This window comes from Micromonospora sp. BS32, assembly GCF_059089345.1.
Genome location: NZ_JBSSHR010000009.1, coordinates 1 through 113,579, shown reverse-complemented (window position 1 = coordinate 113,579; position 113,579 = coordinate 1). Strand labels below are relative to the sequence as shown.

The 113,579-nt window shown below is 74.5% G+C and carries 103 protein-coding genes and 1 pseudogene (1 of these 104 running past the window's edge); 71 read left to right on the top strand and 33 right to left on the bottom strand.

Annotated features, from left to right (window positions below; all coding sequences use genetic code 11):
• The 7 genes from AC5RWQ_RS15970 to AC5RWQ_RS15940 all read right to left on the bottom strand — a co-directional run.
• A protein-coding gene (locus AC5RWQ_RS15970) for a phytoene desaturase family protein (protein WP_494283508.1) crosses the window boundary here: on the bottom strand, positions 1–690 show its 5' end (the start). Its footprint begins 798 nt before the window's first position; only the first 690 of its 1,488 coding nucleotides appear in the window; the start codon lies at positions 688–690; the stop codon falls past the left edge of the window.
• A 12-nt stretch (positions 691–702) separates the two neighbouring features.
• Positions 703–1,830, bottom strand: coding sequence for a glycosyltransferase family 2 protein (locus AC5RWQ_RS15965; protein ID WP_494283507.1), 1,128 nt, complete (start codon positions 1,828–1,830; stop codon positions 703–705).
• A complete protein-coding gene (locus AC5RWQ_RS15960; protein ID WP_494283506.1) occupies positions 1,827–2,648 on the bottom strand; it encodes a carotenoid biosynthesis protein in 822 nt (273 codons plus the stop codon). Before AC5RWQ_RS15960 ends, AC5RWQ_RS15965 begins: the two co-directional genes overlap by 4 nt.
• Positions 2,645–3,220, bottom strand: a complete 576-nt coding sequence (locus tag AC5RWQ_RS15955; protein ID WP_494283505.1) for a GNAT family N-acetyltransferase — start codon at positions 3,218–3,220, stop codon at positions 2,645–2,647. Before AC5RWQ_RS15955 ends, AC5RWQ_RS15960 begins: the two co-directional genes overlap by 4 nt.
• Positions 3,217–3,972, bottom strand: a complete 756-nt coding sequence (locus tag AC5RWQ_RS15950; RefSeq protein ID WP_494283504.1) for a monooxygenase — start codon at positions 3,970–3,972, stop codon at positions 3,217–3,219. Before AC5RWQ_RS15950 ends, AC5RWQ_RS15955 begins: the two co-directional genes overlap by 4 nt.
• Positions 3,969–4,457: a YbaK/EbsC family protein gene (locus AC5RWQ_RS15945; RefSeq protein WP_494283503.1), complete on the bottom strand. Its 489-nt coding sequence runs from the start codon at positions 4,455–4,457 to the stop codon at positions 3,969–3,971. The genes AC5RWQ_RS15950 and AC5RWQ_RS15945 overlap by 4 nt, the downstream gene beginning before the upstream one ends.
• A gap of 178 nt (positions 4,458–4,635) precedes the next feature.
• Positions 4,636–5,370 (bottom strand): TetR/AcrR family transcriptional regulator, encoded by a 735-nt coding sequence (locus tag AC5RWQ_RS15940; RefSeq protein ID WP_494283502.1) that lies wholly within the window; start codon positions 5,368–5,370, stop codon positions 4,636–4,638.
• Positions 5,371–5,460: 90 nt separating this feature from the next.
• Between AC5RWQ_RS15940 and AC5RWQ_RS15935 the strand changes: the two genes are divergently transcribed.
• Positions 5,461–6,684 (top strand): FAD-dependent monooxygenase, encoded by a 1,224-nt coding sequence (locus tag AC5RWQ_RS15935; protein ID WP_494283501.1) that lies wholly within the window; start codon positions 5,461–5,463, stop codon positions 6,682–6,684.
• On the opposite strand, the gene AC5RWQ_RS15930 is transcribed toward AC5RWQ_RS15935, so the two are convergent.
• From AC5RWQ_RS15930 to AC5RWQ_RS15920, 3 genes are read right to left on the bottom strand one after another with little or no spacing between them, the layout of a single operon-like run.
• Positions 6,666–7,478: an FAD:protein FMN transferase gene (locus AC5RWQ_RS15930; protein ID WP_494283500.1), complete on the bottom strand. Its 813-nt coding sequence runs from the start codon at positions 7,476–7,478 to the stop codon at positions 6,666–6,668. The genes AC5RWQ_RS15935 and AC5RWQ_RS15930 overlap by 19 nt on opposite strands.
• Before the next feature lie 14 nt (positions 7,479–7,492).
• A complete protein-coding gene (locus AC5RWQ_RS15925) occupies positions 7,493–7,972 on the bottom strand; it encodes an FMN-binding protein (RefSeq protein WP_494283499.1) in 480 nt (159 codons plus the stop codon).
• Positions 7,973–7,992: 20 nt separating this feature from the next.
• Positions 7,993–9,390, bottom strand: coding sequence for a ferredoxin reductase family protein (locus AC5RWQ_RS15920; RefSeq protein WP_494283498.1), 1,398 nt, complete (start codon positions 9,388–9,390; stop codon positions 7,993–7,995).
• A gap of 506 nt (positions 9,391–9,896) precedes the next feature.
• On the opposite strand from AC5RWQ_RS15920, the gene AC5RWQ_RS15915 reads away from it, so the two are divergent.
• The 9 genes from AC5RWQ_RS15915 (at position 9,897) to AC5RWQ_RS15875 (ending at position 20,576) form a co-directional block, all read left to right on the top strand.
• Entirely contained in the window at positions 9,897–10,346 is a 450-nt protein-coding gene (locus AC5RWQ_RS15915) for an SAV_6107 family HEPN domain-containing protein (protein ID WP_334493763.1), read from the top strand.
• Positions 10,347–10,444: 98 nt separating this feature from the next.
• Entirely contained in the window at positions 10,445–11,182 is a 738-nt protein-coding gene (gene imuA' / locus AC5RWQ_RS15910; protein WP_494283497.1) for a DnaE2-dependent mutagenesis accessory factor ImuA', read from the top strand.
• Positions 11,179–12,831, top strand: a complete 1,653-nt coding sequence (locus tag AC5RWQ_RS15905; protein WP_494283496.1) for a DNA polymerase Y family protein — start codon at positions 11,179–11,181, stop codon at positions 12,829–12,831. Before imuA' ends, AC5RWQ_RS15905 begins: the two co-directional genes overlap by 4 nt.
• Before the next feature lie 285 nt (positions 12,832–13,116).
• A complete protein-coding gene (locus tag AC5RWQ_RS15900) occupies positions 13,117–16,509 on the top strand; it encodes an error-prone DNA polymerase (protein WP_494283495.1) in 3,393 nt (1,130 codons plus the stop codon).
• Between the two features lie 96 nt (positions 16,510–16,605).
• Entirely contained in the window at positions 16,606–16,782 is a 177-nt protein-coding gene (locus AC5RWQ_RS15895; protein WP_334493686.1) for a hypothetical protein, read from the top strand.
• Between the two features lie 45 nt (positions 16,783–16,827).
• Positions 16,828–17,595, top strand: a complete 768-nt coding sequence (locus AC5RWQ_RS15890; protein WP_494283494.1) for a class I SAM-dependent methyltransferase — start codon at positions 16,828–16,830, stop codon at positions 17,593–17,595.
• Complete coding sequence (locus AC5RWQ_RS15885; protein WP_494283493.1) at positions 17,592–18,767, top strand: alkaline phosphatase family protein; 1,176 nt, start codon at positions 17,592–17,594, stop codon at positions 18,765–18,767. The genes AC5RWQ_RS15890 and AC5RWQ_RS15885 overlap by 4 nt, the downstream gene beginning before the upstream one ends.
• Positions 18,768–18,805: 38 nt before the next feature.
• A complete protein-coding gene (locus AC5RWQ_RS15880) occupies positions 18,806–20,065 on the top strand; it encodes a DNA polymerase IV (protein ID WP_494283492.1) in 1,260 nt (419 codons plus the stop codon).
• A gap of 115 nt (positions 20,066–20,180) precedes the next feature.
• Positions 20,181–20,576, top strand: a complete 396-nt coding sequence (locus tag AC5RWQ_RS15875) for an SCO2097 family morphological protein (protein ID WP_132184407.1) — start codon at positions 20,181–20,183, stop codon at positions 20,574–20,576.
• Positions 20,577–20,794: 218 nt separating this feature from the next.
• On the opposite strand, the gene AC5RWQ_RS15870 is transcribed toward AC5RWQ_RS15875, so the two are convergent.
• The 3 genes from AC5RWQ_RS15870 to AC5RWQ_RS15860 are packed head-to-tail and all read right to left on the bottom strand — an operon-like array spanning position 20,795 to position 25,644.
• Positions 20,795–23,275: a transglutaminase TgpA family protein gene (locus AC5RWQ_RS15870; RefSeq protein WP_494283491.1), complete on the bottom strand. Its 2,481-nt coding sequence runs from the start codon at positions 23,273–23,275 to the stop codon at positions 20,795–20,797.
• Positions 23,276–23,288: 13 nt separating this feature from the next.
• Positions 23,289–24,587 (bottom strand): DUF58 domain-containing protein, encoded by a 1,299-nt coding sequence (locus tag AC5RWQ_RS15865; RefSeq protein WP_494283490.1) that lies wholly within the window; start codon positions 24,585–24,587, stop codon positions 23,289–23,291.
• A 1-nt stretch (position 24,588) separates the two neighbouring features.
• Positions 24,589–25,644, bottom strand: a complete 1,056-nt coding sequence (locus AC5RWQ_RS15860) for an AAA family ATPase (protein ID WP_494283489.1) — start codon at positions 25,642–25,644, stop codon at positions 24,589–24,591.
• 413 nt (positions 25,645–26,057) lie between these two features.
• On the opposite strand from AC5RWQ_RS15860, the gene leuS reads away from it, so the two are divergent.
• Positions 26,058–28,898: a leucine--tRNA ligase gene (leuS, locus tag AC5RWQ_RS15855; RefSeq protein ID WP_494283488.1), complete on the top strand. Its 2,841-nt coding sequence runs from the start codon at positions 26,058–26,060 to the stop codon at positions 28,896–28,898.
• A 62-nt stretch (positions 28,899–28,960) separates the two neighbouring features.
• Here leuS and AC5RWQ_RS15850 read toward each other — a convergent pair whose 3' ends face one another.
• Entirely contained in the window at positions 28,961–29,140 is a 180-nt protein-coding gene (locus AC5RWQ_RS15850; RefSeq protein ID WP_494283487.1) for a hypothetical protein, read from the bottom strand.
• On the opposite strand from AC5RWQ_RS15850, the pseudogene AC5RWQ_RS15845 reads away from it, so the two are divergent.
• A pseudogene (locus tag AC5RWQ_RS15845) lies at positions 29,124–29,477 on the top strand (response regulator transcription factor); the annotation flags it as partial. The gene AC5RWQ_RS15850 and the pseudogene AC5RWQ_RS15845 sit on opposite strands and share 17 nt — an antisense overlap.
• A gap of 292 nt (positions 29,478–29,769) precedes the next feature.
• Here AC5RWQ_RS15845 and AC5RWQ_RS15840 read toward each other — a convergent pair.
• Genes AC5RWQ_RS15840 through AC5RWQ_RS15825 form a run of 4 tightly spaced genes read right to left on the bottom strand, consistent with a single transcriptional unit; the run spans position 29,770 to position 32,756 of the window.
• Positions 29,770–30,108 carry a hypothetical protein gene (locus AC5RWQ_RS15840; protein WP_494283486.1) on the bottom strand — a complete coding sequence of 113 codons (339 nt, stop codon included), beginning with the start codon at positions 30,106–30,108 and terminating at the stop codon, positions 29,770–29,772.
• Positions 30,105–30,800: a TVP38/TMEM64 family protein gene (locus AC5RWQ_RS15835; protein ID WP_494283485.1), complete on the bottom strand. Its 696-nt coding sequence runs from the start codon at positions 30,798–30,800 to the stop codon at positions 30,105–30,107. The genes AC5RWQ_RS15840 and AC5RWQ_RS15835 overlap by 4 nt, the downstream gene beginning before the upstream one ends.
• Positions 30,797–31,519, bottom strand: coding sequence for a type 1 glutamine amidotransferase (locus AC5RWQ_RS15830; RefSeq protein ID WP_494283484.1), 723 nt, complete (start codon positions 31,517–31,519; stop codon positions 30,797–30,799). Before AC5RWQ_RS15830 ends, AC5RWQ_RS15835 begins: the two co-directional genes overlap by 4 nt.
• On the bottom strand, positions 31,509–32,756 hold the full coding sequence (locus tag AC5RWQ_RS15825; protein ID WP_494283613.1) for a MurT ligase domain-containing protein: 1,248 nt from the start codon (positions 32,754–32,756) through the stop codon (positions 31,509–31,511). The genes AC5RWQ_RS15830 and AC5RWQ_RS15825 overlap by 11 nt, the downstream gene beginning before the upstream one ends.
• Positions 32,757–33,110: 354 nt before the next feature.
• On the opposite strand from AC5RWQ_RS15825, the gene mraZ reads away from it, so the two are divergent.
• The 25 genes from mraZ (at position 33,111) to AC5RWQ_RS15700 (ending at position 59,691) form a co-directional block, all read left to right on the top strand.
• Positions 33,111–33,542: a division/cell wall cluster transcriptional repressor MraZ gene (gene mraZ / locus AC5RWQ_RS15820; RefSeq protein ID WP_334494128.1), complete on the top strand. Its 432-nt coding sequence runs from the start codon at positions 33,111–33,113 to the stop codon at positions 33,540–33,542.
• Positions 33,543–33,749: 207 nt separating this feature from the next.
• Positions 33,750–34,862, top strand: a complete 1,113-nt coding sequence (gene rsmH, locus AC5RWQ_RS15815; protein WP_494283612.1) for a 16S rRNA (cytosine(1402)-N(4))-methyltransferase RsmH — start codon at positions 33,750–33,752, stop codon at positions 34,860–34,862.
• The gene (ftsL, locus tag AC5RWQ_RS15810) at positions 34,859–35,461 is read left to right on the top strand and encodes a cell division protein FtsL (RefSeq protein ID WP_494283483.1); all 603 of its coding nucleotides are present in this window, start codon (positions 34,859–34,861) and stop codon (positions 35,459–35,461) included. Before rsmH ends, ftsL begins: the two co-directional genes overlap by 4 nt.
• A gap of 4 nt (positions 35,462–35,465) precedes the next feature.
• A complete protein-coding gene (locus tag AC5RWQ_RS15805) occupies positions 35,466–37,685 on the top strand; it encodes a peptidoglycan D,D-transpeptidase FtsI family protein (protein WP_494283482.1) in 2,220 nt (739 codons plus the stop codon).
• A gap of 92 nt (positions 37,686–37,777) precedes the next feature.
• A complete protein-coding gene (locus AC5RWQ_RS15800) occupies positions 37,778–39,301 on the top strand; it encodes a UDP-N-acetylmuramoyl-L-alanyl-D-glutamate--2,6-diaminopimelate ligase (RefSeq protein ID WP_494283481.1) in 1,524 nt (507 codons plus the stop codon).
• Entirely contained in the window at positions 39,298–40,698 is a 1,401-nt protein-coding gene (locus AC5RWQ_RS15795) for a UDP-N-acetylmuramoyl-tripeptide--D-alanyl-D-alanine ligase (protein ID WP_494283480.1), read from the top strand. Before AC5RWQ_RS15800 ends, AC5RWQ_RS15795 begins: the two co-directional genes overlap by 4 nt.
• On the top strand, positions 40,695–41,828 hold the full coding sequence (mraY, locus tag AC5RWQ_RS15790) for a phospho-N-acetylmuramoyl-pentapeptide-transferase (RefSeq protein WP_494283479.1): 1,134 nt from the start codon (positions 40,695–40,697) through the stop codon (positions 41,826–41,828). Before AC5RWQ_RS15795 ends, mraY begins: the two co-directional genes overlap by 4 nt.
• Positions 41,829–42,068: 240 nt before the next feature.
• Positions 42,069–43,481, top strand: a complete 1,413-nt coding sequence (locus tag AC5RWQ_RS15785) for an FtsW/RodA/SpoVE family cell cycle protein (protein WP_494283611.1) — start codon at positions 42,069–42,071, stop codon at positions 43,479–43,481.
• Positions 43,481–44,587 carry an undecaprenyldiphospho-muramoylpentapeptide beta-N-acetylglucosaminyltransferase gene (gene murG, locus AC5RWQ_RS15780; protein WP_334486344.1) on the top strand — a complete coding sequence of 369 codons (1,107 nt, stop codon included), beginning with the start codon at positions 43,481–43,483 and terminating at the stop codon, positions 44,585–44,587. The genes AC5RWQ_RS15785 and murG overlap by 1 nt, the downstream gene beginning before the upstream one ends.
• 31 nt (positions 44,588–44,618) lie before the next feature.
• Positions 44,619–46,112 carry a UDP-N-acetylmuramate--L-alanine ligase gene (gene murC / locus AC5RWQ_RS15775; protein ID WP_494283478.1) on the top strand — a complete coding sequence of 498 codons (1,494 nt, stop codon included), beginning with the start codon at positions 44,619–44,621 and terminating at the stop codon, positions 46,110–46,112.
• Complete coding sequence (locus AC5RWQ_RS15770) at positions 46,109–46,921, top strand: cell division protein FtsQ/DivIB (RefSeq protein ID WP_494283477.1); 813 nt, start codon at positions 46,109–46,111, stop codon at positions 46,919–46,921. Before murC ends, AC5RWQ_RS15770 begins: the two co-directional genes overlap by 4 nt.
• A 232-nt stretch (positions 46,922–47,153) precedes the next feature.
• On the top strand, positions 47,154–48,269 hold the full coding sequence (gene ftsZ, locus AC5RWQ_RS15765) for a cell division protein FtsZ (protein WP_494283476.1): 1,116 nt from the start codon (positions 47,154–47,156) through the stop codon (positions 48,267–48,269).
• Positions 48,270–48,278: 9 nt separating this feature from the next.
• The gene (locus AC5RWQ_RS15760; RefSeq protein WP_494283475.1) at positions 48,279–49,022 is read left to right on the top strand and encodes a YggS family pyridoxal phosphate-dependent enzyme; all 744 of its coding nucleotides are present in this window, start codon (positions 48,279–48,281) and stop codon (positions 49,020–49,022) included.
• A 193-nt stretch (positions 49,023–49,215) separates the two neighbouring features.
• Complete coding sequence (locus AC5RWQ_RS15755) at positions 49,216–49,908, top strand: cell division protein SepF (RefSeq protein ID WP_494283474.1); 693 nt, start codon at positions 49,216–49,218, stop codon at positions 49,906–49,908.
• A gap of 28 nt (positions 49,909–49,936) precedes the next feature.
• Entirely contained in the window at positions 49,937–50,236 is a 300-nt protein-coding gene (locus AC5RWQ_RS15750) for a YggT family protein (protein ID WP_088975238.1), read from the top strand.
• A 52-nt stretch (positions 50,237–50,288) separates the two neighbouring features.
• Positions 50,289–51,092: a DivIVA domain-containing protein gene (locus AC5RWQ_RS15745; protein WP_494283473.1), complete on the top strand. Its 804-nt coding sequence runs from the start codon at positions 50,289–50,291 to the stop codon at positions 51,090–51,092.
• 71 nt (positions 51,093–51,163) lie between these two features.
• Complete coding sequence (locus AC5RWQ_RS15740) at positions 51,164–52,132, top strand: hypothetical protein (RefSeq protein ID WP_494283472.1); 969 nt, start codon at positions 51,164–51,166, stop codon at positions 52,130–52,132.
• A 14-nt stretch (positions 52,133–52,146) separates the two neighbouring features.
• Positions 52,147–52,452: a DUF167 domain-containing protein gene (locus AC5RWQ_RS15735; protein WP_494283471.1), complete on the top strand. Its 306-nt coding sequence runs from the start codon at positions 52,147–52,149 to the stop codon at positions 52,450–52,452.
• 22 nt (positions 52,453–52,474) lie between these two features.
• Entirely contained in the window at positions 52,475–53,977 is a 1,503-nt protein-coding gene (locus tag AC5RWQ_RS15730) for a potassium/proton antiporter (protein WP_494283470.1), read from the top strand.
• A gap of 227 nt (positions 53,978–54,204) precedes the next feature.
• A complete protein-coding gene (locus tag AC5RWQ_RS15725; RefSeq protein ID WP_334486313.1) occupies positions 54,205–54,624 on the top strand; it encodes a TraR/DksA family transcriptional regulator in 420 nt (139 codons plus the stop codon).
• Between the two features lie 67 nt (positions 54,625–54,691).
• On the top strand, positions 54,692–55,306 hold the full coding sequence (gene lspA / locus AC5RWQ_RS15720) for a signal peptidase II (RefSeq protein WP_494283469.1): 615 nt from the start codon (positions 54,692–54,694) through the stop codon (positions 55,304–55,306).
• Complete coding sequence (locus tag AC5RWQ_RS15715; RefSeq protein WP_494283468.1) at positions 55,303–56,247, top strand: RluA family pseudouridine synthase; 945 nt, start codon at positions 55,303–55,305, stop codon at positions 56,245–56,247. Before lspA ends, AC5RWQ_RS15715 begins: the two co-directional genes overlap by 4 nt.
• A gap of 34 nt (positions 56,248–56,281) precedes the next feature.
• Entirely contained in the window at positions 56,282–57,184 is a 903-nt protein-coding gene (locus tag AC5RWQ_RS15710; protein WP_494283467.1) for a hypothetical protein, read from the top strand.
• A gap of 95 nt (positions 57,185–57,279) precedes the next feature.
• Positions 57,280–58,854 (top strand): MinD/ParA family ATP-binding protein, encoded by a 1,575-nt coding sequence (locus AC5RWQ_RS15705; RefSeq protein WP_494283466.1) that lies wholly within the window; start codon positions 57,280–57,282, stop codon positions 58,852–58,854.
• 57 nt (positions 58,855–58,911) lie between these two features.
• Entirely contained in the window at positions 58,912–59,691 is a 780-nt protein-coding gene (locus AC5RWQ_RS15700; protein WP_494283465.1) for a DUF2567 domain-containing protein, read from the top strand.
• On the opposite strand, the gene AC5RWQ_RS15695 is transcribed toward AC5RWQ_RS15700, so the two are convergent.
• Positions 59,606–60,304 carry an LON peptidase substrate-binding domain-containing protein gene (locus AC5RWQ_RS15695; protein ID WP_494283464.1) on the bottom strand — a complete coding sequence of 233 codons (699 nt, stop codon included), beginning with the start codon at positions 60,302–60,304 and terminating at the stop codon, positions 59,606–59,608. The two genes, AC5RWQ_RS15700 and AC5RWQ_RS15695, sit on opposite strands and share 86 nt — an antisense overlap.
• Positions 60,305–60,411: 107 nt before the next feature.
• On the opposite strand from AC5RWQ_RS15695, the gene hisD reads away from it, so the two are divergent.
• From hisD to hisF, 12 genes are all read left to right on the top strand, one after another.
• Positions 60,412–61,734, top strand: coding sequence for a histidinol dehydrogenase (gene hisD / locus AC5RWQ_RS15690; RefSeq protein WP_494283463.1), 1,323 nt, complete (start codon positions 60,412–60,414; stop codon positions 61,732–61,734).
• The gene (locus tag AC5RWQ_RS15685; RefSeq protein WP_494283462.1) at positions 61,731–62,804 is read left to right on the top strand and encodes a histidinol-phosphate transaminase; all 1,074 of its coding nucleotides are present in this window, start codon (positions 61,731–61,733) and stop codon (positions 62,802–62,804) included. Before hisD ends, AC5RWQ_RS15685 begins: the two co-directional genes overlap by 4 nt.
• The gene (hisB, locus tag AC5RWQ_RS15680) at positions 62,801–63,412 is read left to right on the top strand and encodes an imidazoleglycerol-phosphate dehydratase HisB (RefSeq protein ID WP_494283461.1); all 612 of its coding nucleotides are present in this window, start codon (positions 62,801–62,803) and stop codon (positions 63,410–63,412) included. Before AC5RWQ_RS15685 ends, hisB begins: the two co-directional genes overlap by 4 nt.
• Positions 63,412–63,582, top strand: a complete 171-nt coding sequence (locus AC5RWQ_RS15675; protein ID WP_494283460.1) for a hypothetical protein — start codon at positions 63,412–63,414, stop codon at positions 63,580–63,582. Before hisB ends, AC5RWQ_RS15675 begins: the two co-directional genes overlap by 1 nt.
• Entirely contained in the window at positions 63,582–64,208 is a 627-nt protein-coding gene (hisH, locus tag AC5RWQ_RS15670) for an imidazole glycerol phosphate synthase subunit HisH (RefSeq protein WP_494283459.1), read from the top strand. The genes AC5RWQ_RS15675 and hisH overlap by 1 nt, the downstream gene beginning before the upstream one ends.
• 24 nt (positions 64,209–64,232) lie before the next feature.
• Positions 64,233–64,556 (top strand): hypothetical protein, encoded by a 324-nt coding sequence (locus tag AC5RWQ_RS15665; RefSeq protein ID WP_494283458.1) that lies wholly within the window; start codon positions 64,233–64,235, stop codon positions 64,554–64,556.
• 16 nt (positions 64,557–64,572) lie between these two features.
• Positions 64,573–65,301, top strand: coding sequence for a bifunctional 1-(5-phosphoribosyl)-5-((5-phosphoribosylamino)methylideneamino)imidazole-4-carboxamide isomerase/phosphoribosylanthranilate isomerase PriA (gene priA / locus AC5RWQ_RS15660; protein ID WP_334486282.1), 729 nt, complete (start codon positions 64,573–64,575; stop codon positions 65,299–65,301).
• The gene (locus AC5RWQ_RS15655; protein WP_494283457.1) at positions 65,298–65,687 is read left to right on the top strand and encodes a RidA family protein; all 390 of its coding nucleotides are present in this window, start codon (positions 65,298–65,300) and stop codon (positions 65,685–65,687) included. Before priA ends, AC5RWQ_RS15655 begins: the two co-directional genes overlap by 4 nt.
• Positions 65,688–65,777: 90 nt before the next feature.
• On the top strand, positions 65,778–66,224 hold the full coding sequence (locus AC5RWQ_RS15650; RefSeq protein WP_494283456.1) for a MarR family winged helix-turn-helix transcriptional regulator: 447 nt from the start codon (positions 65,778–65,780) through the stop codon (positions 66,222–66,224).
• Between the two features lie 5 nt (positions 66,225–66,229).
• Positions 66,230–66,661, top strand: coding sequence for an organic hydroperoxide resistance protein (locus tag AC5RWQ_RS15645; protein ID WP_494283610.1), 432 nt, complete (start codon positions 66,230–66,232; stop codon positions 66,659–66,661).
• 42 nt (positions 66,662–66,703) lie between these two features.
• Positions 66,704–67,702 carry an NADP-dependent oxidoreductase gene (locus AC5RWQ_RS15640; protein ID WP_494283455.1) on the top strand — a complete coding sequence of 333 codons (999 nt, stop codon included), beginning with the start codon at positions 66,704–66,706 and terminating at the stop codon, positions 67,700–67,702.
• Positions 67,703–67,778: 76 nt separating this feature from the next.
• Positions 67,779–68,546, top strand: coding sequence for an imidazole glycerol phosphate synthase subunit HisF (hisF, locus tag AC5RWQ_RS15635; RefSeq protein WP_494283454.1), 768 nt, complete (start codon positions 67,779–67,781; stop codon positions 68,544–68,546).
• A 242-nt stretch (positions 68,547–68,788) separates the two neighbouring features.
• On the opposite strand, the gene AC5RWQ_RS15630 is transcribed toward hisF, so the two are convergent.
• A complete protein-coding gene (locus AC5RWQ_RS15630; protein ID WP_494283453.1) occupies positions 68,789–69,247 on the bottom strand; it encodes a hypothetical protein in 459 nt (152 codons plus the stop codon).
• 57 nt (positions 69,248–69,304) lie between these two features.
• The gene (gene yczE, locus AC5RWQ_RS15625) at positions 69,305–69,958 is read right to left on the bottom strand and encodes a membrane protein YczE (protein ID WP_494283452.1); all 654 of its coding nucleotides are present in this window, start codon (positions 69,956–69,958) and stop codon (positions 69,305–69,307) included.
• A 57-nt stretch (positions 69,959–70,015) separates the two neighbouring features.
• On the opposite strand from yczE, the gene yczR reads away from it, so the two are divergent.
• From yczR to AC5RWQ_RS15610, 3 genes are all read left to right on the top strand, one after another.
• Positions 70,016–71,473 (top strand): MocR-like transcription factor YczR, encoded by a 1,458-nt coding sequence (gene yczR / locus AC5RWQ_RS15620; RefSeq protein WP_494283451.1) that lies wholly within the window; start codon positions 70,016–70,018, stop codon positions 71,471–71,473.
• 105 nt (positions 71,474–71,578) lie between these two features.
• A complete protein-coding gene (locus AC5RWQ_RS15615) occupies positions 71,579–72,817 on the top strand; it encodes a low temperature requirement protein A (protein ID WP_494283450.1) in 1,239 nt (412 codons plus the stop codon).
• Positions 72,818–72,889: 72 nt separating this feature from the next.
• Positions 72,890–74,203 (top strand): low temperature requirement protein A, encoded by a 1,314-nt coding sequence (locus AC5RWQ_RS15610; RefSeq protein WP_494283449.1) that lies wholly within the window; start codon positions 72,890–72,892, stop codon positions 74,201–74,203.
• A 60-nt stretch (positions 74,204–74,263) separates the two neighbouring features.
• On the opposite strand, the gene AC5RWQ_RS15605 is transcribed toward AC5RWQ_RS15610, so the two are convergent.
• From AC5RWQ_RS15605 to AC5RWQ_RS15595, 3 genes are all read right to left on the bottom strand, one after another.
• On the bottom strand, positions 74,264–76,090 hold the full coding sequence (locus AC5RWQ_RS15605) for an AMP-dependent synthetase/ligase (protein WP_494283448.1): 1,827 nt from the start codon (positions 76,088–76,090) through the stop codon (positions 74,264–74,266).
• Positions 76,091–76,233: 143 nt separating this feature from the next.
• Positions 76,234–77,181: a terpene synthase family protein gene (locus AC5RWQ_RS15600; RefSeq protein WP_494283447.1), complete on the bottom strand. Its 948-nt coding sequence runs from the start codon at positions 77,179–77,181 to the stop codon at positions 76,234–76,236.
• Between the two features lie 150 nt (positions 77,182–77,331).
• Positions 77,332–77,961: a TIGR03085 family metal-binding protein gene (locus AC5RWQ_RS15595; protein WP_494283446.1), complete on the bottom strand. Its 630-nt coding sequence runs from the start codon at positions 77,959–77,961 to the stop codon at positions 77,332–77,334.
• 160 nt (positions 77,962–78,121) lie between these two features.
• On the opposite strand from AC5RWQ_RS15595, the gene AC5RWQ_RS15590 reads away from it, so the two are divergent.
• The gene (locus AC5RWQ_RS15590) at positions 78,122–79,999 is read left to right on the top strand and encodes an ABC transporter ATP-binding protein (protein ID WP_494283445.1); all 1,878 of its coding nucleotides are present in this window, start codon (positions 78,122–78,124) and stop codon (positions 79,997–79,999) included.
• 55 nt (positions 80,000–80,054) lie between these two features.
• Positions 80,055–81,845 (top strand): ABC transporter ATP-binding protein, encoded by a 1,791-nt coding sequence (locus AC5RWQ_RS15585; RefSeq protein ID WP_494283444.1) that lies wholly within the window; start codon positions 80,055–80,057, stop codon positions 81,843–81,845.
• 57 nt (positions 81,846–81,902) lie between these two features.
• Here AC5RWQ_RS15585 and AC5RWQ_RS15580 read toward each other — a convergent pair whose 3' ends face one another.
• The 3 genes from AC5RWQ_RS15580 to AC5RWQ_RS15570 are packed head-to-tail and all read right to left on the bottom strand — an operon-like array spanning position 81,903 to position 84,009.
• A complete protein-coding gene (locus AC5RWQ_RS15580) occupies positions 81,903–82,511 on the bottom strand; it encodes a TetR/AcrR family transcriptional regulator (RefSeq protein ID WP_494283443.1) in 609 nt (202 codons plus the stop codon).
• The gene (locus tag AC5RWQ_RS15575; RefSeq protein WP_334486243.1) at positions 82,511–83,266 is read right to left on the bottom strand and encodes an ABC transporter permease; all 756 of its coding nucleotides are present in this window, start codon (positions 83,264–83,266) and stop codon (positions 82,511–82,513) included. Before AC5RWQ_RS15575 ends, AC5RWQ_RS15580 begins: the two co-directional genes overlap by 1 nt.
• Complete coding sequence (locus tag AC5RWQ_RS15570) at positions 83,263–84,009, bottom strand: ABC transporter ATP-binding protein (RefSeq protein ID WP_494283442.1); 747 nt, start codon at positions 84,007–84,009, stop codon at positions 83,263–83,265. The genes AC5RWQ_RS15575 and AC5RWQ_RS15570 overlap by 4 nt, the downstream gene beginning before the upstream one ends.
• A 109-nt stretch (positions 84,010–84,118) precedes the next feature.
• Here AC5RWQ_RS15570 and AC5RWQ_RS15565 point away from each other — a divergent pair, with 109 nt between their 5' ends.
• From AC5RWQ_RS15565 to AC5RWQ_RS15545, 5 genes are all read left to right on the top strand, one after another.
• Positions 84,119–84,505 (top strand): MerR family transcriptional regulator, encoded by a 387-nt coding sequence (locus AC5RWQ_RS15565; RefSeq protein WP_494283441.1) that lies wholly within the window; start codon positions 84,119–84,121, stop codon positions 84,503–84,505.
• Entirely contained in the window at positions 84,502–85,506 is a 1,005-nt protein-coding gene (locus AC5RWQ_RS15560; protein ID WP_494283440.1) for an aldo/keto reductase, read from the top strand. Before AC5RWQ_RS15565 ends, AC5RWQ_RS15560 begins: the two co-directional genes overlap by 4 nt.
• A 124-nt stretch (positions 85,507–85,630) precedes the next feature.
• Positions 85,631–86,050 carry a phosphoribosyl-AMP cyclohydrolase gene (gene hisI, locus AC5RWQ_RS15555; RefSeq protein WP_494283439.1) on the top strand — a complete coding sequence of 140 codons (420 nt, stop codon included), beginning with the start codon at positions 85,631–85,633 and terminating at the stop codon, positions 86,048–86,050.
• Entirely contained in the window at positions 86,047–87,600 is a 1,554-nt protein-coding gene (locus AC5RWQ_RS15550) for an anthranilate synthase component I (RefSeq protein WP_494283438.1), read from the top strand. Before hisI ends, AC5RWQ_RS15550 begins: the two co-directional genes overlap by 4 nt.
• The gene (locus tag AC5RWQ_RS15545) at positions 87,597–88,184 is read left to right on the top strand and encodes a Trp biosynthesis-associated membrane protein (protein WP_494283437.1); all 588 of its coding nucleotides are present in this window, start codon (positions 87,597–87,599) and stop codon (positions 88,182–88,184) included. Before AC5RWQ_RS15550 ends, AC5RWQ_RS15545 begins: the two co-directional genes overlap by 4 nt.
• Here the strand turns inward: AC5RWQ_RS15545 and AC5RWQ_RS15540 are convergent.
• Positions 88,177–88,452 carry a hypothetical protein gene (locus AC5RWQ_RS15540; RefSeq protein ID WP_334486226.1) on the bottom strand — a complete coding sequence of 92 codons (276 nt, stop codon included), beginning with the start codon at positions 88,450–88,452 and terminating at the stop codon, positions 88,177–88,179. The genes AC5RWQ_RS15545 and AC5RWQ_RS15540 overlap by 8 nt on opposite strands.
• Before the next feature lie 496 nt (positions 88,453–88,948).
• Between AC5RWQ_RS15540 and trpC the strand changes: the two genes are divergently transcribed.
• The 3 genes from trpC to trpA are packed head-to-tail and all read left to right on the top strand — an operon-like array spanning position 88,949 to position 91,830.
• The gene (gene trpC, locus AC5RWQ_RS15535) at positions 88,949–89,752 is read left to right on the top strand and encodes an indole-3-glycerol phosphate synthase TrpC (protein WP_334486368.1); all 804 of its coding nucleotides are present in this window, start codon (positions 88,949–88,951) and stop codon (positions 89,750–89,752) included.
• Between the two features lie 38 nt (positions 89,753–89,790).
• Positions 89,791–91,023: a tryptophan synthase subunit beta gene (gene trpB / locus AC5RWQ_RS15530; RefSeq protein ID WP_494283436.1), complete on the top strand. Its 1,233-nt coding sequence runs from the start codon at positions 89,791–89,793 to the stop codon at positions 91,021–91,023.
• Between the two features lie 3 nt (positions 91,024–91,026).
• Positions 91,027–91,830, top strand: a complete 804-nt coding sequence (gene trpA, locus AC5RWQ_RS15525; protein ID WP_494283435.1) for a tryptophan synthase subunit alpha — start codon at positions 91,027–91,029, stop codon at positions 91,828–91,830.
• Between the two features lie 433 nt (positions 91,831–92,263).
• Here trpA and AC5RWQ_RS15520 read toward each other — a convergent pair whose 3' ends face one another.
• Positions 92,264–92,863, bottom strand: coding sequence for an NUDIX hydrolase (locus AC5RWQ_RS15520; protein WP_494283434.1), 600 nt, complete (start codon positions 92,861–92,863; stop codon positions 92,264–92,266).
• A gap of 102 nt (positions 92,864–92,965) precedes the next feature.
• Between AC5RWQ_RS15520 and lgt the strand changes: the two genes are divergently transcribed.
• Positions 92,966–94,243 carry a prolipoprotein diacylglyceryl transferase gene (lgt, locus tag AC5RWQ_RS15515; RefSeq protein ID WP_494283433.1) on the top strand — a complete coding sequence of 426 codons (1,278 nt, stop codon included), beginning with the start codon at positions 92,966–92,968 and terminating at the stop codon, positions 94,241–94,243.
• Positions 94,244–94,255: 12 nt separating this feature from the next.
• Entirely contained in the window at positions 94,256–95,446 is a 1,191-nt protein-coding gene (locus AC5RWQ_RS15510) for an FAD-dependent oxidoreductase (RefSeq protein WP_494283432.1), read from the top strand.
• 4 nt (positions 95,447–95,450) lie between these two features.
• Here AC5RWQ_RS15510 and AC5RWQ_RS15505 read toward each other — a convergent pair whose 3' ends face one another.
• Positions 95,451–96,293 carry a GNAT family N-acetyltransferase gene (locus AC5RWQ_RS15505; RefSeq protein WP_494283431.1) on the bottom strand — a complete coding sequence of 281 codons (843 nt, stop codon included), beginning with the start codon at positions 96,291–96,293 and terminating at the stop codon, positions 95,451–95,453.
• Between the two features lie 146 nt (positions 96,294–96,439).
• On the opposite strand from AC5RWQ_RS15505, the gene gltB reads away from it, so the two are divergent.
• The 3 genes from gltB to AC5RWQ_RS15490 all read left to right on the top strand — a co-directional run bounded on the left by gltB (position 96,440) and on the right by AC5RWQ_RS15490 (position 103,491).
• A complete protein-coding gene (gene gltB, locus AC5RWQ_RS15500) occupies positions 96,440–101,095 on the top strand; it encodes a glutamate synthase large subunit (RefSeq protein ID WP_494283430.1) in 4,656 nt (1,551 codons plus the stop codon).
• Positions 101,088–102,626 (top strand): glutamate synthase subunit beta, encoded by a 1,539-nt coding sequence (locus tag AC5RWQ_RS15495; protein WP_494283429.1) that lies wholly within the window; start codon positions 101,088–101,090, stop codon positions 102,624–102,626. The genes gltB and AC5RWQ_RS15495 overlap by 8 nt, the downstream gene beginning before the upstream one ends.
• A gap of 340 nt (positions 102,627–102,966) precedes the next feature.
• Entirely contained in the window at positions 102,967–103,491 is a 525-nt protein-coding gene (locus AC5RWQ_RS15490) for a hypothetical protein (RefSeq protein WP_494283428.1), read from the top strand.
• 165 nt (positions 103,492–103,656) lie between these two features.
• On the opposite strand, the gene AC5RWQ_RS15485 is transcribed toward AC5RWQ_RS15490, so the two are convergent.
• On the bottom strand, positions 103,657–105,192 hold the full coding sequence (locus AC5RWQ_RS15485) for a M1 family metallopeptidase (protein WP_494283427.1): 1,536 nt from the start codon (positions 105,190–105,192) through the stop codon (positions 103,657–103,659).
• A gap of 190 nt (positions 105,193–105,382) precedes the next feature.
• On the opposite strand from AC5RWQ_RS15485, the gene AC5RWQ_RS15480 reads away from it, so the two are divergent.
• Positions 105,383–106,180: an SGNH/GDSL hydrolase family protein gene (locus AC5RWQ_RS15480; RefSeq protein WP_494283426.1), complete on the top strand. Its 798-nt coding sequence runs from the start codon at positions 105,383–105,385 to the stop codon at positions 106,178–106,180.
• A 59-nt stretch (positions 106,181–106,239) separates the two neighbouring features.
• On the opposite strand, the gene AC5RWQ_RS15475 is transcribed toward AC5RWQ_RS15480, so the two are convergent.
• Positions 106,240–107,652 carry an alkaline phosphatase PhoX gene (locus AC5RWQ_RS15475; protein ID WP_494283425.1) on the bottom strand — a complete coding sequence of 471 codons (1,413 nt, stop codon included), beginning with the start codon at positions 107,650–107,652 and terminating at the stop codon, positions 106,240–106,242.
• A 117-nt stretch (positions 107,653–107,769) separates the two neighbouring features.
• Here AC5RWQ_RS15475 and AC5RWQ_RS15470 point away from each other — a divergent pair, with 117 nt between their 5' ends.
• The 3 genes from AC5RWQ_RS15470 to AC5RWQ_RS15460 all read left to right on the top strand — a co-directional run bounded on the left by AC5RWQ_RS15470 (position 107,770) and on the right by AC5RWQ_RS15460 (position 111,395).
• Positions 107,770–110,379: an FtsK/SpoIIIE domain-containing protein gene (locus tag AC5RWQ_RS15470; RefSeq protein ID WP_494283424.1), complete on the top strand. Its 2,610-nt coding sequence runs from the start codon at positions 107,770–107,772 to the stop codon at positions 110,377–110,379.
• A complete protein-coding gene (locus AC5RWQ_RS15465) occupies positions 110,380–111,021 on the top strand; it encodes a hypothetical protein (RefSeq protein ID WP_494283423.1) in 642 nt (213 codons plus the stop codon).
• A 110-nt stretch (positions 111,022–111,131) separates the two neighbouring features.
• Entirely contained in the window at positions 111,132–111,395 is a 264-nt protein-coding gene (locus AC5RWQ_RS15460; RefSeq protein WP_494283422.1) for a DUF6244 family protein, read from the top strand.
• A 453-nt stretch (positions 111,396–111,848) separates the two neighbouring features.
• Here AC5RWQ_RS15460 and AC5RWQ_RS15455 read toward each other — a convergent pair whose 3' ends face one another.
• Positions 111,849–113,207, bottom strand: a complete 1,359-nt coding sequence (locus AC5RWQ_RS15455; RefSeq protein ID WP_494283421.1) for a pentapeptide repeat-containing protein — start codon at positions 113,205–113,207, stop codon at positions 111,849–111,851.
• Positions 113,208–113,579 lie beyond the last annotated feature (372 nt).

Genomic DNA, 113,579 nt, shown 5'->3' with positions numbered 1-113,579 from the left:
GCCCAGCCCGCCGCGCAGGTACCAGCCGCCGAAGGCCAGCTCCGCGTAGGGAACGGCGACCAGCGCGGCCGGGGCCCGGCGCGGGTCGGCGCCGGTGTAGGTGGCGTACCGGTCGAGCAGCATCCGCAGCCGTGGGTCGGACAGGTGGCTCCGGCCCAGCCCGCGCAGGGTCCGCCCGGGGCCGATGGCGGCCAGGTCGCCCAGCCGCCAGGCCAGCGCGGCCAGGTCGCGGGGGGAGTCGACGGCGCGGCGCAGGATGTCGCGGTGCGAGGCCGCCCAGACCCGGGCGGCCCGGCGCCACAGCCGCTGCCAGTCGGCGGCGGACCGGTCGCCGAGGGCGGCGCCGATCCGGGCGGTGAACTCGTCGTGGTCGGCGCAGGAGTCCAGGGTCGGCCCGCCGTCCGCGAAGACGTGCCGCACGATCGGATCGAGCGGGACCAGATCGAGGTACTCGTCGAGCTTGGCCCCGGTCGACTCGAACAGGTCGTGGAAGACCTCGGGCAGGGTGAGCAGGCTCGGCCCGGTGTCGAAGTGGAACGTCCCGTCCGGGGTGTCGTGGGTGTACCGGCCGAGCTTGCCGCCCACGGTGTCCGCCCGCTCGAAGACGGTGACCTGATGTCCGGTGACGGCCAGCCGGGCGGCGGTGGCCAGCCCGCCCACGCCGGCGCCGATGACCACGATGCGCGCCATGCCGCGCTCCTCCTAGCTGACCGGGCGGCCACGCCAGGACAGACGGTGCCGCTTTCGCAGATGGTACGACCGCAGGGTCAGCCAACCGAGGACCACGACCGACACGGGGTGTACCAGCGCGTCGGGCCAGGCCCGGCCGCCGGTGGCCCGGGCGCTGAGCACCCGCCCGGCGACCCCTGCGGCGTAGGCGGCCAGGGCGAGCCCGGCCACCACCGGCGCGCCGGCGGCCAGCGCCCCGAGGGCGATCAGCGGGGGCGCGGTGTAGAGCAGGAGCAGCAGGGTGACCACGGTCGCGGCGGCGCTCGGGTGGCCGAACGACGCCCAGAGCGACTTGGTGTAGCCGTCGCGCAGTTGCGGCCAGTTCTCGTACATCCGGCAGGCGGCCAGCCGGGAGCCGTCGGCCAGGGCGACCCGGCCGCCGGACCGCTTGACCGCCCGGGCCAGCTCGATGTCCTCCAGCACCTTGTCCGCCACCGCGGCGTGCCCGCCGGCCCGGTCGTACCCGGCCCGGTCCACCACCAGGAACTGCCCGCCGGCCGCGGCCAGCGACGGTCGCGCCGAGCGCTCCATCGCGCGCAGCGGCAGGAAGGTCAGCCACAGCCACTGGAGCAGCGGCTGGACCAGCCGGTCACCCACGGTCCGCACCAGGATCCGGGGGTACGGCGACAGCAGCGTCGCCCCGGCCGCGCGCAGTTCGGCCACCGCCGCCGCGACGGCGTACGGGGTGAGCACCACATCGGCGTCGACGAAGGCGAGGACGGTGGCGGCCGGGTCGGCGCGGACGGCGAGCTGGTGGCAGGCGTGTGGTTTGCCCAGCCAGCCGGGCGGCGGGGCGACCCCGATGAGCAGGGTGACCCGGGGGTCGTCGCCGACCACCGCGCGGACCACGTCGGCGGTGCCGTCGGTGGAGCCGTCGTCGAGCACCACGATCCGCAGCCATGGCACGCCCCGCTGGGCGAGCAGCGACCGCAGGCAGGGGGTCACCCGGTCGGCCTCGTCGCGCAGCGGCAGCAGCACCGCGACCGCCGCGCCGGCCTCGGCCGGGCCGCCGGTCGGGCGGCGCAGCCAGCGGCCGGCGTTGACCCAGGTGTGCGCGGTCAGCGCGGCGACCGCGGCGACCAGGACGAGGACGGCGGTCATGCGGTGGCGTCGACGCCGCTGCGGCGGGCCCGGCGCGGCTGCGGCCGGTCGACGTCGTCCCGGCGGGCGCGCAGCAGCGCCACCGTCAGCGGCACCGCGGCGACCGCCATGCCGACCGCGCCCCAGGCCGCCGACGCGGGCAGGTCGAGGAAGACCGCGTGCGCCAGCACGCTGGAGAAGTACGTCCACAGGTAGAGCGCGAACATCGGCGCGTCCCGCCCGTCGGTGTGCCCCGCGGTCGGCCCGGCGAGGGGGCGCAGCGCGCCCATCAGCAGCACCGCGAAGAGCAGCCAGCCCAGGTAGTTGCTGACCGGGACGCCGGGCAGCCCGGGCAGCGCCGGGGTGGCGTCCCGCCAGATCCAGTACCCCTCGGCCACCATCTGCGGGTCGAGGAAGAGGTCCCAGGCGGCCAACCCGACGGCGGCCAGTGCGATCCGGCCGAGCGCGGACGAGGTGAGCCGGACGGCGGTGAGCCAGGCGGGCCAGGCCATCCAGGTCCACGCCAGTGGGATGATCAGCGGTACCCCGGCCAGCTTCGGGCCCAGCTCGCCGGAGTAGTCGTAGCTGCCGAAGGGGAAGCCGGTGGCCACCCCGAGCGCCTCGATGGCGAAGCCGCCGCCGGTGGCGACCGCGACCAGCGCCGCCGCCGTGCGCGGGCCCCGGCTGAGCAGGGCGTGGCTCACCGCGAGCAAATAGCCCAGCACGACCGTGGCGACGGTCAGCCGGGCCCGGGTCCCGCCGGTGGTGAGCGGGTAGCAGATCTGGGCGAGGACGAGGACGGTCAGCAGCGCCCATCCGACGACGCGCTGCCGGCTCACGACTCGGCCGCGCCCGGTGCGGCGGGGTCGGGGGCGGCCAGCGGCAGGTCCCGGCCGAGCACGCCGAACGGGCGTTCGTCGCCGGGGAAGTGGAAGTGGCGCAGCACGTCGACGAAGCCGAACCGGCGGTACAGCCGCCAGGCCCGGGAGGTCCGCTCGTCGGCCTCGGGGGTGGAGAGCAGGGTGGTCGTGCCCTCGGCGAGGCTGAGCAGGGCGTGCAGTTGGCGGGTGCCCAGGCCGTGTCCCTGCGCGGCCGGCCGGACGTGCAGCTCGACCACCTCGAAGCAGTTGGTCAGCCAGCGCTGCCGGGCGTCGGGGTCGAGCGCCCGGTACACCTGGTCGTGCCACCACTGCCCGGCGGCGCCCAGGTAGCCGTACCCGAAGCCGGCGAGGTGACCCTCGGTGGTGAGGCTGGCGACCGCGCGGAAGCCGGGCCGGCGCACGTGGGTGGCGATGTAGCCGCGCCGGGCCAGCAGCAGGTCGGTGCGGTAGCCCATCGCCTGCCCGTAGACGGCGACCACGTCGTCCAGCCGCCGGACGAGATCGTCCGGCGTCCAGCGCACCAACCTCATGCGTGTCCCTTCACCGTTGCCGGATCGCCGTCGGCGACCCACCCGAGCACCGTCCGGTCGCCGACCACGCCGCGCACCTCGAACCGCGCGAAGAGTTCCTCCGCGTACCACCCCTCGGTGGGGGTGCGCGTGATCGCGGCGCGGTGCTCCGGGTGACGGTACGCGAACGCCACCAGGTCCGCGGGATCACGCCACACGCTGACCGTGCCCTGCCAGCCCAGCGGCGCCTCGCCGACGCCGAACCGGGCGAGCAGCCCGGGGGCGGTGTGCAGCGCGGCGGCGACCGGCGGGATCGCCTTCCAGAAGGTGGCCGCCCGGCGGGGGCGCAGCCGGGCCCGGGTCAGCGCCAGCACCGGCCCGGCGACCCGGCCGCCGGGCGGTTCGCCGAAGGGGCGTCGCCCCGACCACTCGCCCCGGCTGCTGACCGGGCGCAGGTCGACCCGGACCCCGGACCGGGCGATCCGGGCCCAGGCCCGGCCGACCGGGGAGGCGTCGAAGCCGTCGGCCGCGGCGGGGTAGTCCCAGACGGTCAGCGCCGCCCACCGGGTCAGGTCGGCGTCGCCGGGCCCGAAACCGGTGCCGGTCCCGGTGCCGAGCAGCTTGCCGAACCGTACGCCGGGGGTGGCGCGCAGCCGGCGCGGGTCGAGCGCCATCCGGGTCAGCGCCCGGGGCAGCGCGGCCCGGGAGACCCGCCACACGTGCAGGGTGACCAGCTCGGGGACGGTGTCGCCGGCCGCGTCTCGCTCGCTCACGCCACCTCGGCCGGGGTGCCGGCGGTGATCCGGAGCAGGTCCGCGTACGTGCTGGGGAAGACCGCCTGCGGCACCCCGCCGGCCGCCCACACCTCGGCGTACCCCTGCAGGGCGGTGTCGACCAGGGTGCGCAGCGGGCGCGGGTGGCCCAGCGGGGCGACTCCGCCGATCACCTGGCCGGTGTGTTCCCGGACGAATTCGGGGGTGGCCCGGCGCAGTCGGGTGACCCCGAGGCGGGCGGCCAGTTCGGCGGTGTCCACCCGATGCGCGCCGGAGGTCAGCACCAGCAGCGGTGCGCCGTCGGCCTCGAAGACCAGCGAGTTGGCGATCGCCCCGACCTCGACGCCGAGCGCGGCGGCGGCCGCGGCGGCGGTGTGCACCGCCTCCGGCAGCAGGCGGACCCGGCTCGGGCCGCCGGAGCCGTCCCGGGTGTCCGCCGCGTCGAGCGCGTCCTGCACCGCCTGCACGTTCGGGTGTGGCTGCATCCGCCCATTGTCCCCGGTGCGGCCGGGCCGGTCGCACCCGGCCACGCCGGGTCCGCCGCGCCGCCGACCGAGTCGCGCCGCGCCGCCGACCGAGTAGCGCCGCGGTCCCGCTGGCCAGCCGGGGGCGCGGCGGACCACGGGCCGTTCCGGCTGCGCGACCTCGACCCGGGAGCGGAGGTCAGGACCGTTTCCGGCGCTCGACGAGCAGGGCGATGCCGTCGAGGATGCGCGCCAGCCCGAAGTCGAAGGCCTGGTCGGGAGCGTCGTTGGCGGCCGCCGACCGGGCCGCCGCGACGACCGCCGGGAAGTGCTCCTCGCGTCCCCGCAGCAGTGCGGTGAATCCGGTCTCCCGGTGCTGTCCCGGCGTGCCGGCGGGGGTGGCGGCGTCCTGCTGGGCCAGGCCGCGGGCGTGCCCGAGCAGGAGCACCGCGACGTCGAGCAGTTCGGCGCCGCGCAGTCCGGTGCCGGTGAGGGCGGCGGTGGCGCGTTCCAGCCAGCCCATCTCGTTCGGGCCCGGCAGGCGGGGGCCGACGGTCGCCGGGATGGACCACGGGTGCCGGCGGAACCGGTCGTAGATCTGCCGGGCCCAGTCGTCGAGCTGTTCGCGCCAGCCGGCGTCGGGCGGCGGCGCGGGCGGCTCGCCGATCGCCGTCTCGATCATCAGGGCGACCAGTTCGGCCTTGCCGGGCACGTACCGGTACAGCGCCATCTTGGTGACGTCCAGCGACTCGGCGACCCGCTGCATGGTCACCGCGGCGAGCCCGTCGGCGTCGGCGATCGCGACGCCGGCCCGGGCGATGTCGGCCAGGGTGAGAGTCGGCCGGGGCCCGCGCCGGGGGCTGCCCGGCGTCTCCCAGAGCAGCTCGTAGAGCTTGCGCATGTCGGCCCTGCCGCCGGCGTCCGCCCGGTCCATGGCCCTCCCGTCGGATCGGTCTTGTCGTGGCCGGAAACTGTGTCTACAGTACTCTGTATCCAACGGACACAGTTTCAACGGGGGGAAACCATGTCCCATGCCCTTCCGCTGCGCGGCCTGCGCGGCCTGCGCGGCCTGCGCGGCCTGCGCGTCCTGGTCTCCGGGGCCGGGGTCGCCGGCCCGGCGGCCGCCTGCTGGCTGACCCGCTACGGCGCCGACGTCACCGTGGTCGAGGCGGCGCCCGCGCTGCGCACCAGCGGCTTCGCGGTCGACTTCCGCGGCCCCACCCACCTCGGCGTGCTGGCCGCCACGGGCGTGCTCGGCGAGCTGCGTGCCGTGCAGACCCACGCGGGGGCGATCAGCTGCGTGGACGCCCACGACCGGGAGATCTTCCGGCTGCCCGCCGAGTTCGCCGGCGGCGAGTTGGAGGTCCACCGGAGCGACCTGTCCCGGATCCTGTACGCGCAGAGCGCCGAGCGGGCCGACTACCTCTTCGGCGACGTGGTCACCGCGCTGACCGACACCCCCGACGGGGTGCGCGTCGACCTCGCCCACGCCCCGTCGCGCACCGTCGACCTGGTGATCGGGGCCGACGGGCTGCACTCCGGCGTCCGCCGCCTCGCCTTCGGGCCCGAGTCGGCGTACGTCACCCACCTCGGCTACCACCTGGCCGGCTGGGACCTGCCGAACGACCTGGGCGCCGGTCCCGTCTCCCGGCAGTACACCGTCCCCGGGCGGATGGCCGGCGTCGCCGCCGACCAGCGCGACCCCGGCCGGGCCGGCGCGCTCGTCGTCTTCGCCTCGCATCGAATCGACCACGACTGGCGGGACGTCGACCGGCAGAAGCGGCTGGTCACGGAGGCCTTCGCCGGCCTGGGCTGGCACGTGCCCCGGCTGCTGGCCGGCCTCCGGGACGCCCCCGAGCTGTACTTCGACTCGATCAGCCGGGTCCGGGTGCCCCGCTGGCACACCGGCCGGGTGGTCCTGCTCGGCGACGCGGCCTGGGGGGTCACCCTCGGCGGCATGGGTGTCGGGGCCGGCGTCGTCGGGGCGTACGTGCTGGCCGGCGAGCTGGCCGCGGCGGCCGGCGACCACCGGGTCGCCCTCGCCGCGTACGAGCGGCGGCTGCGCGGCTACGCCGCCCGCTGGCAGCGGGGCGCCAACCCCGGCCGCTTCCTGGCGCCGGCCACCGCCGGGGGACTCTGGCTGCGCAACCGGCTGCTGCGCACCCGGGCGGTGCGGGCGATGCTGGTGCGCGGCACCGGTTCCCTGGCCACCGATCTCGACCTGCCCGACTATCCGGCGCGGGTCTGAGCCGCCGGTCGGGTTCCGGGCCAGTTCGGGGTGGCCCGGACCCGGCCGGCGGTGTCCACCAGCAGGGCCGGGTACCCGTCCAGGCCGGCCAGCCAGTCCAGCGCCCACGGGCCGGCGGCCACCGCGGCGGTGGCGTACACGTCGGCCCAGAGCAGCTCCGGCCCGACCACGGTCACCGACCGCAGCGTGGTCGCCGGCCGGCCGGTGCGCGGGTCGAGGATGTGCGGCCCGCGCCGCGCGGTCCCCGAGGTGGCCACCGCGCCGTCCCGCCGCTCCAGCACGTCCAGCAGCCGGCCGGGGTGGTCCGGGTCCTCGATGCCGACCCGCCACGCCGGCCGGCCCGGGCCGGTACGCAGCAGCACGTCCCCACCGGCGTTGAGGCAGAGGTCGTGCTCGGGCAGGTCGGCCAGCCAGCGCGCGGCCCGCTGCACGGCCCAGCCCTTGACCAGCCCGGACGGGTCGAAGCCGGCGCCGCCGGAGGGCAGCGGCAGCCGACGGGCGTCGAACCGGCCGCCGGTGCGCGTCCGGGCCGTCTCGCAGAGCCGCACCACCTCACGGACCGGGTCGCTGGCGGTGGCGAGGTCCGGCACCCGCCCGGCCAGCCGCCCGATCTCGCTCTCCGGCCGGTAGGTGCTGAACGTCGCGTCGACCGTGCGCAGCTCGGCGAAGAGCCCTTCCACCCGGGCGGCGACGGCGTCGGTGTGCACGTCCGGCCCGCGCAGGTGCACGCTCACCGGCAGCCCCATCACCTGCACCACCCAGGCCCGCCGGTCCTGTTCCAGGGCCGGGTTCATCGTGCCCGCCCCGTTCACTTGAGGTGCGCCGCGTCGATGGCGGCCTGCAACGACTCGCGGTAGCCGTCGCTGGTCACGGTGGCGCCGGAGACGGTGTCGATCTCGGCGCTCTGCGCGGCCATGGCCTCCTGCCGCAGGATCGGCACCGCGTAGTCGTTGATCTCCTGGTCGCGGTGGTTGCCGTCCGGCACCTGGAGCACGCTGACGTCGGTGATCTTCCCGCCCGAGGTGGTGATCCGGACCTGCACCGGCCCCCACCGGGTCTGCGCCACCGAACCGTCGTACCTTCCGCTTTCGCTCGACGTGCCGGAGCCGGTGGACGAGCCCTCGTCGGTCGTGCCTCCGGCGGCGTCGGCCGAGCCGGCGCTCGTGGTGTCACCGCCGGCGGCGATGGCGCTGGTCCCGCCGCCCACGCCCATGGTGCTGGTCTTGTAGCTGAACAGCAGGACCAGGGCGGCCACGGTGGACAGCAGCCAGATGGTGATCCGTCGCACGGATCCTCCCTTCGCGCCTGTCACCAGGCGAAGCGTTCGTGATGGGTGTGCGCCTCGGGCACGCCGGCGGCCCGGGTCGCGGCCCGCGCCGCGTCGATCCAGCCGTCCGGGCCGCACAGGTAGACGTCGTGGGTGGCGATGTCGGGGGAGAGTCGGCGCAGCGCCTCCGCGTCGGAGAGACCGTCGGCGTAGGCCGGCAGCCAGGCCGGTCGCCGCGCACGCGGCCCGACCAGGTGGTGGACCACCACGCCGCGCTCCGCGGCGAGCCGGTCCAGCTCCGCGGCGAAGGCCAGCTCCTCGTGGGTACGCGCGCGGTAGAGCAGCACCGCCCGGCCCGGGGCGTACGGCAGCTCCCAGAGCAGGGCCAGCAGCGGGGTGATGCCGACGCCGCAGGCCAGCAGGGTGATCCCGCCGCCGCGCCAGTGCTCCCCGGTCATCCGCCCGTACGGCCCTTCCAGCAGTACCCGGGTGCCGGGGCGCAGGGTGGCCACCCGGGCGCTGTCGTCGCCGAGCTCCTTCACGGTGATCCGCATCAGGTCGCCGGACGGGGGCGCCGACAGCGAGTACGGGTGCGCCCGGGACCAGCCGGGGCCGTCCAGGAACCGCCAGCTGAAGAACTGCCCGGCCCGGACCGGCAGCCGGTCCAGGTGGCGCCCGCGCAGCCAGACCGAGGTGATGCCGGGGGCCTCCGGGACCACGGCGGACACCTCGACCCGGTGCCGCAGCGTGCGCCAGGCCGGCACGCCGAGCCGGAAGACCAGCACGCTGCCTAGCGCCACCAGGTACGCCGTCCACCAGTAGGCCCGGGCGGCGGCCGAGGCGACGAAGTCCGCGCCGGTCCAGAGCTGGTGCGGCAGCGCCAGCCCGATGCCCAGGTACGCGTAGAGGTGCAGCAGGTGCCAGGACTCGTAGCGCAGCCTGCGGCGGGCCGCCCGGATCGAGGTGACCACGACCAGCACCAGCAGCGCCAGCGCGGCGGTGGCCAGCAGCATGCCGGGGTAGCCGGTGACCAGCAGCCAGGTCTCGGTCAGCACGTTCTCCCGGGCGGTGCCGGCGTACCCGAGGGTGGTCAGCACCACGTGGGCCAGGAGCAGGTGGAACGAGGTGAAGCCGGCGAGCCGGTGCCAACGGGCGATCCGGTCCTGGCCGAAGCGCCGCTCGATCAGCGGTACCCGGGCCATCAGCACCACCTGGATGAGCATCAGGTCGGCGCTGAGCAGGCCGGTGAGCCGGCCGGCGGAGGTGAGGCCGGTGGCGAGCCCGGAGACCAGCTCCTGTACGCCGCGGTCGGCGGTCCAGAGCGCGGTGACGACCAGCAGGCTGAGCACCGCCAGGCTGCCCGCGACATCGGCCCACCAGCCGGGCGCGGTGGGCAGGGGTCGGTGCGTGGCGCGCCGCTCCAGGACGATCGTGCTCATCCGACGGTCGTTTCTGCGGATCGGTCTGTCATGGGTTCCACCCTGCGGGGACGACCTCTGGACCGGCTTTGCCGTTGCTGTGCGCGGCCTGAGAATCGCCGCGCCTCCCCGTACGCCACTCGTTGCGTTTTCGTCGGTGGCAGGGTGTACTGTCAGAGCAGTTAGAACGAGTGTTCGATTGAGTCGTACGCCCGTTCCAACGCACCCGGGAGAGGTGTTTCGCGGCGCCGGCTCCCGGGCGGTGCGGTTTCGCGGACCGCACCGGGTTCCGGGCAGTCGCGAGCCCGGTCCCATCAAAGGCAGGATCGTCGTCCGCCGCCCACGACCCCCGGGCGGCGGGCGACGAACCCGCCGGTTCGCCGGCCGGGTGTGGTGTGGGGAAGCATCCACACCCGGCCGGCCCCCACACCGGTGTGTCTTCCTCCGCACCACCCGCTCCGAGCGCCCGCCGACGGATCCGATCCGTCGCGCGTCGCGCCCGCCCCGGCTACGTGGAGGAGACAGTCATGCCGAGCAACCCGGCCCAGGCACCGACGGTGCCGGCGCACGTGCTGCCCCACCGCACCCCGGCCCAGCTCCTCGCGGTGGCCCGGCACGGGCTCGCCGAGGCCGCCCAGACCCGCCCCGACGGCCTGCGCTACGCGGCCGCCCACCTGGCGGCGCTGCGCGCGGCGGCGGCCCTGCTCGCCGCCCGGGCCCGCCCCGCCCCCGCCCGGCGCAACCGGATCACCAGCGTCTGGGTCCTGCTCTCCACCGTCGCCCCCGAGCTCGACGAGTGGTCCCGCTACTTCGCCGCCGGCGCCGGCAAGCGCGCCGCCGCCGAGGCGGGCATACCCCGGGTGGTGACCGCCCGGGAGGCCGACGACCTGCTCCGGGCCGCCGAACAGTTCGTGGCGGTGGTGGAGACCGCGCTCGGGCTGGCCCACCAACCCACCCTCGACGGCCTCGCCGCCTGACCCGGCCCCGCCCGGGTCCCTCGCCGGGCGCCGCCCGGCCTCCATCCGTTCCAGCAGCGACACCTGATCCAGCAGCAACACGACGGGGGGTTGGTCCCATGGCGGGCCGCATGGTGGTCGGTTCCGCCGCACTGGCCGGTCTGGTGCGCCCGGCGAGCGCGCCGGACCCGGCGGGCGGTCACCGGGTGCTCCCGGTGACACCCGAGTTGACCGGCCTGCTGCCCAGCCGTGGGCTGCGCCGGGGGAGCACGATCGCGGTCTCCGCCGGCCAGCCCCGGCGCAGCGGCGGCACCTCCCTGGTCCTGGCGCTGCTCGCCGAGGCGTCCCGGGCCGGCTCGTGGTGCGCCGTTGTCGGGGTGCCGACCTTCGGCGCGGGCGCCGCCGCCGAGGTCGGCATCGCGCTGGACCGGTTGGCCCTGGTGCCCCATCCCGGTCCGGAGTGGCCCACCGTCGTCGCCGCGCTGATCGACGGGGTCGACGTGGTGGTGACCGCCGTGCCGCACGCCGTCTCCGCCTCGGTCGCCGACCGGTTGGCCGCCCGGGCCCGGCAGCGCGGCTGCGTGCTCGTCCCGTACGGCCGCTGGGACGGCGCGGACGTCACCCTCCAGGTGGTCCGGGGCGTCTGGGAGGGGCTCGGCCAGGGCCGTGGCCGGCTGCGCCGCCGCGAGGTGACCGTCTCCGCGCGCGGGCGTGGCGCGGCCGCCCGGCCCAAGGAGATCAAGGTCTGGCTGCCCGGCGACGGGCTCACCCGGATCATCCCCCGCACCGTCACCGCCATGGCCCGAGCCGTTCCCGAGGCCCGTCGGGGCGCGCTCACCGTGGTCGGGCCGGCATGACCGGCGCGCCGGTGCGCACCCTGCTGCTCTGGTGTCCGGACTGGCCGGTGATCGCCGCCGAGATCGTCGACGGGGTGCCGGCCACCGGGCCGGTGGCCGTGCTGCACGCCAACCGGGTGGTGGCCTGCTCGGAGCAGGCCCGCGCCGAGGGGGTACGGCGGGGCCTGCGCCGGCGCGAGGCGCAGGGGCGCTGCCCCCAGCTGACCGTCGTCGATCACGACCCCGGCCGGGACGCCCGCGCCTTCGAACCGGTGGTCGCCGCCGTCGAGGAGGTCGCCGCCGGGGTCGAGGTGGTCCGCCCCGGCGCCTGCGCGCTGGCCGCCCGCGGTCCGGCCCGCTATCTCGGCGGGGAGGAGGCGGCCGCCGAGCGGATCGTCGAGCAGGTCGCCCAGGCCTGCGCGGTGGAGAGTCAGGTGGGGATCGCCGACGGGGTCTTCGCCGCCGGGCTCGCCGCGCGTGACGGACGGGTGGTGCCGCCCGGCGGGACGCCCGAGTTCCTCGCGGGGCTGCCGGTCGAGGCGCTCGGCCGGCCGGCCCTGACCGACCTGCTGCGCCGGCTGGGCGTGCGTACCCTCGGCGACTTCGCCACGCTGCCCGCCGGTGACGTGCTGGCCCGGTTCGGCTTCGACGGTGCCCTCGCGCACCGGCTCGCCGCCGGCCGGGACCACCGGCCGCTGGCGGTCCGGCAGCCCCCGGTCGACCTGGCGGTCACCGCCGACCACGACGAGCCGCTCGACCGGGTCGACGCGGCGGCCTTCGCCGCCCGCGCGCTGGCCGAGCAGCTGCACGACCGGCTCGCCTCGTACGGGTTGGCCTGCACCCGGCTCGGCATCGAGGCGGTCACCGCGCACGGCCAGGAGCTGCACCGGGTGTGGCGGCACGACGGGCTGCTCACCGCCGCGGCCATCGCCGACCGGGTCCGCTGGCAGCTCGACGGGTGGCTATCGGGCAGCGCCGGCCGGGCCGGTGGCCGCCCGGCCCGGCCGACCGCCGGGATCGTCCGACTGCGACTGGTCCCCGACGGGGTGCTCACCCACGTGGGCCTCCAGCCCGGCCTGTGGGGGGAGACGGGGGAGGAGCGGGAGCGGGCGCACCGGGCGTTGAGCCGGGTGCAGGGCATCCTCGGCCCGGAGGCGGTGGTCACCGCCGTGCTCGGCGGCGGCCGTTCCCCGGCCGACCAGACGCACCTGGTGCCGTGGGGCGACGAGCGGCTGCCGGCCCGCCCCGGCCCGCCGCCGCTGCCCGGCGGGCCAGGCGCGACGGGTGGGTCGGGCGCGACGGCACGGCCGGGTGTCTCGCCGTCTCCGGACCGGACCGCGCCCCCACCCTGGCCGGGGCGGCTGCCACCGCCCGCACCGGCAGTGGTGCTGCCCAGCCCGCTCGCCGCTGCCGTGCACGACGCCACCGGCGAGCCGGTCGTGGTCAGCGCCCGGCTCGCGGTGAGCGCCCCGCCGGCCCGGCTGACCGTCGGCACGGGCCGACCGGCCGAGATCGTCGGCTGGGTGGGCCCGTGGCCGGTGGACGAGCGGTGGTGGGCCCCCGCCGAGGCCCGCCGCCGGGCCCGGTTCCAGGTCTGCCTGGCCGACGGTGCCGCCCTGCTGCTGGCGGTGGAGGCCGGCCACTGGCTGGTGGAGGCGATCTATGACTGAGCGGTCGCCCGGGCCCGGCGCGCTTCGCCGGACTGCCCGCGCCGTCGCCCGCCCGGCCCGCCCCGCGCCGGTCCGGTCCGCGCCGGTCCGGTCCGCGCCGGTCCGGTCCGCGCCGTGGAGATGTTTCCCCGTGAGCGGTATGACGGAGAGTCATAAATATGACCCAGCGTCATACCGCTCACCGGGGAATCCGGCGGTGACCCCGGCCCACCGCGCGTCCAGCAGCGCCCCCGGAAGCGCCCCCGGTGGGCGGCCACCGCCCGCCAGCGTCGCCGGGGCGGCCGGATGAGCTTCCACAACCCGAAGCTGCCCTGGTCGGAGCTGGAGCGGGTGCTGTCCGGGCGGCCCACCGGCGGCGGGGCGGCCGACCGGTCCCGGGGCGGGCGGCCGCGCGAGGAGCGGCACCTGCACGTGGTGGATCCGCTCGCCGTCGACGCCGACGGCGGAGACTCCCCGGCGTGGAGCCGCAAGCGCCAGCAGTACGAGGCGCCCGAGCTGCCCCGCCCCGACGGCACCGTCCCGTACGCCGAACTGCACGCGCACTCCAACTTCAGCTTCCTCGACGGCGCCAGCCATCCCGAGGAGCTGGCCGAGGAGGCCGCCCGGCTGGGGCTCACCGCGCTCGCCGTCACCGACCACGACGGCTTCTACGGGGTGGTCCGGTTCGCCGAGGCGGCCCGCGAGCTGCACCTGCCGACGATCTTCGGCGCGGAGCTCTCCCTCGGGCTGCCCGGCCCGCAGAACGGCGAGCCGGATCCGCTGGGCCGGCACCTGCTGGTGGTCGCCCACGGCCACGAGGGGTACGCCCGGCTGGCCACCACCATCGCCCGCGCGCAGTTGCGCGGTGGCGAGAAGGGCCGACCGGTCTACGGGGAGCTTGAGGAGGTCGCCGACGAACTACGTGACCACGTGCTGGTGCTCACCGGCTGTCGCAAGGGGCACGTGCCGGCGGCGCTGCTCACCGAGGGCGTCGACGCGGCAGCCCGGGAGCTGGACCGGCTCACCGCGCTCTTCGGCGCGGAGACGGTGGCGGTGGAGCTGACCGACCACGGGCACCCGGTCGACGCCGACCGCAACGACGCCCTCGCCGAGCTGGCCGGCGCGGCCGGGCTGCCCACGGTCGCCACCAACAACGTGCACTACGCCACCCCGGGCCGACGCCGGCTGGCCACCACGCTGGCCGCGGTGCGGGCCCGGCGCAGCCTGGACGAGATCGACGGCTGGCTGCCCGCCGCGGCCACCGCCCACCTGCGCAGCGGCGCGGAGATGGCGGCTCGGTTCGCCGCGTACCCGGGTGCGGTGGCCCGGGCCGCCGAGTTCGGCGCGGAACTCGCCTTCGACCTGCAACTGGTCGCGCCCCGGCTGCCGGCGTACCCGGTGCCGCCGGGGCACACCGAGATGAGCTGGCTGCACCACCTGACCATGCAGGGAGCGCGGGAACGCTACGGCCCGCCCGAGGCGCACCCGGAGGCGTACGGGCAGCTGGAGCACGAGCTGCGGATGATCGACGACCTGGGCTTCCCCGGCTACTTCCTGGTGGTCTACGACATCGTCACGTTCTGCCGGGAGCAGGACATCTACTGCCAGGGCCGGGGTTCGGCGGCGAACTCGGCGGTCTGCTACGCGCTGCGGATCACCAACGTGGACGCCGTCCGGCACCGGCTGCTCTTCGAGCGCTTCCTCGCCCCGGAGCGCGACGGCCCGCCCGACATCGACGTGGACATCGAGTCCGACCGTCGGGAGGAGGTGATCCAGCACGTCTACGCCCGGTACGGCCGGGAGCACACCGCCCAGGTCGCCAACGTCATCTCGTACCGGCCGCGGTCGGCGGTGCGGGACGTGGCCAAGGCGTTCGGCTTCTCGCCCGGCCAGCAGGACGCCTGGAGCAAGCAGATCGACCGCTGGGGCTCGGTCGCGTCGGTGGACGTCGAGGACATCCCCGAGCAGGTCGTGGCGTACGCCAACGAGTTGCAGACCTTTCCCCGGCACCTGGGCATCCACTCCGGCGGCATGGTGATCTGCGACCGGCCGGTGATCGAGGTCTGCCCGGTGGAGTGGGGGCGGATGCCCGGGCGCAGCGTGCTCCAGTGGGACAAGGACGACTGCGCGGCGGTCGGCCTGGTCAAGTTCGACCTGCTCGGCCTCGGCATGCTCTCCGCGCTGCACTACGGCTACGACATGATCGGCGCGACCCTCGACCTGGGCGACATGACGCTGGACGACCCCGAGGTCTACGACATGCTCTGCCGGGCCGACTCGGTCGGGGTGTTCCAGGTGGAGAGCCGGGCCCAGATGGCCACCCTGCCCCGGCTGAAGCCGCGCGAGTTCTACGACCTGGTGGTGGAGGTGGCGCTGATCCGGCCCGGCCCGATCCAGGGCGGCTCGGTGCACCCGTACATCCGGCGCAAGAACGGCCAGGAGCCGGTGACCTTCCCGCACCCGCTGATGCGCAACGCGCTGGAGAAGACCCTCGGCGTACCGCTGTTCCAGGAGCAGCTCATGCAGCTCGCGATCGATCTGGCCGGCTTCGACGCGGCCGGCGCCGACCAGCTGCGCCGGGCGATGGGGTCGAAGCGGTCGGTGGAGCGGATGGCGCAGATCGCCGACCGGCTCTACGCCGGGATGGCCGAGCGGGGCATCACCGGGGAGTTGGCCGACGACGTCTACCGCAAGCTCACCGCGTTCGCCAGCTACGGCTTCCCGGAGAGCCACGCGATGAGCTTCGCCTACCTGGTGTACGCCAGCTCCTGGCTCAAGCGCTACCACCCGGCGCCGTTCCTGGCCGCGCTGCTCAACGCCCAGCCGATGGGCTTCTACTCGCCGCAGACCCTAGTCGACGACGCCCGCCGGCACGGCGTGGAGGTACGCCGCCCGGACGTCAACGCCAGCGGCGCTCTGGCGGTGCTGGAGTCCACCCCGGAGACCCGGTGGGGGAGCCAGCCGGGGGAGCCGCCGCACGCCTGGGGGCTGGGCGGGCCGGCGGTCCGGCTCGGGCTGGGCGGCGTGCGTACCCTCGGCGAGGACGTGGCCGAGCGGATCGAGACGGAGCGGACGGCCAACGGGCCGTACCGGGACATGCCGGACCTGGCCCGGCGGGTCGGCCTGACCGCCGCGCAGCTGGAGGCGCTGGCCACCGCGGACGCCTTCGCCTGTTTCGGGCTGACCCGGCGGCAGGCGCTCTGGGCCGCCGGCGCGGCGGCCCAGGACCGCCCGGGTCGACTGCCCGGCACGGTGACCGGGACGGCGGCGCCCACCCTGCCCGGCATGGAGGCGGTGGACCGCCTCGTCGCCGATGTCTGGGCGACCGGGCTGTCGCCGGAGAGCCACCCGGCCCGGTTCATCCGGGACCGGCTGGACGCCCTGGGCGCGGTGCCGATCGCCCGCCTCGGCCGGGTCGAGCCCGGCCAGCGGATCCGGGTCGGCGGGATCGTCACCCACCGGCAGCGGCCGGCGACCGCGGGCGGGGTCACCTTCCTCAACCTGGAGGACGAGACGGGGATGCTCAACGTCACCTGCTCGCCGGGCCTGTGGCAGCGCTACCGCCGGGTGGCCCGGACCAGCGCCGCGCTGGTGGTCCGCGGCCGGTTGCAGCGGCACGAGGGGGTCACCAGTCTCACCGCCGACCGGCTGGACGCGATCGAGCCGCCGGTCGCCCCGGCGTCCCGGGACTTCCGCTGAGCCGAGTGATCCACATTACGGTTTCCGGGGCCGGAAGGAGGGACACTTCCAGCACGTGCGGGCAGAGTGGCCCGCTCGCCGCAAGGGGGAAGACCAGTGACGGGGAACAGCACGTACACCGGATTGGCGAACGCCCGGCGCACCCGGCTCGGTGCCGGATGGACGCCGGCGCAGGACGCCGAGCCGCGTGAGTACCAGATCACCGACGGGCCGGTGGCCAACGCCCAGCGGTCCCGCGCGGAGGAGGACCCCGCCGGCGGCGGCGAGTCCTGACCTGATCGAAGACCGGTACCACCTACGGGGGGTCGGTTGGCGCGGATGACTAGGCTCGTCGGGGTGGAGCAGACCCGAGGCCGGTTCACCGGGCCGCCGCTGACCCCCCGTACCGCTGTCATCTGGTCGGTGCTCGCCGCCGAGCTGGACCGTCGCGCCGGCGACGAGTTGGCCGTGCTCGACGTGGGCGGCGGCACCGGCGGGTTCGCCGTGCCGCTGGCCCAGGCCGGGCACCGGGTCACCGTCGTCGACGCCAGCCCCGACGCGCTCGCCGCGCTGACCCGCCGGGCCGCCGAGGCCGGGGTCGCCGACCGGGTACGCGCCGTCCAGGGCGACGGTGACGCGATGGCCGGACTGGTCGAACCGGCCGGCGCCGACCTGGTGCTCTGCCACTCCGTGCTGGAGGTGGTGGACGACCCGGCGCCGGTGGTGGCCGCGCTGGTCACCGCGCTGCGTCCCGGGGGCGCGGTCAGCGTCCTGGTCGCCGGCCGGGCCGCCGCCGTGCTGGGCCGGGCGATGAACGGCCACCTGGACGTCGCCGCCGCGCTGGCCGCCGCCCCGGACGGCTCCGCCGGGCGGCGGGACACCCTGCGCCGGCGTTTCGACGCCGAGGGCGCCGCCGCGCTGCTGCGCGCCGCCGGTCTCACCGTGGAGGAGATCCACGGGGTACGCGTCCTCGCCGACCTGCTCCCCGCCGCGGTGGCCGACGGCCAGCCGGCTGCCCTGGTCGAGCTGGAACGGGCCCTGGCGGCCCGCCCGCCGTACCGGGACCTCGCCGCCCAGCTGCACCTCTTCGCCCGCCGGCCGGCATGACCGGTCCGGGCCCGACCGCCGCCGCCGACCCCCTCGCCGTGGTTCCGCCGCGCTACGGCGGCGGAAGCCTGGCCGACGTGCTGCCCAGCGCGCTCGCCGTGCTCGGCGTGCCCGGGGCGGTCGACCTGCTCGGGTTGACCCCGTCGCTGGCCGGGGTGCGCCGGATCGCCGTCCTGCTCGTCGACGGGCTCGGCTGGTACCAGATTCCCACCGCCGCCCGGTACGCGCCGACCCTGGCCGGCCTCGCCGCGACCGTGGGCCGGCCGCTGACCTCGGGCTTCCCGTCCACCACCCCGACCAGCCTGGTGACCCTGGGCACCGGCGTCGCCCCCGGGGCGCACGGGGTGCTCGGCTTCACCGTCCGGGTGCCCGGCACCGAGCGGGTGCTCAACCACATCGAGTGGGACGGCGATCCGGAGCCGCTGCGCTGGCAGCCGGTCCGTACCCAGTGGGAGCAGGCCCGGGCCGCCGGCGTGGCCGTCACCGTGGTGAGCCGCCCGGAGTACGCCGGCAGCGGGCTGACCCTGGCCGCCAACCGGGGCGGCGACTACCGGGCGGCCGCGGGGGTGGACGCGCTGGCCGCGACGATGCTCGCCGCGCTGGCCGCTGGCGCCGGCCCGACCCTGGTCTCCGGCTACCACCCCGACCTGGACCGGCACGGCCACCTCACCGGCGTCGACTCGGTGCCCTGGCGGATCGCCGCCGCCGAGGTGGACGCGCTGCTCGCCCGGCTGGTCGACGGGCTCCCGCCGGACGCCGCGCTGCTGGTCACCGCGGACCACGGGCAGCTCGACGTGCCCGTCGCGCACCGCTTCGACCTGGACACCGATCCCCGGCTGCGGGTCGGGGTGCGGGTGGTCGCCGGCGAGCCCCGGGTGCGCTATCTGCACGTCGCGCCGGGCGCGGTCGACGACGTGGTGGCCGCCTGGTCGGCGGTGCTCGGGCCGGCCGCCCGGGTGTGGACCCGGGAGGAGGCGGTCGCCGACGGCCGGTTCGGCCCAGTGCCCGAGGAGCACCTGCGGCGCATCGGCGACGTGGTGGTGACCTGCCGCGGCACGTACGCGGTGCTCGCCACCCGCTCCGAGCCGCCGGCGGTGTCCCGGCTGGTGGCCTACCACGGGGCGGACACCGCGGCGGAGATGACCATCCCGCTGCTGGTGGTCCGGGGCTGACCGGCGGGACTGTCGTACCGGCCGGCTAGCCTGCTGCAATGGGTCGGAGCCAGTCGTTGCCGCGCGGCGGTGACCCACGCTTCGGGCCGGACGCGGACGATGCCGGCAGTCCCATCCTGCACGTCGACATGGACGCCTTCTTCGCCTCGGTCGAGGTGCGCCGCCGTCCCGAGCTGCGTGGCCGGCCGGTGGTGGTCGGCGGCGTCGGGCCGCGCGGGGTGGTCAGCTCCGCCAGCTACGAGGCCCGGCGGTACGGCGTCCGCAGCGCGATGCCGACCATGCGGGCCCGGGCGCTCTGCCCGCACGCGATCTACCTCCCGCCCGACTTCGCGCAGTATTCGGCGGCGTCGACGGCGGTGATGCAGATCTTCCGGGACGTCACCCCGCTGGTCGAGCCGCTCTCCACGGACGAGGCGTTCCTCGACGTGGCGGGCGCCCGGCGGCTGTTCGGGTCGCCGGCCGCGATCGCCCGCCTGATCCGCGGGCGGGTGGCCGCCGAGCAGGGGCTGACCTGCTCGGTCGGGGTGGCGCCGAGCAAGTTCGTGGCCAAGCTCGGCTCGACCCGGGCAAAGCCGGACGGCCTGCTGGTGGTGCCCGCCGACCGGGTGCTGGAGTTCCTCCACCCGCTGCCGGTCGACGCGCTCTGGGGCGTGGGGGAGCGTTCCGCCGAGACCCTGCGCCGGCTCGGCCTGGGCACCATCGGCGACCTCGCGGAGGCACCCTTCGGCATGCTGCGCAAGGCGCTGGGCGAGGCGTCCGCGACCCACCTGCACGAGCTGGCCTGGGGGCGGGATCCGCGGTCGGTCAGCCCGGAGCACGTGGAGAAGTCGATCGGCGCCGAGGTGACCTTCGACGCCGACGTGGACGACCCGGCGCAGATCCGCCGGGCCCTGCTGGCGCTGAGCGAGAAGGTGGGCGTCCGGCTGCGCCGGGCGGGGCAGGTCGGGCGGACGGTGTCGCTCAAGGTGCGGATGGCCGATTTCCGCACGGTCAACCGGTCCCGCACCCTTGCGGTGCCGACCGACGTGGCCCGGGAACTCTTCGACACGGCCTGGGCGCTCTGGACCGCTCTCGATCCCGGGGAGCGGATCCGCCTGGTGGGCGTACGGGCCGAGGGGCTGGCGGGCGCGGCCGAGACCCCGCGGCAGCTCGCCCTCGGCGCTCCGGAGCACGGCTGGCGGGAGGCGGAAGCGGCCGCCGACGCCGCGGCTGCCCGTTTCGGGCGGTCCGTCATAGGTCCGGCCAGTCTGCTCCGGACGCGGGATCCCCGACGCGGCGAAAATCAACCCCACCCGTAGGTCGTCCCGCTTTCCGACGCGCGACCCCCCTCGTAGACTTGACGGTAAGCAGCCGGTTGGCTGTCACGGTCTGTCGGCCCGCCCGGGCCGACCAACGTGACCGGGGAGGAGTGCCGTGCCGCTCTCGGAGCACGAGCAGCGGCTGTTCGAGCAGATCGAGCGGTCGCTTGCCGAGGATCCCAAATTCGCCTCGGCCGTGCGCGCCAGCGACCCGCGTTTCCACGCGCGGCGTCGCCTGCTCGTCGCCGCGGGCGTGGTCGTTGTCGGCCTGGCCCTGTTGGTCTACGGCGCGGTGATCAAGACTCCGCCGCTGGCAGTGGCGGGCTTCGTCGTCATGCTGGCCGCGCTGGGCTACGCGGTGCAGTCGCACCGCCGGGCCCAGTCACCCGACCTGCACGTGGTGGGTGGCACGACGAGTCGTCGCCGTCCGCGCGGGCGGGCCGGTCGGCGGCCGTCGTTGCTGGACCGCATGGAGGACCGGTGGCGGCAGCGCCCGGAGGGACATCGCTGATCGCCGTCCACCGCTGAGGTGGAGGGCATCACCGCGACGGTGGGTGCCGGACGGGGTCCGGCCACCTCCGTCGTTTACGCGCGTCCGGACAGACCGTGCCCTCGCCGGCCGCGCATTCGCGGCGGCGCGCACTCGTGACGGTCGTGGGCTCGTGACGGCCGCGGGGAGAGCGGCCCGCCGGCCTGACCGAGGGTCGGACCGGCGGGCCGGAACGCGGATCAGGCGCGGCGGGCCGAACGGTCGGCCAGCACCCGACGCGGGTTGAAGCGCAGCAGCCGGTTACGGGCCCGGCCGCCGCTGGCCACCAGCCGGGACGACGAGTCGCCCAGCGCGAGCCGCCAGCGCAGCAGCACCGACGGCGGCAGCACCGCCGCGAGCAGGCGGGTACGCCGGTCGGCCCGGGCCGCGAGCGTGTTCCGGACCGTACGCAGCGCCGGGTGCAACGGCTCGCCGGTCAGCGGGTCGCGGGCGTACCGGGCCCGCTCCTCGGCCCGGCCGAGCAGGCGTACCGCCGAGGCCGACCCGGCGTCGTCACCGACAGCGTCCCGGACCAGGCGCTCCGCGGTGGCCCGCGGGGTCTCCGTCCGGTCGACCCGGACCCGGTAGTCGACCAGCGTGTCGATCAGTTCGTCCCAGGCGGCGTGGGCGTCCGCCCGGGCCCGGTCGGCGTCCGCCCCGACCACCACCATCGTGGTGGCCCCGCCGCTCTCGGCGTCGGCCGCCATCGCGGTGGGCGCCGGCACCGTGCGGGCGTGCCGCCGGCGCCGCAGCGACGCCCGGCGCAACGCCGGGACGGCGAGCAGCGCCAGCAGGGCGAGCAGCGTCCCGGCCGTCCACCACGGCCAGGTCGGCGCGCGTTCGACCGGAGCGCCGGTGGCCGCGTCGAAACCGGTGTCGGCGTCCTTGTCGGCGGCGTCGTCCCGCTCCGGCCCGGCCGAGGCGGCGGGGTCGTCGGGGATGGCTCCCGGCGCGGCGCTGTCCGAGGGCTCCGGGTCCGGCGCGTCGCTGTCCGGCGCCCAGGCCGAGCGGGTGGAGCCCTGCACGCCGTACGCCGGGGTGGCGTCGAACGGCACCCAGCCGATCCCGTCGAAGTAGACCTCCGTCCAGGCGTGCAGGTTCCGGTTGGTCAGCACGTACGTGTCGCCGTCGGTGTTGCTGCCGCGGGTGAAGCCGAACGCCACCCGGGCCGGGATGCCGGCGGCCCGGACCAGCCAGGCCATCGCCGCCGCGTACTGCTGGCAGTAGCCGACCTTGTTGGTGAGGAAGTTGACGATGTCCTGGCCGCTGGTGCCGCCCTTGGTGCTCAGCGAGTAGCTGAAGCCGTTCTCCCGGGAGAAGTAGTCGTAGATCGCCCGGACCTTGTCGTAGTCGGTGGTCTTCCCCTCCACCAGCCGGGAGACCACCCGCTCGACCTCCTGCACCGCCGGCGTCCGGGTCTGCTGCAACGCGATCGGGTGCTCGGCCGGCAGCGACCTCGCCTTGCGCAGCGTGGCCGGGGAGTACGACGAGCGCACGTAGTCGAACGAGTAGCGCTTGCCGCGGGAGTTGTCCCGGTTGGAGAAGACCACCCCCATGTTCGGGTCGTACGACCAGTTGCCGTTGAGACCGTCGGTGCGGACCGGGTCGGCGTAGACTGGCAGCAGCGACATGTTGAGGTTGCGGGTCACCTCCACGGTGGCCCGGTACGTCTGCTGCTCCACCCCCGGCCGGGCCCGGTCCGACGGGTCGGGCAGCTGCCGGTTGACCGGCCGCCCGTTCGGGTTGCGCCCCCGGAAGCCGTCCGGGCGCAGCTCGTCGGCGACGCCGAAGCGCAGGTAGAACGGGCTCGGCTCGTTGGTGTTGACCTTGACCATCTCGGTCACCGTGGACTGGTTGAGCTGCCCGCTGAGTGAGGCGAACAGGTCGATCCGGCCCGCGCTGCCGCCCTGCCCGGGCCGCCCGTTGCCGGTGCCCTCGCCGGTCGTGTTGAACCGGTCCAGCAGCCCGCCGGTCATCCCCGGCACGGCCAGCGGCAGCACCACGGCCAGCGCCACGCCGACCACCGCGAGCCGCCGCCCGGCGGCGGCGAGCGGGGAGGACTCCCAGATGTCGACGTCGCGCCCCTCGCCGGTGAACCGCCGGCCGAACCGGCGTACCCGGTCGACGTTGTCGGTGACCAGCAGCCACAGGTAGCCGCAGGCGCCGACCACGAACGGCGTCGCCGGGACGCTGTCGACGTAGACCGCCACCGGCACCGAGTAGATCGCCAGCATGGGCAGGCCGGCCAGCGCCGGACGGCGCAGCCCGACGGCCAGCACGTCGACCAGGATCGCCACGCCACCGACGCCGAGCACGGTGATGAACAGCAGTGGCGTGGTGTCCGGGACCTCCACGCCGTACGAGCGCATGTCGGTCAGGGACCCCTGGAGCAGCTCGCCGAAGTGGGCCACCGTGCCCGGGGTGGGCAGGAAGGCGACCAGCTCGGTGCCGCCGGGGAAGAGCCAGGTCAGGGCGAGCAGCAGCCCGGCGAGCATGCCCAGCACCTGACCCCAGAGCGGGGCCCGGACCAGCCGGGTCAACGCGGCCACCCCGGCCACCACGGCGACCGCGATGGTCGCCTCGATCAGCCAGGTCCAGCGTTGGAAGATCGACGACAGCGGCGCCGCGGCGAGCAGCGTCGCCGCGGCGGCCACGAAGCCGAGGTTCCGGGAGGCGATCACGCCTTCCTCCTTCTCATCGGACGCCGCCGGCCACCGTCTCGGCCAGCGCCGCACGCAGCGCGAAACCCTGCGAGCCGCGGGCCGCCTGCGGCCAGAGCGCCGGCAGCCGGCCGTCGTGGTCGACCCCGATCACCCGCCAGCCGCCCTGCAACAGGGCGAGCGCGGCGGCGCCGTGGGTCTGCTCGGCCTCGAACCGGGCCTTCTCCGGCAGGTTCAACCAGGTGGAGCTGTTCAGCAGGAAGCCGACGCAGGTCGCGCCGTTGCCGCGCAGCCCGGCCAGCAGCTCCGCCTCGGTGGTGCTCAGCGAGCCGACCAGCGCGATGATCAGCCCGCCGTCGGCCCGCTGCCGGACCCGCTGCACCAGGCTCGCGACGTCGCCGCGCTGGTCGAGCCGGACGTCGGCGAGGTGGTCGAGGAGCACCCCGTCGCCGGCCGCCTCGGTGGCGTCGACATCCGCGCCGGAGCCGGTGACCAGGCGCAGCTTGTAACCGGCCTGGCGCAGGTGCACGGCGATGCTCGCCGCGGCGGAGACCGCCCACTCGAAGCTCGCCGTCGGCCCGTCGCCGCGGTGGCCGTACGCCCGGGTGTCCAGCACCACGGTGGCCCGGCTCTCCCAGGGCTGCTCCTCCCGCCGCACCATCAGCTCACCGGTGCGGGCGGTCGACTTCCAGTGCACCCGGCGCAGGTCGTCGCCCCTGCGGTACTCCCGGGTGGCCGCGTCGTCCTCGCCGTGCACGGCCACCGACCGGGCCCGGCTGTCGCCGCTGCCGGCGTACTCGCCGGGCAGCCGCACCGAGGGCAGCGGCGTGACCTGCGGAATGACGGTCAGGCTGTCGGTGCTGGGGAAGGCCCGGCTCAGCTCGCAGAGCCCGAACGGGTCGGTCATCCGGACCACCAGCGGCCCCACCTCGTAGCGGCCCCGCACGTCGGCGCGGACGGTGTACGCCACCGAGCTGGCCTGGTGCGCGCCGAGCCGCTCCAGCACCACCCGGGGGCGGCTACCCAGCGCGTACGGCAGCCGGTCCTCCAGCAGCAGGGTGCCGGTGGGCAGCCGGGACAGGTTCTGCAACCGCAGCACCACCCGGGAGCTGGCGCCCACCGGCACCCGGTGCGGCTCCAGCGAGCGGTTGCAGGCCAGCTTGTAGCGGCTACGTCCGACGTAGAGCGCGGCGAGCAGCGGCAGGATGGCCAGTAGCACGGCCACCCGCAGCAGGTCCCGCTCGCCGAGGATGGCCGAGGAGACCGCCGCCGCGACCGCGGCCGCCAGGAACGAGCGACCGCGGGTGGTCAGCCCACGCAGCCCGTCGCGCACGTCACGGCCTCCGCGGCTCGTACGGCCCGCGGCCGTTGCCGGTGGCCGGCCGCGGCGGGTCGTACTGGGTGCGCTTGCGCTCCTGCGGCAGTGCCAGCCGGTGCACCAGGTCGGAGACGATCGCGTCGGTCGTGCGGCGGGCCAGCTGGGCGTCGGCGGTCGGGATGATCCGGTGCGCCAGCACCGGCACCGCCAGGGCCTGGAGGTCGTCCGGCAGGACGTAGTCGCGTCCCTCCAGCGCGGCGACCGCGCGGGCGGTGCGCAGCATCTGCAGGGTGGCCCGCGGGGAAGCGCCCAGTCGCAGGTCGGGGGCCTCGCGGGTGGCGGTGACCAGGTCGATGGCGTACTGCTTGACCGCGTCCGCGACGTGCACCTGGCGGACGGTGGCGATCAGCCGGCGCACGGTGTCGGCGTCGGAGACCGGGCGCAGCTCCTGCAACGGGTCGGCCGCTCCGTGACCGTCCAGCATGGCCAGCTCGGCCTCCGGGCCCGGGTAGCCCATGGCGATCCGTGCGGTGAACCGGTCGCGCTGCGCCTCCGGGAGGGGGTAGGTGCCCTCCATCTCGATCGGGTTCTGGGTGGCGATCACCATGAACGGCGTCTGGAGCTGGTAGGTCACGCCGTCGACGGTGACCTGCCGCTCCTCCATGCACTCCAGCAGGGCGGACTGGGTCTTTGGCGAGGCCCGGTTGATCTCGTCGCCGACCACCAGGTTGGCGAAGACCGCGCCGGGCCGGAACTCGAAGTCGTGCGTCTCCTGGTTGTAGACGCTGACCCCGGTGACGTCGCTGGGCAGGAGGTCGGGGGTGAACTGGATCCGGCGCACGGAGCAGTCGATCGAGCGGGCCAACGCCTTCGCCAGCTTGGTCTTGCCGACGCCGGGCACGTCCTCGATGAGCAGGTGGCCCTCGGCGAGCAGGACGGCCAGGGCGAGCCGGACGGTGGCCGTCTTACCCTCGATGACCTGCTCGATGTTGGCCACGATGGCCTCGCTGGCGGCGCGGAACTCGTCGTGCGGCAGTACGCCGCCCACCTCGTCCCAGGTCTGTTGTGTCACGGGCCTCCTCCTCGTCGCCGGAACGGCAGCTCTGTAAAGAGCACCTGGACCCGCCGTTGGGTTCGCGACGTCGAGCCTCGTCTGCCGCAAAAATCTCACTGGCCTCTCAGGCTAACCATGTTTGTCGTGATCGCCGACCCTCGCAGGCGGTCGGCCGGTTACGCCCCGAATATTCGTTCCGACGGGGGACCCGGAGGGCGGCCGGCGCTCACGCCCGGTGATTTCTGCCGGTGGCGGGCCCGTACCGGCTCGCCGGGCGGGGTACACTCACGCCTATGGCCGGAGTCTTCCTGCTTCTTACCGGGCCGTGCTGATGCGCTGACGCGCGACAGCACGGCGGCCCCTCCTGCGCGAGGGGCTTTTTTGTGCCCGCAGCAGGGCTCCCCATATCCGACTTGCGCCAAGGAGACGCCATGAGTGAGGCAGCCGCACCGGCGGGCGACATTCCCCCGTACCGGTACACCGCGGCCCTGGCCGATGAGATCGAGCGCCGGTGGCAGGACACCTGGGAGCGGGAGGGGACCTTCCACGCCCCGAACCCGACCGGTCCGCTGGCCGATCCCGACCACCCCCGGGCGGGCGCGGAGAAGCTGTTCGTGCTCGACATGTTCCCGTACCCCTCCGGCGCGGGGCTGCACGTCGGCCACCCGCTGGGCTACATCGGCACCGACTGCTTCGCCCGCTATCAGCGGATGGCCGGGCGCAACGTGCTGCACGCGATGGGCTTCGACGCGTTCGGGCTGCCCGCCGAGCAGTACGCGGTGCAGACCGGGACCCACCCGCGGACCACCACGGTGGCGAACATCGCCCGGTACAAGGAGCAGCTGCGCCGGCTGGGCCTGGCCTACGACGAGCGGCGCTCGGTGGCGACCATCGACACCGACTTCTACCGCTGGACCCAGTGGATCTTCCTGCAGATCTTCAACTCCTGGTACGACGCGGACGCCCAGCGGGCCCGCCCGATCGCCGAGCTGATCGCCGAGTTCTCCGGCGGCGACCGGCCCACCCCGGACGGCCGCCGGTGGGCCGAGCTGACCGTCGCCGAGCGCCGGCAGGTCGTCGACGACCACCGACTGGCGTACGTCTCGCACGCGCCGGTGAACTGGTGCCCGGGGCTGGGCACCGTGCTGGCCAACGAGGAGGTCACCGCCGACGGCCGCTCCGAGCGGGGCAACTTCCCGGTCTTCAAGCGCAACCTGAAGCAGTGGAAGATGCGGATCACCGCGTACGGTGACCGGCTGCTGGAGGACCTGGACACCCTGGACTGGCCCGAGCCGATCAAGCTGCAGCAGCGCAACTGGATCGGCCGATCCATCGGCGCGCACATCGACTTCCCGACCGACGTCGCCCCGGTGCGGGTGTTCACGACCCGGCCGGACACCGTCTTCGGTGCCACCTACATGGTGCTGGCGCCGGAGCACGAGCTGGTCGACGCGCTGGCGCCGGCCGCCTGGCCGGAGGGGACGAAGGACGCCTGGACCGGCGGGCACGCCAGTCCGCGGGCGGCCGTCGAGGCGTACCGGAAGTCGGCGGCGGCGAAGACGGACATGGAGCGGCAGGCGGACAGTAAGGAGAAGACCGGCGTCTTCGTCGGCGCGTACGCGACCAACCCGGTCACCGGCGGGCGCATCCCGATCTTCATCGCCGACTACGTGCTGGCCGGCTACGGCACCGGCGCGATCATGGCGGTGCCCGGTCAGGACGAGCGGGACTGGGAATTCGCCGAGGTCTTCGACCTGCCCATCGTGCGTACCGTGCAGCCGTCGGAGGGCTTCGACGGCAAGGCGTACACCGGGGACGGCCCGGCGATCAACAGCGCCGCGCCCGACCGCGGCCTGGACCTGGACGGCCTGGGGGTCGCCGACGCCAAGGCCCGGATCATCGAGTGGCTGGAGGCGAACGGGCACGGCACCGGGGCGACCACCTACCGGCTGCGCGACTGGCTGTTCTCCCGGCAGCGCTACTGGGGCGAGCCGTTCCCGATCGTCTACGACGAGACCGGTGCCGCCATCGCGCTGCCCGAGTCGATGCTGCCGGTCGAGCTGCCCGAGGTGGACGACTTCTCGCCGAAGACGTTCGACCCGGACGACGCGGCCAGCGACCCGGAGACCCCGCTGTCGCGCCGCCGCGACTGGGTCGAGGTGGAGCTGGACCTGGGTGACGGCCCGAAGCGGTACACCCGGGAGACCAACGTGATGCCGCAGTGGGCCGGCTCCTGCTGGTACGAGATACGGTACCTGGACCCGACGAACAGCGAGCGCTTCGTCGACCCGGAGAACGAGGCCTACTGGATGGGCCCGCGCTCCGAGGGCGACTGTGGGGGAACCGACCTGTACGTCGGCGGCGCCGAGCACGCCGTGCTGCACCTGCTGTACGCCCGCTTCTGGCACAAGGTGCTGTACGACCTGGGCCACGTCTCGTCCTTCGAGCCGTTCCGCAAGCTGTTCAACCAGGGCATGATCCAGGCGTACGCCTTCCGCGACTCCCGCGAGGCGGTCGTACCGGCGGAGGAGGTCGTCGAGATCGACGGCCGCTGGTTCCACGGCGAGACCGAGGTGCGCCGTGAGTACGGCAAGATGGGCAAATCCCTGAAGAACGTCGTCACCCCGGACGAGATGTCCGAGGCGTACGGTGCGGACACCTTCCGGGTCTACGAGATGTCGATGGGCCCGCTGGAGGTGTCCCGCCCCTGGGACACCCGGGCGGTCGTCGGGTCGTACCGGTTCCTGCAGCGGGTCTGGCGGGCGGTGGTCGACGAGCGGACCGGTGCGCTGCGGGTGACCGACGCGCCGGCTGACGAGGCGACCCGCCGGCTGCTGCACAAGGCGATCGACGGGGTCCGCGGCGACATGGAGGGGATCCGGTTCAACACCGCGATCGCCAAGCTGATCGAGCTGACCAACGGGCTGACCCGGCTGGCGGAGACCCCGCGCGAGGTGGCCGAGCCGCTGGTGCTGATGGTGGCACCGTTCGCCCCGCACCTGGCCGAGGAGCTGTGGCGACGGCTGGGGCACCAGACCTCGCTGGCGTACGCGGACTTCCCGAGCGCCGACCCGGCGCTGCTGGTCGCCGAGACCGTCACCTACCCGGTGCAGATCAACGGCAAGGTCCGCGGCCGGGTCGAGGTCCCCGCCGACGCGTCCGAGGAGACGGTACGGGCGGCGGCGCTGGAGGCGGTCGCGTCCGCGCTGGCCGGCAAGGAGCCCCGCAAGGTCATCGTGGTGAAGGGCCGGATGGTCTCCGTCGTCGCCTGACGCCGAGCCACTGCGAGGGCCGCGACCGTGAGGTCGCGGCCCTCCGCCGTCGGTGCCCCGCGTCACGGCTCCCGACGGTGTACGGCCACCACGGTGACCACCGCGGCGACCAGGGACCAGGCTCCGAAGACCGTCCAGGAGCCCGCGATGCTCGCCACGTGGCCGTCGTAGTTCGGGAACGGGACGAGGCCGACCAGGCGTTCCCAGGCGGCGACCGGTTGGGCGTTCCTGGTCAAGGACATGGCCGTGGACGACATCCTGGGGGCGATCCGAGTGGTCGCCGCCGGGGACGCGTTGCTCGCGCCCGCGGTCACCCGGCGGCTGATCGCCGATCTCGTCCGCCGGCCCGGGCCGCCGCCCCGGCCGCGCGCTCTGACTGGGGTGACCGAGCGGGAGCGGGAGGTGCTGACCCTGGTCGGCCGGGGGTTGTCCAACGCGGAGATCGCGGCCGAGCTGGTGATCAGCGCCGCCACGGCGAAGGCGCACGTGGCCCGACTCTTCGCCAAGCTCGGCGCCCGCGACCGGGTACACCTGGTGATCGCCGCGTACGAAGCGGGCCTGGTCGCCCCGCCCGGTTGAGGCCGGGCCCGGTCGCCCCGCGCGGGTGAGGGCGGACCGGGTTGCCGCGCCCTGGTGAGGGCGGGCACGCGGCCCCGCGTGGGGGCCCTTCTGGCAGGCCCTGCCCGTCGCCACTCGCCGGGGGTGACGTCCGTGGCGGCGGTTGCCGTGACGAGCGATATGACGCAGCGGCATATTTATGACTCACCGTCATATCGCTTGCGGAGACAAGTGCGCCCGCACCGCGACACGCCCGGGCCCGCAGGCGCTCACCGGGTGCCACCGGGCGGTGGTTGACGGGCACCCGGGCGGGTCAGCCGCGCAGGGCGTCGTCCACCGTGGCGTGGTGCGCGAGCAGCCACTCGTGCCAGCGGCGTACCCCCTCGACGGCGCCTGCCGCGCGGAGCCGGCGCATGCCGGGCTCGTCGCGGTCGGCGCCGGCGGCGATGCCCCGCCAGGTGCCCTCGAGCTGGTCGAGCATCACGTCGAGCAGGTCCGCCCGGGGCAGCGTCCCCGGGCCGGCCGCGTCGTAGCCGTCGCAGAGCAGCCGGCAGCGCCGGCCCAGCTCCGTCGGGTCGGCGCCGGATCCCAGCGGGGACCAGTGCCAGCCGCCGGGACCGGTGCCACCGGGCTGCGGACCGCCCCGCGTCATGGTCGCGCGTCGGCCAGGTCGCGCCGACGCTGCCGCTCGGCCCGCCACCAGCGCTGAATGATCACCACGCTGGCGATCAGGCCCAGGCTGGCGGGAGCGGCGGCGTACCAGTTGATCTGGCCGGGGGAGCTGACCGCGGCGCCGATCGCGGCGTAGCCAATGGCGGTCGGGGCGGAGGCGATCACGCTGCCGACCAGGAACGGCAGCATACGCGCGCCGGTCGTGCCGTAGCCGTAGCTGACCAGCCCGAAGCCGGCGATCGGCAGCAGCCGGACGGTGATCACGCCGAGCACGCTCTGCCGGGCGAACCAGCCGTCCAGCCTGGCCAGCCGGCCGCGGACCCGTTCCGCGACGAACTCCCGGCCCAGCACCCGCCCCACGGTGAAGCCGATCGCCGCGGCCAGCAGCGCCGAGCCCAACGCGCACGCGGCGCCCTCGAAGGGTCCGAAGACGGCGCCGGCGGCGAGCGTGACGAACGTCCGGGGGACCAGCGCGACCAGCAGCAGCGCCCCGATCACGACGGCGGCGACCGGGGCGTACCCGCCGAGGGGGTCGGCCAGCTCGGGCAGGTGCCTCAGGTCGGGTCGCGGCACCGTGAACAGCAGTACCGCGAACCCGGCGAGGATGAGCAGCAGCAGGGCGAACCGGCGCGCCGACGGCTGCCGGAGCAGCCGCCGGACGGCGGGGATCATGCCCGGGCGGCGGCGGCCACCGCGGCGCGGCGCTCGGAGCGGAGCCGCTCGGGCCAGGTGTCGTCCAGCGGCGGGAGCTGGTGCACGCCGGTGGCCCAGCGCAGCAGCAGGTCGGCCAGGGCGGGGTTGCGGGCCAGCGCCGGCCCGTGCGAGTAGGTGCCGAGCAGCTTGCCGCGCCAGGCGCCCTCGGTGGCGCCGTCGTTGCCCACCCCGGTGGTGACCCGGGCCAGCGGCGAGACGCCGGCCCCCAGGTGGGTACGCCCGCCGTGGTTCTCGAACCCGGACAGCGCCGGAATGCCCAGCCGCGGGTCGATCTCACCGGCCAGCTCGCCGACCGCCCGGGTCGGCCCTCGGTCGGAGGAGAGGTCGAGCAGCTCCAGCCCGGCGCACTTGGTGCCCTTGGCGAAGAAGGAGGTGCCGAGGAGCTGGTAGCCGGCGCAGACCCCGAAGACCACCGAGCCCTGGGCGACCGCGCGGTGCAGGCCGCCGTCGGCGAGCAGCCGCTGGGCGCCGAGGGCCTGCGGGCCGTCCTCGCCGCCGCCGATGAGGTAGATGTCGGCGGTGGAGGGCAGCCGCTGGTCGGAGCGGACCTCCAGCACCTCCACCGGCATCCCGCGCTGCAGCGCCCGGCGGGCCAGGATCAGCATGTTGCCCCGGTCGCCGTAGGTGGAGAGCAGGTCGGGGTAGATCCAGACGATGCGCAGGCTCTCAGTTGACACGGTCCAACTCCGCTCGGATGTCCTGGAAGGCGGTGTAGTTCGCGATGACCTCCAGCCGGCCCGGCGGGACCGCCCGGACCGCCTCGTCGAACGTCCGGACGTGCCGGAAGGGCACGTCGTTGACGTCGAGCCGGACCGCCAGGTCGTACGCGCGGTCGCCGGTGATCAGCACCTGCCGGCCGCGCAGCGGGGCGAAGTCGACGTCGAAGAGCCAGGAGGTGTCCAGCCCGTCGGGGTCGCGCGCGTTGATGGAGAGCAGGGTCGGCGCCTCGTCGGCCATGTCGAACGCCTCGAGCCAGCTGGCCGGGTTCTTGGCCAGCAGCAGCCGGATGTTGCGCCCGTCCCGGTCGACCTGGGCGTAGCGGCCGGCGACCGACGTGACGCTGCCGAGCCGGGAGACCGCATCGACGGGGCGTACTCCGAACTCGGCGGCGACGGCCAGTGCGGTGGCCGCGTTGCCGAGGTTGACCTTGCCGGGCAGCTGGAGGGTGACCTTGTGCCAGGCGCCGCTGGGATCCAGCACGCCGTCGTCCTCCACCGTCCACTGCGGGTCGGGGCGGCGTAGCGGGCAGCCGGTGCACCACCACTGCTCGCCGGAGCGCTGGATGGTGGAGCCGCACTCCGGGCAGACCCAGGAGTCGTCGTGCCAGCGCTGGCCGGCGCTGAACCAGGTGACGTGCGGCGGGTGGATGCCGCGGGCCGGGTCGCCGGGCGGGGTGGCCGCCCAGACCACCATCGGGTCGTCGGCGTTGGCCACCACCCGCAGGTCGGTGTGCCGGACCAGCGCGGCGCGCCAGAGCTGCGCCATCATGGCGACCTCCTTGGCCCGGTCGAGCTGGTCGCGGGAGAGGTTGAGCAGCGCCACCACGTGCGGCTCGGTGGCCTCGAGCACCTGTGCCAGGTAGTGCTCGTCGACCTCGAGCACGGCGTACGGCGTGCTGCCCGCCTTGGCCAGCGCCGAGGTGTGCCCGGTCGGCATGTTGGCGCCGAAGGAGTTGGTGGCGACCCGGCCGAGCACGCCGACGGCGGCGGCGGTGAGCCGGGTGGTGGTGGTCTTGCCGTTGGTGCCGGAGACCAGCGCGATGGCGCGGCCGGCGGAGAGGTGGGCCAGTAGGTCCGGGTCGATCTTGAGGCCGATCCAACCACCGATCACCGAGCCGTCGCCCCGGCCGGCGGCCCGCGAGAGCGCCGCAGCGGTCCTCGACACGGAGGTGGCCACCTTCGCCCGCAGGGGCATCTTCGCGTCCGTCACCCGAGCGAGGTTACCGGACCCCGGCGTCCACCAGATCGCCGCAGACGGCGAACCGTTCGGCCGGGTGCGGCCGGGCGTCCGGTCCGCCCGTGCTCGGCCGGACGGAGTCGATCTATGTCGGGTAACGGACGCGGCGCGGGGGCGCGCCGGCCCTCCACTCGGCTCCACCCCTCCTGACGTGCTCTTTTACCCACGGACACGGCGCGCCACACGGGCGATTCTGGTTGCAGGTGGAGGGAAGTGGAGTAGAGTGGGGCGCGATGGTGAGGCCGGGAGGGCCCACCGGCCCGGGGGGTCAGCGGCGCCGCGAACGCCGCCAAGGGCGAGGGGGTTGGGCCGATGTTCCTCGGCACCCATACCCCACGCCTGGACGAAAAGGGCCGGTTGATCCTTCCGGCGAAGTTCCGGGACGAACTGGCGGGGGGTGTCGTGATAACCAAAGGGCAGGAACGCTGCCTCTACGTCTTCCCCACGCCCGAGTTCCAGCGGATCGCGGACCAGTTGCGCGCGCAGCCGATGACGCACAAGGCGGCCCGGGCCTACAGCCGGGTCTTCTTCGCCAGCGCGCACGACGAGGTCCCCGACAAGCAGGGGCGGGTCACCATCCCGGCCCACCTCCGGTCGTACGCCGCACTCGACCGGGACCTGGTGGTGATCGGGGCGAGCACCCGGGTGGAGATCTGGGACAGGGCGGCCTGGGAGACCTACCTCGCGGAGAGCGAAGACGACTTCGCCGACATCGAGGAGGGGGTGTTGCCCGGCGGTCTGTAGGGCGGGACGACGCCCGACGTACTGCGAGATCTCCAGCCGCTTTCGAGTTCCTGGCACCCCTTCCCCGGTGCCAGGCGCACGATCAGTCTCCGGGGCCCGCGGCCCGGGGGGCGGGCGGGAGCGGATGGGGATCTGGCGGTACGACGGCAGGCGTCGTCCGACGAGCAGGCGCGGAAAGAACGAACGTTTCAACCAGTGGGGGTCGACATGGGGGAGTTGCGCGGCACGCACGTGCCGGTGCTGCTCGAGCGGTGTCTCGAGCTGCTGGCCCCCGCACTGGACAGGGGCGGCCGGACGATCCACGTCGACGCGACGTTGGGTCTGGCCGGGCACGCCGAGGCGGTGCTGGAGCGCCACCCGGACACGATCCTGATCGGCCTGGACCGGGACACCGAGGCCCTGGCGCACGCCCGGGCCCGGCTGGCCCGCTTCGCCGACCGGATCCACCTGGAGCACGCCGTCTACGACGAGCTGCCCGAGGTGCTGGAACGGCTGGGTTATCCGGCCATCGACGCGATCCTGTTCGACCTGGGGGTCTCCTCGTTGCAGCTGGACGCGCCCGACCGCGGGTTCGCGTACGCGCAGGACGCGCCGCTGGACATGCGGATGGACCAGACCCGTGGGGTGACCGCCGAGGAGGTGGTCAACACCTACGCCCATCCGGACCTGGCCCGGGTGCTGCGGGTCTACGGCGAGGAGAAGTTCGCCGGTCGGATCGCCTCGGCGATCATCCGCGAGCGCGAGCGCGGCCGGATCACCTCCTCGGCCCGGCTCGCCGAGCTGGTCAGGGAGAGCATTCCGGCACCAGCCCGACGAACCGGGGGACACCCGGCCAAGAGAACGTTTCAGGCTTTACGGATCGAGGTAAACAGGGAGCTGGCAGCGCTGGAGACGGCGCTGCCGGCCGCTCTGGACAAGCTCAACGTGGGCGGTCGCATGGTGGTCCTGTCCTACCACTCGTTGGAGGACCGGCTCACCAAGCAGGCGCTCGCCGACCGGGTCCGCAGTAAGGGCCCGGTCGACCTCCCGGTCGAACTTCCCGGGTCGGGTCCGACGTTCCGGCTGCTCAGCCGGGGCGCCGAACTCGCCGGGGACGCGGAGGTCGCCGTGAACCCGCGCGCCGCCTCGGTGCGCCTGCGGGCCGCGGAACGACTCGACCCGCGGGCCGGGGAACAGGGGCGGACCGACCGCGAACGGTACCGCCGACGGGTCAAGGCGATGCACCAACCGGGGACGGGGTCGGCCACGGGTTCCACCGGGAGCCCGGAGCCGACGCCGGGGGACGGCAGAGGGACGGACGAAGAGGGGGAGGGAACATGAACGTTGACAAGCGCGACGGCCGGGACGCGGTCGTCGGGCGGGGTGCACCGCGGTCGGGGGGCCGGACCGCGGCGCAGCGAGCCACACGCGCCGGAACGGCGACGCCGACGGCGGACCGCGCCGTTCGGCAGGGGGAGACTCGCGCCCGGGGGGCGCGCGAGTTCCCGACCCAGGGCAACGCCGCGCTGCGGCCGGAGGAGCGGGTCCGCGCCACCGGGTCGGGCTCGCCCCGGCTGCGGGTGGCGCCGCCGCCGCCGGTCCGGGTGCCGCGGGCGCCGTTCGCGGCGCTGATCGTGGTGCTGGTGGTCGGCGGGGTGCTGGGCATCCTGGCGGTGAACACGAAGATCAACGAGAACGCGTTCCGGCTGGAGAAGCTGCAGCAGCAGCAGGCCCGGCTGGACGTCGACGAGCAGCAGCTGCAGAAGAAGATCGACGCGGCCGAGGCGCCGGGCAACCTGACCGCCGAGGCCCGCAAGCTCGGCCTGGTGGAGGCCGGCGACCCGGCGTACATCCGGCTGCCGGACGGCCGGCTGATCGGCGTGCCGCAGCCCGCCAACGGGCAGCCGGCGATCACCAGCCAGCAGGGCAACGGGGGATAGCTCCGTGCCATCGAGATCGGATGATCCGCGCCGGGACCCTACGGGCTCCCGGCGCGGTCCGGTTCGTGGCGGCCGGGGGGCCGAGCCGCGTACCGGTGAGCCGGGCGTCGGCGGCATCTCCGACGCGCGGGCGTACACCCCGCGGGGCCGGACCATCCGGGAGAGCAGCGAGGACCGCGACGGCGGGCAGCGGCGTACCCCGCGCGCGAACCGCTCCGGCGACCCGTTCCGCCCCGCGTTGCAGGTGCTCGACGGCGGTCGGGTGGGCGCCGGGCGCGGCGGCCGGCGGGAGACCGCTCCGGCCGGGCGGGCGGGCGTCATCCGTACCGTGCAGGCCCGGCCGAACCGCGGGTCCGACGGCGACTTCGGCCTCGACGAGCCGGCGCCGCGCCGCCCGGGTGGGCGCGCGCCGCGCCGCCCGGACCGCCCGGCGGCCCGGCGGCCCGTCCGCAAGCCGCGCCGGCCGCCGAAGCTGGCCGAGCCGCGCCGGCGGCTGCGGCTGGGCACCATGCTGGTCCTGACGCTCTTCGCCGCGATCGGCATCCGGCTGGTCTTCCTCCAGGCCGTGGACACCCCGGCGTACGCGGGCGGCGGCGTCGCCGACCGGGTACGCCGGGTGGACCTGCCCGCCCCGCGCGGGGCGATCCTGGACCGCACCGGCGCCCCGCTCGCGCAGAGCGTCGAGGCACGCTACGTCTTCGCCGACCCCAGCCTGATCACCGACGCCCAGCGGCCGGAGGTGGCCCGGCAGCTTTCCCCGCTGCTCGGCCTGCCGGCGTCGGAACTGCTCGAGCGGATGCGACCGCGCAAGCTGGAGAACGGCAAGTGGTCCACCTTCCAGTACCTCGCCCGGGGCGTCGACATCCCCAAGGCCAAGCAGATCGAGGAGCTGGACCTCGCCGGCATCGGCACCCACCGCGACGAGCGGCGCGAGGTGCCCGGCGGTGACCTCGCGGCCAACCTGGTCGGCTTCGTCAGCCAGGACATGGACGGCCTGGAGGGGCTGGAGGCCCGCTACGACGACCTGCTCCAGGGGCAGGACGGCCGGCGGGTCTACGAGGCCGGCCAGGGTGACCTGGACGCGCCCATCCCGGGCGGCTACAGCCAGACCACCCCGGCGAAGCCGGGCAGCTCGCTGGTGCTCACCATCGACCGGGACCTCCAGTTCCAGGCGCAGCAGGTGCTCAAGCGGCAGATGGCGCAGACCAGGGGCAGCGTCGGCGCGCTGGTGGCGCTGGACGTGAAGACCGGCGACGTGCTCGCCCAGGCCAGCTACCCGACCTACGACGCGGCCGACCCGGACGCCAGCTCGCCGACCGACCGGGAGGACGCGGCCACCAGCTTCGTGGTCGACCCGGGCTCGATCCACAAGGCGATCACCTACGGCGCCGCCCTCCAGGAGGGGGTGATCACCCCGCAGACCGCCTTCCCGGTGGCGAACAGCATCGTCAAGGGCGACACGGAGATCCCGGACACCCACCCGGCGAACGGGCGCACCATGAGCGTCGCCGGGATGCTGGCCTTCTCCTCCAACGTGGGCACCATCAAGATCGCCGACAAGCTCGGCCCGGACCGGCTGATCGACTACCAGAAGCGGTTCGGGCTGGGCCAGCGCACCAACGAGGGGATGCCGGGGGAGGCGTCCGGGCGGGTGCTCCCGGCCGACGAGTGGAGCGACTCGTCGCACGGGTCGGTGCCGATCGGGCACAGCGTCGACGCCACCCTGCTCCAGATGGCCGCCGCGTACAACGCGATCGCCAACGACGGCACCTACGTGCAGCCGCACCTGATCAAGGAGGTGGTGGACGGCACGACCGGCCGGCACACCCCGTCCGCCGCCCCGATCACCCGCTCGGTGCTCAGCCCGCAGAACGCGGCGGCGCTGCGGACCCTGCTGGAGGCGGTGACCACGGTCGACGGCCCGGACGGGCGGGCCACCGGCCTGGCCGCGGCGGTCCCCGACTACCGGGTGGCCGGCAAGACCGGCACCGGCCTGCGCTACGCCGACGGCAAGAAGCAGCCCGGCGAGGTCGGCTCGTTCATCGGGATGGCTCCGGCGGAGAACCCGCGCTACGTGGTGGCGGTCCTCGTCTGGAGCCCGGGCGGCGAGGGCGGCGCGGTCGCCGCTCCGGCGTTCCGCGAGATGATGGGCTTCACCCTGCGGCACTTCCGGGTGCCGCCGTCCAGCGGCAAATCCCCCAACTTCGAGGTCTTTCCGCGTTGAGCGGGGCAGGCGGGACATCATCGTTGAGTGGCGACGAACCACCGGGGCGGCTGTGCGGTCGGACCCCGGCCGACCGGGTAGGGTCTGACGCCGTGCCCGGCAATCCACGTCCCCGTACCGTGCCCGGAGTCCGGCTCGGCGACCTCGCCGCCCGACTCGCCGTGTCCCCGCCGGAGGGCGCCGCCGAGGTGCCGGTGACCGGGGTGACCCACGCCAGCCAGGAAGTCCTTCCCGGCGACCTGTACGCCGCGCTGCCCGGAGCCCGCCGGCACGGCGCGGAGTTCGCCGCCGGCGCGGCGGCCGCCGGCGCGGTGGCCGCCCTGACCGACCCGGCGGGCGCCGCCGCGGTGGCCGCGGCCGGGCTGCCCGCCCTGGTGGTGGCCGACCCGCGGGCGGTGCTCGGCGACCTCGCCGCCGCCGTCTACGGCGAGCCGACCGCCGCGCTGACCGTGATCGGGGTGACCGGCACCGCCGGCAAGACCTCCACCAGCTATTTGATCGAGTCCGGGCTGCGCGCCGCCGGGCACGTCACCGGCCTGATCGGCACCGTGGAGACCCGGCTGGGCGACCTGGTCGTCGACAGCGTGCGAACCACCCCGGAGGCCACCGACCTGCACGCCATGCTCGCGGTGGCCCGGGAGCGCGGGGTGACCGCGGTGGTCATGGAGGTCTCCAGCCACGCCCTGGCCATGGGCCGGGTCGGCGGGGTGCGCTTCGCCGTCGGCGGCTACACCAACTTCGGCTCCGACCACCTGGACTTCCACGCCGACGAGGCGGACTACTTCGCGGCCAAGGCGAAGCTCTTCGACGGCCGCTGCGGGGTCGAGGTGCTCAACGCCGACGACCCGGCGCTGCGCCCGCTGTTCAAGGACGGCACGGTCAGCTACTCGGCCGCCGGTGACCCGGCCGCCACCTGGTGGGCCGACGGGATCGACGGCGAGGGGTACGCCCAGCGCTTCACCGTGCACGGCCCGGACGGGGTCGTGCTGCCCACCGGCGTGGCGCTGCCCGGCCGGCACAACGTGGCCAACGCGCTGCTGGCGATCGCCACGCTGGTCGCCGCCGGGGTGGACCCGGCGACCGCGGCCGCCGGGGTGGCCGCCTGCGGGGGCGTGCCCGGCCGGCTGGAGCTGGTCAGCGGCGACGCCCCGGTGCGCGGGGTGGTCGACTACGCGCACAAGGCGAACGCGATCGTGGCCGCCCTGGCGGCGCTGCGTGAGCTGAGCACCGGCCGGTTGATCTGCGTGATCGGCGCCGGTGGCGACCGGGACCGGGGCAAGCGGCCGGTGATGGGCGCCGCCGCCGCGGAGGGAGCCGACGTGGTGCTGGTGACCGACGACAACCCGCGCACCGAGGAGCCGGCCGCGATCCGGGCCGAGGTGCTCGCCGGGGCGTACGCGGCCGGGGCCGCCGCCCGGATCATCGAGATGCCCGGCCGGCGGGCCGCCATCGACGAGGCGGTCCGGCTCGCCGAGCCCGGCGACATCGTGGCGCTGCTCGGCAAGGGTCAGGAGCGCGGCCAGGAGATCAACGGCGAGGTGCTCCCGTTCGACGACCGGGTGGAGCTGGCGGAGGCGCTGCGGGTGCGCTTCGGGGACCTGGCGGGCAGCCGGTGATTCCGCTGAGCCTGGCCGAGGTCGCCTCGGCCGTCGACGGCCGGCTGGTCGGCGCCGACCCGGACGCCCGGGTGACCGGCCCGGTGGAGTTCGACTCCCGCAAGGTCACCGGCGGGGCGCTCTTCGTCGCGTTCCCCGGGGAGAAGGTCGACGGGCACGACTACGCCGCTCCGGCGGTGGCGGCCGGCGCGGTCGCCGTGCTGGGCACCCGGGAGGTGCCCGGGGTGCCGATGGTGCTCGTCGACGACGCGCTGGCCGCGATGGGCCGGCTGGCCCGCGCGGTGGTGGACCGGCTGCCCCAGCTCACCGTGATCGGGTTGACCGGTTCCTCCGGCAAGACCACCACCAAGGACCTGATCGCCCAGCTCGCCGTCCGGCTCGGCCCGACGGTGGCCCCGCCCGGGTCGTTCAACAACGAGCTGGGGCACCCGTACACGGCGTTGCAGGCGACGGCTCAGACCCGCTACCTGGTGATGGAGAAGGGCGCCCGCGGGGTGGGGCACGTGCGCTACCTGTGCGACGTGGTGCCGCCCCGGATCTCCGTGGTGCTCAACGTCGGGGTCGCGCACATCGGCGAGTTCGGCTCGGTGGAGAACATCGCGCTGGCCAAGGGGGAGCTCGTCGAGGCGCTGCCGGCCGACGGGCTGGCGGTGCTCAACGCCGACGACCCCCTGGTCGACGCGATGGCGTCGCGCACCTCCGCCCGGGTGGTCCGGTACGGCGAGGCGGAACGGGCCGACGTCCGGGCGGTCGACGTGATCATGGACGACCGGGGGCGGGCCGCGTACACGCTGGTCACCCTGGAGGGGACCGCGTCGGTGCGGCTCGGGCTGACCGGGCGGCACCAGGTCTCCAACTCGCTCGCCGCCGCGGCGGTCGCCCGGGAGCTGGGCATGCCGCTGGGCGAGCTGGCGGTGGCCCTGGGCGAGTTGGGGCTGGTCTCCACCCGCCGGATGGACGTCTTCGACCGGCCCGACGGGGTGACCGTGATCGACGACTCCTACAACGCCAACCCGGCGTCCATGGCGGTGGCGCTGCGGGCGCTGGTCGGCATGCGCCGGGGTGGGCGTACCTTTGCCGCGCTGGGCTACATGGCCGAGCTGGGCGCGTTCGAGGACGAGGGGCACCGGGAGGTCGGCCGGCTGGCCGCCGAGCTCGGTGTCGACCGGCTGCTCGTGGTGGGTGAGCCGGCCGCGCCGATGCACGAGGGCGCGACAGCGGTAAGTGACTGGGGAGGAGGGTCGGTGCTGCTCACCGATCAGGCGGCGGCCGTCGAGGTGCTGCGGAGCGAGCTACGGCCGGGCGACGTCGTCCTGGTGAAGGGCTCCCGGTATCGCACCTGGGAGGTGGCCGACGCGCTGCGCGCCGACGCGGCCGGGACGGAGGTGACCGCGTGAGGGCGGTCATCGTCGCCATCGGCGTGGCGTTCCTGATCTCGCTGCTCGCCACCCCGATCGCGATCAAGGTGTTCACCCGGCTCAAGGCGGGCCAGCCGATCCGGGCCGAGGGCCCGGCGATGCACCAGGGCAAGAAGGGCACGCCGACGATGGGCGGCGTGGTCTTCATCCTGGCCACCGTGATCGCGTACGTCGCCGGCCACCTGGCCCTGACCACCCTGCCGGACGCCCAGATCGCCCAGGTCGAGCCGACCATCACGGCGCTGGTGCTGCTGGGGCTGATGGTCTTCTCCGGGGCGGTCGGCTTCATCGACGACTTCCTCAAGGTCCGCAAGCGGCACAGCGGCGGCCTGAACAAGCGCGGCAAGCTCTTCGGCCAGATCCTGGTCGGCGCGATCTTCGGCGTGGTCGCGCTCTACTTCCCGAGCAGCATGACCGACGCCGGCGGCACCAGGACGAACACCGAGACCGTCGGCAGCACCACGCTCAGCTTCATCCGGGACATCCCGGCGCTGGAACTGACCAAGGTCGGCGCGGTGATCGTGATCATCCTGGTGGTGATGGCGGCGACCAACGGGGTCAACCTCACCGACGGCCTGGACGGTCTGGCCACCGGCGCCTCGGTGATGGTGCTGGCCGCGTACGCGCTGATCGCGTTCTGGCAGTACCGGCACTGGTGCGCCGACCCGACGTACACCGCCGACCCGAACAACTACTGCTACGCCGTCCGGGACCCGCTGGAGATCGCGCTGATCGCCGGGGCGGCGGCCGGGGCCTGCGTGGGCTTCCTGTGGTGGAACACCTCGCCGGCCCGGATCTTCATGGGCGACACCGGCGCGCTCGGCCTGGGCGGCCTGATCGCCGGCATGGCGATGTCCACCCGGACGATCCTGCTGCTGCCCATCCTCGGCGGCCTCTTCGTGATCATCACGATGTCCGTGGTGATCCAGATCATCTCCTTCCGCACCACCGGCAAGCGGGTGTTCCGGATGTCGCCCCTCCAGCACCACTTCGAGCTGGCCGGCTGGAGCGAGGTCAACATCGTGGTCCGCTTCTGGATCATCGCGGGCATCGGTGTGGCGATCGCGCTCGGCCTGTTCTACAGCGACTTCCTGGCCAGCATGGGCTGACCGGGGCGACCCGGCGGGGACTCCTCCTAGCGGAGGGGTCCCCGTTTCGCATTCCGACACGCCGAGCGGGCCGAACGGCCGGAACGGGCCACCCACAACCGCGATGATGGTCGGGTGGGGGAGGACCGAGGCGCGACCGGCACGACAACGACAGCGGAGACCCAGGTACGACGGGGGGCGGGCGCGGGGCGTACGACGGATCCGCCGGTGGGGCTGGTCGGCCTGGACGCGGCCGGCGGCCTGGCGGCGCTGCGCGGCCTGCTGGCCCGCCCGCTGGCCTCCTACTACCTGCTGCTCTCCAGCGCCAGCCTGCTGCTGCTGATCGGCCTGACCATGGTCTTCTCGGCCACCAGCGTGCGCGACTACGCCGAGGACGGCGACGCGTCGGCGTCGGTGACCAAGCAGGCGGTCTTCGCGGTGATCGGCATCGTGGCCTTCTGGGCCTGCCAGCGGCTGCCCGCCCGCACCTACCGGGTGCTCGGCCGGCCCGCGCTGGCCACCGCGGTCGGCCTGCTGGTGCTGCTCAACCTGCTGCTCGCCTTCGCCCGGCTGACCGGCCAGGAGTCCGCCCGGATCGGCCCGGTCGAGGCCCGGCTGCTCTGGCTCTTCATCGGCGGCATCCAGTTGCAGCCCGGCGAGCTGGCCAAGCTCGCGCTGGTGCTGTGGGGCGCGCACGTGGTCGCCCGCAAGGGCGCCGCGCTGGGCTGGTGGAAGGAGCTGGCCACCCCGCTCTTCCCGGTGGTCGGGCTGCTCTTCGTGCTGGTCGGCTACAACGACCTGGGCACCATGCTCTGCCTGCTGGCCATCGTGGTCGGGCTGCTCTGGGCCGCCGGCGTGCGGATGCGGGTGTTCGCCGTGCTGTCCGCCGTGGGCCTGCTCGGCATCGGGCTGCTGGTCGCGGTCGCCTCGCTCGGCGCCGGCTCCGGCGAGCGGGGCGAGAAGAACTACCGCTTCGCCCGGCTGATGTACTTCATCGACCCGCCGGACCCCGAGCAGTGCAAGCTGGCCGACTGCTACCAGACCTTCCAGGGCCGGCTGGCGATCGAGCACGGCGGCTGGTTCGGGGTCGGACTGGGCCAGGGCAGCCTCAAGTGGGACTGGCTGCCCGAGGCGCACAACGACTTCATCTTCGCGGTCATCGCCGAGGAGCTCGGCGTGGTGGGCTGCACCGTGGTGCTCGTCCTGTTCGCCGTGCTGGCGTACACCGGGCTGCGGATCGCCCGCCGGGTCGAGGACCCGTTCCGCCGGCTCGCCGCCGCCGCGGTCACCACCTGGCTGGTCAGCCAGGCCGTGATCAACATCGGTGGGGTGACCGGCCTGCTGCCGATCACCGGCCTGCCGCTGCCGTTCATCTCCGACGGCGGCAGCGCCCTGGTGGTGACCCTGGCCGCGGTCGGCATGCTGGCCTCCTTCGCCCGCGCCGAACCCGATGCCGCGAGAGCCCTGCATGCCCGTCCGCCCGCCCGATGGGTCCGACTAGTCTGGGCCCCGTTGCCGCCGCTTCCCGGCCGGCGGCGCCGCCCGGCGCCGCCACCGGCTGCCCCAGGGTCCGTACCCCGGTCGCGGACGCGGCGGGAGGACGAGCAGGCCGCCCCGCGCGGCGGCCGGCAGGGCCGGACCCGGGGCGGGACGGCGAACGAGAGGAGACGCTGATGGGTCCGCTGCGTTCGGTGGTGCTCTGCGGAGGGGGCACCGGTGGCCACATCTACCCCCTGCTCGCCTTCGCCGACTGCCTGCGCCGACACGACCCGGGCGTCCGGATCACCTGCCTGGGCACGCCCAAGGGCCTGGAGAACGAGCTGATCCCGCCGGCCGGCTACGACCTGCGGCAGATCCCGGCGTACCAGCTGCCCCGCTCGGTCAACATGGGCCTGGTCCGCACCCCGGACCGGATGTGGAAGGCGGCCCGCGCCGCGGGCAAGGTGATCGACGAGGTCCAGGCCGACGCGGTCGTCGGCTTCGGCGGGTACGTCTCCGTGCCCGGCTACCTCGCCGCCTGGCGGCGCGAGATGCCGATCGTCATCCACGAGGTGAACGTCCCGCCGGGCGTGGCCAACCGGCTCGGCATGAAGTTCACCAAGAACATCGCGGTGGGCTTCCCGCACCAGCCGGCCCAGTCCGAGGCGCTGCGCGACGCCCGGGTGGTCGGCGTGCCGCTGCGCCGGGGCATCGCCGGCCTGGACCGGGCCGCCATGCGCGACGCCGCCCGGGCCCACTTCGGGCTCCGCCCCGACCTGCCGGTGCTCTTCGTCGCCGGCGGCTCGCAGGGCGCCCGCTCGATCAACCTGGCGGTCTCCGGCGCGGCCAAGGAGCTGGCCCGCAACGGCGTGCAGGTGCTGCACGTGATGGGTGCCCGCAACGAGCCGGTGCCGGTCCCCACCGACCTGCCGGTGCCGTACGTGGCCCTGCCCTACCTGTCCGAGATGGAGCTGGGCTACGCCGCCGCCGACCTGATGCTGGCCCGCGGCGGGGCGATGACCTGCGCCGAGGTGGCCGCGATCGGGCTGCCCACCATCTACGTGCCGTACCCGCACAGCAACCAGGAGCAGAAGCGCAACGCGCTGCCCGTGGTGGAGGCCGGTGGCGGGCTGCTCGTCGACGACGCCGAGCTGACCCCGGACTGGCTGGAGCGCACGGTCATCCCGCTGGTCCGGGACCCGCGCCGGCTGTATGAGATGGGCGCCGCCGCCGCCGCGTACGGCCGCCGGGACGGCGACGTCGCCCTGCTGAACTTCGTCTACGAGGCGGTGGCCCGATGAAGCCGGCCACCGCGACGGGAAGGTACCTGGCATGAACACCGCGCAGTTCACCCCGGCCGGCACGCTCACCGCCGAGGACCTGGGCCGGATCCACCTGATCGGGGTGGGCGGGGTCGGCATGAGCGGCCTGGCCCGGCTCTTCCTCACCCGGGGCCTGCCGGTCTCCGGCAGCGAGCTGCGGCAGTGGCCGTCCCTGGCCGGCCTGCGCGCGCTCGGCGGGACGATCCACATGAGCCACGAGGCGTCGAACCTCGACGGCGTGGACACCGTGGTCTATTCCTCGGCCATCCCGCAGGACCACCTGGAGATGGTGGAGGCCCGCCGGCGCGGCCTGCGGGTGCTGCACCGCTCCGAGGCGCTCGCCGCCGCGATGACCGGCCGCCGCACGGTGGCGGTCGCCGGCACCCACGGCAAGACCACCACCACCTCGATGGTCACCATGGTGCTCCAGCAGGCCGGCGCGGACCCGTCCTTCGTCATCGGCGGGGAGATCTCCGAGGTCGGCTCCGGTGCGCACCACGGCACCGGCGAGCACTTCGTGGTCGAGGCGGACGAGAGCGACCGGTCGTTCCTGATCTACCGCCCGTACCTCTCGATCATCACGAACATCGAGGCCGATCACCTCAACACCTACGGGGACCTGGCGAACCTGGAGGCGACCTTCGCCGAGTTCGCCCGGCTCACCGACCCGGACGGGTTCATCGTCACCTGCGCCGACGACCCGGGCGGCCGGCGGCTGGCCGAGACGCTGCGCGCCGAGGGGCGCCGGGTCTGGACGTACGGCGAGTCCGCCGACGCCGACCTGCGGCTGAGCGAGATGGTCTCCTCCGCGAAGGGGGTGCGCTACCTCGCCGAGATCGACGGCCGCTCGCTGGGCGAGATCCGGCTGCCGGTGCCGGGCCGGCACATGGGGCTCAACAGCGCCTCCGCGGTGCTCGCCGCGTACCTGCTGGAGCTGCCGGTGGCGGCGGCGGAGGCGGCGCTGGCGTCCTTCCCCGGGGTGCGCCGGCGCTTCGAGCGCAAGGGCGTCGCCGACGGCGTGCTGGTCTACGACGAGTACGCCTACCACCCGACCTCCATGACCCTGGCGTTGCAGACGCTGCGCGAGGTGGCCGGGGAGGGCCGGCTGATCGCGGTCTTCCAGCCGTACCGGCTGTACCGCACCCGCGACCTCCAGGCGGAGATCGCCGCCGCGCTGGGCATCGCCGACGAGCTGGTCCTGTTGGAGGTCTTCGGCCCCGGTGAGCTGCGCCAGCCGGGGGAGGGGTCGGCCGCGCTGATCGAGGCGGTCCCGCTGCCGGCCGCGCAGAAGGTGTTCGTCGACTCCTGGGACGACGCGCCGGCGGAGGTGGCCCGCCGGGCCCGCCCCGGTGACGTGGTGGTGACCATGGGCGCCCCGCCGATCTCGCTGATGGGCGACCAGCTCCTCGACGCCCTGGCGGCCCGTACCGGGGGCCCCGCCGCCGGTACGACGGGCCTCGGCGAGGCCGTCGACCCGGACGGCGCGGCCTCGACCGCCGGATGAGCCCGGGTCCGGCGCGGGGCCGTACCACCGGCGCCGACGGTGGCGGTCCCCGGCCGGTCCGGCGTTGGCGGCTGGTTCGGGCCGGCAGCGACGCGGTGCCCGCGTCGACCCGGCGGTTCATGGCCCGGGCCCGGCAGCGGCGGATGCGGGCGGCGCTGCCCTGGGCGGTGGCCGCCGGGGTGCTCGCCCTGGCCGGCCTGGTCGCCTGGACGGTGCTCGGCACCGGCCTGTTCGGTGTCCGGGAGGTGCGGGTGGTCGGGGCGCGGCTGGTCACCCCGGTGGAGGTGCGTGACGCGGCGGCGGTGCCGGACGGCGTACCGCTGGCCCGGGTCGACCTGGCCGAGGTGGGCCGCCGGATCGGCGCGCTGGCCCCGGTGGAGCGGGCCTCGGTCAGCCGGGACTGGCCCGGAACGCTGGTCGTCACGGTGGTCGAGCGCACCGGCGTGGCGGCGGTGCCCCGCGACGGGCAGTTCGTGGTGATCGACCGCGAGGGAGTGGTGTTCCGGACCGCGCCGCGCGTCCCGGCGGGGCTGCCGGTGGTCCGGCTGACCGCCCCGGGCCCGACCGACCCGGGGACCCGGGCGGCGTTGCAGGTGCTGTCGGTCCTCACCCCGCAGTTGCGCGGGGAGCTCACCGAACTGACCGTCGAAGGGCTGGCCCGGATCAGCCTGACCCTGCGCGGTGACCGGACGGTGGTCTGGGGCGACGCCACCCGGGGTACGGACAAGGCCAGGGTGGCGACCGCGCTGCTCGGTCGGGAGGCGGACACGATCGACGTGAGCGCCCCGGACGTGGTCACCTTCAAGTAGGGAACGTGAGTCGGCCCGCTCCGGGCGGCGACACGCCGAGCAGGTCCTTGGCTCATCGGGCGGCGGCGCTTACGTTGCCCCGAAGAGGATCAGTGGTTGACATAACTCTGAGCCTCTAGTAGAGGGTGAGGGTTCAGCCCTGATTCTCCACTGGTGACAGACGTCGTCGACGCTGGTCAGGCCATGCCGTGCCGGGTCGACCGATGCCAATCTCGAAGGGAAAGGACCGGAGATGACACCTCCGCACAACTACCTGGCGGTCATCAAGGTCGTCGGCATCGGTGGCGGCGGCGTGAACGCCGTCAACCGGATGATCGAGGTTGGGCTCAAGGGCGTCGAGTTCATCGCGATCAACACCGACGCGCAGGCGCTGCTGATGAGCGACGCCGACGTCAAGCTCGACGTCGGCCGGGAGCTGACCCGGGGGCTGGGCGCGGGCGCCAACCCGGACGTCGGCAAGAACGCCGCCGAGGACCACCGCGACGAGATCGAGGAGGTGCTCAAGGGCGCCGACATGGTCTTCGTGACCTGCGGCGAGGGCGGCGGCACCGGCACCGGCGGCGCGCCCGTGGTGGCCAACATCGCCCGCAAGCTCGGCGCGCTGACCATCGGCGTGGTGACCCGGCCGTTCTCCTTCGAGGGCAAGCGCCGCCAGGTGCAGGCCGAGGCCGGCATAGACGAACTGCGCAACCAGTGCGACACGCTGATCGTCATCCCGAACGACCGGCTGCTGGCGCTCGGCGACCGCAACATCTCCATGATGGACGCCTTCCGCACCGCCGACCAGGTGCTCCTCTCCGGTGTCCAGGGCATCACCGACCTGATCACCACGCCGGGTCTGATCAACCTGGACTTCGCCGACGTCAAGAGCGTGATGAGCGGCGCCGGCAGCGCGTTGATGGGCATCGGCAGCGCCCGCGGCGAGAACCGCGCGGTCGAGGCGGCCGAGGCCGCCATCTCCAGCCCGCTGCTGGAGCAGAGCATGGACGGCGCACGCGGCGTGCTGCTCTCCATCGCCGGCGGTTCCGACCTGGGTCTGTTCGAGATCAACGACGCCGCGCAGCTGGTCACCGACGCGGCCCACCCGGACGCCAACATCATCTTCGGCGCGGTCATCGACGACGCGCTGGGCGACGAGGTCCGGGTCACCGTCATCGCCGCCGGCTTCGACGGGGGCACCCCGTCGTACAAGGCGGTCGAGACGCCGCGTAAGACCAACCAGAACCAGCCCACGCCGCAGACGCCGCCGGCGACCCCGCCGGCCACCATGCCGGCCCCGCAGCAGTCCCCGCGTCGGGTGCTCTTCGACGACGTCGACGTGCCGGACTTTCTCAAGAACGGGTCCTGAGCCCCACCGATGACCGATCACCCCGCCCCGGTGCGCCCCGACCGGCGTGCCGAACTCGCCGCCGGGCTGGCCCAGGTCCGGGCCCGGATCGCCGACGCCTGCGTCCGGGCAGGCCGGGACCGCTCCGAGGTCACCATGATCGCGGTGACCAAGACGTACCCGGCCGGCGACGTGGTCGCGCTGGCCGGGCTCGGCGTCACCGACGTGGGGGAGAACCGCGACCAGGAGGCCGCGCCGAAGGCGGCCGAGGTGGCCGCCGCCGGGGTGGGCGTGCGCTGGCACTTCATCGGCCAGCTGCAGCGCAACAAGGCCCGATCGGTGGTCCGCTACGCCGACGTCGTGCACTCGGTGGACAGCGTCCGGCTGGCCCGGGCGTTGGACGCCGCGGCGACCGGCCGGGACCGCCCGCTGGACGCCCTGGTGCAGGTGAGCATCGACGGCGACCCAGCGCGCGGCGGGGCGCTACCGGACTCCGCCGACCCGGACCGCGGCCTCGGTGCGGTGGCCGAGGCGCTCGCCGGGGCCGGCGCCGTCCGGCTGGCCGGGCTGATGGCGGTGGCGCCGCTGGGCTGGGAACCGGAGCGGGCGTTCGCCCGGCTGGCCGAGGTGGCCACCGGGTTCCGCGCGGTGCACCCGGAGGCGGTGGCGCTATCCGCCGGAATGAGCGGGGATCTGGAACAGGCCGTGGCGTACGGCGCGACACATGTCCGCGTTGGCAGCGCGTTGCTCGGAATGCGTCCCACGCTGCGGTAGCCTGACCGCGGAAGAAGCAAATTACATCTGTGTTGTTTGGGGAACGGCATCCCGTTGCCGGGGGCCACGGCGAGCGGCCGCGAATCGTTTGCCAGGGGGATTGCCGAACCGATCGGATGGGCATGGGTTGCCCATCGTGATCAAGCGACACGGCACGGGGGTGCGTGCCGCACGGCGGACGGAAGGGCGCGGGATGGGTGCACTGCGCAAGGCGGGGGTCTGGCTCGGTCTGGTCGAAGAGGACGACGAGCGGGGCTACGACGAGGGTGGCTACGACAAGCCCGGCTACCGCGACTCGCGGTACCGGTCCAGCCGGTACGCCGAGGAGTTCGCCGACGACGACGAGGAGTCGGAGGAGCCGCCGGCTCCGCGACCGCGCCTCGGTGAGCGGGGGCGGCTGAGCGAGCGCGCCTCGGCCCGCGCGGCGGACGCCGAGCGCGCCGAGGACGACCGCGCGGAGCGGGTCGAGCGGTCCAGCGTCCGGTCGATCACGAGGTCCGGCGCGGGGGAGACCTCGGGGGCCCTGACCTACCACACCCGGGACAATCTCGCCCTGGCCCCGCAGGTTCAGCAGCGCGAACGCGCGGTGGTGGCCGAGGAGGAGCAGCGTTACCAGATCACCACGCTGCACCCGACCACCTACCGCGAGGCCCGGACGATCGGGGAGCATTTCCGCGACGGCGTGCCGGTGATCATCAACCTCACCGAGATGGACGAGGCCGATGCCCGCCGACTGGTGGACTTCGCCGCCGGGCTGGCGTTCGGGCTGCGCGGTACGATCGAGCGCGTGACCAACCGGGTGTTCCTGCTCTCACCGGCCAACGTCCAGGTCACCGCGGAGGACAAGGCCAAGATCGCTGAGGGCGGCTTTTTCAGCCTGAGTTAGTCCGCCCGACCGAGGGACGTCGTCTGCCGTGTTGTCGATCGTGCTGCAAGTGCTCTATCTGATCCTGTATATCTTCCTCATTGTGCTGTTGGCCCGATTCGTCCTGAGCGCCGTCCTCCAGTACGGTCGCCGGTGGCAACCGGGACGGGGAGCATCGGCGGGACTGGAATCCGTGTGGAGCGTCACTGATCCGCCTCTCAAGGCGTTGAGGCGTGTGATCCCTCCACTGCGAATTGGTACCGTGAGCATCGACCTGGCTTCCCTTGTGCTCCTGGTTATCCTGTTCGTGCTGATGGAGTTCGTGTTGAAGCGGTTGATCATTGGATGAACATCTGGTGGCCCAGCCCGCTACGCGGCCGCAACTGACCCGAGGAGTTTCGATGCCGCTGACCCCGGCCGACGTCCACAACGTCGCCTTCAAAAAGCCGCCGATCGGCAAGCGGGGGTACGACGAGGAGGAAGTCGACGCCTTCCTGGACGAGGTCGAGCGTGAGCTTGCCCGTCTGATCGAGGAGAACAACGAGCTGCGCGCCCAGGTGGAGCGTGGCGGCCGTGGTGGCGCGCCCGCCGGTCCTGGTGGCGACGCCCGTCTCGCGGCGGAGCTCAACGACGTCAAGGCCCAGCTCGACCGGGTGCAGCGCGACAAGGCCGCCGCCGAGCAGGCCGCCCGCGCCATGCAGGCGGAGCTCGAGCAGGTGCGCACCACCGGCGGCGGCCCCGCCAACGCCGGTGACGGCGAGCAGCAGGCCCTGCGCGTGCTGATGATGGCTCAGCGGACCGCCGACGACCACGTCTCCGACGCCCGTCGCGAGGCTGACCAGCTGCTCTCCGAGGCCCGTTCCAAGGCCGAGGAGGTCACCCGCGAGGCCCGCGCCAAGGCCGACGCCCTGGAGCGCGACGCGCGCCAGCGGCACCAGGAGGCCATGGGCGGCCTGGACGCCAAGCGGACCGCGCTGCAGAAGCACATCGAGGAGCTCAAGCAGTTCGAGCGTGAGTACCGCACCCGGCTCAAGGCGTACCTGGAGAGCCAGCTGCGGGACCTCGACGGTCGCGGCCAGGGCCTGGAGGCCGAGATGACCCGCTCCGAGAGCGGTCGTTCCGGCTCCGGCAACGGTCTCGCCGCCGCCGGCCTCGCCGGCTCGTACGGTGGCGGGCGCTCCGGCGCCCTCGAAGCCGGTCGCTGATCCACGGCCGACGACCGTCCCCGGACGGTCGTCGGCCGCGCCTGACCGACACGACGCGGCGGGGGTGAGCCGTGATAGTCGCAAGCCTGTTGCTCATCCTCGTCGCGGTCGTACTGCTGGTGTTCGGCCTCGCTGACGGCTCCAGCACCCTGCTGATCAGTTCCATCGCGGCCAGTGTGCTGGCCGCCGTCGCGCTGGTGACCGGCGCCCGCCAGGCGGCCGCCACCCGGGCGGCGACGGCCGGTGCCGGGTCGCGCGACCGGGCCCCCCGGGCCCCCAGGACGGCAGCCCCGCCCGCTCCCGGCGGCTCGGGGCGGGCGATCCCCGTCCAGCACGTACGCACGACGTTCGGCACCGGCGGCGAAGGGCGGCGGCAACCGCCCGAGCCGCCGGTGAGCGCGGACGTCGTGAACCGCACCGACTCCGCCGACGACGGGCCACGGCCGTTCCCGGCCGCCACCGGATCAGCCCCGGACTCCGGGCCCGCGCCGGCCCGCGACTCCGAGGAGTCCCGGCCGACGCCCGGCGCGGTGCTGTGGGAGCCGGACGGCGGGTCGAGAACTACCGCCCCGGCCGCGACGGCTGGCGGCCCCGGCGAGACGGCGACGGCGGAGAGCGCCGACCCCGGCACCGGCCGGGCGTGGCCACCCACCGCCGGGTCGTCCTGGGAACGCGAGGCCGGGACGCCGTGGGAGCCCGAGGCGGAGACGCCATGGGCCCCCGAGGCGGAGACGCCATGGACCCCCGACGCCGAGTCGCCGTGGGACGACGCCGACCCGGCGCCCACCACCGGTGGCGGCTGGCGCGACGAACCGGATGTCCAGCGGGTACGCCCGGCCGACGCCGCCCGGCTGGAGCGGCTCGACGCGGAGGTCCAGGTGATCGACGGCCGGCCCCGGTACCACCTGTTCTCCTGCGTCCACCTGATCGGGCGGGAGCACGAGGCGCTGCCGGTCTCCGAGGCGGTCTCCCTCGGCTTCACTCCGTGCGCCCGCTGCGCGCCGGCCACCACCCTGCTCGCCGACGCCTTCCCCGGCTGAGGTGGCGCCCACCAATGTCCACGGACGATCCGCTCACCGTCGCCGTACGGGTCAAGCCCGGGGTGTCCCGGGCCCGGGTCGGCGGCCGCTTCGACGGCCCGCACGGCCCCGCCCTGGTGATCGCGGTGAACGCGCCGGCGGTCGACGGCCGGGCCACCGAGGCGGCCCGCCGGGCGCTCGCCGGGGCGCTGGGCGTACGCCCAGCGGCGGTCTCGCTGCGTGCGGGCGCGGCGAGCCGGGACAAGCTCTTCCTGGTCGACCGCCCGGCGCCCGGGCTGGCCGACGCGCTGCGCCGGCTGCGCGACGGATCGGCCGGGTGAGGGTGCTCCGGGTCGGGCGCCCGTGACGCCCGGGCTCGACCTCGCGCTGCTGCTCGGCGCCGCCGTCCTGCTGGTCGCGGTCGGTGCGGTCCGCTTCTCCACCCGGCTCGGTGTGCCGAGCCTCCTGGTCTACCTGGCGCTCGGGGTGGCGATCGGGGAGGCCGGTCTCGGCATCCGCTTCGACGACGCCGAGCTGACCCGGGTGCTCGGCTTCTGCGCGCTCATCGTGATCATCGCCGAGGGTGGCCTCACCGCCCGGTGGAGCACCCTGCGGCCGGTGCTCGGCCTGGCCGGGGCGCTCTCCACGGTCGGTGTGGCGGTCAGCATCGTCGTCGTCGGCCTGGTGGTGCACCTGTTGCTCGGGCTGGACTGGCGGCTGGCCCTGCTCTACGGCGCGGTGCTCTCCTCCACCGACGCCGCGGCCGTCTTCGCCACGCTGCGCCGGCTGCGGCTGCCGCCCCGGCTGGTGGCCACGCTGGAGGCCGAGTCCGGCATGAACGACGCCCCCGTGGTGATCGTCGTCGTGCTGCTCTCCCGGGCGTCCGGTCCCGCCCACCCGTGGTGGTACGAGGTCCTGCTGGTCGGCTACGAGCTGGGCGTGGGCGCGGCGGTGGGGCTGGCCGCGGGGATCACCGGCCGATTCGCGTTGCGCCGGGCGGCGCTGCCGTCGTCGGGGCTCTACCCGATCGCGGCGGTCGGCTTCACCGTGCTGGCGTACGCCGCCGGCGCGGTGCTGCACGCCTCCGGCTTCCTCGCCGTCTACGTCGCCGGGGTGCTGCTGGGCAACGCCCGGCTGCCGCACCGGCAGGCCATTCTCGGCTTCGCCGACGGGCTGGCCTGGCTGGCCCAGATCGGCCTGTTCGTGCTGCTCGGGCTGCTGGCCACGCCGAGCCGGCTGGACGCCGCCGTGCTGCCCGCGGTGGTCACCGGGCTGGCCCTGCTGCTGGTCGCCCGGCCGCTGTCGGTGCTGGTGGCCGCGCTGCCGTTCCGGGTGCCGCTGCGCGAGCGGGCGTTCCTGTCCTGGGCGGGGCTGCGCGGGGCGGTGCCGATCGTGCTGGCCACCATCCCGCTGTCGGAGCGGGTGCCGGGGGCGGACCGGCTCTTCGACGCGGTCTTCGTCCTCGTGGTGATCTTCACGCTGCTCCAGGCCGGCACCCTCGCCCCGGCGGCCCGCCGGCTGGGGGTGACCGCGCCGGCCGAGGCGGCCGAGATCCGGGTGGAGACGGCGCCGCTGGAGCGGATGCGGGCCGACCTGCTCCAGCTGGAGGTGCCGGAGGGCTCCCGGCTGGCCGGCGTGCACGTCGACGAGTTGCGGCTGCCGGTGGGCGCCTCGGTGACCCTGGTGCTGCGCGACGGGGCGGGTTTCGTGCCCGGCCCGGACACCCGGTTCAAGACCGGGGACAGCCTGCTCATCGTGGCCACCGCCGCGGTACGGGACGAGGCCGAGCGGCGGCTGCGGGCGGTCAGCCGGCGGGGTCGACTGGCCCGGTGGTTTGGCGAGTACGGCGAGGATCGGGACGGCTGATCTGCTAGCGTTCCTTTTGCCCTGTTCAGGGCTTACTAGGGGCTGAATGGCGGAGCGTCGGTGCGGCACGTTGTCGGACGCCTGTACGTTCCGTATTCTTGCCAACCTCCGGAGTGCGCGGCGGAAGTAGCCGTGCGCCCGTTTGTGTACTTGGGGGACGCCAGGTCGGCGACCCCTGTCCGGTGCACCGCCGATCCGCCGCGTCGCTGCGGCCGAGGGAGCTGACGATGGCGAAGCCAGCCGACACCAGGACCGCCGGCCGCAAGCCGGTGGCGAAGGCCACCCGCAGTGCGGCGGAGACCGAGAAGATCCGGGCGGCCCTGGCGGCCCGCCGGGACGAGCTGCGAGCCGAGTACGATCAGACGCTGAGCGAGATCACCGAGCTGCAGCGCGACCGGCTGACCGACTCGGCCGGGGACGACCAGGCCGACACCGGCACCAAGACGTTCGAGCGCGAGCAGGAGATCTCCCTCGCCAACAGCATCCGGGAACGGATCACCCAGGTCGAGCGCGCGCTGGAGCGGCTCGACGAGGGTGGCTACGGATGGTGCGAGCGGTGCGGGAACCCGATCCCGGTGGAGCGGCTCGCCGCCTTCCCGTCGGCGACCCTCTGCGTGACCTGCAAGCAGCTGGAGGAGCGGCGCTGACGTCTGCTCCCCGGTGACCGCGCGAGACGGCGAACCTTCGCCGTCGGAACAAGTCGATGGGGAGTAGATGACCACAGCACCGTCCGCCGGATCCGGCACCGCTGAGCCGGGCGGGGGCACACCCCGCCGCCGGGCGCTGCGGGTCCTGGTCGGCATCGCGTTGACCGCCCTGGTGGCCGACCTGCTCACCAAGCACCTGGCGCTGCTGTTCCTCGACGACCGCGGCCCGGTACGGCTCCTCGGCGGGGTGGTCTACCTCACCCTGACCCGCAACAGCGGGGCGGCGTGGAGCATCGGCTCCGGCCACACCTGGGTCTTTCCGGTGATCACCATCGGCGTGGTCGGCTGGATCGTCTGGATGGCGCTGCGGCTGCGCTCGCTGCCGTGGGCGGTCTCGCTGGGCCTGGTGCTGGGCGGCGCGCTCGGCAACCTCACCGACCGGATCTTCCGCGCCCCCGGGCACTTCGTCGGGCACGTGGTCGACATGGTCAGCCTCTTCGACCCGTACGGCCAGGTCTGGCCGGTGTTCAACCTGGCCGACAGCTGCCTGGTCTCCGGTGTGCTGCTCGCCGTCCTGCTGGAGCTGACCGGCCGGCAGCGGGACGGCCGGCGGCCCGGTGACGCCGGCGCCACCCCGGCCGCCGCGGCCCCGGCCGACGTCGACTCGCGGGAGCGGGCGTGACCTCCGCCTTCGCCGCGGGCGGCGACCACCGTTCCCTTCCCGTCCCGGACGGCCTGGACGGGATGCGCCTGGACCAGGCCGTGTCCCGGCTCTTCGGGCTCTCCCGTACCGCCGCCGCGGTGCTGGTCGACGCGGGCGACGCGCTGGTCGACGGCGTGGTTCGGCAGAACTCGCACAAGGTCAAGGCGGGCTCCTGGCTGGAGGTGACGCTGCCCGCGCCGGTCGCCCCGCCGACGGTGGTGCCGCAGGCGGTGCCCGGCCTCGACGTGGTCTACGCCGACGACGACATCGTGGTGGTGGACAAGCCCGTCGGCGTGGCCGCCCACCCGAGCCCGGGCTGGACCGGACCGACCGTGATCGGCGGCCTCGCCGCGATCGGGCACCGGATCTCCACCAGCGGCGCCGCCGAGCGGCAGGGCGTGGTGCACCGGCTCGACGTCGGCACCACCGGCATCATGGTGGTGGCCAAGAGCGAGCAGGCGTACACGGCGCTCAAGCGGGCGTTCAAGTACCGCGAGGTGGAGAAGCGCTACCACGCCGTGGTCCAGGGCCACCCCGACCCGTCGCGCGGCACCATCGACGCCCCGATCGACCGGCACCCGCACCACGACTATCGGTGGGCGGTGGTCTCCGGCGGCAAGCCGAGTATCACCCACTACGACACCATCGAGGCGTTCCCGGCGGCGAGCCTGCTCGACGTGCGGCTGGAGACCGGCCGCACGCACCAGATCCGGGTGCACTTCTCGACGCTGCGGCACCCGTGTGTGGGCGACATCACCTACGGCGCGGACCCGACGCTCTCGGCCCGCCTCGGGCTGAGCCGGCAGTGGCTGCACGCCCGCTCGCTGAGCTTCCTGCACCCGCGCACCGGCGACGAGGTCACCTTCGTCAGCGAGTACCCGGACGACCTGGCGCGGGCGCTCGCCGTGCTGCGCGACTGACGTCATCCGATCCGATCCGAGGGGGGCCGCGCCGGTGAGCGCCGCCGATCCGCCGCCGGCGACCGACCGGCCCGACCGGGCCGGTCGGCCCGGCTGGCTGGTCTGGGTCGCGCTCCTCGCGGTCTGCGCGGTGCTGCTCGCCGCCGGCTGGGCGGGCCGCCACGACGCGCCGGTGGGCGACCGCACGGTGGGCGAGGTGACCCGGGTGGGGGTCGCCACCGGCGACCCCATCCCCGGGTACCAGCGGGCGGCCGCGTCGGAACTCGCCGCGCTGCCCGCGACGGGATCGCCGTCCGGGACGTACGCCCTGGTCTCGTTCGACGCGTACCTGCCGCCGGGCGGGCTGCCGGCGGTGCTCGCCGGGGCGCCGGTCGCCGAGGTGGTCGCCCGGGTCCCGCTGCCCGACCGGCAGACCGAGGTCGTCCACCTGGCGGCGCAGCGCCTGCCGCAGGACGTGGTCGCCGGGATGGCCGCGGTGGCCGACCGCAAGGACCGCGAGGCCGCCGACCAGCGGACCCGCGCGGCCGGGTCCGCCGACCCGGAACTGCGCCGGGGGTACGACACCGGGGCGCGGGTCGCGGCGGCGGAGGCGGCGGCCTACCGTCGCGGGTGCGACTGCGTGTACGCGGCGGTGGTCCGGGCGGCGCCGCCCGTGCTGCGGGAGCTGGCGAGCCGGCCCGGGGTGCGGGTGGTGGACCCGGCGCCGGAGGTCGGCCGGCTCGACCGGACGGTGTTCACCCCGCCGCTGCCGGACCAGCGGGACGTGGTGCGGCCGCCGGCCGACGCCGGTCCCGGGGCGACGGGTTCCGGAATGGGGGATTCGTCGGAAGCGGCACAGGGTGTGATCGACCCCTCACCCCGCCGGTGGGCCGCCGGGGCCGGTCCCCGGCGGGCGGCGACCGCCCCGACCTCCCCGGACAGCGGTCGCGGCGGGTAGACGACGCGGTCGCGTTGAGTATGTCCACCGGGGGATGTGCACAGACCGGTGTGGTCCGAATAGGGTTTCGTTCGTAGCCTGTCAGGCGGAGATCGATGGCGCGGGGAGGGCGAGCCTTGGACGGCACCGAGTCCGGCTGGGGCCGGTCGGCCGAACCGGCACCGCGATGGCGGGCCCTGCTCGACCGTGCCCGCCTCAGCGGCCGCGCCCCGGAGCAGGGCGAGGCCGACCGCCGGGCCGACGAGCAGTCGGCGCGCGAGTCGATGCCCCGGCGCGCGTCCGGCAACGGCTGGTCCGGTCGCGCCTCGGCCCCCGTGCCCCCGGCCGACCCCGGATACACCCCGGACCCGTCGTACCGGGCCGAGGCCTCGTACCGGGTCGACCCGGCCTACCGGGTGGAGCCGACGTACCAGCCCGAGCCGACGTACCAGTCCGAGCCGACGTACCAGCCCGAGCCGACGTACCAGCCCGAACCGACGTACCAGCCCGAACCGACGTACCAGCCCGAGCCCCGCTATCCGGTGGAGCCGCCCGATCGGGTCGAGTCCCGCTACGCGCTGCTGGACAACGGCTACCGGCACGAGCCGCGGCCGGCCGAGTCCCGCTACGCCGCCCTGCTCGACGGCGGCTACCGCCCGGGCTCCGCGACGACGTACCCGCAGCAGCCCGGCCACCCCGAGCCGGCGTACCCGGCCGAGCAGCCGGGCTATCCGGTGGAGCCGACGTACCCGGAGCCCGCCCGGCGGGCCGAGCCGGCGCACCAGTCGGAGCCGGCCTACCCGCCGGCGGTGACCACCGACCGGGGCTACCCGGCGCGGATCGAGCCGGCCCGGATCGAGTGGCGCGCGCAGACGCCGCAGGACGAGCAGGAGCGGTCCGCCGGCGTCCTCCGCCGCGACCTGGGCACCCCGCGGGTGCTGGCCTTCGCCAACCCCAAGGGCGGGGTGCACAAGACCACCGCCACCGTGCTCGCCGCGGCCACCGTGGGCAGCGTCCGCGGCCGGGGCGTGCTCGCCTGGGACGACAACGAGCTGCGCGGCACCCTCGGCCTGCGCGCCGGCAGCGCCCGGCACGCCCGGACCATCCGGCACCTGATCAGCGACCTCGCCCACATCGAGATCCGCGAGGGCGCCGAGCTGCTGGAGTCGCTCGACGACTACCTGCGGCACGCCTCCGACGGCTCGTACGACGTGCTGGCCGGCGAGGAGAGCCCGCGCTTCGCCCAGCGGCTCGACCAGTTCACCGTCAAGCGGGTGCTGGAGCTGCTGCGCCGCACCCACGACGTGGTCTGCGTCGACACCGGCAACAACGTGGAGAGCGCCAACTGGCGCACCGTCATGCAGGCCGCCGACCAGCTGGTCGTCACCACCGTCCCGCGCGAGGACGCCGCGTTCAGCGCCGACTGGATGCTGGACCTGCTGCACGAGGTGGGCATGGGGGAGCTGGCCGACAACGCGGTGACCCTGATCTCCTGCCCCACCCCGGGCCGCTCCGCGCTCCAGGACGACCTGGAGAAGCACTTCGCCACCCGGACCCGGGCCGTGGCCGTGGTGCCGTACGACCCGGCGCTGGAGACCGGCTCGTCGATCGAGTACCACCAGCTCCAGGCGGAGACCCGCCAGGCGTGGCTGCGGGCCGCCGCGGTGATGCTGGAGCCGTTCGCCCGCTGAGGGGAGTGTGCGGCCACCGCCGCTCCACGGCGTAGCTGCGCCTGAGAGGATCACCGGGTGAGCCCGGACACCCCCGATCCGTACCGGCCCGTCGGCCGTCCCGACGAGCCGGACCGCACCGCCCCCGCAGCCGAGGGCGCCCCGATCCCGGCCGACCCGGCGACCCGCGTGGACCGGCCCCGACGTACCCCGGTTGCCGTCGTCGCCACGGTGCTCGGGCTCACCGTCCTCGGCGCGCCGCTCGGCCTGCTCTGGGCGGCGGTCGCGCCGGACACCCCGGTGCTGAAGACCGCCGAGGGGGCGGTCTACGCCCAGCCGCAGCCGGAGCAGCCGATCGCCGCCGACGGCTGGTTCAGCCTGCTCGGCCTCGGCTTCGGCGCGCTCGCCGCGCTCGGCCTCTGGATGCTGCTGCGCCGCCGCCGCGGGCCGGCCGGGCTCGTCGCGGTGGCGCTCGGGTCGTTCGGCGCCGCCCTGGTGGCCTGGCAGCTCGGCCGTCGGATCGGCCTCTCCGGCTACCAGCGGCTGCTGGCCACGGCCCCGGACGGCACACCGTTCGCCAAGCCGGCCGACCTGCGCGCCGGCGGGATCCGCTGGTTCCTGGACGTGCTGCCGCTGCCCTTCGGCGACCTGCTGCTGCCGGCGTTCGCCGCGGCGGTGACGTACACCCTGCTGGCCGGCTGGTCGCGCTGGCCGTCGCTGCGCCCGGAGCCGGCGCTCGACGGCCCGTGGCCGCCCGGCGGTCCGGGTGCGGTCAGTTGGGCGCCGGGGGCGACGCAAGCTCCGACAGCGGCACCGGAACCGCCCGGACCTGACGCAGCAGAGCCGCCTCGCGGTTGAGCAGCCGCAGCTCGGCGCGGAGCCGGGCGGCGGTGTCGTCGATGGCGAGCAGCTTCTGCCGGTCGGCCACGGTCAGCGCGGCCGTGGCCGCGACCAGGTGCGACAGCACCGTCGGGTCCTCCGGCAACTGCTCGGAGATGTCCTCCGGATCCGGCCGGATCAGGCCGAGGTACTGGCGGAACACCGCGATCACCCGGGCGGCCAGCAGGTCGGCCGTCTCGTCGGTGCCGGCCGGTTCGGGCAGCCACTCCACCTCGGCGGTCAGGTACGGCGTGGCAGTGTCGTCGACGTCGGCGATCCGGAACCGCCGCCGGCCCACCGTGACGATGTCGAAGCCCCCGTCGTCCAGCTCGGTCACCTGGCGCAGCTCGGCGGTGCAACCGACCTCGTGCAGGGTCACCCCGCCGCCGCCCGGGGTCGGCGTCCCGCTGCCCGGGGCGACCTCCCAGCCGGCCGCGATGGCGACCACGCCGAACTCCCGCGGGGCGCCCTCGGGCAGCCCGACCAGGTGGCGGACCAGGGCCCGGTAGCGCTCCTCGAATATGTGCAGTGGCAGCACCAGCCCGGGAAAGAGCACCGTTCCGAGCGGGAACACCGGCAGCCGTGCGGTCACGTCGTCGAGCCTAGCGGGAGCCCGCCCGTCCGGCGTGGCTCGGCTCACGCCCGCCGCGATGCGGGCGGCGCGGGTGGTCCCCGGGCGGGCCGCCTAGACTCGCAAGGGTGTTGAATCGGATCGACCTGCGCGGCGGTGTCCGTGACCCCCGCCGCCTGCTGCCCCGTGCCCAGCTCGACGTCTCCGTGGCCGTCGAGAGGATCCGTCCCCTCGTGGAGGCGGTCCGGGACCATGGGTACCCGGCGATCCGGGAGGCCAGCGAGCGCTTCGACGGGATCTCTCCGGACGTGCTGCGGGTGCCGGTCGAGACGATCGCCGAGGCCGAGGGGACGCTCGACCCCGAGGTGCGCGCCGCGCTGCTGGAGTCGATCACCCGGGCCCGCAAGGTCCACGCCGACCAGCGCCGCACCGACCACGTCACCCAGGTGGTGCCGGGCGGTGTGGTGACCGAGCGCTGGGTGCCGGTCGACCGGGTCGGCCTCTACGTCCCCGGCGGCCTGGCGATGTACCCGTCGACCGTGGTGATGAACGTGGTCCCCGCCCAGGCGGCCGGGGTCCGCTCGCTGGTGGTGGTCAGCCCGCCGCAGCAGGACAACGGCGGCCTGCCCGACCAGCGGGTCCTGGCGGCCTGCGCGCTGCTCGGCGTCGACGAGGTGTACGCCGTCGGCGGCGCCCAGGCGGTCGCCATGCTGGCGTACGGCGCCGCGGTGGACGCCGAAGGCAGCGCGCACTGCGATCCGGTCGACATGATCACCGGTCCGGGCAACATCTGGGTCACCGCCGCCAAGCGGCTGCTGCGCGGGGTGGTCGGCATCGACGCCGAGGCCGGCCCGACCGAGATCGCCATCCTGGCCGACGACACCGCCGACCCGGCGCACGTCGCCGCCGACCTGATCAGCCAGGCCGAGCACGACCCCCTCGCGGCCAGCGTGCTGGTCACCCCGTCGGTCGAGCTGGCCGACGCGGTGGAGCGGGAGCTGGCCCGCCAGGTGCCGGCCACCAAGCACGTCGAGCGGGTCACCACCGCACTCAGCGGCGAACAGAGCGGCGTCGTCCTCGTCGACGACCTCGACGCCGGGCTGCGGGTGGTCGACGCGTACGCGGCCGAGCACCTGGAGATCCAGACCGTGGACGCCCGCGAGTGGGCGCTGCGGGTACGCAACGCCGGGGCGATCTTCGTGGGCGCCTGGTCGCCGGTGTCGCTCGGTGACTACTGCGCCGGCTCCAACCACGTGCTGCCCACCGGCGGCTGCGCCCGGCACTCCTCCGGGCTGTCGGTGCAGTCCTTCCTGCGCGGCATCCACCTGGTCGAATACACCGAGGACGCGCTGCGCGAGGTGGCCCCGCACGTGGTGACCCTGGCGAACGTGGAGGACCTGCCGGCGCACGGGCAGGCGGTCCGCGTCCGCTTCCCCGGGGACGCGTCGTGACCGGCCTGGACGACCTCCCGATCCGCGACGACCTGCGCGGCCTGACACCGTACGGGGCGCCGCAGCTCGACGTGGCGGTACGGCTGAACACCAACGAGAACTCCTACCCGGTTCCCGAGCCGGTGGTGGAGGCGATCGGCAAGGCCCTCGCGGCCGAGCTGCGTGACCTCAACCGCTACCCGGACCGGGACGCGGTGGCGCTCCGCGCCGACCTGGCCGAGTACCTCGGCCACGGGCTCACCGTCGACCAGGTGTGGGCGGCGAACGGGTCCAACGAGATCCAGCAGCAGCTGCTCCAGGCGTTCGGCGGCCCGGGGCGCAGCGCGCTCGGCTTCGTGCCGGCGTACTCGATGCACCCGCTGCTGGCGCTCGGCACCCGCACCCGGTGGATCCCGGCGCGGCGCGGCGTCGACTTCGGGCTGACCGCCGCCGAGGCGGTCGCCCAGGTCCGCGAGCACGCCCCGGACGTGGTCTTCCTCTGCTCGCCGAACAACCCGACCGGCACCGCGCTCGCCCCCGAGGTGGTCGCCGCGGTGCTCGACGTCGCGCCCGGCATGGTGGTCGTGGACGAGGCGTACGCCGAGTTCGCCCGACCCGGTACGGTCAGCGCGCTCGCCGTGTTGCCCGGCCACCCGCGGCTGGTGGTGAGCCGGACGATGAGCAAGGCGTTCGGCTTCGCCGGCGGCCGGCTCGGCTACCTGGCCGCCGACCCGGCGGTGGTGGCGGCGGTGCAGCTGGTCCGCCTGCCCTACCACCTCTCGACGCTCACCCAGGCCGCCGCCCGGGCGGCGCTCGCGCACCGTGACGCGCTGCTCGGCACCGTCGACGCGATCATGGTCCAGCGGGACCGGATCGTCACCGAGCTGCGCGGCCGGGGCCACCGGGTGGCTGACAGCGACGCCAACTTCGTGCTCTTCGGAGTCGACGGCGACCAGGCCGCCGCCTGGCGCACCCTGCTCGACGCGGGCGTACTGGTCCGCGACGTGGGCCTGCCCGGCTGGCTGCGGGTCACCGCCGGCACCCCCGCCGAGACCGACGCATTCCTCACCGCGATGGAGAAGCTTTCATGAGCCGGACCGCCCGGGTGGAGCGGATCACCAAGGAGACCAAGGTTCTCGTCGAGCTCGACCTCGACGGCGCCGGCAAGGCCGAGATCGGCACCGGGGTGGGCTTCTACGACCACATGCTGAACCAGATCGCCCGGCACGGCGGCTTCGACCTGACCGTGCGCACCGTCGGCGACCTGGAGATCGACGCGCACCACACGATGGAGGACACCGCGCTCGCCCTGGGCGCCGCGTTCGACCAGGCGCTGGGGGACAAGGCCGGCATCCGGCGGTACGGCTCGGCCACCGTGCCGATGGACGAGGTGCTGGTCCGAGCCGCGGTCGACCTCTCCGGCCGGCCGTACGTGGTGCACGACGAGCCCGCGCTGGCGCCGTACATCGGGCCGGTCTACCCGACCAGCATGACCCGGCACATCTGGGAGTCCTTCGGCCAGGCGGCCCGGATCACCCTGCACGTGGACGTGCTCCGGGCGGCCCGCCCCGGTGGGCACCCGGACGCGCACCACGTGGTGGAGGCGCAGTTCAAGGCGGTCTCCCGGGCGCTGCGCGAGGCCACCGCGATCGACCCGCGCAGCGCCGGCGCGATCCCCAGCACCAAGGGGGCGCTCTGATGGGGCCGGTGCTGCCGACCCTGCTGCTGATCCTGGCGGGCGTGCTCGTCGGCGGGGCGTGGTCGTTGTACCGGCAGGGCGCGCCGCGCGGCACCGTGCTGATCACCGGCCTGCTGGCCGCGTTGGCCACCGTCGCCGGGGTGCTCTGGCTGCTTCCCGGGGAGGGCTGATGACGAAGCGGATCGTGGTGCTGGACTACGGCTCGGGCAACCTGCGCTCCGCCGAGCGGGCGCTCGACCACGCCGGCGCGGACGTCACGGTCACCGACGACCTGACCGCCGCCGCCGAGGCGGACGGCCTGGTGGTGCCGGGTGTCGGCGCCTTCGCCGCCTGCATGGCGGGGATCGAGGCGCTCGGCGCGGGCCCGGTGATCGCCGAGCGGGTCGCCGCCGGCCGCCCGGTGCTCGGTATCTGCGTGGGCATGCAGATCCTCTTCGAGCACGGCGACGAGCACGGCGTGGTGAGCAAGGGTCTCGGACTGCTGCCCGGCGGGGTGACCAAGCTGCCCGCGCAGCGGCTGCCGCACATGGGCTGGAACATCGTCGCTCCGCCGGCCGGCTCGTTGCTCTTCGCCGGGCTGCCCGCCGAGAGCCGGTTCTACTTCGTCCACTCGTACGGCGTGATCGAGCCGGCGGCGCTGGCCGCGGCCGGGGCCCGGGTGACCACCGCCCACCACGGCACGGATTTCGTGGCCGCCGTGGAGCGCGGTTCGCTGTCGGCGGCCCAGTTCCACCCGGAGAAGTCGGCCGAGACCGGGGCGGCGCTGCTGCGCAACTGGCTGGCCACGGTTGACTGAGCCCTCGCGAGCTGAGGTGGGACGGTGAGCAAGGAGCGGGCCCGCCGGCGCGTGGTGCGCGAGGCCGAGGCGGCCCGGGCGCGGGCGGTCCGGCAGCGCAAGCTGGCCCGCCGCCAACGCCGGGGCGCGTTGGTCCGTCGGGTGACGCCGCGGTGGCGACGGGGCCGGACCGGCCGGCTGGGCCGGCGCACGCGGTCGGAGCGCGCGGCGATCCTGGCGCTGACCCTGACGGCGCTGCTGCTGATCTGGACGTTCGTCGACGACCTGGCCCTCCGGCTGGTGCTGGTCGTCCTGCTGCTGCTGGTCCTGCCGGCGATCGTCGTGATCGCCCTGGACCGTCGGATCTGAATACGAGGAGACGAAGTTGAGCCTGACCCTGTTGCCCGCCGTGGACGTCGCCGACGGCCAGGCCGTCCGGCTCGTGCAGGGCGCCGCCGGCAGCGAGACGACCTACGGCGACCCGCTGGAGGCCGCGCTGGCCTGGCAGGCCGACGGCGCCGAGTGGATCCACCTGGTCGACCTGGATGCGGCGTTCGGGCGGGGCACCAACGCGCACCTGCTCGCCGAGGTGGTCCGGCAGCTCGACGTGAAGGTCGAGCTCTCCGGCGGCATCCGGGACGACGAGTCGCTGCGGGCGGCGCTGGGCACCGGCGCGGCGCGGGTGAACATCGGCACCGCCGCGCTGGAGAACCCGGAGTGGTGCGACCGGGTCTGCGCGGAGTTCGGCGACCGGGTGGCGATCGGGCTGGACGTGCGCGGCCGTACCCTCTCGGCCCGGGGTTGGACCCGCGACGGCGGTGACCTGTGGGAGGTGCTGGAGCGGCTGGACAAGGCCGGCGCGTCCCGCTACGTGGTGACCGACATCACCAAGGACGGCACCATGCGGGGGCCGAGCCTCGACCTGCTGCGCGAGGTCTGCGCCCGTACCGACGCGCCGGTGATCGCCTCGGGTGGCGTGTCGACCCTGGACGACCTGCGGGCCCTGGCGACCCTGGAGCCGTTGGGCGTGGAGGGCGTGATCGCCGGCAAGGCGCTCTACGCGGGCGCGTTCACGGTGGCCGAGGCGTTGGAGACGCTGCGGACCGCCGGATGACCGTGACGCGGCTCGGTTCGGGTGGTCCCTGGGAGGCCGTCTACGGCTACAGCCGGGTGGTTCGGGCCGGTGACCTGGCTTGGACGGCCGGTTGCACCTCGACGGTCGACGGCGAGGTCGTACACGTCGGGGACGCGGCGGCGCAGACCGCGCAGGCGTTGCGGATCGGCCTGGACGCGCTGGCCGAGGTGGGCGCGGAAGCGGGCGACGTGGTCCGGACCCGGATGTACGTGACCGACCGGATCTACGCCGACGAGGTGGGCCGGGCGCACAACGCGGTCTTCGGCGCGGTCCGCCCCGTGGCGACAATGGTGGTGGTGGCCGGGTTGATCGACCCGGAGCTGCTGGTAGAGGTCGAACTGGAGGCCTGGCTCGGCGACCGGTGACGCCGGCCGCCCCGCCCGGCCGACGGTGGGGGCGGCCACATCGCGGCCCGATCGGTTGTGCACAACTTAATTGTGGGCTACTTTCTCCACGTGACCGATGATCTGGTGCTGCGTCGACAGGTGTGCTTCGCGCTCTATGCCGCGTCGCGTGCCCTCACCGACGTCTACCGGCCCATCCTCGACGAGTTGGGCCTGACCTACCCGCAGTACCTGGTGCTGCTGGTGCTCTGGGAGCGCGGCGACGACGCCCCCACGGTCTCCGAACTCGGCGCCGCGCTGCGGCTGGACTCCGGCACGCTCTCCCCGCTGCTCAAGCGGCTGGAAGCGGCGGGCCTGGTGGTCCGGACCCGGTCGGCGCGCGACGAGCGACGGGTGGAGGTGGGGCTGACCGGTGACGGCGCGGCCCTGCGGCAGCGGATGGACGAGGTGCCGCTGCGGGTCGCCCGCGCCACCGGCCTCACCGAGGCCGAGCTGGTCGGGCTCCGCGACACCCTCACCCGGGTCACCGAGACGATCCACCGACAGAAGGAGCAGTGACCACCATGCAGGTGCTCTACACCGCGTCCGCGCAGGCCACCGGCGACGGTCGGGACGGCCACGTCCGTACCTCCGACGGCACCCTCGACCTGGATCTGGCCATCCCGAAGGAGATGGGCGGCGCCGGCAGCGCCGCCAACCCGGAGCAGCTCTTCGCCGCCGGCTACGCGGCCTGCTTCCACTCGGCGCTGCGCCTGGTCGCCCGCAAGGCCAAGGCGGACGTCTCCAGCTCGGTCGTCGAGGCCGAGGTCGGCATCGGCCCGAACGGCAGCGGCGGCTTCGGCCTGACCGTCGCCCTGGTGGTCGACCTGCCCGCCGTCGAGCGGGCCGCCGCCGAGCAACTGGTCGAGGCCGCGCACCAGGTCTGCCCGTACTCCAACGCGACCCGCGGCAACATCGAGGTCGCCCTCACCGTCCGCGAGGCCGCAGCGGCCTGATCCCCGCCCGGCCCGTTCCTCGCGTACGAAAGGACGAACTCCATGAGCACCAATCGTGAGATCCACCTGGCCTCCCGCCCGCAGGGCTGGCCGACCGACGACAACTTCCGCCTCGTCACCACCGAGGTGCCCACCCCCGGGCCGGGCCAGATCGTGGTCCGCAACCAGTTCATGTCGGTCGACCCGTACATGCGGGGCCGGATGAACGACGTCAAGTCGTACGTGCCGCCGTTCCAGATCGACGCGCCGCTCGACGGCGGGGCGATCGGCGAGGTCGTGGCGAGCGAGGCCGACGGGATCAAGGTCGGCGACACCGTGCTGCACGGCCTCGGCTGGCGCGAGTACGCGCTGGTCGACGCCAAGGCCGCCCGGCCGGTCGACCCGACCGTCGCGCCGGTCAGCGCGTACCTGAGCGTGCTCGGCATGACCGGGCTCACCGCGTACGCGGGGCTGCTCGAGGTGGCCGGGATGAAGCCCGGCGAGTCCGTCTTCGTCTCCGGCGCGGCCGGCGCGGTGGGCAGCATGGTCGGCCAGATCGCCAAGCTCAAGGGTGCCGCCCGGGTGGTCGGCAGCGCCGGCTCGGCGGCGAAGGTCGAGCGGCTCAAGGCGCTCGGCTTCGACGCCGCGTTCGACTACCACGACGGCCCGGTGCGCGACGCGCTGAAGGCCGCCGCCCCGGAGGGCATCGACGTCTACTTCGACAACGTGGGCGGCGAGCACCTGGAGGCCGCCATCTCCTCGATGAACCTGCACGGCCGGGCCGCCATCTGCGGCATGATCGCCCAGTACAACGCCGACGAGCCGCCGGCCGCCCCGCGCAACCTGGCGCTGGTCATCGGCAAGCGGCTCACCCTGCGCGGCTTCCTGGTGGGCGACCACGGCAACCTGCGCGACGAGTTCGTGCGGGACGTGGCCGGCTGGCTGCGCGACGGCAAGCTCTCGTACGACGAGACGGTCGTCGACGGCATCGAGAACGCCCCGGCGGCCTTCCTCGGCCTGATGCGCGGCGAGAACCTGGGCAAGATGCTCGTCCGGGTGTGAGTCCCGATCCGACCCGCGGCGGTGGCCGGCCTCACAGGTCGGCCGCCGCCGCGTGCCCGTTGGATAGGCTCGCGGCATGACGGTGGCGGTACGGGTGATCCCGTGTCTGGACGTGGACGCCGGTCGGGTGGTCAAGGGGGTCAACTTCCTCGACCTGCGCGACGCGGGCGATCCGGTGGAGCTGGCCGCGGCGTACGACCGGGCCGGCGCGGACGAGTTGACCTTCCTGGACGTCACCGCCTCCTCCAGTGACCGGGGCACCATGCTCGACGTGGTCCGGCGCACGGCCGAGTCGGTCTTCATCCCGCTGACCGTGGGCGGCGGCGTCCGGCAGGTCGCCGACGTCGACACCCTGCTGCGCGCCGGGGCGGACAAGGTCGGGGTGAACACCGCCGCGATCGCCCGACCCGAGCTGATCGCCGAGATCGCCGACCGGTTCGGCCGGCAGGTGCTGGTGCTCTCGCTGGACGTACGGCGGGCCCCGGCCGGCACCACCCCGAGCGGCTTCGAGGTGACCACCCACGGCGGTCGCCGGGGCACCGGCATCGACGCGGTCGAGTGGGCGCGGCGCGGCGCCGAGCTGGGTGCGGGGGAGATCCTGCTCAACTCGATGGATTCCGACGGCACCAAGGCCGGCTTCGACCTGGCGCTGATCCAGGCGGTGCGGGCCGTGGTCGACGTGCCGGTGATCGCCAGCGGCGGCGCCGGCGAGGTGGCGCACTTTCCGCCGGCGATCGGCGCGGGCGCCGACGCGGTGCTGGCGGCGAGCGTCTTCCACTTCGGTGAGCTGACCGTCGCGGAGGTCAAGGCCGCGCTGAAGGCGGCCGGTCACCCGGTCCGCTGAGGCCGCCGTGGCCGCCGTGGTCCTGTGCCGCTCTCGGCCTCCGTGCCGCTCGTGGCCGGTGCCGGGCTGATGCATGGCGGTGGTTATCCGCGCGCGACGCCGCCACGTGGGCGTGTCGCGGGACGGGGGTGATTCCCTGGAGAGCGACATGACGCAGAGGCATGAATATGACTCGCCGTCATATCGCTCTTTACGAAATTGTCTTCCGGCCACGGCCACGGTGGGACCGCTCTGACCGGGCGTCAGCGGCCGCCGCGTCCCTCGGGGGAGCGGCGCGGGGCCGGAATCGACCGGACGACGTACTCCTGCACGGCGGCGGCGTGGTCCTCCTCGGGCAGGTGCCAGTCGGCGCTGCCTGGGGCGTGTCGGCGGACCAGAATGCCCTGCACGGTGTCCACGGTGGTCGCCCCGCCGGCGCTGGGCCGGGTCCGCCAGAGCCGTTCCCCGTCGGCGGTGATCCGGAACCAGCCGTCGGAGACGCTGACCAGGCCGGCGCCGACGAGCCGTCGCACCGCCGCCTCCACCTCGTGCCGTTCCGGGATCGCCTCGTTGAGGTGGTCCGCGGTGGAGATCACGTCAGCCAGCCGGACACCCTCCGGGCGTCGGGTGTCGGCCGCGCGGCGGTGCCGCCCCGCGCCGCTCGCGATCACCAGTGACACGAAGATCCAGGCGTCCGTCCAGCGCCATCCGTTCTCCCCCATGCAGGAATGATGCCCGCAGGTGTCCGTGGTGGAAACACCTACATGCCCCCTATCGCGTCAGCGCAGCTCAGCAAGGGTGGGGGTCGGAGTGTCCGGGGTGGACTCGGCGGGAGTCGCGAAGATCGGGATGAAGAACTGGGCCAGCGGGCCGATGGCGAGCGCGTAGCCGACCGTGCCGAGACCCACCGTGCCGCCGAGCAACCAGCCCAGCGACAGCACGGTCACCTCGATGACGGTCCGGACGAGCCGTACCGACCGGCCGGGGCGGCGGGCCGCGAACCCGGTCATCAGCCCGTCGCGCGGGCCGGGGCCGAGCTGGGCGCCGAGGTAGAGGCCGGTGGCGGCGCCGTTGGCGACGATGCCGGCGACCAGCAGGACGATCCGGGCGGCCAGCGGCAGGTCGGCCGGCAGCAGTGTCAGCGCGGCGTCCACCACCAGGCCGATCACCACCACGTTGCTGACCGTGCCGAGCCCGGGCCGCAGCCGCAGCGGGATCCAGAGCAGCAGCACGCTCGCGCCCACGATGATGGAGACGGTGCCGATGGAGAGATGGGTCTGCCGGGAGACCCCCTGGTGGAACACGTCCCACGGGTTCAGTCCGAGGCCCGAGCGGATCATCAGGGCCATGCTCACCCCGTACAGGACGAGCCCGGCGTAGAGCTGGGTGAGCCGCCGGACGGGCCGGTACCGGAGATTGCCAATCGGAGCCATGCATGCCACCCTAGGGGCCAATCCCGGCGGGAGAAGAGCCAATTTGGGAGGCGTGGCGTGACCAGTCAGGTGCGGGGTGCCCAATTGGCCCGACTGCTCGGCCAGTGGCACGCGCTCCCGGGCCGCCGCCGCAGCCCGGACTACGCCGCGCTCGCGGCCGCGGTCCGTGGCCTGCTCGCCGACGGCCGGCTCCCCCTCGGGGTACGCCTGCCGGCCGAGCGGGAACTGGCCGAGGCGCTGCGGATCAGCCGGACCACGATTACCGCCGCCTACCGGGAGCTGCGGGAGAGCGGCCACCTGGCCAGCCGGCGCGGCGCCGGCAGTTGGACCATGCTGCCCGGCACCCACCGGGTGGCCAGCACCGGCCTCTGGACCCCGGTGGACGACCGCGACATGATCGACCTGGGGGTCGCCGCGCTGGCCGCCCCGCCGCAGCTCGTGCCGGCGGCCCGGGCCGCCGCCGAGGATCTGCCGCGCTACCTGGGCGGCGCCGGCTACCACCCGACCGGGATCATCGAGCTGCGCGAGGCGGTCGCCCGGTCCTACAGCGAGCGGGGCCTGCCCACCAGCGCCGAGCAGATCATGGTCACCAGCGGCACCCAGCATGCGCTGGACCTGGTGCTGCGCCTGGCGCTGGCCCCCGGCGGCAGCGTGCTGGTCGAGTCACCGACCTACCCCAACGCGCTGGCCGCGCTCGCCGCCCGCCGGGCCCGGATCGCTACCCACGGGCTGGCCACCGACGGCACCGGCTGGGACGCCGACCTGCTGCTGGGCAGCGTCCGCCAGACCCGGCCCAAGCTGGCCTACCTGATCCCGGAGTTCCAGAACCCGACCGGCCACCTGATGCCGGCCGAGCTGCGCGAGCGGCTGGTCGCCACGGCGCACGCCGCCGGCACCGACCTGGTCGTCGACGAGTCCTTCGTGGACCTTCCGCTGGACGGCACCGAACTGCCCCCGCCGGTGGCTGCCTTCGACCGGCACAGCCGGGTGATCAGCATCGGCGGGATGAGCAAGCCGTACTGGGGTGGGCTGCGGATCGGCTGGGTGCGGGCGTCCGCGCCGCAGGTGCAGCGGCTCGCCGCCGCCCGGGTCGGGGTGGACATGGCCAGCCCGGTGCTCGACCAGCTCGTCGCGGTCCACCTGCTCGCCGACGCCCCGGTCATCGTCGCCGCCCGCCGGGTCCAGCTCGCCGCCCAGCGCGACGCCCTGCTCGGCGCGCTCGCCGACCGGCTGCCGGACTGGCGGATCAGCGTCCCGCGCGGCGGCGTCACCCTCTGGGCCGAGCTGGACGGCCCGATCTCCAGCGCCCTCGCCCGCGCCGCCGAGGAGGTGGGCGTACGGCTGGCGCCCGGCCCCCGGTTCGGCCTGGACGGCACCCTGGAACGCTTCCTGCGGCTGCCCTTCACCCTGCCCGCCGCGGACCTGGTCGAGGCGGTCGGCCGGCTCGCCGCGGTCCGCTACGACCTGGACCGGGCGGGTCGTCCGCAGTGGCGGGAGCCGTCGGTCATCGCCTGACCGGCTCGGCGCGCCGGCACGGGTCTCCCGTCGCGGCGCGCGGCTGCCACACTGTGCGCCGTGACGAACGGCGGTACGGCGCGGCGGGCGCCGCGGATGCGAGTGATGACCGAGGGTGCCACGGTCACCCCGCTGGAACTCTTCTTCGACCTGGTCTTCGTCTACGCGCTCACCCAGGTGACCGCGCTGATGGCGGCGAACCTCACCTGGTGGGGCATGCTGCACGGGCTGCTCGTGCTGGCCCTGCTCTGGTGGTGCTGGTGCTGCTACGCCTGGCTGGGCAACACCGTCCGCGCCGACGAGGGCATGGTACGGGTGGCGCTCTTCGCGGTGATGGCCACCATGTTCGTGGTCGCGGTGACCATCCCCGAGGCCTTCAACGACCTGCGCGGCGGGCTCTCCGGCCCGGTGGTCTTCGCCTCCGGCTACCTGGTGGTCCGGGTGCTGCACCTGGTGATCTACTGGCACGCCGCCCGGGGCGACGCCGGGCTGCGCCGGCAGTTGCTGCGCGCGTCCCTGCCGATGCTGGGCGGGGCGACCCTGCTCTTCACCGCCGCGCTGCTGCCCCAGCGGCTCACCGACACCCCGAACGGTGAGGACGTCCTGCGCACCGCGCTCTGGGGGCTCGCCCTGGCCATCGACTACGGCGGCATCATGGCGATCGGGGCGGCCGGCTGGCGGATCTTCTCGGCCGCGCACTGGACCGAGCGGCACGGGCTGATCATCATCGTCGCGCTCGGCGAGTCGCTGGTGGCGATCGGGGTCGGGGTGACCGCGCTGCCGATCTCCTGGCCGATCGTCGTGGCCTCGTTCCTCGGCATCGCGGTCGCCGCCGCGCTCTGGTGGGCGTACTTCGACGTGGTGTCGATCGCCGCCGAGCGGGTGCTGCACCGCGCGGAGGGCGCCGAGCGGGCGGCGCTGGGCCGGGACTCCTACACCTACCTGCACCTGCCGATGGTGGCCGGCATCGTGCTGCTCGCCCTCGGGCTGAAGAAGGTCCTGGCGTACGTCGGGGACGGCACCCACCACAGCCTCACCGACCCGCTGCACGGGCTGGGCCTGCTCGCCCTCTACGGCGGCGTGATCATCTATCTGCTCGGCCACCTGGGCTTCCGGCTGCGCAACATGGGTTCGGTCAACTGGCCCCGGGCGGTCGCCACGGTGCTGCTGGTGCTGCTCGTCCCGGTCGCCGACCAGCTGCCCGCGCTGGCCGCGCTCGGGCTGCTCGCGGTGGTCTGCGTCGGGATGATCACCGTCGAGGTGGTGCTCTTCGGGGAGGCCCGCCGCCGGCTGCGCGACTCGTTCCTCGACGAGCACGGCGCCGGCCGGGCGCCCGGCCACTGACCGCGGGCGGCGGCTCGGGGTGATTTGGGTGATCGACGCTCGGCGGGCCGGTGCGGTGGGAAGACTGCCGGTGTGGGCAGCGGTGGTCTCCGGTGGACGCGCGGGGTACGCCCCGGCGCGCCGGGCACCCGTACCAGTCGACTGGAGCTCTTCTACGACCTGGTCTTCGTCTTCGCCTTCCTCACCGTCACCAGCCTGACCTCCAGCGAGCCGAGCGCGAGGAACCTGGTCGGCGCGCTGCTGGTGCTCTGCCTGCTCTGGTGGTGCTGGACCGGTTTCGCCGCCCTCGGCAACGCGGTCCGCACCGACCAGGGCGTGCTGCCGGTCGTCGGTTTCGTCACCGTCGCCGCCACCTTCCTGCTGGCCCTGAGCATGCCGGGGGCGTTCGTCGACCGGCCCGGTGGGCTGAACGGGCCGCTCTTCTTCGCCGGCTGCTACTTCCTGGTCCGGGCCTGCCAGCTCGCGGTCTTCGGGTGGGTCGCCTGGCCGGACCGGGACCGGCGGCGGCGCTGGCTGCTGCTCGCCGTGCTGCCGGTGGTCGCTACGGCGCTGCTGGTCACCGCCGCGGTGGCGCCGCAGCGACTGCTGACCGGGGACGGCGCGCAGGGCTTGCTGCGGCTGGGCCTGTGGCTGGCGGCCCTGCTCGTGGAGTACGCCGCCGGTGTGTTGCTGGGGAGGGCGTACTGGGTGGTGGTCTCCGCCGGGCACTGGGCGGAACGGCACGCGCTGATCGTGCTGGTCGCGCTCGGCGAGTCGATCATCGCGCTGGGGTTCGGCCACAAGTTCGTCACCGAGCTGCCGCTCACCTGGCCGGTGGTGGCGGCCGCGGTCCTCGGCATCGCCATCGCCTCGGCGCTCTGGTGGGCCTACTTCGACACCCTGGCCCTCGCGGTCGAGCAGGCGCTGCACCGCACCCGGGAACCGGTCGCCCGGGCCCGGCTGGCCCGGGACGCCTACACGTACCTGCACCTGCCGATGGTCACCGGGATCATCTTCTTCGCCCTCGGGCTCAAGGACCTGCTCGCCGAGATCGCCGACCCGGCCAGCCCGTCCCGGGGCGTACCGCTGGGGGGTTTCTGGATCCTGGTGCTGCACGGCGGGGTGGCGCTCTACCTGCTCGCGCTGGCGGGGGTGGGGTGGCGCGCGCTGCGCGGGGTCCGCTGGGCGCCGCTGGTCGCGGTGGCGGTGCTCGCCGCGCTCTCCCCGGTCTCGGTGGGCGTGCCGGAACTGGACGCGCTGGCGCTGCTGGCGGTGGTCGCGGTCGTCTCGACGGTGGTGCAGACGGTGCTGGACGGCCCGCGCCGGCGCCGGACCCGCCAGGTCGCGCTGGAGGAGCAGCTCGCGGGCGAGGCGGAGCAGTCCCGGTGGCGCGGGGAGCACCTGTGAACGGCCGGTGGCCGTGTCCCGGGACGGAGGGACACGGCCACCGGTGCGGCACCGGCCGGCTCAGATCTCGGCGAGCGTGCCCTCGTACATCTGGTCGATCTGGGAGGCGAAGTTGGTCTCCACGCCGCGCCGCTTGATCTTCAGCGACGGGGTGATCTCGCCGTCCTCGATGGTCAGGTCGCGCGGCAGGATGGTCACCTTCTTGATCGTCTCCCAGCGGTTGAGCTTGGCGTTCAGCCGGGCGACGTGCTCCTCCACCATCGCCTGCGCCTCGGGGCTGGCGACGACCTCGGCGTAGTCGCGCCCCTCCAGCGGGCCGCCGGCCGCCCAGCCCTGGATAGCGTCCGGGTCCAGGCTGACCAGCATGGTGCAGTAGTTGCGGGCCTGCCCGATCACGATCGCCTGCGAGGTGTACGGGCAGATCGCCTTGAACATGCCCTCGATGTGCGACGGCGCGATGTACTTGCCGCCGGAGGTCTTGACCAGGTCCTTCTTCCGGTCGGTGATGCGCAGGTAGCCGTCGTCGTCCAGGCTGCCGATGTCGCCGGTACGGAAGAAGCCGTCCTCGGTGAACGCGGCCGCCGTCTCGGCCGGCAGGTTGTGGTAGCCGCGCATCACCGGCTTGCCGCGGACCAGGATCTCGCCGTCGGTGTCGATCCGGCACTCCAGGTCGCCCATCGGCCGGCCCACGGTGCCGATCCGCAACCCGTCCGGCGGGTTGACGAAGTTGCCGGCGCTGGTCTCGGTCAGGCCGTACCCCTCGGAGATGGGCAGGTTCGCGGCGGCGAAGAAGGTGGCGATCTCCTTGCTCAGCGGCGCCGCGCCGGAGACCAGCACCCGGATCCGGCCGCCCAGGCGGGCCTGGAGCTTGCTGAAGACCAGCTTCTCGGCCAGCCCGTACTTCAGCTTCAGGCCGGCCGGGACCGGCTGTCCGGCCTGCTCCAGCGCGACCTTCTCCTTGCCGACCCGAACGCCCCAGGCGAAGATCTTCGCCTTGAGGCCGCCGGCGCCCTGCGCGGTGGTGACCGCCTTGTTGTAGACCTTCTCGAAGACCCGGGGCGCGCCGCACATCAGCGTCGGCTTGATCACGCCGAGCATGTCGACGAGCTTGTCGACCCGGCCGTCGACGTAGGTCGGCAGGCCGACGTGGGTGGAGCCGCAGAGCAGGGTCTTGCCGAACGAGTGGGACAGCGGCAGCCACAGGTATTGCACGTCGTCCTCCCGCAGGAGGCTCGTCTCGGCCTGGACGACCGCCTCCCAGCACCAGCCGCCGTGCAGCAGTTCCACGCCCTTGGGGCGGCCGGTGGTGCCGGAGGTGTAGATCAGGGTGGCCAGGTGCTCCGGGCCGATCGGGGCGACCAGCCGGTCGATCAGGTCGGGCTCGGCGGCGAGCGCCCGGGTGCCCTGCTCCTCGAGCTCGGCGAGGGTCAGCTGGGGCACGGCGGCGGCCGGGTCGGCGGCGCCGTCGAAAAGGACCACGTGGGTCAGCGCCGGCAGCTGGGCGCTGGCGATCTTCGCGGCCTGGGCCGGGTTCTCCGCGAACAGCACCTTCGAGCCGGAGTCCGTGATGATGAACGTCGCGTCCTCGGGCTCGGTGGTGGGGTAGACCGTGGTGGTCGCCCCGCCGGCGCACATGATGCCGAAGTCGGCGATCACCCAGTCGAGCCGGGTGTTGGCCAGGATCGCCACCGGATCCTCCAGGCCGACGCCGAGGCCGTGCAGGCCGGCCGCGACCGCCTTGGCGCGGTGCCCGACCTGGTCCCAGGTGAGCCAGACCGGTCCGGAGTCGTCCGGGGCGGGGTGGGCGAATGCGTGCTGGTCCGGGGTGGCGGCCACGCGCTGGAGGAACATGTCAGGAATCGAACGGTACGGTACATCGAGAGCCATCGCTGTAGCCGCCTTCAGGGGTGGATGGCGTGACGGGGGTCACGTCGGTGTGCGGTTACCGAAGGGTATTGCCTGCCCGGGGCGTCGGCTAGCCCCGGTCCCTGTGAGCCCGCTGAGTCCCGCAAGGTGGAACGTCCCCGAGGTCAGGCGTACCGGTCGGCGCGCAGCGACCAGTCGTAGGTCGCCCGCACCCACGCCCGGCGGACGGCCAGGTACGGCCCGAGCGCGTCGTCCCCGCGGGCGGCCACCGCCGCGTCGCGCACCACGTACCGGGCCAGGCCGTCGTTGAACCAGTCGGTGGCCGTGCGAAACGCCGCCTCCGGCGCCCGCCCGGTCTGCGCCGCGATGACCGTGACCAGGTTGTGCGGGTCCGCCGCCGCGTCGCGCTCCTTGCGGTAGGAGAAGAGGTCGTTGCACCAGCAGATCAGGTCGGTGGCGAGGTCGTCGAGCGCGACCACCGCCGGGTCGGCCCGCCGACCGGCGCCGGGCAGAGCGTCGTACGCCAGGTCGGTGAGGGTGACGCTCGGGCGGACCCCGCCCGTGTGCCGGCGCATCTGGAGGTACTCCGTCAGGTCCGGCACCCGCCGGTGCTGCCGGTTCGCCGCCTCCCAGAGCAGCGCGAGCAGGTACTCCCGCAGCTGACTGACCAGGCGGAGCAGCAGGCTGGGCCGGCGGTGGGCGCGGACCCGCAGGCAGATGTCGGCCAGCCCGTCACCGAGCGGGCCGGCGGGCGACGGCGGGCCGGTCGGATCGCCGTGCCGGTCCAGCACGTCCAGCAGCGCGGCGACGGTCGGCGCCAGCCGGGCTGGCTCGGCCCCCAGGCCGTCGTCGTCGCAGGCATCGTCCATCACGAACAGCCAGGAGATCAGGTCGGTGAGCAGCCGTAGCCGGTCGACCGGCGCCGTCGGGCAGGTCCGGCCGGCCAGTTCCGCGGCTCCGGCCCGGCGCAGTCGGCGCAACCGCCGGTCGTCGTCGACCAGGTCGAGCCCGCGGGCCCAGTCCAGGCTCTCCCCGGCCACCTGGTCGGTGGCGGCGTGCCGGGGCGCGGCGAAGGGTGGTTCGAGCAGCGCCGCGACGTCGAAGCTCGGCATGTCGTCCCCTGTCCGGCCGTCCCGGGGCAGGTCGGCGCGCAGGAGAGTACGACAGCGGGCATCGGCGCGGATCACTGGCAGCTGGATCGCGCCGACCGGTTCGGTGACCGGTTCCGCACCCTCCGTCCACCTGCGCGGGCGGGGGTGGGATCAGAGGCCCAGGCGGGCGCCGCGCAGCCGCTCGGCCAGCGCCGGCGGGCCGTCGATCTGCACCCGCGCCACCCGCTGCCGCCCGGAAAGGAACAGCACCAGCTCGCCGGGCGCGCCGACCAGCCGGAGCCGTTCCCCGCCCCGGCCCGTGGACAGCTCGCCGTGGCCGGGCGCCTGGACCAGCAGGTCGGCGGGGAACCGGCGCAGGGTCGCCCGGGCCAGCAGGCCCGCCGGCTTCCACAGCCGCGCCTGCAACCCGGCCGCCACCTGGCGCGGCTGCCAGCCCGGCCGGGCCCGGCGGACGTCCTCGTGGTGGATGAAGAACTCCATGGTGTTGGCGAGCTCGTCGGTGAGCGGGTTGCTCAGCGGGCTCCACACCGGTGGGCGGCGGACCCGCCCGACCAGCTCCTGCCAGGACTGCCCGGCGATCCGCAGACGCACCCGCTCGGCGTACCCCCGCAGCGGCGGGAGCACGATGCCCCCCGCCGCGTCCGGCCGGCGCTCCCGCACCACCAGGTGGGCGGCGAGGTCACGGGTGGTCCAGCCCTCGTTGATCGTCGGGGCGTCCGGTCCCAGGTCCAGCATCAGGTCGGCGAGCGCCTCGCGCTCCGCTCGGGCGTACCGCGGCATGCAGAGGATCGTAGGGCCGCGCGGGCCGGACGGCGCGCCGGGCGCCGCGCGGGCCGGCGCGGCGGGCGAGTGACGGTGGACATACCGGCCGGGTTCGGCGTAGGTGGCCGCGACCGGTAAGGATGAGGGAGAGAATTGTGGCCTTACGGCGGGGGAGAGCGTGGCGAGCGGGACAAGTCGGGACGTGCTGGGCAGGGGGATGTCGGTCCTCGGCCGGGCTATCCGGGAGCAGCCGCGGATCTTCGCGGTCGCGGTCGCCGGCAGCGTGCTCTTCGGTTCGATGGTGATCGCCAGCGCGTTCGTGGTCGGCCGGGTGGTCGGCGACGTGGTGGTGCCGGCCATCGAGCGCGGCTCGGTGGGGGTGGGCGTGCTGGCCCTGGCCGCCGCCGCGCTGTTCGGGATCAGCGTGCTGCGGGTGGTCGGCATCTTCGGCCGTCGGCTCGGCGCGGGTTACATGCAGTTCCGCCTCCAGGCCGCCTACCGGCGCCGGGTGACCCGCCGCTACCTCGACCTCCCGCTGTCCTGGCATCACCGCAACGCCACCGGCACGTTGCTGTCCAACGCCAACTCCGACGTCGAGGCCGCCTGGTATCCGATCGCGCCGCTGCCCTTCGCGGTCGGCACGCTGGTGATGCTGGTCGGCGCGGTCGTGTCGCTCCTCTTCACCGACTGGGCGCTCGCCCTCGTCGGGCTCGCGGTCTTCCCCGCGCTCTTCGCGCTCAACGTGGTCTACTCCCGCCGGATGGCGCCCCGGCAGACCCGGGCCCAGCGGCTGCGCGCCGAGGTCAGCGGCATCGCCCACGAGAGCTTCGACGGCGCCCTGGTGGTCAAGACGATGGGCCGCGAGGCCCAGGAGACCGCCCGGTTCGCCGACCGTGCCGGCGAGCTGCGCGACGCGCTGATCTCCGTGGGCCGGCTGCGCGGCGTGTTCGACCCGCTGCTGGAGACCTTGCCCAGCCTCGGCACCCTGGCCGTGCTGGTGGTCGGCGCGTTCCGGCTGCGGGCGGGCGCCATCGGCGTCGCCGACCTGGTCAGCGTCGCGTTCCTCTTCACCGTGCTGGCCTTCCCGGTCCGGGCCATCGGCTGGGTGCTGGCCGAGCTGCCGCGCAGCGTCGCCGGCTGGGACCGGGTCAGCCGGGTCCTCGACGCCACCGGCGAGATGCCGTACGGCGACCGCGTGCTCGACCCGGCCGACCCCACGCCGGCCACCCTCGCCTTCCACGACGTGCACTTCGGCTACGAGCCGGCCGAGGCGCACCTGCCCGGCGCGGAGGTGCTCGGCGAGGTGAGCTTCACCGTGCCGGCCGGGAAGACCGTGGCGCTGGTCGGGCCGACCGGCGCTGGCAAGTCCACCGTCACCTCCCTCGCGGTCCGGCTGGTCGATCCGCACGCCGGCGTGGTCACCCTGGACGGCGTCGACCTGCGGGACCTGACCGCCGCCGCGCTCGCCGGCACGGTCGCCCTGGTTGCCCAGGTGCCGTTCGTCTTCGACGACACCGTGCGGGCCAACATCGCCCTGGACCGGCCGGGAATCGGCGACGACGACGTCTGGGCCGCGCTGCGGCTGGCCGAGGCGGACGGCTTCGTCGCCGCCCTCCCCGACGGGCTGGACACCATGGTCGGCGAGCGGGGCACCTCGCTCTCGGGCGGGCAGCGGCAACGGTTGACCCTGGCCCGGGCGCTGGCGGGGCGGCCCCGACTGCTGGTGCTCGACGACGCGACCAGTGCGGTGGACCCGCGGGTCGAGGCGGCCATCCTGGCCGGCCTGCGCGCCCCGGCGTCCGGCCAGGGCGCCGCCGCGTCGATCCTGGTGGTCGCGTACCGGCGGGCCACCATCGCGCTGGCCGACGAGGTGGTCTTCCTGGAGCAGGGGCGGGTGCTCGCCCGCGGCACGCACGCCGAGCTGCTGGCCACCGTGCCCGGCTACGTCGACCTGGTCACCGCGTACGAGCAGGCCGAGCACGAGCGCGAGCAGAACCGGACGTACGAGGAGGTCACCCCGCTGACCTCCGGCCTGGAAGTCGAGGTGGACCGGTGAGCGCGAGGAGTGCAGCGCAGCGGAGCACCGCAGTCGCGAACGAAAGGCGGGCCCGGTGAGCGCGAACGCCACGGCGGAGGCCGAACCCGAGCAGCGGGCCGAGTCGACCTGGCGGACGCTGCGCCGCGGCCTGGCGCTCTCGCCGGAGCTGCGGACGGGGCTGGCCGGCACCCTCGCGCTGGCGCTGATCTACATGATCGGCCGGGTGGCCGTGCCGGTCGCCGTGCAGCGTGGCATCGACCACGGCATCATCGGCGGCCTGGACCTGGGCGTGGTGTGGCGGGTGGTCATCGTGACCGGCGCCGTGCTGGTGGTCACCACCACCTGCGGCTACCTGATGATGCGCCGGCTGTTCACGGTCAGCGAGACCGCGCTGGCCGGGGTGCGTACCCGGGCGTTCCGGCACGTGCACGACCTGTCGATGCTGCACCAGCAGTCCGAGCGGCGCGGTTCGCTGGTCTCCCGGGTGACCAGCGACGTCGACCAGATCACCCAGTTCCTCCAGTGGGGCGGGGTGATCCTGATCGTCAACCTCGGCCAGCTGGTGGTCACCACGGCCGTGATGCTGGCGTACTCCTGGCAGTTGACGCTGGTGGTGCTCGCCGCCTTCGCCCCGGCGGTGCTGGTGATCCGGCAGCTCCAGCGCCGGCTCGCCGGGGCCTACGGCGTGGTCCGGCAGCGGATGGGCACCCTGCTCGGCACCATCGCCGAGAGCGTCGTCGGGGCGCCGGTGATCCGGGCGTACGGCGTCGCCGGGCGGACCTCGCGGCGGCTCGACGCGGCGATCGAGGGGCAGCGCGAGGCGCAGCAGCGGGCCATCCGGATCAGCATCCTGGGCAGCTCGGTGGGGGAGCTGGCGGCCGGCGTCGCGCTGGCCGGCGTGGTGGTCGTCGGGGTCACCCTCGGGGTGGACCGGACCCTGTCCATCGGCCAGCTCACCGCGTTCCTGTTCCTGGTCACGCTCTTCATCCAGCCGGTGCAGATCGCCACCGAGGTGCTCAACGAGGCGCAGAACGCGATCGCCGGGTGGCGGCGGGTGCTCGACGTGCTGGACGTGGCCCCCGACGTGGCGGACCCGGGGGAGCAGGGCCGGGAGCTGCCGGCCGGCCCGCTGGACATCCGCTTCGAGAACGTGGGCTTCGCGTACCCGGGCGGCCCGCCGGTGCTGCACGACGTCACCCTGGACATCCCGGCGAAGAGCCGGGTGGCGGTGGTCGGGGAGACCGGCAGCGGCAAGACCACCTTCGCCAAGTTGCTCACCCGGCTGATGGATCCGACCGCCGGGGCGGTGCTGCTCTCCGGGGTGCCGCTGGACCGGGTGCGGTTCTCCTCGCTGCGCTCCCGGGTGGTGATGGTGCCGCAGGACGGGTTCCTCTTCGACGCCACGGTCGGGGAGAACGTCCGCTTCGCCCGCCCGGAGCTGACCGACGAGCAGCTCACCGTCGCCTTCACCGAGCTGGGGCTGGCGGACTGGCTGGCCGGCCTGCCGTCGGCGCTGGACACCCCGGTCGGCGAGCGGGGCGAGGCGCTGAGCGTGGGGGAGCGGCAGTTGGTCGCGCTCGCCCGGGCGTACGTCGCCGACCCGGACCTGCTGGTCCTCGACGAGGCGACCAGCGCGGTCGACCCGGCTACCGAGGTGCGGCTGCAACGCACCCTGGACGCGGTCACCCGGGGCCGGACCACCCTCGCCATCGCCCACCGGCTCTCCACCGCGCAGGCCGCCGACGAGGTGATCGTGGTGGACCGGGGCCGGGTGGTGCAGCGCGGCCCGCACGACGAGCTGGTCCGCGATCCGGGGTCGGTGTACGGCCTGCTCTACGCCTCCTGGCTGGAGCAGACCCGGTAGAACCCGGGGGGCGACCGCGAGAGGGCGGCGGCAGGGACGACCTGCCGCCGCCCGCTTTCAGCCGGGTGGGCCGCCAGGCAGGTCGCCGGTGAGGTAGCGCTGCACGGTTGGGCCGATCGTGGCGACCAGGGTCTCCGAGTCGGCGGAGGCGACCGGCTCGAGGTGGATCACGTACCGCATCATGGCCAGGCCGGCGATCTGGGTGGCCACCAGCGCGCCGCGCAGCGGCACCTCGGCCGGATCGAGGTCGAGCTGGTCGAGGACCCGGCGCAGGATCTGGGTGACCAGGAACTCGCGCAGCAGGCGGGCGGTCCACTGGTTGCTGACCGCCGAGCGGAGCAGGGCCACCGCGGCGGTGCCGACCGGCGAGTCCCAGACGGTCAGGAAGGTGCGGACCAGCCGCTCGCCGACCTCCTCCCGGCCACCGGCCAGCACCCGAGGCAGCAGCTCGGCCGGGTCGATCGGGATCGACACGGTGGCCCGGAAGAGTTCCTCCTTGGTGCCGAAGTAGTGGTGCACCAGCGCCGGGTCCACCCCGGCGGCGGTGGCGATCGTCCGGATCGAGGCGGCGTCGAAGCCGCGCTCGGCGAACGCCGCCCGCGCCGCGGTGAGGATCGCCTCGCGGGTGTCCGGGTTGCCCGGCCGCCGTCCGGTGCGCCGCGCCATCACCCGCTGCGCCGGCGCAGGGTCGCCGCCGCCAGCACCAGGGCCGTCACCGCAGCGCCGGCCACGATCGCCACGTCCCGCCACATCAGGCCGGTCGGGTCGGCGTGCGCGCCGACCTCCTGGAGCGCCTCGACCGCGTACGACAGGGGGAACACGTCGCTGATCGCCTGGAGCCAGCCCGCCATCTGCCCGCGCGGCACGAAGAGCCCGCAGAGCAGCAGCTGGGGGACGACCACCACCGGCATGAACTGCACCGCCTGGAACTCGGTGCGGGCGAAGGCGCTGCAGAACAGCCCGAGCGCCACGGCCAGCACGGCGTTCACCGCCGCGATCAGGATGACCAGCGCGCTGCTGCCCGCCGTCTCCAGCCCGAAGAGCCAGTACGCCACCGCGGCGGCGACCGTCGCCTGGACCACCCCGGCCAGCCCGAACGCGAGGCCGTAGCCGAAGAGCAGGTCCAGCTTGGCCAGCGGGGTGGTGAGCAGCCGTTCGAGCGTGCCGGTGGTGCGCTCGCGCAGCATCGCGATGCTGGTCACCAGGAACATGATGATGAACGGGAAGAACCCGAGCATGATCAGCGCGACCCGGTCGAAGGTGGACGGCTGCCCGGGCGGGGTGGGCTGGTCGGCGTACATGTAGTAGACGATGGTGAGCAGCACCGTCGGCACCACCACCAGCAGCGCCACGGTCCGCCTGTCGTGCCGTAGCTGGCGCAGGATGCGCCCGGTGGTGGCGGCCAGGATGCGCGGGTTCATGACCTCTCCTCGCCGGCGGCGCCGTCGCGGCCCGCCTCACTCGCCCGGATCAACCGCAGGAACGCCTCCTCGAGATCGTCCACGCCGGTGGCGGCCCGGACCGCGTCCGGGGTGTCGTCGGCGACGAGCCGGCCCTCCCGGATCAGCATCAGCCGGTCGCAGCGGGCCGCCTCGTCCATCACGTGGCTGGACACCAGCAGGGTGGTCCCGGTGGCCGCCATGGCGTGGAACCGGGCCCAGAGGTCGGCCCGGAGCACCGGGTCCTGCCCGACGGTGGGCTCGTCGAGGATGACCAGGTCGGGCTCGCCGACCAGGACGCAGGCCAGCGAGGCGCGGCTGCGCTGGCCGCCGGAGAGGGTGCCGACCAGCTGGGTGGCGGCGTCGGCCAGGCCGACGTCGGTCACCGCCCGGTCGGCCTCCGCCGCGTCGTGACCCTGGAGGGCGGCGAAGTAGCGGGCGTTCTCCCGGACCGTCAGGTCGGCGTAGACGCTGGGCGCCTGGGTCAGGTAGCCGACCCGGTGCCGCAGGGCGGCCGTGCCGGCCGGCTGGCCCAGCACGGTGACCGTGCCCGAGCTGATCGTCTGTACCCCGACCAGCGCGCGCATCAGCGTGGTCTTGCCACTGCCGCTGGGCCCGAGCAGCCCGGTGACCCTGCCGCGCGGCACCGTGCAGCTGATGCCGTCCAGCACCCGCCGTCGGCCCCGATCGACGACCAGGTCGCGCACCACCGCCGCGTCGTCCATCGCCCACCTCCCAAAGAACTCATCAAGTGTTGAACTCAACGGTAGATGAGTTATCCACGTCGGCGCAACGGTTGACTTCGAGTGCACTCGAACTGAAAGCCTGGCGGGCGTGGACATCAGCACGCAGGAGATGAGCCTCTCCGTGGGCGAGGCGGCGGCCCGGGTCGGCCTGACCACCTACACGCTGCGCTGGTACGAGCAGGAGGGGTTGGTCGCCCCGGTCGGGCGGGACTCGGCCGGCCGGCGGCGCTACACCGAGGGCGACGTCGAGTGGCTGCGCCTGCTCACCCGGCTGCGCCGGACCGGGATGCCGGTGCGCGACATGCGCCGGTACGCCGAACTGGCCCGCCAGGGCGACCGGACCCTCGGCGCGCGGCGGGGGCTGTTCGAGGCGCACCGAGCCCGGGTGCTGGCCCGGATGGCCGAACTCGAGGAGGACCTCAAGGTGCTCAACTACAAGATCGACGTCTACCGCAGGGCCGAGGAGGGGCGATGATCCGCCGACGGATGGGCGCCAAGGGCCCCGAGGTCTCGGCCATCGGGCTGGGCTGCATGGGCATGAGCTTCGCGTATGGCACCGGCGACGACGCCGAGTCGACGCGGACCCTGCACCGCGCGCTTGACCTGGGAGTCAACCACCTGGACACCGCCGACATGTACGGCTCCGGCGCCAACGAGCGACTGCTCGCCCCCGTCCTGCGGGCCCGCCGCGACGAGGTCTTCCTGGCCACCAAGTTCGGCAACCGGGCCCGCGGCGAGGGTTTCGGCGGCGCCGGCACCCCCGGCACGTTCGTGGACAGCAGCGCCGCCTGGGCCCGGGAGGCCTGCGACGCCTCGCTGGGCCGACTCGGGGTAAACACCATCGACCTGTACTACCTGCACCGACGCAACCCGGAGACGCCGATCGAGGAGACCGTCGGCGCGCTGGCCGAGCTGGTCGAGGCCGGCAAGATCCGGCTGATCGGCCTGTCGGAGGTCAGCCCGGCGACCCTGCGCGCGGCGCACGCCGTGCACCCGGTCTCCGCCGTCCAGATGGAGTACTCGCTGTTCACCCGGGACGTCGAGGCCGAGATGCTGGCCACCTGCCGGGAGCTCGGGGTGGCGCTGGTGGCGTACTCGCCGGTGGGCCGGGGGCTGCTCACCGGGGCGATCACCGGGCGCGAGCAGCTCGCCGAGAACGACTGGCGCCGGAACGTGCCGCGGTTCGCCGAGGAGAACCTCGACGCCAACCTCCGGCTGGTCGAGGAGGTCCGGGCGGTGGCCGGGGAGATCGGCTGCACCCCGGCCCAGGCCGCGCTGGCCTGGCTGCTCGCCCAGGGCGAGGACATCCTGCCGATCCCGGGCACCAAGCGGGTGCGCTACCTGGAGGAGAACGCCGCCGCGGCGGACGTCCGGCTCAGCCCCGAGCAGCAGGCCCGGCTCCGCGACGCGGTGCCGACCGGGGCGGTGGCCGGGGAAAGGTATACCGAGGCAGGAATGCGAACCATCGGGCACTAGCCCCGCACCGGACACGGCGTCCGTCATCGGGCATTGCGGCCCGATAGGGCGTACGGCACGATGGCGCGGTGGATCCCGCGGCGGGGACGGCCCGCAGGTACCCCCGCCGCGTGCGGGACAATGGGTGACTGTGCCCGTAGCTGACCCTTCCCCGAGCGACGGCGGCACCGCCGGCGCGGTCCGCCCGTCCCGCCTCGACCCGGCCATCGCCGAGCGGCTGCGCCGCACCCCGGACGGCCTGGTCGCCGCCGTGGTGCGCCAGCACGACACCGGCGAGGTGCTGATGGTCGCCTGGATGGACGACGAGGCCCTGCACCGCACCCTGACCACCGGCCGGGCGACCTACTGGTCGCGCAGCCGGCAGGAGTACTGGGTCAAGGGCGCCACCTCCGGCCACCATCAGTACGTCCGCTCGGTGGCGCTGGACTGCGACGGCGACGCGCTGCTGGTCGGCGTCGACCAGGTCGGCGCCGCCTGTCACACCGGCCACCGCACCTGCTTCTTCACCGAACTGCCCGTCAGCTCCGAGGGGGCGCACTCATGACCGATGGCGCGCTCAGCCCCGACCTGGGCACCTTCACCGAACTGGCCACCCGCTGGCGGGTGGTGCCGGTGACCCGCCGGCTGCTCGCCGACGCGGAGACCCCGGTCGGGGTCTACCGCAAGCTCGCCGGTGGCCCCGGCACCTTCCTGCTCGAGTCCGCCGAGCAGGGCGTCGGCTCGGCCGGGATGTCCTGGTCGCGGTACTCCTTCATCGGCGTACGCAGCGGCGCCACCCTGGTGGAGCGGGACGGCGTCGCCGTCTGGACGGGCACCCCGCCGGTCGGCGTGCCCGCCTCCGGCGACCCGGTGCGGGTGCTCCGCGAGACGGTCGACGCGCTCGCCGGCCCGGTCTGGGACCCGGCCAGCGACATGCCGCCGCTGACCGGCGGCATGGTCGGCTACCTCGGGTACGACCTGGTCCGGCGCTTCGAGAAGCTGCCCACGCTGACCGATGACGACCTCGGCGTGCCGGAGCTGGGCATGATGCTCGCCACCGACCTGGTGGTCCTCGACCACTACGACGGCTCGGCGATCCTGGTCGCCAACGCGGTGCTGCCGCCGCTGGACGCACCGGACCGGGAGCCGCTGGTGGCGGCCGCGTACCACCACGCGGTGGGCCGGCTGGACGCGATGACCACCGCGCTGTCCCGACCGATTCCGCCCATGATCTCCACGGTCGCCCGACCCCCGGTCGAGGAGGTGCGCAGCCGCACCCCGGACGGCGGCTACCCGAAGGCGGTCGAGGCGGCCAAGGAGGCCATCCGGGCCGGCGAGTGCTTCCAGATCGTGCTCGCCCAGCGCTTCGAGCGGGACACCCACGCCGACCCGCTGGACGTCTACCGGGTGCTGCGCACCACCAACCCGAGCCCGTACATGTACCTGCTGCGCTTCGACGGGTTCGACATCGTCGGCTCGTCCCCGGAGGCGCACCTGAAGGTCAGCACCGGCCCCGACGGCGAGCGGCGGGCGCTGCTGCACCCGATCGCGGGCACCCGGCCGCGCGGCGCCACCGGGGCGGCGGACGCCCGGCTCGCCACCGAACTGCTCTCCGACCCGAAGGAGCGGGCCGAGCACGTGATGCTGGTCGACCTGGGCCGCAACGACCTGGGCCGGGTCTGCCGGCCGGGCACGGTGGAGGTCCCGGAGTTCGCCACCATCGAGCGGTACAGCCACGTGATGCACATCGTCTCGACCGTGGTGGGCACGCTGCGTGCGGACCGGACCGCCTTCGACGCGCTCGCCGCCACCTTCCCGGCCGGTACGCTCTCCGGCGCGCCGAAGGTACGGGCCATGGAGATCATCGAGGAGCTGGAGCCGGTCCGGCGCGGGCTCTACGGCGGCACGGTGGGCTACTTCGGCTTCGGCGGCGACCTGGACATGGCGATCGCGATCCGGACCGCGCTGATCCGCGACGGGCGGGCGTACGTGCAGGCGGGGGCGGGTGTGGTGGCCGATTCCGATCCTGCCGCCGAGGACCAGGAGACGCGGAACAAGGCCGCCGCGGTACTCGCCGCGATCGCCGCCGCCGAGACCCTGCGGCCGGCCCGGTGAGCGCGGGGGACGCGGCGGCGCCCGACGCCGCCGCGCCGTCCGCGCGGGGCCGGCGGGAGCTGACGTACGCGGTGCTGCTCTGCCTGGCCGGCGCGGGCCTGGCCTTCTGGGCGGCCACCCGGACCTGGTCGGTGGAGGTCGTCGCCCGGGGCGGTCTGCCGGCGGCGCGGCAGGCGCGCACTGGGGCGGACCTGCTGCCCTGGCTCTCCGCGCTGGCCCTGGTCGGGCTGGCCGGCGGTGGCGCGGTGCTGGCCACCCGGGGCCGGACCCGGCGGGCGCTGGGCGTGCTGCTGGCCCTGCTGGGCGCGGCGGTGGCCGTCGGGGGCGGGTACGGCGTGCTGGCCGGGTTCGCCGGCTCGGTGAGCCGGCAGTGGCCGGCACTGTGCCTGGTGGGCGGGGTGTCGGCCGCCGCGGGCGGGCTGCTCACCGCGCTGCGCGGCGGCGGTTGGCCGGCGATGGGCGCCCGCTACGAGCGGCCCGGCCGCTCCGCGCCGGGGCCCGCGACGGACGGCCCGGTCGCCGGGCGAAGCAGCCGCGAGGCGTGGGACGCCCTGGACCGGGGTGAGGATCCGACGGTCAGCTGACCGGCTGGCGCTCGCGCCGCTCGCGGCGGTCCCGGGCGGCGGCGCGGGCGGCGGCCAGCTCGGCGACGAGCCGGTCCAGCTCCGCCCGCTGGTCGGCCCGGGCCCGATCGGCGCAGACCGCCTCCCAGGCGTTGCCGCGGGCGGTGCGGACCCGACCCTCGCCGACCACGGCGCGTTCCAACGTGTGCACCATCCCGACCGCCAGCGAGGCGACGGTCCGGGAGATGGTGGTGAGTCCGATGGTCTGGTTCGGTCCCGCAGTGGTCATTGGGTCACCCCGCACGAAGAGATTCCGACGGTGGACAGGCGCATCATCGAGTCTGCCCGGAACCGATGCTGCCGGGCTCACGTTTCGCCCCGGTGACGGCCCGGTCAACTGTCCCTCAGGGGCGAACGACCTGCATAGGGCCGTTCCTCCTTGAGCTTCGTCACAGCGGCCTCGAGGGGTCGTGGCGCGCACTGCGGGCGGCGGCCGGACGTGATCTCATGGTCTATGGCCGACGGTCGATGCCCCGGGGCGGGTGTGGAAGCGGGTGGGGGTGACGCCGGTCGATGGGCGCGGTGGCGCTGCGTGACGTGGCGTTCACCGGAAGTCGGGCATCATGCCACAGCCCGTTCCGTGAGGAGCGCCATACCCCCGGCACCCGTCGCCAGGTGGCGCCACCTAGCATCGGCCCATGACACCCGGAGAGGGGAGTCCGTTGGTGACTGCTGAGCATGGGCACGCGGAGGCGAACGAGGCCGGTCCGGCAGCGTCCGGAAGCGTGCTGGACGAGATTCTGGCCGGCGTGCGCGAGGACGTGGCGCGGCGGCAGGAGCAGCTTCCGCTGGAGCGGATCCGCGAGCTGGCCGCGGCCGCGCCGCCCCCGCTGGACGCGTACGCCGCGCTGCGCAAGCCCGGGGTGGCCGTGATCGCCGAGGTCAAGCGATCGTCGCCGTCCAAGGGCCGGCTGGCCGAGATCGCCGACCCGGCCGACCTGGCCGGCCAGTACGCCTCCGGTGGGGCGCGGGCGATCAGCGTGCTGACCGAGGGCCGCTGGTTCGGCGGGTCGCTCGACGACCTCGCCGCGGTCCGGGCGGCGGTCAAGGTGCCGGTGCTGCGCAAGGACTTCGTGGTCTCCAGCTACCAGGTGCACGAGGCCCGCGCCCACGGCGCCGACCTGGTGCTGCTGATCGTCGCCGCGCTCGAGCAGAACGCGCTGGTCGGCCTCTTGGAGCGGATCGAGTCGCTGGGCATGACCGCGCTGGTCGAGGTGCACGACGAGGAGGAGGCCGATCGGGCCCTGGAGGCCGGCGCGCAGGTGATCGGGGTCAACGCCCGTGACCTGCGTACCCTGGAGGTCGACCGCTCGGTGTTCGAACGGATCGCGCCCGGCCTGCCCAGCAGCGTCGTCAAGATCGCCGAGTCCGGCGTGCGCGGTCCGCACGACCTGATCCGCTACGCCTCGGCCGGCGCCGACGCCGTCCTGGTGGGCGAGGGTCTGGTGACCCAGAAGAGCCCGCGTGAGGCGGTCGCCGAGCTGGTCAACGCCGGGAACCACCCGGCGACGCCCCGTCCGGTGCGCTGACCCGCGCCGACAGCCGTTCGCAGCGAGAGGACACCGCGATGAGCGCCACCCCGTCGGCCCCGGCCGGCCAGGTTCCCGACGCCGCCGGTCACTTCGGCCCCTTCGGCGGCCGGTTCGTCCCGGAGGCGCTGGTCGCCGCTCTCGACGAGCTGGACGCGGCGTACCGCAAGGCGATGACCGACGAGGGCTTCCTCGCCGAGTTCGACGCCCTGCTGCGCGACTACGCCGGCACCCCCTCGTTGCTCTACACCGCCGAGCGCTTCTCCGCGAAGGTGGGCGCCCGGGTGCTGCTCAAGCGGGAGGACCTCAACCACACCGGCGCCCACAAAGTGCGCAACGTGCTCGGCCAGGCCCTGCTCACCAGGCGGATGGGCAAGAAGCGGGTGATCGCCGAGACCGGCGCCGGCCAGCACGGGGTGGCCACCGCCACCGCCGCGGCCCTGTTCGACCTCGAGTGCGTGGTCTACATGGGTGAGGTCGACACCGAGCGGCAGGCGCTCAACGTGGCCCGGATGCGAATGCTCGGCGCCACCGTCGTGCCGGTCACCGCCGGCTCGCGCACCCTCAAGGACGCAATGAACGAGGCGATGCGCGACTGGGTGGCCAACGTCGACGACACGCACTACCTGATCGGCACCGCCGCCGGCCCGCACCCGTTCCCGGAGATGGTCCGGGACTTCGTCCGGGGCATCGGCGAGGAGGCCCGCCAGCAGTGCCTGGACCTCACCGGCGGGCTGCCGGACGCGGTCTCGGCCTGCGTGGGCGGCGGCTCCAACGCGCTGGGCATCTTCCACGCGTTCGTGCCCGACACCGGCGTCCGGCTGTACGGCTTCGAGGCCGGCGGCGACGGGGTGGAGACCGATCGGCACGCGGCGAGCATCACCGGCGGCTCCTCCGGGGTGCTGCACGGCGCCCGCACGTACGTGCTGCAGAACTCCGACGGGCAGACAATCGAGTCGCACTCGATCTCGGCCGGCCTGGACTACCCGGGTGTCGGCCCCGAGCACGCCTGGCTGCACGACACGGGCCGGGCCGTCTACTCGCCGGTCACCGACGCCGAGGCGATGGCCGCGTTCGAGCTGCTCTGCCGCACCGAGGGAATCATCCCGGCGATCGAGAGCGCGCACGCGCTCGCCGGCACCATCAAGATCGCCCCGGCGCTCGCCGCCGAGCTGGGCCGGGAGCCGGTCATCGTGGTCAACCTCTCCGGCCGGGGCGACAAGGACGTGCACACCGCCGGCGAGTACTTCGGCATCCTCGACAAGGAGTAACTGATGAGCCGGATCGGGGTGGCCTTCGACAAGGCCCGCGCCGACGGTCGGGCCGTGCTGGTCGGCTGCATGCCGGCCGGCTTCCCGACCGTCGAGGGCAGCATCGCCGCGATGACCGCCATGGTCGAGGCGGGCGTGGACGTCATCGAGGTGGAGATCCCGTACTCCGACCCGGTGATGGACGGCCCGGTGATCCAGAAGGCCAGCGACATCGCGCTGGCCGGCGGCGTCCGCACCGCCGACACGCTGCGCATCGTGGAGGCCGTCGCGGCCACCGGCGCGCCGGTGGTCACCATGACCTACTGGAACCCGATCGAGCAGTACGGCGTGGACGCCTTCGCCCGCGACCTGGCCGCCGCCGGCGGCACCGGTCTGATCACCCCGGACCTCATCCCGGACGAGGCCGACGAGTGGTTGGCCGCCTCGGATGCCCACGGACTGGACCGCACGTTCCTCGTCTCGCCCTCCTCGACCGACGCCCGGTTGAAGATGACGGTCGAGCACTGCCGGGGCTTCGTCTACGCCACCGCGATCATGGGGGTCACCGGCGCCCGGGCGCAGACCTCCAACGCCGCCCCGGTCCTGGTCAATCGGGTGCGGGCGGTCACCGAGCTGCCCGTCGGGGTCGGGCTCGGCGTCGGCACCGGCGCCCAGGCCGCCACCGTGGCCGGCTACGCCGACGGCGTGATCGTCGGCAGCGCGCTGGTCCGCTGCGTGCTGGACGCCTCGGACTCCGCCGCCGGCCTGTCCGCCCTGCGCACGCTGAGCGCCGAACTCGCCGAGGGCGTCCGCAACCCCGCCCGCTGACCCCCTCCGCTCTGCAGTTCGCCCCGCTCGGGCCGTGCCGCCGTCGGCGCGGCGCGTCACGCCGCACGGGCCGTTTTCGGCGCGGACCGTCACGCCGCCCGCTCGGCGCGTCACGCCGCACGGGCCGTCACGCTACCCGCTCCAAACGACCACGTAAGGCTCCGCGCCGAGCTGGGACGTCGCGTCGCGCGCCCGGTGACGTGGTCGGTCGGGCTGTGCCCAGCTGTCGGGCGTGTCGCCCCCGGCCGCCACTTCTCGCCGCGAGCGGTATGACTCAGCGTCATAAATATGCCGCAGAGTCATATCGCTCCTAGAGACAAGCGGGGGGTAGGTATCACGGTGCGTGACGCCCCCGCTGTGCTGACTCAGGAGCCGCGCCGACTCAGGAGCCGCGACGCGACATGAGCCGCGACGCGACATGAGCCGCGACGGGTCAGGAGCCGCGTCCAGCGGCGGGCGCGCCGCGCGGAGTGGGTGCGGTGGTCGCGCCGCCGCTGGTTCGAGCGCTCGCCCCGCCGGCGGTGGTCTCCGCCGAACCGGTGACCGGCCTCGCCCGGACGGCGGCCGGAGCGGCCCCGCCGGCGCCGTCGGGACGGAGGTCGCGCAGCACTCCCGCGCGCCCGGCCGCCGCGTCGGCGACCGCCGCCCGGGTCACCGGCGTCACCGCACCGGGCAGCTGTGCCGGGTCGTGCCAGCCGAGCCGGCAGCCCTCCGGGGGCTCCCCGGCCGGCGTCGCGCCGGGACGGGCCCGGAAGACGTGCACCAGCACGTCGGGGGGCGACCCCGGGTCGCCGGCGCCGGGACGCGCGCAGCCCGACCCGGTGAGGTGGTAGATCCCGACCAGGTCGGCGACCTCGACCCGGCACCCGGTCTCGGCGTGGATTGCCTCGGCAATCGCGCCCACCGGGCACTCCGGGCGACGCAGCCGGCCACCGGGGAGCGCCCATCGGCCGCCCGGCTCGCGCCGGCAGAGCAGCACCCGGCCCGCCCCGTCGGTGACGACCGCAGCGACCGCCCAGGTGAGCGTGCTCATGACGACGAGCGTACGGAGGGGGACACCGGAAGTCATGGGTCGCGCGAACCGCGCCGGACCGGGGTGCCGCGAGAGCGGTCCGCAACGGTAGCCTGTGCAGCCGTGACCCTCGCCTCCATGACCCCCCAGGCCGCGCTGCCGAGTCCCACCACCGCGGTCTGGCAGCTCGGGCCGGTGCCGATCCGGGCGTACGCGCTCTGCATCATCGCCGGCATCGTGGTGGCCTGCCTGGTCACCGAGCGGCGACTGCGCCAGCGCGGCGTCGCCCCCGGCGCGGTGCTCGACATCGCCGTCTGGGCGGTGCCGACCGGCATCATCGGCGCCCGGATCTACCACGTGATCACCTCGCCGGAGAAGTATTTCGGCACCGGCGGCGACCCCTGGAAGGCCTTCGCCATCTGGGAGGGCGGCCTCGGCATCTGGGGCGCGGTCGCCGGTGGGGCGATCGGCGCCTGGATCGCCGCCCGGCAGCTCGGCATCCCGCTGACCGTGGTCGCCGACGCCCTCGCGCCGGGCCTGCCGCTGGCCCAGGCGATCGGCCGGTTCGGCAACTGGTTCAACAACGAGCTCTACGGCGGCCGGACCACGCTGCCCTGGGGCCTGGAGATCCACCGGATGGACCCGGACAACCCCGGGCACGCGCTGCGCGACGACGCCGGCCAGCCCATCCTGGAGCCCGGCCTCTACCACCCGACCTTCGCCTACGAGGCGCTGTGGAACGTCGGCGTCGCCGCCCTGGTCTTCCTCGCCGACCGGCGCTTCCGGCTCGGCCGGGGCCGGGCCTTCGCGCTGTACGTAATGGGCTACACCGCCGGCCGGTTCTGGATCGAGCTGATGCGCAGCGACGAGGCCAACCGGATCCTCGGCGTCCGGCTCAACGTCTGGACGGCCGGCCTGGTCTTCCTCGGCGCGTTGATCTACTTCCTGCGGGTCCGGGGCCCGCGCGAGTACCTCGTCCCGATCGGGCTGCCGGCCACCCCGACCCCGGCCACCGGCGGCGACGTGTCCCAGGTCGACCTCTCCCACACCGGGGACGGGCCGCGGGCGGTGGCCCCCGAGGGCTACCGGGTGGTCGACGAGGAGCAGTTCCGGGCGTACCGGGAGACCGGAGCGGTGCCCGACGAACCCGCCGCCGTACCGACCGGCGACGAGCCCACGACGACCGGCGACGAGCCGACCGAGCCGACCGGAACCGACGCCGACCGGGCGACCGGCGCCGACCGGGCGACCGGCGCCGACCGGGCGACCGGCGCCGACCGGGCGACCGGCGCCGACCCGGCGGCCGGCGCCGACGGGGACGACGTCCGCGACGCGGACGTGCCGGAGCGGGACGACCGGGCCGGCGCCGCCGGCGGCCGCCCCGCCGACCGGGACAGCTGAGCGGCCCGCGTCGTGCGTACCGCGGTGGTGGTGGGTGCCGGACTCGGCGGCCTGGCGGCGGCCGGCGCGCTGGCCCGCTCCGGCTGGCAGGTCACCCTGCTGGAGCGGGGCGACCGGGTCCGCCCGGAACCCACCGCGGTGGTGCTCTGGCCGAACGGGGTGCGCGCGCTGCACGCCCTCGGCCTCGGCGCCGGGCTGGACGCGATCGCCACCCCGCTGCCGGACACCGGGGTACGCCGCCCGGACGGCCACTGGCTGGTGCAGCCCCGGCCGACGCCCGCCGACCGGATGCCGGTGGTGGTGCACCGGGAGGACCTGCACGACGCCCTGATCGCCGGGCTCGGCGACCGGGTCGAGCTGCGGACCGGGACGGCCGTGGACACCGTCCGGGCCGTCGCCGGGGAGCGGCCCGCCGTGGGCGTCGGCCGACGGCTCGTCGAGGCCGACCTGGTGGTCGCCGCCGACGGGATCCAGAGCGCGGTACGCCGGCAGCTCGCCCCCGAGGCGACGGTGGTCAGCTCCGGCTGCGCGGCCTTCCGCGCGGTGATCCCCTGGTACGCGGCGCCCCGGCTCCCGGCCGACCAGCCGGTCGGCGGGGAGACGCTCGGGGCCGGCTACCGATTCGTCGCGGCCTCGCTGGGCGAGCGCGGCTCCTCCGGCGGCTCCCGCCGGGGCGGCATCTACTGGGTGGCCACCACCGCCGGTGCGCCCCGTCCCGAACCGCCGGAGACCCAGCTCGCCCTGCTCAAGCGCTGGTACGCCGGCTGGCCCGCCCCGATCGGCGAGCTGCTCGACGCCACCGACCCGGCCGACCTGGTCCAACAGGAGGTGCGGGAGCTGCGGCCACTGCCGAAGGCGTACGGCTTCCCGGCCGGACCGGGCGGCGTGGTGCTGCTCGGCGACGCCGCGCACGCCATGCCGCCGCACCTGGGGCAGGGCGCCTGCCTCGCCTTCGAGGACGCCGCCACCCTGGCCTCGCTGCTGCGCGAGTCCCGGCTGCCCGACGCCGTGCAGGCGTACGACCGGCTGCGCCGCCCCCGCGCGGCCACCGTGGTCCGGCAGACGAGGCGGATGTCGGCGGTCCTGCAGGCCCGCGGCCGGCTGGCGCTGCGTGCCCGCGACGCCGCCCTCGGCACCATCAGCCCCCGGCTGCTCTCCAGCGCCGCCTCCGCCGCGGCCCAGTGGCGTCCCCCGACCCCCTGACCGGTCAGATGAGGGCGGCCGGCTCGGCGATGCAGGCGGTGCCGACGCGGCGGAAGCCGACCCGCAGGTAGACCCGGGCGATCTCCTCGCTGCCGGCGGAGAGGAAGATCAGGTCGGTGCCGGCGGCGCGCAGCTCGCGGGCGATGGTGGCAGTGACCGCCGCGCCCAGGCCGCGCCGGCGGGCGGCCGGCAGCGTCGCCACCCCGGCGATCTCGGCCACGTCGCCGACCCGCATCGCCATGCCGCTGGCCAGCGCGCCGTCCTCGGGCGTGGCGGCCAGCACCGACAGCCGCCGGCCGTCGGCGATCCGGGCCCGCTCCTCGTCCAGCGCCGCGACGTCCAGCTCGGTGATCGCGGCGTCCCGCTCGGCCGGCCCGGCCTCGCCCCGCGCGGTGCCGGCCGCGGCGAAGCCCACCGAAGCGACCGCGCGCCGGGCGGCCACGTCGGCCGGGAAGCCGTCCGCGCCGGGGTCCAGCACCCGCACGGGTACGTCGGTGAGGGTCGCCGGCTCGGGCAGCGCGGCCGGGTCGAGCACCATCAGCGGCGCCTCCAGCACGCGCAGCCCCGCGGCGCGGGCCGTGGCCAGCAGGTCCGGGGTGACCTCGTGGACCCACTCCAACGCCTCGGGCAGGCCCAGCTCCCGCTGCCGTTCCCGGACGGCGGTCACGTCGGCCGGCGAGGGCGGCGTGCGGGCGTCCGGCCGGGGACGGGCGTAGAAGGGCCACCCGGGCCCGTTCCGGACGAACAGCACCAGCGAGCCGTACTCCTCGCCGTGCGCCGCATCGCGGGGCACGGCGTCGTAGAAGTGTTCCAACCGGGCGAACAGCTCACTGTGCAGGTGATCCACCGCGCGAGACTACACGTCCCAGAGTCTGGAAGGTGTGATCAATCCGCACTGGCCTTGCGGGGGTCGCCCTAACGTAGACTCAATAAACCGCCAAGGGCCGACGTCGTCCCGACCATGATCCAACCTGAGTGACGACAGGAGGCCCGGTGGCCTTTCCGTACCCTCTGAGCCCGCAGTCGGCCCCGCCCGCGACCGGTCTGTACGACCCGGCGTACGAGCACGACGCCTGCGGCGTGGCCTTCGTGGCGGATCTGTACGGTCGGCGATCGCACCAGGTCGTCGCCCGCGGCCTCGGTGCCCTGTGCCGCCTGGACCACCGGGGCGCCCGGGGCGCGGAACACAACACCGGTGACGGCGCCGGCATCATGATCCAGGTGCCGGACGAGTTCCTGCGCGCCGTGGTGGACTTCCCGCTGCCCCCCGCCGGCCAGTACGCCACCGGCCTGGTCTTCCTCCCCGACGACGACGCCGACGAGGCCCGAGCCCGCCGGGTGGTGGAGAAGTACGCCCTGGTCGAGGGTGCCGACCTGCTCGGCTGGCGGGACGTGCCGACCGACCCGAGCGGGCTGGGTGAGACCGCGCTCGCCGCGATGCCCCGGATCCGGCAGGTCTTCCTGGCCGCGCACCGGCTCACCGGCGGCCCGGCCGGCCCCTCGGGCTCCCCGCTGACCGGCCTCGACCTGGACCGGGTGGCGTTCTGCGTCCGCAAGCAGGCCGAGCGGGAGAGCGCCGAGCGCGGCGTGCCGGCGTACTTCCCGTCGCTGTCGTCGCGGACGATGACCTGGAAGGGAATGCTCACCCCGGACCAGCTGCCGGCGTACTTCCCCGAGCTGACCGACGAGCGGGTGTCCAGCGCGATCGCCCTGGTGCACTCCCGGTTCTCCACCAACACCTTCCCGTCCTGGCCGTTGGCCCACCCGTACCGGTTCATCGCGCACAACGGTGAGATCAACACGATCCGCGGCAACCGGAACTGGATGCAGGCCCGGGAGGCCCTGCTGCGCAGCCCGGAGGTGCCCGGCAACATCCGGCGGATCTTCCCGGTCTGCACCCCGGGGGCGTCCGACTCGGCCAACTTCGACGAGGTCCTTGAGCTGCTGCACCTGGCCGGCCGGAGCCTGCCGCACGCGGTGCTGATGATGATCCCGGAGGCCTGGGAGAACGACCCGGGGATGCGCGCGGACAAGCGGGCGTTCTACCGGTTCCACGCGAGCCTGATGGAGCCGTGGGACGGCCCGGCGTCGGTGGCCTTCACCGACGGCGAGATCGTCGGGGCGGTGCTGGACCGCAACGGCCTGCGTCCGGGCCGCTGGTGGCGCACCTCCGACGGTCTGGTCGTGCTCGGCAGCGAGGCCGGTGTGCTCGACCTGGACCCGGCCACGGTGGTCGCCAAGGGCCGGCTCCAGCCCGGCAAGATGTTCCTGGTCGACACGGTCAACCACCGGATCGTCTCGGACGACGAGATCAAGACCGAGCTGGCCGCCGCCCGGCCGTACGGCGACTGGCTGCACGCCGGTCTGATCGAACTGGGCGACCTGCCTCCGCGTGAGCACATCGTCTACACCCACGACTCGGTCCGGCGCCGTCAGCAGACCTTCGGCTACACCGAGGAGGAGCTGAAGATCCTGCTCGCGCCGATGGCCCGGGTCGGTGCGGAACCGATCGGCTCGATGGGCACCGACACCCCGATCGCCGCGCTGTCGACCCGGCCGCGGCTGCTCTACGACTACTTCCACCAGCTCTTCGCCCAGGTCACCAACCCGCCGCTGGACGCCATCCGCGAGGAGCTGGTGACCAGCCTGTCGTCCACCATCGGGCCGGAGGGCAACCTGCTCGACCCGGGCCCGGCGAGCTGTCGGCAGATCGTGCTGCCGTACCCGGTGATCGACAACGACGAGCTGGCCAAGATCCTCTCCATCGACGAGGACGGCGACCTGCCCGGTTTCAAGGCGGTCCGGGTCTCCGGGCTCTACCGGGTCCGCGACGGCGGGGCCGGCATCAAGGCCCGGCTGACCGAGATCTGCCGGCACGTCTCCGAGGCGATCGAGGACGGCGTGCGGATCCTGGTCCTGTCGGACCGGGACTCGAACGCCGACCTGGCACCCATCCCGTCGCTGCTGCTCACCGCGGCGGTGCACCAGCATTTGGTCCGGGAGCAGACCCGCACCCAGGCGGCGCTGATCGTGGAGTCGGGCGACTGCCGGGAGGTGCACCACGCGGCGGTGCTGATCGGGTACGGCGCGGCGGCGGTCAACCCGTACCTGGCCTTCGAGTCGGTGGAGGACATGATCTCCACCGGCGCGCTGGTCGGGACGGATCCGGCCAAGGCGGTGCGCAACTACGTCAAGGCGCTCGGCAAGGGCGTCCTGAAGATCATGTCCAAGATGGGCATCTCGACCGTGTCGTCGTACTGCGGGGCGCAGGTCTTCGAGGCGGTCGGCCTGGACACCCGGCTGGTCGAGCGCTACTTCCGGGGCACCCCGAGCAAGATCAGCGGCATCGGGCTGAACGAGATCCACGCCGAGGTGGCCGCCCGGCACTCGCTGGCCTGGCCCGCCCCGGGCGCGGAGAACTCCGACCGGCTGGAGGTCGGCGGCGAGTACCAGTGGCGCCGCGAGGGCGAGCTGCACCTGTTCAACCCGGAGACGGTCTTCCTGCTCCAGCACGCCACCCGCAGCCGGCAGTACGACGTGTTCCGGCAGTACACCGCCAAGGTCGACGAGTTGGCCGCGCAGGCCGGCTCGCTGCGCGGGCTGTTCAGCCTGCGGACCGGGGTGCGCCCGCCGGTGCCGCTGGACGAGGTCGAGCCGGCCACCGAGATCGTCAAGCGGTTCGCCACCGGCGCCATGTCGTACGGGTCGATCTCGGCCGAGGCGCACGAGACCCTGGCCATCGCGATGAACCGCCTCGGCGGCAAGTCCAACACCGGCGAGGGCGGCGAGGACGTCGATCGGCTGCACGACCCGGCCCGCCGCTCCGCGGTCAAGCAGATCGCCAGCGGCCGGTTCGGGGTGACCAGCGAATACCTGGTCAACGCCGACGACCTCCAGATCAAGATGGCCCAGGGCGCGAAGCCCGGCGAGGGCGGCCAGCTGCCCGGGAACAAGGTCTGGCCGTGGATCGCCCGGACCCGGCACGCCACCCCGGGCGTCGGTCTGATCTCGCCCCCGCCGCACCACGACATCTACTCCATCGAGGACCTCGCCCAACTGGTGCACGACCTGAAGTGCGTCAACCCGGCCGCCCGGGTGCACGTCAAGCTGGTCAGCGAGGTCGGTGTGGGCACCGTCGCGGCCGGCGTCGCCAAGCTCAAGGCCGACGTCATCCTGATCTCCGGCCACGACGGTGGCACCGGCGCGTCCCCGCTCAACTCCCTCAAGCACGCCGGCACCCCCTGGGAGCTGGGCCTGGCCGAGGCGCAGCAGACCCTGCTGCTCAACAAGCTGCGCGACCGGGTCACCGTGCAGGTCGACGGCCAGCTCAAGACCGGCCGGGACGTGCTGGTCGCGGCGCTGCTCGGCGCCGAGGAGTTCGGCTTCGCCACCGCCCCGCTGATCGTCGAGGGCTGCGTGATGATGCGGGTCTGCCACCTGGACACCTGTCCGGTCGGCATCGCCACCCAGAACCCGGTGCTGCGCGAGCGGTTCACCGGCAAGCCGGAGTTCGTGGAGAACTTCTTCCTCTTCCTCGCCGAGGAGGTCCGCGGCTACCTCGCCGAGCTGGGCCTGCGGTCCATCGAGGAGGCGATCGGCCAGACCGAGCTGCTCGACGTCGTCCCGGCGGTGCGGCACTGGAAGGCGCACGGGCTCGACCTGGCCCGCGTACTCCAGCTGCCGGAGCTGCCCGCGGGCGCGGCGCGCCGCGGCGTGCGGGCCCAGGACCACGGCCTGGAGCTGGCCCTGGACAACGAGCTGATCACCCTGGCCCAGCCGGCGCTGCGCGACGGCAGCCCGGTCCGGGTGGAGGTGGCGGTGCGCAATGAGCACCGCAGTGTCGGCGCGATGCTCGGCGGCGAGGTGACCCGCCGCTTCGGCGGCGCCGGCCTGCCGGCGGACACGATCGAGTTCCTGCTGCGCGGCACCGCCGGGCAGTCCTTCGGCGCGTTCCTGCCGCGCGGGGTGACCCTGCGGCTGCACGGCGACGCCAACGACTACGTCGGCAAGGGACTCTCCGGCGGACGGATCATCGTCCGCCCGGACGCCGCCGCGCCGTTCGTCGCGACCGAGGCCGCCGCCGGCCAGCGGGCCGAGGACCAGATCATCGCCGGCAACACCATCCTGTACGGGGCCACCGGCGGCGAGCTGTTCCTGCGTGGCCGGGTGGGGGAGCGGTTCGCGGTGCGTAACTCCGGCGCGGTGGCCGTCGTCGAGGGCGTCGGCGATCACGGCTGCGAGTACATGACCGGCGGCACCGTGGTGGTGCTCGGCGAGACCGGGCGTAACTTCGCCGCCGGCATGTCCGGCGGCACGGCGTACGTGCACCGGTTGGACCGCGACCGGGTCAACGCCGAGCTGGTCGACCTCACGCCGCTGAGCGACGACGAGCGCGAGCTGCTGCACGAGCTGGTGCAGCGGCACGTCGCGGAGACCGACTCGGCGGTCGGCGCCGAGCTGCTCAAGCACTGGGCGGAGGCGGTGCAGGAGTTCACCGCGGTGGTACCCCGGGACTATCGCCGGGTGGTGGAGATCATGCGGGCCGCCGAAGCCGCCGGCCGCGACGTCGACGACGCGGTCATGTCTGCGCTGACCGCGCCGGTGCCGCCCGCGCCGCGGACGGTGGCCCAGGAGGTGGCTCGTGCCTGACCCGAACGGTTTCCTGCGCTACGACCGACGGCTGCCGGCCCGCCGCCCGGTGCCGGTGCGGATCACCGACTGGCGTGAGGTCTACCCGCCCGCGGGGGAGGAGCTGATCCGCGAGCAGGCCACCCGCTGCATGGACTGCGGCATCCCGTTCTGCCACGACGGCTGCCCGCTGGGCAACCGCATCCCGGACTGGAACGACCTGGTCCGGACCGGCAACTGGGACGCCGCGGTGGAGTCGCTGCACGCCACCAACAACTTCCCCGAGTTCACCGGCCGGCTCTGCCCGGCGCCCTGCGAGGCCGCCTGCGTGCTCGGCATCGGCGGCGGGCAGCCGGTCACCATCAAGCAGGTCGAGGTGGAGATCGCCAACGCGGCGGTGGCCCGGGGTGGGCTGAAGCCCCGCCCGGTGCCGCCGCCCACCGGCCGGTCGGTCGCCGTGGTCGGCTCCGGGCCGGCCGGGCTCGCCGCCGCCCAGCAGCTCGCCCGCGCCGGTCACACCGTCACGGTCTATGAGCGCGACGACGCGATCGGCGGCCTGCTCCGGTACGGCATCCCGGACTTCAAGCTGGAGAAGCAGCACATCGACCTGCGGCTGGCCCAGCTCGCCGCGGAGGGCGTGCGGTTCCGCACCGGGGTGAACGTCGGGGTCGACGTCACCGCCGAGCAGTTGCGCGCCGAGCACGACGCGGTGCTGCTCGCCTGCGGGGCGCTGCAGGGTCGGGACACCCCGGAGACGCCGGGCCGGGAGCTGCGCGGGGTGCACCAGGCGATGACCCACCTGGTCGCCGCCAACCGGGTGGTCGCCGAGGCGGCTGCGGGCCAGCCCGGCGTCGCCGCCGAGGGTGACGGCAGGCCGGCACCGGCCGTTCTGCCGGACGGCACGCCGATCGACGCCGCCGGCAAGCACGTGGTGATCATCGGCGGTGGGGACACCGCCGCGGACTGCCTGGGCGTCGCCCACCGCCAGGGCGCGGCCGGGGTGCACCAGCTCGACCTCTACCCGGAGCCGCCGCACGCCCGGGACGCCGACCGGGACCCGTGGCCGACCTGGCCGTGGGTGCTGCGCAACTACCCGGCGCACGAGGAGGGCGGCGACCGGGTCTTCGCGGTCGCCGTGCAGGAGTTCGTCGACGACGGCACCGGCCAGGTCAAGGGCGTCCGGATCGCCGAGGTGACCGTGGAGAAGCGGGACGGCCGGCGGATCGTCACCGCGCTGCCCGGCTCCGAGCGGGAGCTGCCGGCCGACCTGGTGCTGCTCGCCATCGGCTTCGAGGGCACCGAGCAGCAGCCGCTGCTGACCCAGTTCGGCGTGACCCGCAACGCCCGGGGCGCGGTCGACTCGGGGCCGGACTGGCAGACCGACGCCGACGGGGTGTTCGTCGCCGGTGACATGCACCGGGGTGCGTCGCTGATCGTCTGGGCCATCGCCGAGGGGCGGGCCGCCGCCGCGGCGATCCACTCGTACCTCGGTGGGGTCGGCGCGCTGCCGGCCCCGGTGGACCCCGCGCGGCAGCCGCTCGCCGCACGCTGACCGTCGCGGTGGTGCGTCCGGCGCTCAGCCGGGCGCACCACTGCGCGAGCGGGCGTGTCGCGGCACGGTCGTGTCACGTCGTCCCTTCATGCGGCGAGGTCGCCGGCCCGGCCCTGCGCACTCACACCCGGCCGACGCCGACGAGGGTGGGTCCGGACGCTACAGACCTGATGTCGTGGACGATTCACACAGCGAAGCCCGTCCCTCCGGCGGCCGCACCGCCGTTCCTGGTGGAGTCGACAGGCGGGACCGGTTCCGGGTGATCGAGGTCATGAGGTTGGCCGGTGGATCCGGCCTGCACGGGACCGAGGGGCGCGAAGATCATCGTTACGCTCCGGTCATGGATACCGAGGAGCGGCTGCGGCGGATCCGCCGGTGGCTGTGGATCGTACTGGTGGGTCTCTTCCTCAGTGGAGCGACCGCGTTTCCACTCGAGATCGAGGTGCGCTGGCTGCTGCGCGCGCTGGACCCGCTCGCCGACGACCTGCCGGCGCTGGTCGGCTGGCTCGACCGGGTGCACACCGGGCTGGTGGAGACCGGCGACCGCTACCCGTTCATGCTCTACGGCACCGACTGGCTGGCCTTCGCCCACCTGGTGCTGGCGGTGGCCTTCTGGGGACCGCTGCGGGATCCGGTGCGCAACGTCTGGGTGGTGCAGCTCGGCATGATCGCCTGCGCCGGGATCGTGCCGCTGGCGCTGATCTGCGGTCCGATCCGGGACATCCCGTGGTTCTGGACGCTGGTCGATCTGTCGTTCGCCGTCGGCGCCTTCCCGCCGCTCTGGTTCGCCCACCGGCACATCCGGGCGATCGAGGCGGCGACCGGCACCCCCGCCGTGCCGCAGGTGCCCAAGGTGGCGTCCTGACCGACGAGCCGATCGCGCGATTCGTCGGCGACATCAGGTTCGTAGCGTCGGGAGCCCGCACCGCGCGGTTCGCGGCGACGCGTCCGCTCCACAGCGCGGACGGTACGACCTGCCGGTCGGGCACCCGCCCCGGGGCGAGGGGCGGGCACCCGACCGGTGCCGGGGTCAGCGTTCCAGGAGCTGGTGCGCCTCGCGGATCTTCGTCCAGGACGCCGGCTGGGCCGGCGCGGCCGCCACCCGAGCGGCCGTGGCGAGTTCCGGGCGGCCGGGGGTGAAGAGCCAGGTGGTGAAGAGGCCGTCCAGGTCCAGCCCGGAGATCCGCTCGGCGAGCGCCTGGAACTGCGCGGTGGTGCCGTTGCCGTAGCGGTGCTCGGCCGTCCACGCGGGCAGGATCTCGAAGAACGCGTCGTCGCCGACGGCGAGCCGGAGCTGGTGCAGGGTCATCGCACCCCGGTCGTAGACCGCGTCGTCGAAGACCCGGTCGGCGCCCGGGTCACCCGGCAGCACCTGCCAGAACTCGGAGTCGGCCGGGTAGCCGGCGTAGGTGAAGTCGAAGAGCTCCTGCGCGGTGCCCTCGCCCTGCTCCTCCGACCAGAGCCACTCGGCGTACGAGGTGAAGCCCTCGTTGAGCCAGATGTCGCGCCAGTCGGCGACCGAGACCGAGTCGCCGAACCACTGGTGGGCGTTCTCGTGCACGATCACGAACGGGTTCGCGCCGCGGCGCCAGAAGCTCGGGCCGTACACCGGGCGGGTCTGGGTCTCCAGCGCGAAGCCGATGCCGTCGATCGGCCCGGCCACGCCGCCCTGCGCCTCGAACGGGTACGGCCCGAAGAGGCCGCTCTCCCAGTCGACGACCTCCGCAGTCCGCTCGATGCTGGCCCGCGCCGCCGGCTCGCGCTCGCCCAGCGTGGTGCTGTACGCGTTGACCACCGGCTGCCCGTTGGGCGCGGTGTCGGTGACGATGTCGTACTGACCGATGGCCAGGAACGCCTGGTAGGTGGCGCCGGGCCTGGTGCTGCGCCAGCTCCAGCGGAACCGGTTGCCGGCCTCGGCCAGCGGCGGGCGGGGCTGCACGCCGTTGCTGACCACCTCGACCCCGGCGGGCACCGACACGGAGATGTCGAAGGTGGCCTTGTCGAGCGGGTGGTCGTTGGCCGGGAACCACCACCAGGCCGACTCCGGCTCGTTGACGGCGAGCGCGCCGTCCTCCGTACGGGTCCAGCCGGTGTAGCCGTTGACCAGCGTCTCCGAGGGGACGCCCGCGTACTTCACCACGATGGTGAGCAGTTGGTCCCGGGCGACGGGGCGCGGGGTGGTGACGACCAGCTCGTGCACGCCGTCGCGGCGGAACGCGGCCGACCAGCCGTTGACCCGGACCGACTCGACGTCGAGCAGGAAGTCCAGGTTGAACCGGGAGAGGTCCTGAGTGGCCCTCGCCAGGATGGTGGTGGTGCCGGTGAGCCGGTCGGTGGCCGGCTCGTAGCGCAGGCGGACGTCGTAGTGGTCGACGTCGTACCCGCCGTTGCCGTAGTCGGGGAAGTAGCTGTCGCCGAGGCCGGGGCTGCCGGGTGTCGGCGCGGCCGCGACCGGGACCGGCCGGCCCCAGCCCGGTAGGGCGGCCTGGCCGGGGGTGCCGGGCAGCAGGGTGCCGGCGGTGGTGACGGTCAGGGCGGCGATGGCCGCCGTGAAAGCACGTCGCACGGGGTGGACTCCCTCCGTCGGGGTGTTCGCACCGTCAATTTAATCGACAGTTGTGAACGTGTCTGGCCCGTCCGGCGTGATCACCTGTTCACTTGATCTAAATGTTTCGATAGGATTACCGACCAGTAACAACCTTTGGCCACGCGCGCGGCACGAGGATCCACCACCCCTGCACCGTGGAGGTCCCGCCATGCCCCACCGCGCCCTGGCCCGCGCCGTCACCGCGCTGGCCGCCCTGCTCGCCACCGTCCTCGGCGTCGTGCTCTCCCCCGGCACCGCGCAGGCGGCCACCGTCAACTACGTCGCCCTCGGCGACTCCTACTCCTCCGGCGTCGGCGCCGGCCCGTACGACCTCTCCGGCTGCCTGCGCAGCCAGAACTCGTACGCGCCGCTCTGGGCCGCCGCGCACGCGGTGACCAGCTTCCGGTTCCCGGCCTGCGGTGGCGCCGTCACCTCGGACGTGATCAACAGCCAGGTGAACTCGCTGAGCACGAGCACCACGCTAGTCACCATCACCATCGGGGGCAACGACGCCGGCTTCGCCGACGTCATCACCAGCTGTCGGTTCGGCAGCACCACCACCTGCGTCAACGCCGTCAACGAGGCGAAGGCCTTCGCCACCTCCACCCTGCCCGGCCGGCTCGACGCGACCTACGCCGCGATCCGCGGCCGGGCCCCGAACGCCCGGCTGGTGGTGCTCGGCTACCCGCGGCTGTTCGAGACCAACTACTGCGGCTGGCTGGCGATGAGCACCTACAAGCGCACCATCCTCAACGAGGCGGCCGACGTGCTCGCCACGATCACCGCCAACCGGGCCGGCGCGGCCGGCGCCACCTTCGCCGACGCCCGGCCGACCTTCGCCGGGCACGGCGTCTGCGCCGCCGACCCGTGGATCCGCGACGTCAGCGGCGTCATCGAGGCGTACCACCCGGACGCCGACGGCTACCGGTACGGCTACCTGCCGGCGCTGACCGCGGTGCTCGGCTGACGGATGCGAGAACGGCCGGCGGCTCCCCAGGAGCCGCCGGCCGCCCAGTGACGCCGACGTCAGGACACGTCGGCGTCGCTCGGCCGTCCCCACGGCCCGCTGATCGCGAAGACGTAACCGGGGCTCTGGATGTTGGCGAACAGGATCTTCCCGTCGGCGCTGAACGTCGGGCCGGTGAACTCGCTGTCGTTGAGCTCGTTGCGGGCCAGCGGGTACGCCTTGCCCTGCGCGGTCACCCCCACCAGGTGGGACAGGCCATCGCCGTCCTCGGCCAGGATCACCCCGCCGTACGGCGAGACGGTGATGTTGTCCGGGCCGTCGTAGTTGCCCTCCACCGACGGGTCCGGGTTCACGCCGAAGATGGTCTTCAGGGTGACCGTCTCCGAGCGCGGGTCGTAGAACCAGACCTGGCCGTCGTGCTCGTTGACGCTGCCGTCGTCGTGCCGGGCGAAGCTGGCCACGAAGTACGCGCCGCCGTCGGCCCACCAGGCGCCCTCCAGCTTGCGGCTGCGGGTGACCTGCTCGTCGGTGAACTGCTTGCGCACCGAGACGGTCTTCGCGTCCCGGTCCGGCACGTCCACCCACTCCACCTTGTACCGGGTGCCCGGCGTGGTGGCCTCGGACAGGTCCGCAATGTGCTGGCTGCCGAGGAAGCAGTTCATCGCCTGCAGCTCACCGACGGTGTCGCCGTCCGGACGCAGCGCCAGGGCGCGCAGCGCGCCCTTGCCGCCCCGGAAGCCGCTCGGCGGGGTCCACCGGAAGTACAGGCCGTTCGGGCCGCCGGCGTCCTCGGTCAGGAAGATCGAGTGGGTGTACGGGTCGACCGCCACCGCCTCGTGCGCGTAGCGGCCGAGGTACTTCAGCGGCACCGGGTCGAGGTTCTGCTCCCGGTCGTGCGGGTCGACCTCGAAGACGTACCCGTGGTCCCTGAGGTACTTGCCGCCGGCCCGCTGCTCGGTCTCCTCGCAGGTCAGCCAGGTGCCCCACGGGGTGATGCCGCCGGCGCAGTTGTTGTGGGTGCCGGCCACGCTGACGTACTCGCGCAGCCGCCGGCCCTCGCCGTCCACCTCGATGGTGGTGGTGCCGCCCCGGGCGCCCGGGTCGTAGGTGAGTCCGGCCACCGCGGGCACGCCGAACGGCTCGCTGCCGCCGATCTCGTGGTTGTTGACCAGCACCGAGCCGGTCGGAGAGCGGAAGCAGCCGGTGCCGTCCGCGTCGCTCGGGGTGGGCTGGCCGCTCTCCAGCAGGGTCACCCCGGCCTGCGCGACGATCGTGTACGAGAAGCCCGGGGGCAGCGCCAGCAGGCCGGCCGGGTCCGGCACCAGCTCGCCGTAGCCGACGGCCGGACGGACGGCGGCCCGAGCCGCCGCCGGACCGGCGATCGCCTCCAGGTTGCCGGCCACCACGATGCCGAGGCCGCCGGCCGCGCCGCTGCGCAGCAGGTTGCGGCGGGAAATGGGGGAGGAGGTCACGTGGTCACCTTCCAGATGGTCATCTTGTCGTCCGCCGTCAGGCAATCCGGGCCGGGGGAACAGCGCCCGGCCGGACGAACTACCAGCAGGTGAACATCGGGCCAACGGTCCCCGCCGATGGCTTCGTGCGCCGCCGGCCGGGCTCCGTTAGGGTTCCCCTCGACCAGGCGGACGTCGGTGGGGGAGCAGAGGGTGGGCAGGCTCGCGTCGGCGTACGGACAGGCGGTCACGGTGCACCGGCAGGCCCGGGAACGGTGGACGGCGGCCCGCGCCCTGCTCGACCGGTTGGCGGGCCAGCCCGTGCCCGAGCGCACCGTCGACCTGGTGGCCCGGCTGGCCCGGCTCGCCGGCGACCTGGCCGCCCCGACCAACGCCACGAGCACCCTCGGCGGGCCCGCCCCGGTACGGATCGGCGAGGCGTCCACCGTCGACGGTCGCTTCCCGCTGCTGCTGCCACTGGGCGCCGGCGGGCACCTCGCGGTCAACACCGACGCCCGCGACCCCCGGGTGGCGGTGCTGCTGCGGGTGCTAGTGCTGCGGCTGCTGGCCACCGCCGCGCCGGGCGCGGTCCGGGTGGTCGGCATCGACCCCGCCGCGCTGGGCGCCACCTTCCTGCCACTGCGACCGCTGCGCGACGCCGGGCTGCTCGACGCCCCCGCCGTCACCGAGGCCGAGATCGACGTGCTGCTCGACGCGGCCGAGACACACGCCCGCGCTGCCCAGCACGCCGGCCCCGGCGAGGGCGGGCTGCTGCTCGTGGTGGCCGCGTCCGCACCGGGCCCGCGCCAGCTCGCCCGGCTGGCCGCGCTCACCCACGCCGGGCCGGCCGCCGCGGTCTGCGTGCTGCTCGCCGGGCACCCGGCCGCGCTGCCCGGGCAGGCGCCGCCGCCGCTGGGCGCCACCACGACGCTCCGCCTCGACGAGCGGTACGCCTGGGTCGGTGACCCGCCCGGGCATCCGTTCAGCGCCGACGGCACCGGGCTGGCCGTACCGGTGCTGCTCGACGGCGACCCACCGGCGTCGGCGGTTCGCGCGCTCGCCGCGCGACTCGGCGCGGCCGTACGCGCCGACGAGGCGCTGCACGTCGCGGACCTGCTGCCCGAGCGGCGCTGGACGGACTCCGCGCGGACCGGGCTGCGGACGGTGGTCGGCCGGGCCGGGCGGGCGCCGGTCACCCTCGCCTTCGACGACGCCACCCCGCACTGGCTGGTCGGTGGGCGCACCGGCGCCGGCAAGACCGTCTTCCTGGTCGACGTCCTCTACGGGCTGGCCGCCCGGTACTCCCCGGCCGAACTGCGGCTCTACCTGCTCGACTTCAAGGAGGGCGTGAGCTTCACCGAGTTCGTGCCCACCGAACGGGACCCGTCCTTCCTGCCGCACGCCCGGGCGGTCGGCGTCGAGTCCGACCGTGAGTACGGCCTGGCCGTGCTCCGCGAGCTGCGCCGGGAGCTGAACCGCCGGGCCGACGAGTTCAAGGCGCACGGCGTCACCAAGCTCGCCGACCTGCCGGCGGGGGAGGCGGCGCCCCGGATCGTCGCGGTGGTCGACGAGTTCCAGGTGCTGCTCGCCGGCAACGACCGGGTGGCCCGGGAGGCCGTCGACCTGCTGGAGGAGCTGGCCCGCAGGGGCCGCTCGTACGGCGTACACCTGGTGCTGGCCAGCCAGAGCACCACCGGCGTGGAGGCTCTCTACGGCCGCGCCGAGTCGCTGTTCGGGCAGTTCGCGCTCCGGGTGGCTCTGCCCGGCGGCGCGGCCGTGCTCGGCCCCCGCGGCGAGGCCGCCGCGGCGACCGCCCTCGGCTCCGCGGTGGTCAACACCGCCGCCGGCGCGGCCGGCGCGGACACCCTGGTCCGCTTCCCCGACGCGCACGCCGACGCCAGGCAGATCGCCCGGCTGCGCTACGAGCTGTGGGACGCCCGGCCGGACGACGTGCCGCCACCCGCGGTCTTCCGGGGGTACGCGGCGGCGCACCTGGAGGACGATCCGGCCGGCACCGCCCTGCGCCCCGGCGGCCGGCGCCCCTCGGCGCTGGTCGGCCGGACCGTCGACGTGGACGGCACCCCCGCCCGCTTCGTCCTCGACGCCACGCCCGGCCGGCACCTGGGCGTGGTGGGCACCTCGACCACCGGCGCCCACGTGCTGCGCGCCGCCGCGCTGAGCCTGGCCCGTCAGCACGCCCCGGGCGACGTGGAGTTCGTGCTCGCCCCGCTGGCCGAGGCCGCCGACGCGCTCGCCGACGACACCGCCGCCGGGCTCAAGGCCGCCGGCCACCCGGTGACCCTGGTCGACGCGGCGGGGCTGCGGCAGCGGCTCGGCGAACTGGCCGCCGACACCGGGGCGGCCGGCCGGACCTACCTGGTGGTCTTCGGGGTGGACGCGGCCGGCGCCGCGCTGGCCCGGACCGAGTCCGGCACCTTTCGCTCCGGTCACGACGACCTGCGGGCGCTGCTGCGGGAGGGGCCGGGTCGGGGGGTCCACCTGCTCGGCTGGTGGCGCGGGCTGCGCCGGCTCGCCGACGACCTCGGCGGCTCGCAGAACCGCGACGACGTGGCCTGCCTGCTCGCGTTGAACGTGCCGGCTGGCGACCTGGGCCTGCACCTCGGGGTGACCGACCTCGCGTACACCCCGCGCGCCGACCGCGCGCTGCTGGTGGACCGGCACGCCCAGCGGACCGCGCTGATCGTGCCGTTCACCCGGCCGGGACACCGGTACGAGGAGGAGGACTGAGTGGCCCGCTTCGACGAGTACGCCGCCGCGGTGCGCCAGCTCTCCGTCCAGGTACGCGAGGGGGAGCGTGGCGCCGCCGCCGAGGCGGAGCGCCGGCGGGGGATGTACGCCGCCGCCGACCAGCTCGGCCAGCGGCTCGCCGTGCAGGGTCAGCGCCTCGACCGGCTCGGTCAGGCGATCGGGGTGCCGGAGGCGCCCGCCCCCGGCGGTCCGGTGGAGGCCGGGGCCGACCCGGGCGTGGTGCTGGAGGAGGCCCGTCGCCTGGTCGAGGAGGCCGACCGGCAGACCCAGCAGGTGGAGGCGCTCGCCCAGCGCCCCGAGTTGCTGCCCACCTGGTCCCCGGCGGCCCGGGCGGTGGCCGTCTACGTCGCCTGCGCGGCGGCCGGCGTGCTGCTCATGCTGGTCCTGGTGGTCGCCTCGGGCGTCGGGCTGGTCAGCGGCTTCACCCTGGGCGCCTGGGTGTGTGCCGGGTTGCCGGTGCTGTCGTTCGCCGCCGGCTGGTTCATCCTCGGGCGTTGGGGCCGGCCCGCGCTGGCCGCGGTGGAGCCGCCCCGGTTCGTGCCGCTCGGCTTCGTCATCTGCGTGGCCCTGGTGCCGACCGCCTACTGCGCCAGCCTGCTGCTGGTCCGCTTCCTGCGCTGACCTCTCCCCGCTGTCCACATCGGAGGCGAGGTGGGTTCTTCGACGCGGTGGTCGCTAGGCTCGGGCGAGGACCGTGAGCGGCACGGTCGGCGGGCGAGCAGGGAGGGCGCGTGAGCGCAGCGCAGATCATCGCCAGGCTGGCGGCCGCGGCACAGAAGCTGGACGAGGCGAAGGCCAAGACGGCCGCCGCCGCGCAGGACGCGGCCGAGGCCCGGGAACTGGTCGCGGGCGCCCTCGAAGGCGTCGCCGCCGGCCCGCTGATCGGGATGCTGGACGCGTACCGGCAGGCGCTCAGTCAGGCGGCCCAGGGCGCCGGGCCGGCCAGCCAGCAGGTCCAGGAGACGATCGCGAAGGTGCAGGCGCTGGGAAGCTGATCTCGCGCCGACCCGTTCAGCGGGCCCGCGCCCACCCGAGAAACCGCTCGGTCAGCTCCTCCGGCACGGCGTGCCCGTTGAGCTGCGAGAGCTGCGCTCCCGCCTCGGTGATCAGCGTGCTCAGGTAGACCAGCAGCGCGGTCGTTCGAGCCGGGCCACGGTCGCCCCCGGCCAGGTGTGCGGGGCTTCCGGGATTGCCCGGGCCTGGTCGACCCGCGGGCGGCGGGCCAGCGTCGCGCGGTGGAGGCCGGACGGGGTTCCGGCCCCGCCGCGACTGGCCGCGCGGGTGGACGCGGCGGAGCCGGCACGTCCCGCGAGCCCCGCCGCTGCGCTCCGCGCGCCGCAGCCCGGCCCCGGAGGGCCCGTGAGCGCAGCGCGGATCAGCGCCAGGACCAGCGAGCCAGCAGATTCACGGGACGATCGCCAACGTGCGGGCGTTGGGGAGCCGACGGCTCACGGGTCGGTGAGCAGCAGCCAGTCGTCGTCGAGCCGGGTCACGGTCGTTCCCTCCGGCCAGGTGTGCGGGGCGTTCGCGACCGCGCGGGCCTGGTCGACCAGCGGACGGCGGGCCAGGGTCGCCCCGTCGAAGCTCACCGAGCCGTGGAACCGGGCCCGGCCGAAGTTCGCCGCCCCCTCGAAGCGGGCCCGTTCGAAGTACGCCTCCCCGCCGAACACGGTCCACCGGAACAGCGCCATGTCCGCGAACCGGGCCGTCCGGAACCCGGCGTAGCCGGCCAACTCGGTGTGCTCCATGGACAGCCCGCCGAGGAACACCGCGCCCCGGAAGCTGGTGCTGTCGCCGAAGCTGCTCGCGTCGAAGGTGACGGACCGGTGGAAGGTCGCGTCGCGCCACGACACCCGGTCGGTGAAGACGGCCCGTCGACAGTGGACCGGGCCACCCAGATCGCCGCCGTCGAAGCTGAGCGGACCGGTGACACGGGCATCGTCCAGCACGATCTCGGCGTCCCCGCGGACGCCGTCGAAGACCGCCCCCTCGAACGTCGCCCCGGCCAGCGACAGCCGGCCGCGCAGGGTGGCGCCCGCGAAGGTCGTACCGCCGGTGAGGACCGCCCCGGAGAGGTCGGCGTCGACCAGGGTGCAGCCGCCGGCGTCGAACCCGGTCAGCTCGGCCCCGGCGAGGTCCAGCCGGGCCTCCGGCCAGTACGCCGCGTCGTCCGCCCGCAGGTGCCGGCCGAGCACCCGCTGCGCGGTGCGCCGGACCTCCGTCTCCCGGGGCCCGTCGTCCGGTGCCGGCATCCGGAGGTACGCGCAGAGCACGGCCACGATCGTGGTCCGCTGCGCGGGATTGTCCTGCCCGAGCCGCTCCAGCGCGTGGAGCCCGCCGAGGCGTACGGCGGCGCTGTCGCTGCCGAGGAGTTCGACCGCCCGGGTGTAGAGGTCGGTCAGCCGGCGCTCGGCGGCGTCGTGCTCGGCCGCCGCGGCCTGCCGTTCCTGGTGCTGCTGGCCGATCCCGGCCACCGATTCGGCGTGCGCCTGCACCCGGTCCCGGTGCGCGTGGTCCTGGGCGGCCACCGTCTCCTGGTGCCGCTGGGCGCGTTCGCCGATCCACTGTCGACGGGCGGCGAGCAGCAACGCGAGCCCGCCGCCGGTGCCGGCCACCACCGTCAGGCCGGTGCGGATCGCGTCGATGCGCAACGTGGCCCGGGTGTCCGCCTGCGTCGCCCGGTCCGCCTCGCCGAGCAGCCAGTCCAGCACCAGCAGACCGATCAGCACGGCCAGCAGCAGGCCGATCAGCACCGACCACCACGGCATCACCCGTAGCTGCCCGCCCCGGCCCTTCTCCTCGCGCACGGGCCACAGCATGCCATCCGGGCCGGGCGTGCGGGGCCCGCGAAACCGGAGCGCCGGACGTCCCCTGTGGATGGTCCGACGCCGCTGGTCCGATTGGCCGCTTTGTGCCCCCGGCGCGAGATCAGGTTACCGACGCGTAACTTTTCATTGACGAGTGTGAAACGCGCCACGCATCATCGTCCCACCGATCGATCGGATCCCCCCGCCCGCCGTCCCGGGTTCCCGGGTACCTCCCACCGGAGGTGCAGCCATGCTGCTCCGCACGATCCTCGCTGCCACCACCCTCACCGCGGCACTGCTCGTCCCGGCCACCGCCGCGGTGGCCGCCCCCGACCCCGCCGCCCCCGACCCCGCCGCCCCGGCCACCACCAG

Bases quoted from the DNA above. Each gene is read 5' to 3' on its own strand.
- AC5RWQ_RS15965 (WP_494283507.1), bottom strand. From the start codon at position 1,830: ATGACCGCCGTCCTCGTCCTGGTCGCCGCGGTCGCCGCGCTGACCGCG.
- AC5RWQ_RS15955 (WP_494283505.1), bottom strand. From the start codon at position 3,220: ATGAGGTTGGTGCGCTGGACGCCGGACGATCTCGTCCGGCGGCTGGAC.
- AC5RWQ_RS15945 (WP_494283503.1), bottom strand. From the start codon at position 4,457: ATGCAGCCACACCCGAACGTGCAGGCGGTGCAGGACGCGCTCGACGCG.
- AC5RWQ_RS15940 (WP_494283502.1), bottom strand. From the start codon at position 5,370: ATGGACCGGGCGGACGCCGGCGGCAGGGCCGACATGCGCAAGCTCTAC.
- AC5RWQ_RS15935 (WP_494283501.1), top strand. From the start codon at position 5,461: ATGTCCCATGCCCTTCCGCTGCGCGGCCTGCGCGGCCTGCGCGGCCTG.
- AC5RWQ_RS15930 (WP_494283500.1), bottom strand. From the start codon at position 7,478: ATGAACCCGGCCCTGGAACAGGACCGGCGGGCCTGGGTGGTGCAGGTG.
- AC5RWQ_RS15920 (WP_494283498.1), bottom strand. From the start codon at position 9,390: ATGAGCACGATCGTCCTGGAGCGGCGCGCCACGCACCGACCCCTGCCC.
- AC5RWQ_RS15915 (WP_334493763.1), top strand. From the start codon at position 9,897: ATGCCGAGCAACCCGGCCCAGGCACCGACGGTGCCGGCGCACGTGCTG.
- imuA' (WP_494283497.1), top strand. From the start codon at position 10,445: ATGGCGGGCCGCATGGTGGTCGGTTCCGCCGCACTGGCCGGTCTGGTG.
- AC5RWQ_RS15905 (WP_494283496.1), top strand. From the start codon at position 11,179: ATGACCGGCGCGCCGGTGCGCACCCTGCTGCTCTGGTGTCCGGACTGG.
- AC5RWQ_RS15900 (WP_494283495.1), top strand. From the start codon at position 13,117: ATGAGCTTCCACAACCCGAAGCTGCCCTGGTCGGAGCTGGAGCGGGTG.
- AC5RWQ_RS15890 (WP_494283494.1), top strand. From the start codon at position 16,828: ATGACTAGGCTCGTCGGGGTGGAGCAGACCCGAGGCCGGTTCACCGGG.
- AC5RWQ_RS15885 (WP_494283493.1), top strand. From the start codon at position 17,592: ATGACCGGTCCGGGCCCGACCGCCGCCGCCGACCCCCTCGCCGTGGTT.
- AC5RWQ_RS15880 (WP_494283492.1), top strand. From the start codon at position 18,806: ATGGGTCGGAGCCAGTCGTTGCCGCGCGGCGGTGACCCACGCTTCGGG.
- leuS (WP_494283488.1), top strand. From the start codon at position 26,058: ATGAGTGAGGCAGCCGCACCGGCGGGCGACATTCCCCCGTACCGGTAC.
- AC5RWQ_RS15850 (WP_494283487.1), bottom strand. From the start codon at position 29,140: ATGTCCTTGACCAGGAACGCCCAACCGGTCGCCGCCTGGGAACGCCTG.
- AC5RWQ_RS15840 (WP_494283486.1), bottom strand. From the start codon at position 30,108: ATGACGCGGGGCGGTCCGCAGCCCGGTGGCACCGGTCCCGGCGGCTGG.
- AC5RWQ_RS15835 (WP_494283485.1), bottom strand. From the start codon at position 30,800: ATGATCCCCGCCGTCCGGCGGCTGCTCCGGCAGCCGTCGGCGCGCCGG.
- AC5RWQ_RS15825 (WP_494283613.1), bottom strand. From the start codon at position 32,756: ATGCCCCTGCGGGCGAAGGTGGCCACCTCCGTGTCGAGGACCGCTGCG.
- mraZ (WP_334494128.1), top strand. From the start codon at position 33,111: ATGTTCCTCGGCACCCATACCCCACGCCTGGACGAAAAGGGCCGGTTG.
- rsmH (WP_494283612.1), top strand. From the start codon at position 33,750: ATGGGGGAGTTGCGCGGCACGCACGTGCCGGTGCTGCTCGAGCGGTGT.
- ftsL (WP_494283483.1), top strand. From the start codon at position 34,859: ATGAACGTTGACAAGCGCGACGGCCGGGACGCGGTCGTCGGGCGGGGT.
- murG (WP_334486344.1), top strand. From the start codon at position 43,481: ATGGGTCCGCTGCGTTCGGTGGTGCTCTGCGGAGGGGGCACCGGTGGC.
- murC (WP_494283478.1), top strand. From the start codon at position 44,619: ATGAACACCGCGCAGTTCACCCCGGCCGGCACGCTCACCGCCGAGGAC.
- AC5RWQ_RS15770 (WP_494283477.1), top strand. From the start codon at position 46,109: ATGAGCCCGGGTCCGGCGCGGGGCCGTACCACCGGCGCCGACGGTGGC.
- ftsZ (WP_494283476.1), top strand. From the start codon at position 47,154: ATGACACCTCCGCACAACTACCTGGCGGTCATCAAGGTCGTCGGCATC.
- AC5RWQ_RS15760 (WP_494283475.1), top strand. From the start codon at position 48,279: ATGACCGATCACCCCGCCCCGGTGCGCCCCGACCGGCGTGCCGAACTC.
- AC5RWQ_RS15755 (WP_494283474.1), top strand. From the start codon at position 49,216: ATGGGTGCACTGCGCAAGGCGGGGGTCTGGCTCGGTCTGGTCGAAGAG.
- AC5RWQ_RS15745 (WP_494283473.1), top strand. From the start codon at position 50,289: ATGCCGCTGACCCCGGCCGACGTCCACAACGTCGCCTTCAAAAAGCCG.
- AC5RWQ_RS15735 (WP_494283471.1), top strand. From the start codon at position 52,147: ATGTCCACGGACGATCCGCTCACCGTCGCCGTACGGGTCAAGCCCGGG.
- AC5RWQ_RS15725 (WP_334486313.1), top strand. From the start codon at position 54,205: ATGGCGAAGCCAGCCGACACCAGGACCGCCGGCCGCAAGCCGGTGGCG.
- lspA (WP_494283469.1), top strand. From the start codon at position 54,692: ATGACCACAGCACCGTCCGCCGGATCCGGCACCGCTGAGCCGGGCGGG.
- AC5RWQ_RS15705 (WP_494283466.1), top strand. From the start codon at position 57,280: ATGGCGCGGGGAGGGCGAGCCTTGGACGGCACCGAGTCCGGCTGGGGC.
- hisB (WP_494283461.1), top strand. From the start codon at position 62,801: ATGAGCCGGACCGCCCGGGTGGAGCGGATCACCAAGGAGACCAAGGTT.
- AC5RWQ_RS15675 (WP_494283460.1), top strand. From the start codon at position 63,412: ATGGGGCCGGTGCTGCCGACCCTGCTGCTGATCCTGGCGGGCGTGCTC.
- hisH (WP_494283459.1), top strand. From the start codon at position 63,582: ATGACGAAGCGGATCGTGGTGCTGGACTACGGCTCGGGCAACCTGCGC.
- AC5RWQ_RS15655 (WP_494283457.1), top strand. From the start codon at position 65,298: ATGACCGTGACGCGGCTCGGTTCGGGTGGTCCCTGGGAGGCCGTCTAC.
- AC5RWQ_RS15645 (WP_494283610.1), top strand. From the start codon at position 66,230: ATGCAGGTGCTCTACACCGCGTCCGCGCAGGCCACCGGCGACGGTCGG.
- AC5RWQ_RS15640 (WP_494283455.1), top strand. From the start codon at position 66,704: ATGAGCACCAATCGTGAGATCCACCTGGCCTCCCGCCCGCAGGGCTGG.
- hisF (WP_494283454.1), top strand. From the start codon at position 67,779: ATGACGGTGGCGGTACGGGTGATCCCGTGTCTGGACGTGGACGCCGGT.
- AC5RWQ_RS15630 (WP_494283453.1), bottom strand. From the start codon at position 69,247: ATGGGGGAGAACGGATGGCGCTGGACGGACGCCTGGATCTTCGTGTCA.
- yczE (WP_494283452.1), bottom strand. From the start codon at position 69,958: ATGGCTCCGATTGGCAATCTCCGGTACCGGCCCGTCCGGCGGCTCACC.
- AC5RWQ_RS15615 (WP_494283450.1), top strand. From the start codon at position 71,579: ATGACCGAGGGTGCCACGGTCACCCCGCTGGAACTCTTCTTCGACCTG.
- AC5RWQ_RS15605 (WP_494283448.1), bottom strand. From the start codon at position 76,090: ATGGCTCTCGATGTACCGTACCGTTCGATTCCTGACATGTTCCTCCAG.
- AC5RWQ_RS15600 (WP_494283447.1), bottom strand. From the start codon at position 77,181: ATGCCGAGCTTCGACGTCGCGGCGCTGCTCGAACCACCCTTCGCCGCG.
- AC5RWQ_RS15595 (WP_494283446.1), bottom strand. From the start codon at position 77,961: ATGCCGCGGTACGCCCGAGCGGAGCGCGAGGCGCTCGCCGACCTGATG.
- AC5RWQ_RS15580 (WP_494283443.1), bottom strand. From the start codon at position 82,511: ATGGCGCGGCGCACCGGACGGCGGCCGGGCAACCCGGACACCCGCGAG.
- AC5RWQ_RS15575 (WP_334486243.1), bottom strand. From the start codon at position 83,266: ATGAACCCGCGCATCCTGGCCGCCACCACCGGGCGCATCCTGCGCCAG.
- AC5RWQ_RS15570 (WP_494283442.1), bottom strand. From the start codon at position 84,009: ATGGACGACGCGGCGGTGGTGCGCGACCTGGTCGTCGATCGGGGCCGA.
- AC5RWQ_RS15560 (WP_494283440.1), top strand. From the start codon at position 84,502: ATGATCCGCCGACGGATGGGCGCCAAGGGCCCCGAGGTCTCGGCCATC.
- AC5RWQ_RS15550 (WP_494283438.1), top strand. From the start codon at position 86,047: ATGACCGATGGCGCGCTCAGCCCCGACCTGGGCACCTTCACCGAACTG.
- AC5RWQ_RS15540 (WP_334486226.1), bottom strand. From the start codon at position 88,452: ATGACCACTGCGGGACCGAACCAGACCATCGGACTCACCACCATCTCC.
- trpB (WP_494283436.1), top strand. From the start codon at position 89,791: ATGAGCGCCACCCCGTCGGCCCCGGCCGGCCAGGTTCCCGACGCCGCC.
- trpA (WP_494283435.1), top strand. From the start codon at position 91,027: ATGAGCCGGATCGGGGTGGCCTTCGACAAGGCCCGCGCCGACGGTCGG.
- AC5RWQ_RS15520 (WP_494283434.1), bottom strand. From the start codon at position 92,863: ATGAGCACGCTCACCTGGGCGGTCGCTGCGGTCGTCACCGACGGGGCG.
- AC5RWQ_RS15490 (WP_494283428.1), top strand. From the start codon at position 102,967: ATGGATACCGAGGAGCGGCTGCGGCGGATCCGCCGGTGGCTGTGGATC.
- AC5RWQ_RS15480 (WP_494283426.1), top strand. From the start codon at position 105,383: ATGCCCCACCGCGCCCTGGCCCGCGCCGTCACCGCGCTGGCCGCCCTG.
- AC5RWQ_RS15470 (WP_494283424.1), top strand. From the start codon at position 107,770: ATGGCTTCGTGCGCCGCCGGCCGGGCTCCGTTAGGGTTCCCCTCGACC.